The sequence below is a fragment of the Actinosynnema sp. NPDC037264 genome (assembly GCF_055603705.1).
In genome coordinates, this window is the sequence record NZ_JBVJVK010000008.1 from 57,672 (window position 1) to 169,854 (window position 112,183).

At 73.0% G+C, this 112,183-nt stretch carries 111 protein-coding genes and 1 riboswitch (2 of these 112 only partly in view); of the genes, 68 read left to right on the forward strand and 43 right to left on the reverse strand.

The genetic code is table 11. The annotated features are described in order from the left end of the window. On the reverse strand, positions 1-842 hold the 5' portion of the coding sequence (locus ACZ7GX_RS12340; RefSeq protein ID WP_498775789.1) for an MFS transporter. Its footprint begins 322 nt before the window's first position; 842 of the gene's 1,164 nt are visible here — the first part of the coding sequence; the start codon lies at positions 840-842; its stop codon lies beyond the left edge, outside the window. Between the two features lie 109 nt (positions 843-951). Beyond that, complete coding sequence (locus ACZ7GX_RS12345; protein ID WP_498775791.1) at positions 952-1,848, reverse strand: PAC2 family protein; 897 nt, start codon at positions 1,846-1,848, stop codon at positions 952-954. Positions 1,849-2,038: 190 nt separating this feature from the next. Between ACZ7GX_RS12345 and ACZ7GX_RS12350 the strand changes: the two genes are divergently transcribed. Next, a complete protein-coding gene (locus tag ACZ7GX_RS12350; RefSeq protein WP_498775793.1) occupies positions 2,039-2,290 on the forward strand; it encodes a homocysteine S-methyltransferase family protein in 252 nt (83 codons plus the stop codon). Positions 2,291-2,355: 65 nt separating this feature from the next. Next, positions 2,356-3,021: an HAD family hydrolase gene (locus ACZ7GX_RS12355; RefSeq protein WP_498775795.1), complete on the forward strand. Its 666-nt coding sequence runs from the start codon at positions 2,356-2,358 to the stop codon at positions 3,019-3,021. Between the two features lie 14 nt (positions 3,022-3,035). On the opposite strand, the gene ACZ7GX_RS12360 is transcribed toward ACZ7GX_RS12355, so the two are convergent. From ACZ7GX_RS12360 to ACZ7GX_RS12370, 3 genes are all read right to left on the reverse strand, one after another. After that, positions 3,036-3,770: a CbtA family protein gene (locus ACZ7GX_RS12360; RefSeq protein WP_498775797.1), complete on the reverse strand. Its 735-nt coding sequence runs from the start codon at positions 3,768-3,770 to the stop codon at positions 3,036-3,038. Between the two features lie 11 nt (positions 3,771-3,781). Next, positions 3,782-3,967 (reverse strand): CbtB domain-containing protein, encoded by a 186-nt coding sequence (locus tag ACZ7GX_RS12365; protein WP_498775799.1) that lies wholly within the window; start codon positions 3,965-3,967, stop codon positions 3,782-3,784. A gap of 31 nt (positions 3,968-3,998) precedes the next feature. Further along, positions 3,999-4,182: riboswitch (cobalamin riboswitch) on the reverse strand. A gap of 38 nt (positions 4,183-4,220) precedes the next feature. Then, on the reverse strand, positions 4,221-4,877 hold the full coding sequence (locus tag ACZ7GX_RS12370) for a (2Fe-2S)-binding protein (protein ID WP_498775801.1): 657 nt from the start codon (positions 4,875-4,877) through the stop codon (positions 4,221-4,223). A gap of 18 nt (positions 4,878-4,895) precedes the next feature. Between ACZ7GX_RS12370 and ACZ7GX_RS12375 the strand changes: the two genes are divergently transcribed. Together ACZ7GX_RS12375 and ACZ7GX_RS12380 are read left to right on the forward strand one after the other, a co-directional pair. Next, the gene (locus tag ACZ7GX_RS12375; RefSeq protein WP_498775803.1) at positions 4,896-5,513 is read left to right on the forward strand and encodes a LysE family translocator; all 618 of its coding nucleotides are present in this window, start codon (positions 4,896-4,898) and stop codon (positions 5,511-5,513) included. Between the two features lie 56 nt (positions 5,514-5,569). Beyond that, the gene (locus tag ACZ7GX_RS12380) at positions 5,570-6,319 is read left to right on the forward strand and encodes a nucleotidyltransferase domain-containing protein (RefSeq protein WP_498775805.1); all 750 of its coding nucleotides are present in this window, start codon (positions 5,570-5,572) and stop codon (positions 6,317-6,319) included. Positions 6,320-6,384: 65 nt separating this feature from the next. Here ACZ7GX_RS12380 and ACZ7GX_RS12385 read toward each other — a convergent pair whose 3' ends face one another. Beyond that, complete coding sequence (locus ACZ7GX_RS12385) at positions 6,385-7,560, reverse strand: GNAT family N-acetyltransferase (RefSeq protein WP_498775807.1); 1,176 nt, start codon at positions 7,558-7,560, stop codon at positions 6,385-6,387. An 84-nt stretch (positions 7,561-7,644) separates the two neighbouring features. Between ACZ7GX_RS12385 and ACZ7GX_RS12390 the strand changes: the two genes are divergently transcribed. The 3 genes from ACZ7GX_RS12390 to ACZ7GX_RS12400 all read left to right on the forward strand — a co-directional run bounded on the left by ACZ7GX_RS12390 (position 7,645) and on the right by ACZ7GX_RS12400 (position 8,716). Then, complete coding sequence (locus ACZ7GX_RS12390) at positions 7,645-8,100, forward strand: N-acetyltransferase (protein ID WP_498775809.1); 456 nt, start codon at positions 7,645-7,647, stop codon at positions 8,098-8,100. 68 nt (positions 8,101-8,168) lie between these two features. Beyond that, on the forward strand, positions 8,169-8,432 hold the full coding sequence (locus ACZ7GX_RS12395; RefSeq protein WP_033434999.1) for a phosphoribosyl-ATP diphosphatase: 264 nt from the start codon (positions 8,169-8,171) through the stop codon (positions 8,430-8,432). Continuing rightward, positions 8,429-8,716 (forward strand): antibiotic biosynthesis monooxygenase family protein, encoded by a 288-nt coding sequence (locus tag ACZ7GX_RS12400; protein WP_498775811.1) that lies wholly within the window; start codon positions 8,429-8,431, stop codon positions 8,714-8,716. Before ACZ7GX_RS12395 ends, ACZ7GX_RS12400 begins: the two co-directional genes overlap by 4 nt. On the opposite strand, the gene ACZ7GX_RS12405 is transcribed toward ACZ7GX_RS12400, so the two are convergent. The 4 genes from ACZ7GX_RS12405 to ACZ7GX_RS12420 form a co-directional block, all read right to left on the reverse strand. Continuing rightward, the gene (locus ACZ7GX_RS12405; protein WP_498775813.1) at positions 8,701-9,333 is read right to left on the reverse strand and encodes a phosphoribosyltransferase; all 633 of its coding nucleotides are present in this window, start codon (positions 9,331-9,333) and stop codon (positions 8,701-8,703) included. The two genes, ACZ7GX_RS12400 and ACZ7GX_RS12405, sit on opposite strands and share 16 nt — an antisense overlap. 43 nt (positions 9,334-9,376) lie before the next feature. Continuing rightward, positions 9,377-10,153: a thioesterase family protein gene (locus tag ACZ7GX_RS12410; protein WP_498776126.1), complete on the reverse strand. Its 777-nt coding sequence runs from the start codon at positions 10,151-10,153 to the stop codon at positions 9,377-9,379. Between the two features lie 71 nt (positions 10,154-10,224). Beyond that, positions 10,225-11,091, reverse strand: coding sequence for a RecB family exonuclease (locus tag ACZ7GX_RS12415; protein ID WP_498775815.1), 867 nt, complete (start codon positions 11,089-11,091; stop codon positions 10,225-10,227). Positions 11,092-11,147: 56 nt separating this feature from the next. Continuing rightward, a complete protein-coding gene (locus ACZ7GX_RS12420; RefSeq protein ID WP_498775817.1) occupies positions 11,148-12,323 on the reverse strand; it encodes an FAD-dependent monooxygenase in 1,176 nt (391 codons plus the stop codon). 87 nt (positions 12,324-12,410) lie between these two features. On the opposite strand from ACZ7GX_RS12420, the gene ACZ7GX_RS12425 reads away from it, so the two are divergent. Together ACZ7GX_RS12425 and ACZ7GX_RS12430 are read left to right on the forward strand one after the other, a co-directional pair. Beyond that, the gene (locus ACZ7GX_RS12425; protein ID WP_498775819.1) at positions 12,411-13,148 is read left to right on the forward strand and encodes a TetR/AcrR family transcriptional regulator; all 738 of its coding nucleotides are present in this window, start codon (positions 12,411-12,413) and stop codon (positions 13,146-13,148) included. A 26-nt stretch (positions 13,149-13,174) separates the two neighbouring features. Further along, the gene (locus tag ACZ7GX_RS12430) at positions 13,175-14,305 is read left to right on the forward strand and encodes a site-2 protease family protein (protein WP_498775821.1); all 1,131 of its coding nucleotides are present in this window, start codon (positions 13,175-13,177) and stop codon (positions 14,303-14,305) included. On the opposite strand, the gene ACZ7GX_RS12435 is transcribed toward ACZ7GX_RS12430, so the two are convergent. Together ACZ7GX_RS12435 and ACZ7GX_RS12440 are read right to left on the reverse strand one after the other, a co-directional pair. Continuing rightward, complete coding sequence (locus ACZ7GX_RS12435) at positions 14,280-14,903, reverse strand: response regulator (protein WP_498776128.1); 624 nt, start codon at positions 14,901-14,903, stop codon at positions 14,280-14,282. The genes ACZ7GX_RS12430 and ACZ7GX_RS12435 overlap by 26 nt on opposite strands. A 50-nt stretch (positions 14,904-14,953) precedes the next feature. Continuing rightward, a complete protein-coding gene (locus ACZ7GX_RS12440) occupies positions 14,954-16,078 on the reverse strand; it encodes a sensor histidine kinase (RefSeq protein ID WP_498775823.1) in 1,125 nt (374 codons plus the stop codon). Between the two features lie 105 nt (positions 16,079-16,183). On the opposite strand from ACZ7GX_RS12440, the gene ACZ7GX_RS12445 reads away from it, so the two are divergent. After that, positions 16,184-16,762 carry a hypothetical protein gene (locus ACZ7GX_RS12445; protein WP_498775825.1) on the forward strand — a complete coding sequence of 193 codons (579 nt, stop codon included), beginning with the start codon at positions 16,184-16,186 and terminating at the stop codon, positions 16,760-16,762. A gap of 99 nt (positions 16,763-16,861) precedes the next feature. Further along, on the forward strand, positions 16,862-17,689 hold the full coding sequence (locus ACZ7GX_RS12450; protein ID WP_230565749.1) for a tRNA (adenine-N1)-methyltransferase: 828 nt from the start codon (positions 16,862-16,864) through the stop codon (positions 17,687-17,689). Positions 17,690-17,758: 69 nt separating this feature from the next. Here ACZ7GX_RS12450 and ACZ7GX_RS12455 read toward each other — a convergent pair whose 3' ends face one another. Next, positions 17,759-18,556 (reverse strand): Rv0361 family membrane protein, encoded by a 798-nt coding sequence (locus ACZ7GX_RS12455; protein WP_498775828.1) that lies wholly within the window; start codon positions 18,554-18,556, stop codon positions 17,759-17,761. Between the two features lie 239 nt (positions 18,557-18,795). Between ACZ7GX_RS12455 and arc the strand changes: the two genes are divergently transcribed. Continuing rightward, entirely contained in the window at positions 18,796-20,595 is a 1,800-nt protein-coding gene (gene arc, locus ACZ7GX_RS12460) for a proteasome ATPase (protein WP_498775830.1), read from the forward strand. Between the two features lie 379 nt (positions 20,596-20,974). Here the strand turns inward: arc and ACZ7GX_RS12465 are convergent, their stop codons facing one another. Together ACZ7GX_RS12465 and ACZ7GX_RS12470 are read right to left on the reverse strand one after the other, a co-directional pair. Beyond that, positions 20,975-21,619, reverse strand: coding sequence for a response regulator (locus tag ACZ7GX_RS12465; protein ID WP_498775832.1), 645 nt, complete (start codon positions 21,617-21,619; stop codon positions 20,975-20,977). Then, positions 21,616-22,719: a sensor histidine kinase gene (locus ACZ7GX_RS12470; protein ID WP_498776131.1), complete on the reverse strand. Its 1,104-nt coding sequence runs from the start codon at positions 22,717-22,719 to the stop codon at positions 21,616-21,618. Before ACZ7GX_RS12470 ends, ACZ7GX_RS12465 begins: the two co-directional genes overlap by 4 nt. Positions 22,720-22,833: 114 nt before the next feature. On the opposite strand from ACZ7GX_RS12470, the gene ACZ7GX_RS12475 reads away from it, so the two are divergent. From ACZ7GX_RS12475 to ACZ7GX_RS12485, 3 genes are all read left to right on the forward strand, one after another. Continuing rightward, the gene (locus tag ACZ7GX_RS12475; protein WP_498775834.1) at positions 22,834-23,742 is read left to right on the forward strand and encodes an ABC transporter ATP-binding protein; all 909 of its coding nucleotides are present in this window, start codon (positions 22,834-22,836) and stop codon (positions 23,740-23,742) included. Then, positions 23,739-24,506 carry an ABC transporter permease gene (locus tag ACZ7GX_RS12480; protein ID WP_498775836.1) on the forward strand — a complete coding sequence of 256 codons (768 nt, stop codon included), beginning with the start codon at positions 23,739-23,741 and terminating at the stop codon, positions 24,504-24,506. Before ACZ7GX_RS12475 ends, ACZ7GX_RS12480 begins: the two co-directional genes overlap by 4 nt. 178 nt (positions 24,507-24,684) lie before the next feature. Further along, positions 24,685-25,605 carry an aldo/keto reductase gene (locus ACZ7GX_RS12485; protein WP_498775838.1) on the forward strand — a complete coding sequence of 307 codons (921 nt, stop codon included), beginning with the start codon at positions 24,685-24,687 and terminating at the stop codon, positions 25,603-25,605. On the opposite strand, the gene ACZ7GX_RS12490 is transcribed toward ACZ7GX_RS12485, so the two are convergent. Beyond that, positions 25,577-25,873 (reverse strand): DUF6191 domain-containing protein, encoded by a 297-nt coding sequence (locus ACZ7GX_RS12490; RefSeq protein WP_498775841.1) that lies wholly within the window; start codon positions 25,871-25,873, stop codon positions 25,577-25,579. The two genes, ACZ7GX_RS12485 and ACZ7GX_RS12490, sit on opposite strands and share 29 nt — an antisense overlap. Further along, positions 25,864-26,358: an NUDIX hydrolase gene (locus ACZ7GX_RS12495; RefSeq protein ID WP_498775843.1), complete on the reverse strand. Its 495-nt coding sequence runs from the start codon at positions 26,356-26,358 to the stop codon at positions 25,864-25,866. Before ACZ7GX_RS12495 ends, ACZ7GX_RS12490 begins: the two co-directional genes overlap by 10 nt. 104 nt (positions 26,359-26,462) lie before the next feature. Here ACZ7GX_RS12495 and ACZ7GX_RS12500 point away from each other — a divergent pair, with 104 nt between their 5' ends. The 5 genes from ACZ7GX_RS12500 to prcA all read left to right on the forward strand — a co-directional run bounded on the left by ACZ7GX_RS12500 (position 26,463) and on the right by prcA (position 32,513). Continuing rightward, positions 26,463-28,937 (forward strand): FtsX-like permease family protein, encoded by a 2,475-nt coding sequence (locus ACZ7GX_RS12500; RefSeq protein WP_498775845.1) that lies wholly within the window; start codon positions 26,463-26,465, stop codon positions 28,935-28,937. Positions 28,938-28,989: 52 nt separating this feature from the next. Then, positions 28,990-30,483 (forward strand): depupylase/deamidase Dop, encoded by a 1,494-nt coding sequence (gene dop, locus ACZ7GX_RS12505; protein WP_498775847.1) that lies wholly within the window; start codon positions 28,990-28,992, stop codon positions 30,481-30,483. A gap of 84 nt (positions 30,484-30,567) precedes the next feature. Continuing rightward, positions 30,568-30,762, forward strand: a complete 195-nt coding sequence (locus tag ACZ7GX_RS12510; RefSeq protein ID WP_053716644.1) for a ubiquitin-like protein Pup — start codon at positions 30,568-30,570, stop codon at positions 30,760-30,762. A 34-nt stretch (positions 30,763-30,796) separates the two neighbouring features. Next, complete coding sequence (gene prcB / locus ACZ7GX_RS12515) at positions 30,797-31,645, forward strand: proteasome subunit beta (RefSeq protein WP_498775849.1); 849 nt, start codon at positions 30,797-30,799, stop codon at positions 31,643-31,645. Between the two features lie 55 nt (positions 31,646-31,700). Continuing rightward, complete coding sequence (gene prcA / locus ACZ7GX_RS12520) at positions 31,701-32,513, forward strand: proteasome subunit alpha (protein ID WP_498775851.1); 813 nt, start codon at positions 31,701-31,703, stop codon at positions 32,511-32,513. A 55-nt stretch (positions 32,514-32,568) separates the two neighbouring features. On the opposite strand, the gene ACZ7GX_RS12525 is transcribed toward prcA, so the two are convergent. After that, positions 32,569-32,814 carry a hypothetical protein gene (locus ACZ7GX_RS12525; RefSeq protein ID WP_498775853.1) on the reverse strand — a complete coding sequence of 82 codons (246 nt, stop codon included), beginning with the start codon at positions 32,812-32,814 and terminating at the stop codon, positions 32,569-32,571. Between the two features lie 562 nt (positions 32,815-33,376). Between ACZ7GX_RS12525 and ACZ7GX_RS12530 the strand changes: the two genes are divergently transcribed. Beyond that, positions 33,377-33,601, forward strand: coding sequence for a hypothetical protein (locus ACZ7GX_RS12530; protein WP_498775855.1), 225 nt, complete (start codon positions 33,377-33,379; stop codon positions 33,599-33,601). Positions 33,602-33,655: 54 nt separating this feature from the next. On the opposite strand, the gene ACZ7GX_RS12535 is transcribed toward ACZ7GX_RS12530, so the two are convergent. The 6 genes from ACZ7GX_RS12535 to ACZ7GX_RS12560 all read right to left on the reverse strand — a co-directional run bounded on the left by ACZ7GX_RS12535 (position 33,656) and on the right by ACZ7GX_RS12560 (position 40,701). Continuing rightward, positions 33,656-35,197 carry a glycerol-3-phosphate dehydrogenase/oxidase gene (locus ACZ7GX_RS12535; protein WP_498775857.1) on the reverse strand — a complete coding sequence of 514 codons (1,542 nt, stop codon included), beginning with the start codon at positions 35,195-35,197 and terminating at the stop codon, positions 33,656-33,658. Continuing rightward, the gene (gene glpK / locus ACZ7GX_RS12540) at positions 35,190-36,680 is read right to left on the reverse strand and encodes a glycerol kinase GlpK (protein WP_498775859.1); all 1,491 of its coding nucleotides are present in this window, start codon (positions 36,678-36,680) and stop codon (positions 35,190-35,192) included. The genes ACZ7GX_RS12535 and glpK overlap by 8 nt, the downstream gene beginning before the upstream one ends. A gap of 13 nt (positions 36,681-36,693) precedes the next feature. Further along, positions 36,694-37,404 (reverse strand): MIP/aquaporin family protein, encoded by a 711-nt coding sequence (locus tag ACZ7GX_RS12545; protein ID WP_498775861.1) that lies wholly within the window; start codon positions 37,402-37,404, stop codon positions 36,694-36,696. A gap of 103 nt (positions 37,405-37,507) precedes the next feature. Beyond that, on the reverse strand, positions 37,508-38,275 hold the full coding sequence (locus ACZ7GX_RS12550) for an IclR family transcriptional regulator (RefSeq protein ID WP_498775863.1): 768 nt from the start codon (positions 38,273-38,275) through the stop codon (positions 37,508-37,510). Between the two features lie 57 nt (positions 38,276-38,332). Further along, the gene (locus tag ACZ7GX_RS12555; RefSeq protein ID WP_498775865.1) at positions 38,333-39,229 is read right to left on the reverse strand and encodes a bifunctional helix-turn-helix transcriptional regulator/GNAT family N-acetyltransferase; all 897 of its coding nucleotides are present in this window, start codon (positions 39,227-39,229) and stop codon (positions 38,333-38,335) included. 38 nt (positions 39,230-39,267) lie between these two features. Further along, the gene (locus ACZ7GX_RS12560; RefSeq protein WP_498775867.1) at positions 39,268-40,701 is read right to left on the reverse strand and encodes a bifunctional phosphatase PAP2/diacylglycerol kinase family protein; all 1,434 of its coding nucleotides are present in this window, start codon (positions 40,699-40,701) and stop codon (positions 39,268-39,270) included. Between the two features lie 80 nt (positions 40,702-40,781). Between ACZ7GX_RS12560 and pafA the strand changes: the two genes are divergently transcribed. The 3 genes from pafA to ACZ7GX_RS12575 all read left to right on the forward strand — a co-directional run bounded on the left by pafA (position 40,782) and on the right by ACZ7GX_RS12575 (position 43,668). Then, positions 40,782-42,140, forward strand: coding sequence for a Pup--protein ligase (pafA, locus tag ACZ7GX_RS12565; RefSeq protein ID WP_053716655.1), 1,359 nt, complete (start codon positions 40,782-40,784; stop codon positions 42,138-42,140). A gap of 99 nt (positions 42,141-42,239) precedes the next feature. After that, positions 42,240-42,800: an ArsR/SmtB family transcription factor gene (locus tag ACZ7GX_RS12570; protein ID WP_498775870.1), complete on the forward strand. Its 561-nt coding sequence runs from the start codon at positions 42,240-42,242 to the stop codon at positions 42,798-42,800. Beyond that, entirely contained in the window at positions 42,793-43,668 is an 876-nt protein-coding gene (locus ACZ7GX_RS12575) for an SRPBCC family protein (protein ID WP_498775872.1), read from the forward strand. Before ACZ7GX_RS12570 ends, ACZ7GX_RS12575 begins: the two co-directional genes overlap by 8 nt. Here the strand turns inward: ACZ7GX_RS12575 and ACZ7GX_RS12580 are convergent. Both ACZ7GX_RS12580 and ACZ7GX_RS12585 read right to left on the reverse strand, forming a co-directional pair. Next, a complete protein-coding gene (locus ACZ7GX_RS12580; protein WP_498776133.1) occupies positions 43,655-44,275 on the reverse strand; it encodes a response regulator in 621 nt (206 codons plus the stop codon). The two genes, ACZ7GX_RS12575 and ACZ7GX_RS12580, sit on opposite strands and share 14 nt — an antisense overlap. 5 nt (positions 44,276-44,280) lie before the next feature. Beyond that, entirely contained in the window at positions 44,281-45,246 is a 966-nt protein-coding gene (locus tag ACZ7GX_RS12585) for a sensor histidine kinase (protein ID WP_498775874.1), read from the reverse strand. A gap of 139 nt (positions 45,247-45,385) precedes the next feature. Between ACZ7GX_RS12585 and ACZ7GX_RS12590 the strand changes: the two genes are divergently transcribed. From ACZ7GX_RS12590 to ACZ7GX_RS12620, 7 genes are all read left to right on the forward strand, one after another. Beyond that, positions 45,386-45,892 (forward strand): GlcG/HbpS family heme-binding protein, encoded by a 507-nt coding sequence (locus ACZ7GX_RS12590; protein WP_498775876.1) that lies wholly within the window; start codon positions 45,386-45,388, stop codon positions 45,890-45,892. Between the two features lie 184 nt (positions 45,893-46,076). Next, the gene (locus ACZ7GX_RS12595; protein ID WP_498775878.1) at positions 46,077-47,063 is read left to right on the forward strand and encodes a helix-turn-helix transcriptional regulator; all 987 of its coding nucleotides are present in this window, start codon (positions 46,077-46,079) and stop codon (positions 47,061-47,063) included. Further along, a complete protein-coding gene (locus tag ACZ7GX_RS12600; protein ID WP_498775880.1) occupies positions 47,060-48,031 on the forward strand; it encodes a helix-turn-helix transcriptional regulator in 972 nt (323 codons plus the stop codon). The genes ACZ7GX_RS12595 and ACZ7GX_RS12600 overlap by 4 nt, the downstream gene beginning before the upstream one ends. 18 nt (positions 48,032-48,049) lie before the next feature. Further along, the gene (locus tag ACZ7GX_RS12605) at positions 48,050-48,316 is read left to right on the forward strand and encodes a bacteriophage holin (protein ID WP_498775882.1); all 267 of its coding nucleotides are present in this window, start codon (positions 48,050-48,052) and stop codon (positions 48,314-48,316) included. Continuing rightward, positions 48,309-48,653: a Sec-independent protein translocase subunit TatA gene (gene tatA, locus ACZ7GX_RS12610; protein ID WP_498775884.1), complete on the forward strand. Its 345-nt coding sequence runs from the start codon at positions 48,309-48,311 to the stop codon at positions 48,651-48,653. Before ACZ7GX_RS12605 ends, tatA begins: the two co-directional genes overlap by 8 nt. 120 nt (positions 48,654-48,773) lie before the next feature. Next, positions 48,774-49,685, forward strand: a complete 912-nt coding sequence (tatC, locus tag ACZ7GX_RS12615) for a twin-arginine translocase subunit TatC (RefSeq protein WP_498776135.1) — start codon at positions 48,774-48,776, stop codon at positions 49,683-49,685. Positions 49,686-49,723: 38 nt separating this feature from the next. Then, positions 49,724-50,608, forward strand: coding sequence for a diacylglycerol/lipid kinase family protein (locus ACZ7GX_RS12620; protein WP_498775886.1), 885 nt, complete (start codon positions 49,724-49,726; stop codon positions 50,606-50,608). Here ACZ7GX_RS12620 and ACZ7GX_RS12625 read toward each other — a convergent pair. Next, positions 50,592-51,077: a hypothetical protein gene (locus ACZ7GX_RS12625; RefSeq protein WP_498775888.1), complete on the reverse strand. Its 486-nt coding sequence runs from the start codon at positions 51,075-51,077 to the stop codon at positions 50,592-50,594. The genes ACZ7GX_RS12620 and ACZ7GX_RS12625 overlap by 17 nt on opposite strands. 151 nt (positions 51,078-51,228) lie before the next feature. Here ACZ7GX_RS12625 and ACZ7GX_RS12630 point away from each other — a divergent pair, with 151 nt between their 5' ends. From ACZ7GX_RS12630 to ACZ7GX_RS12640, 3 genes are all read left to right on the forward strand, one after another. Next, positions 51,229-53,994: a DEAD/DEAH box helicase gene (locus ACZ7GX_RS12630; protein WP_498775890.1), complete on the forward strand. Its 2,766-nt coding sequence runs from the start codon at positions 51,229-51,231 to the stop codon at positions 53,992-53,994. A gap of 127 nt (positions 53,995-54,121) precedes the next feature. Next, a complete protein-coding gene (locus ACZ7GX_RS12635; protein ID WP_498775892.1) occupies positions 54,122-54,814 on the forward strand; it encodes a DUF4333 domain-containing protein in 693 nt (230 codons plus the stop codon). Positions 54,815-54,976: 162 nt separating this feature from the next. Continuing rightward, the gene (locus tag ACZ7GX_RS12640; protein WP_498775894.1) at positions 54,977-56,185 is read left to right on the forward strand and encodes a GNAT family N-acetyltransferase; all 1,209 of its coding nucleotides are present in this window, start codon (positions 54,977-54,979) and stop codon (positions 56,183-56,185) included. Between the two features lie 395 nt (positions 56,186-56,580). On the opposite strand, the gene ACZ7GX_RS12645 is transcribed toward ACZ7GX_RS12640, so the two are convergent. Further along, complete coding sequence (locus ACZ7GX_RS12645) at positions 56,581-57,522, reverse strand: 5'-3' exonuclease (protein WP_498776137.1); 942 nt, start codon at positions 57,520-57,522, stop codon at positions 56,581-56,583. A 424-nt stretch (positions 57,523-57,946) separates the two neighbouring features. On the opposite strand from ACZ7GX_RS12645, the gene ACZ7GX_RS12650 reads away from it, so the two are divergent. Together ACZ7GX_RS12650 and ACZ7GX_RS12655 are read left to right on the forward strand one after the other, a co-directional pair. Next, the gene (locus ACZ7GX_RS12650) at positions 57,947-59,074 is read left to right on the forward strand and encodes a M24 family metallopeptidase (RefSeq protein WP_498775897.1); all 1,128 of its coding nucleotides are present in this window, start codon (positions 57,947-57,949) and stop codon (positions 59,072-59,074) included. Continuing rightward, complete coding sequence (locus tag ACZ7GX_RS12655; RefSeq protein ID WP_197289421.1) at positions 59,071-59,520, forward strand: Lrp/AsnC family transcriptional regulator; 450 nt, start codon at positions 59,071-59,073, stop codon at positions 59,518-59,520. The genes ACZ7GX_RS12650 and ACZ7GX_RS12655 overlap by 4 nt, the downstream gene beginning before the upstream one ends. Positions 59,521-59,527: 7 nt before the next feature. On the opposite strand, the gene ACZ7GX_RS12660 is transcribed toward ACZ7GX_RS12655, so the two are convergent. Both ACZ7GX_RS12660 and ACZ7GX_RS12665 read right to left on the reverse strand, forming a co-directional pair. Then, a complete protein-coding gene (locus ACZ7GX_RS12660) occupies positions 59,528-60,412 on the reverse strand; it encodes a hypothetical protein (protein WP_498775900.1) in 885 nt (294 codons plus the stop codon). A 48-nt stretch (positions 60,413-60,460) separates the two neighbouring features. Then, complete coding sequence (locus tag ACZ7GX_RS12665; RefSeq protein ID WP_498775902.1) at positions 60,461-61,210, reverse strand: aminotransferase class IV; 750 nt, start codon at positions 61,208-61,210, stop codon at positions 60,461-60,463. Between the two features lie 69 nt (positions 61,211-61,279). Between ACZ7GX_RS12665 and ACZ7GX_RS12670 the strand changes: the two genes are divergently transcribed. Together ACZ7GX_RS12670 and ACZ7GX_RS12675 are read left to right on the forward strand one after the other, a co-directional pair. Continuing rightward, on the forward strand, positions 61,280-62,443 hold the full coding sequence (locus ACZ7GX_RS12670) for a GlxA family transcriptional regulator (protein WP_498775904.1): 1,164 nt from the start codon (positions 61,280-61,282) through the stop codon (positions 62,441-62,443). A 17-nt stretch (positions 62,444-62,460) separates the two neighbouring features. Further along, positions 62,461-63,087: a DJ-1/PfpI family protein gene (locus ACZ7GX_RS12675; RefSeq protein ID WP_498775906.1), complete on the forward strand. Its 627-nt coding sequence runs from the start codon at positions 62,461-62,463 to the stop codon at positions 63,085-63,087. Between the two features lie 209 nt (positions 63,088-63,296). Here the strand turns inward: ACZ7GX_RS12675 and ACZ7GX_RS12680 are convergent, their stop codons facing one another. Next, positions 63,297-64,241, reverse strand: coding sequence for an RNA polymerase subunit sigma-70 (locus ACZ7GX_RS12680; protein WP_498775908.1), 945 nt, complete (start codon positions 64,239-64,241; stop codon positions 63,297-63,299). Positions 64,242-64,340: 99 nt separating this feature from the next. Between ACZ7GX_RS12680 and ACZ7GX_RS12685 the strand changes: the two genes are divergently transcribed. The 4 genes from ACZ7GX_RS12685 (at position 64,341) to ACZ7GX_RS12700 (ending at position 71,784) form a co-directional block, all read left to right on the forward strand. Next, a complete protein-coding gene (locus ACZ7GX_RS12685) occupies positions 64,341-65,537 on the forward strand; it encodes an MFS transporter (protein ID WP_498775910.1) in 1,197 nt (398 codons plus the stop codon). Next, positions 65,504-66,694 carry an MFS transporter gene (locus ACZ7GX_RS12690; RefSeq protein ID WP_498775912.1) on the forward strand — a complete coding sequence of 397 codons (1,191 nt, stop codon included), beginning with the start codon at positions 65,504-65,506 and terminating at the stop codon, positions 66,692-66,694. The genes ACZ7GX_RS12685 and ACZ7GX_RS12690 overlap by 34 nt, the downstream gene beginning before the upstream one ends. A 368-nt stretch (positions 66,695-67,062) precedes the next feature. Continuing rightward, positions 67,063-68,388, forward strand: a complete 1,326-nt coding sequence (locus ACZ7GX_RS12695; RefSeq protein WP_498775914.1) for a GGDEF domain-containing protein — start codon at positions 67,063-67,065, stop codon at positions 68,386-68,388. A gap of 111 nt (positions 68,389-68,499) precedes the next feature. Next, a complete protein-coding gene (locus tag ACZ7GX_RS12700; protein WP_498775918.1) occupies positions 68,500-71,784 on the forward strand; it encodes a hypothetical protein in 3,285 nt (1,094 codons plus the stop codon). Here ACZ7GX_RS12700 and ACZ7GX_RS12705 read toward each other — a convergent pair. Together ACZ7GX_RS12705 and ACZ7GX_RS12710 are read right to left on the reverse strand one after the other, a co-directional pair. Continuing rightward, positions 71,762-72,340: a DUF4865 family protein gene (locus tag ACZ7GX_RS12705; RefSeq protein ID WP_498775920.1), complete on the reverse strand. Its 579-nt coding sequence runs from the start codon at positions 72,338-72,340 to the stop codon at positions 71,762-71,764. The two genes, ACZ7GX_RS12700 and ACZ7GX_RS12705, sit on opposite strands and share 23 nt — an antisense overlap. 2 nt (positions 72,341-72,342) lie before the next feature. After that, positions 72,343-73,287 carry a P1 family peptidase gene (locus tag ACZ7GX_RS12710; RefSeq protein ID WP_498775922.1) on the reverse strand — a complete coding sequence of 315 codons (945 nt, stop codon included), beginning with the start codon at positions 73,285-73,287 and terminating at the stop codon, positions 72,343-72,345. Between the two features lie 323 nt (positions 73,288-73,610). On the opposite strand from ACZ7GX_RS12710, the gene ACZ7GX_RS12715 reads away from it, so the two are divergent. Further along, positions 73,611-73,850 carry a hypothetical protein gene (locus ACZ7GX_RS12715; RefSeq protein WP_498775924.1) on the forward strand — a complete coding sequence of 80 codons (240 nt, stop codon included), beginning with the start codon at positions 73,611-73,613 and terminating at the stop codon, positions 73,848-73,850. On the opposite strand, the gene ACZ7GX_RS12720 is transcribed toward ACZ7GX_RS12715, so the two are convergent. Continuing rightward, entirely contained in the window at positions 73,834-75,267 is a 1,434-nt protein-coding gene (locus tag ACZ7GX_RS12720) for a pyridoxal phosphate-dependent decarboxylase family protein (RefSeq protein WP_498775926.1), read from the reverse strand. The genes ACZ7GX_RS12715 and ACZ7GX_RS12720 overlap by 17 nt on opposite strands. Before the next feature lie 19 nt (positions 75,268-75,286). Between ACZ7GX_RS12720 and ACZ7GX_RS12725 the strand changes: the two genes are divergently transcribed. Further along, a complete protein-coding gene (locus ACZ7GX_RS12725; protein WP_498775930.1) occupies positions 75,287-76,567 on the forward strand; it encodes a carboxylesterase family protein in 1,281 nt (426 codons plus the stop codon). On the opposite strand, the gene ACZ7GX_RS12730 is transcribed toward ACZ7GX_RS12725, so the two are convergent. Continuing rightward, positions 76,560-77,459, reverse strand: a complete 900-nt coding sequence (locus ACZ7GX_RS12730; protein ID WP_498775933.1) for an LLM class flavin-dependent oxidoreductase — start codon at positions 77,457-77,459, stop codon at positions 76,560-76,562. The genes ACZ7GX_RS12725 and ACZ7GX_RS12730 overlap by 8 nt on opposite strands. Before the next feature lie 56 nt (positions 77,460-77,515). Here ACZ7GX_RS12730 and ACZ7GX_RS12735 point away from each other — a divergent pair, with 56 nt between their 5' ends. Further along, complete coding sequence (locus ACZ7GX_RS12735) at positions 77,516-78,046, forward strand: MarR family winged helix-turn-helix transcriptional regulator (RefSeq protein ID WP_498775935.1); 531 nt, start codon at positions 77,516-77,518, stop codon at positions 78,044-78,046. On the opposite strand, the gene ACZ7GX_RS12740 is transcribed toward ACZ7GX_RS12735, so the two are convergent. Further along, on the reverse strand, positions 77,977-79,077 hold the full coding sequence (locus ACZ7GX_RS12740; protein ID WP_498775937.1) for an NAD(P)/FAD-dependent oxidoreductase: 1,101 nt from the start codon (positions 79,075-79,077) through the stop codon (positions 77,977-77,979). The genes ACZ7GX_RS12735 and ACZ7GX_RS12740 overlap by 70 nt on opposite strands. A gap of 101 nt (positions 79,078-79,178) precedes the next feature. Further along, positions 79,179-80,867 carry a DEAD/DEAH box helicase gene (locus ACZ7GX_RS12745; RefSeq protein ID WP_498775939.1) on the reverse strand — a complete coding sequence of 563 codons (1,689 nt, stop codon included), beginning with the start codon at positions 80,865-80,867 and terminating at the stop codon, positions 79,179-79,181. A 520-nt stretch (positions 80,868-81,387) separates the two neighbouring features. Here ACZ7GX_RS12745 and ACZ7GX_RS12750 point away from each other — a divergent pair. The 12 genes from ACZ7GX_RS12750 (at position 81,388) to ACZ7GX_RS12805 (ending at position 90,049) form a co-directional block, all read left to right on the forward strand. Next, positions 81,388-81,795 carry a histone-like nucleoid-structuring protein Lsr2 gene (locus ACZ7GX_RS12750; RefSeq protein ID WP_498775941.1) on the forward strand — a complete coding sequence of 136 codons (408 nt, stop codon included), beginning with the start codon at positions 81,388-81,390 and terminating at the stop codon, positions 81,793-81,795. A 279-nt stretch (positions 81,796-82,074) separates the two neighbouring features. After that, positions 82,075-82,782 carry an AfsR/SARP family transcriptional regulator gene (locus tag ACZ7GX_RS12755; RefSeq protein ID WP_498775943.1) on the forward strand — a complete coding sequence of 236 codons (708 nt, stop codon included), beginning with the start codon at positions 82,075-82,077 and terminating at the stop codon, positions 82,780-82,782. Positions 82,783-82,790: 8 nt separating this feature from the next. Next, complete coding sequence (locus ACZ7GX_RS12760) at positions 82,791-83,555, forward strand: AfsR/SARP family transcriptional regulator (RefSeq protein WP_498775945.1); 765 nt, start codon at positions 82,791-82,793, stop codon at positions 83,553-83,555. Between the two features lie 100 nt (positions 83,556-83,655). Further along, complete coding sequence (locus tag ACZ7GX_RS12765; protein ID WP_498775948.1) at positions 83,656-83,919, forward strand: acyl carrier protein; 264 nt, start codon at positions 83,656-83,658, stop codon at positions 83,917-83,919. 45 nt (positions 83,920-83,964) lie between these two features. Next, entirely contained in the window at positions 83,965-85,197 is a 1,233-nt protein-coding gene (locus ACZ7GX_RS12770) for a beta-ketoacyl-[acyl-carrier-protein] synthase family protein (RefSeq protein ID WP_498775952.1), read from the forward strand. Continuing rightward, a complete protein-coding gene (locus ACZ7GX_RS12775) occupies positions 85,197-85,895 on the forward strand; it encodes an alpha/beta fold hydrolase (protein ID WP_498775954.1) in 699 nt (232 codons plus the stop codon). The genes ACZ7GX_RS12770 and ACZ7GX_RS12775 overlap by 1 nt, the downstream gene beginning before the upstream one ends. Beyond that, entirely contained in the window at positions 85,892-86,854 is a 963-nt protein-coding gene (locus tag ACZ7GX_RS12780; protein WP_498775957.1) for an acyl-CoA thioesterase family protein, read from the forward strand. Before ACZ7GX_RS12775 ends, ACZ7GX_RS12780 begins: the two co-directional genes overlap by 4 nt. After that, complete coding sequence (locus ACZ7GX_RS12785) at positions 86,851-87,885, forward strand: beta-ketoacyl synthase N-terminal-like domain-containing protein (RefSeq protein ID WP_498775959.1); 1,035 nt, start codon at positions 86,851-86,853, stop codon at positions 87,883-87,885. Before ACZ7GX_RS12780 ends, ACZ7GX_RS12785 begins: the two co-directional genes overlap by 4 nt. Continuing rightward, the gene (locus tag ACZ7GX_RS12790) at positions 87,882-88,169 is read left to right on the forward strand and encodes an ApeI family dehydratase (protein WP_498775964.1); all 288 of its coding nucleotides are present in this window, start codon (positions 87,882-87,884) and stop codon (positions 88,167-88,169) included. Before ACZ7GX_RS12785 ends, ACZ7GX_RS12790 begins: the two co-directional genes overlap by 4 nt. Next, a complete protein-coding gene (locus tag ACZ7GX_RS12795) occupies positions 88,166-88,618 on the forward strand; it encodes a 3-hydroxyacyl-ACP dehydratase FabZ family protein (protein WP_498775967.1) in 453 nt (150 codons plus the stop codon). The genes ACZ7GX_RS12790 and ACZ7GX_RS12795 overlap by 4 nt, the downstream gene beginning before the upstream one ends. Further along, complete coding sequence (fabG, locus tag ACZ7GX_RS12800) at positions 88,615-89,349, forward strand: 3-oxoacyl-[acyl-carrier-protein] reductase (protein WP_498775969.1); 735 nt, start codon at positions 88,615-88,617, stop codon at positions 89,347-89,349. The genes ACZ7GX_RS12795 and fabG overlap by 4 nt, the downstream gene beginning before the upstream one ends. Position 89,350: 1 nt before the next feature. Next, complete coding sequence (locus ACZ7GX_RS12805) at positions 89,351-90,049, forward strand: 2-hydroxychromene-2-carboxylate isomerase (RefSeq protein ID WP_498775971.1); 699 nt, start codon at positions 89,351-89,353, stop codon at positions 90,047-90,049. A gap of 21 nt (positions 90,050-90,070) precedes the next feature. Here ACZ7GX_RS12805 and ACZ7GX_RS12810 read toward each other — a convergent pair whose 3' ends face one another. Further along, the gene (locus tag ACZ7GX_RS12810) at positions 90,071-92,815 is read right to left on the reverse strand and encodes a hypothetical protein (RefSeq protein WP_498775973.1); all 2,745 of its coding nucleotides are present in this window, start codon (positions 92,813-92,815) and stop codon (positions 90,071-90,073) included. A 160-nt stretch (positions 92,816-92,975) separates the two neighbouring features. Between ACZ7GX_RS12810 and ACZ7GX_RS12815 the strand changes: the two genes are divergently transcribed. Further along, positions 92,976-93,962, forward strand: coding sequence for a Gfo/Idh/MocA family protein (locus tag ACZ7GX_RS12815; RefSeq protein ID WP_498775975.1), 987 nt, complete (start codon positions 92,976-92,978; stop codon positions 93,960-93,962). A gap of 4 nt (positions 93,963-93,966) precedes the next feature. On the opposite strand, the gene ACZ7GX_RS12820 is transcribed toward ACZ7GX_RS12815, so the two are convergent. Both ACZ7GX_RS12820 and ACZ7GX_RS12825 read right to left on the reverse strand, forming a co-directional pair. After that, positions 93,967-96,405 carry an FtsX-like permease family protein gene (locus ACZ7GX_RS12820; protein ID WP_498775977.1) on the reverse strand — a complete coding sequence of 813 codons (2,439 nt, stop codon included), beginning with the start codon at positions 96,403-96,405 and terminating at the stop codon, positions 93,967-93,969. Then, entirely contained in the window at positions 96,405-97,211 is an 807-nt protein-coding gene (locus ACZ7GX_RS12825; protein WP_498775979.1) for an ABC transporter ATP-binding protein, read from the reverse strand. The genes ACZ7GX_RS12820 and ACZ7GX_RS12825 overlap by 1 nt, the downstream gene beginning before the upstream one ends. A gap of 357 nt (positions 97,212-97,568) precedes the next feature. Between ACZ7GX_RS12825 and ACZ7GX_RS12830 the strand changes: the two genes are divergently transcribed. The 8 genes from ACZ7GX_RS12830 to ACZ7GX_RS12865 all read left to right on the forward strand — a co-directional run bounded on the left by ACZ7GX_RS12830 (position 97,569) and on the right by ACZ7GX_RS12865 (position 105,905). Further along, positions 97,569-98,603: a LysR family transcriptional regulator gene (locus ACZ7GX_RS12830; RefSeq protein WP_498775981.1), complete on the forward strand. Its 1,035-nt coding sequence runs from the start codon at positions 97,569-97,571 to the stop codon at positions 98,601-98,603. Between the two features lie 223 nt (positions 98,604-98,826). Further along, a complete protein-coding gene (locus ACZ7GX_RS12835; RefSeq protein WP_498775983.1) occupies positions 98,827-99,753 on the forward strand; it encodes a 3-oxoacyl-[acyl-carrier-protein] synthase III C-terminal domain-containing protein in 927 nt (308 codons plus the stop codon). Position 99,754: 1 nt separating this feature from the next. Continuing rightward, positions 99,755-101,113: a preATP grasp domain-containing protein gene (locus ACZ7GX_RS12840; RefSeq protein ID WP_498775987.1), complete on the forward strand. Its 1,359-nt coding sequence runs from the start codon at positions 99,755-99,757 to the stop codon at positions 101,111-101,113. Next, a complete protein-coding gene (locus ACZ7GX_RS12845) occupies positions 101,110-102,411 on the forward strand; it encodes a type III PLP-dependent enzyme (RefSeq protein ID WP_498775989.1) in 1,302 nt (433 codons plus the stop codon). Before ACZ7GX_RS12840 ends, ACZ7GX_RS12845 begins: the two co-directional genes overlap by 4 nt. After that, positions 102,408-102,680 (forward strand): acyl carrier protein, encoded by a 273-nt coding sequence (locus ACZ7GX_RS12850; protein ID WP_498775991.1) that lies wholly within the window; start codon positions 102,408-102,410, stop codon positions 102,678-102,680. The genes ACZ7GX_RS12845 and ACZ7GX_RS12850 overlap by 4 nt, the downstream gene beginning before the upstream one ends. A 2-nt stretch (positions 102,681-102,682) precedes the next feature. Beyond that, complete coding sequence (locus ACZ7GX_RS12855; RefSeq protein ID WP_498775993.1) at positions 102,683-103,513, forward strand: hypothetical protein; 831 nt, start codon at positions 102,683-102,685, stop codon at positions 103,511-103,513. After that, positions 103,510-104,721 carry a hypothetical protein gene (locus ACZ7GX_RS12860; protein ID WP_498775995.1) on the forward strand — a complete coding sequence of 404 codons (1,212 nt, stop codon included), beginning with the start codon at positions 103,510-103,512 and terminating at the stop codon, positions 104,719-104,721. Before ACZ7GX_RS12855 ends, ACZ7GX_RS12860 begins: the two co-directional genes overlap by 4 nt. Further along, entirely contained in the window at positions 104,718-105,905 is a 1,188-nt protein-coding gene (locus ACZ7GX_RS12865; protein ID WP_498775997.1) for an acyl-CoA dehydrogenase family protein, read from the forward strand. Before ACZ7GX_RS12860 ends, ACZ7GX_RS12865 begins: the two co-directional genes overlap by 4 nt. On the opposite strand, the gene ACZ7GX_RS12870 is transcribed toward ACZ7GX_RS12865, so the two are convergent. From ACZ7GX_RS12870 to ACZ7GX_RS12880, 3 genes are all read right to left on the reverse strand, one after another. Next, complete coding sequence (locus ACZ7GX_RS12870) at positions 105,847-106,386, reverse strand: P-loop NTPase family protein (RefSeq protein WP_498776000.1); 540 nt, start codon at positions 106,384-106,386, stop codon at positions 105,847-105,849. The genes ACZ7GX_RS12865 and ACZ7GX_RS12870 overlap by 59 nt on opposite strands. A gap of 37 nt (positions 106,387-106,423) precedes the next feature. Continuing rightward, the gene (locus tag ACZ7GX_RS12875) at positions 106,424-108,709 is read right to left on the reverse strand and encodes an RCC1 domain-containing protein (RefSeq protein ID WP_498776002.1); all 2,286 of its coding nucleotides are present in this window, start codon (positions 108,707-108,709) and stop codon (positions 106,424-106,426) included. A gap of 179 nt (positions 108,710-108,888) precedes the next feature. Next, positions 108,889-110,481: a tryptophan halogenase family protein gene (locus ACZ7GX_RS12880; RefSeq protein WP_498776004.1), complete on the reverse strand. Its 1,593-nt coding sequence runs from the start codon at positions 110,479-110,481 to the stop codon at positions 108,889-108,891. Positions 110,482-110,742: 261 nt separating this feature from the next. Between ACZ7GX_RS12880 and sbnB the strand changes: the two genes are divergently transcribed. Both sbnB and sbnA read left to right on the forward strand, forming a co-directional pair. Continuing rightward, entirely contained in the window at positions 110,743-111,765 is a 1,023-nt protein-coding gene (gene sbnB / locus ACZ7GX_RS12885) for a 2,3-diaminopropionate biosynthesis protein SbnB (protein ID WP_498776006.1), read from the forward strand. A 36-nt stretch (positions 111,766-111,801) separates the two neighbouring features. Further along, positions 111,802-112,183 carry the 5' portion of a 2,3-diaminopropionate biosynthesis protein SbnA gene (sbnA, locus tag ACZ7GX_RS12890; RefSeq protein WP_498776008.1) on the forward strand. It continues 602 nt past the right edge of the window, so 382 of the gene's 984 nt are visible here — the first part of the coding sequence; its start codon is at positions 111,802-111,804; its stop codon lies beyond the right edge, outside the window.

The window sequence follows — 112,183 nt, forward strand, 5'->3', positions numbered from 1 at the left end:
AGCAGCACCCCGCCGACCGCCGCGCCGACCACCGCCCACCGCCGCGCGCCGAACCGGTCGATCGACCACCCCGTCAGCCGTGCGGTGAAGATCCCGACCAGCCCGAACCCGGTCAGCACCAGCCCTCGTTGCCCCGCGCTCAACCCGAACGAGTCACCCAACCGCAGTGCCACCAGGAACGACAGCCCGCCCAGGCAACCCCAGGCCACGAACCCGACCGCGGCCGGCCGCAACGTCCGGGCCCGCCAGGCGCTGCGCAGCCGGGGACGTGCGGCGTCGCGCGGCAGGTCGGCGGGCAACCCGACCACCGCCAACGCGCCCGCCACCACCGCCGCGCCGACGAACGCCCACCGCCACGACGCCTCGGCCGCCAACCCGCCCAGCAACGGCGCGGAGGTCTGCCCGGCGGCCTGCATGGACGCGAACACGCCCAGCGCCCGCCCCAACCGGGCCTTCGGCGTCACCGCCGCGATCGCGGCCAGCAGCAGGGGAGTGGTGAACGCGTTGGCCGCACCCTGCACGGCCCGCCCGCCCATCAACGCGGGGAACGACCACGACACCGCGCACAACGCCGAGGCCAGGACGTAGACGGCGTACGCGATGCGCACGGTCCGTCGTGCGCCCCACCGCTCACCCAACGTGCCGGAGACCAGCATGAGCAGCGCGAACGGCACCAGGTACCCGGTCAGCGTGGCCGCCGCCGCGCCGGCGGAGATGCCGAAGTCCCCGCCGACCTCGGGCAGCACGGACGTCGTCATCGCGCCACCGAAGGGCCCGAGGAACCCACCGGCGTACAACGCCGCGACCCGGACCCGGGACTTGTCCACAGGAGCCGATTTCACCGGCGACATCGTCGGTCCTGCGTGGCAGGGTAAAAGCAGGGGTCCCCTCGGCGAGTACCTCCGCGAAGCCGCGCGGTCCGGCAGGTCCGGGTCGTCGGGTCGGGCGGAGTCACATCCCGGTCGGCCCGCGGCCCGGACCGCGGCCGCGCCGCCGCAGGTACCGCTCGAACTCGGCCGCGATCGCGTCACCGCTCGCCTCGGTGATCTGGAGCTCCGCGTCCCCGCGCTCCTCCAACGCCCGCACGTAGTTGCGCACGTCCTCGTCCTCGTCGGCCATCTCGCTGACCGTGCGCTCCCACTCCTCGGCCTGCTCGGGCAGCGCGCCGAGCGGCACCTCGACGTCCAGCACCTCCTCGACCCGGTGCAGCAGCGCCAGCGTCGCCTTCGGCGAGGGCGGCTGGGACACGTAGTGCGGCACGGCCGCCCAGAACGAGATCGCGGGCACGCCCGCCTGCACGCACAGGTCCTGGAACACGCCGACGATCCCGGTCGGCCCCTCGTACCGCGACCGCTCCAGCCCGTACTTCGCCGCCGCCGCCTCGTCGTACGCCGTCCCCGTCACGGGCACCGGCCGGGTGTGCGGGGTGTCCATCAGCAGCGCACCCAGCGTGACCACGGTGGTCACGCCCAGGTCCTCGATGTGGCCGAGCAGCTCGGCGGCGAACTTCCGCCACCGCATGTTCGGTTCGATCCCGTGCACGAGCACCACGTCGGTGGACGACCCGGGCGGGCGGCAGACCGACAGGCGGGTCGTCGGGAATTCAACCCGTCGGGTGACACCGTCCACCAGTCGGACGGTGGGTCGGGTCACCTGGAAGTCGTAGTAGTCGTCCGGATCGATCTCCGCCAACGGCGTCGCGTCCCACGTGAGTTGCAGGTGTTCGATCGCCGTGCTGGCGGCGTCGCCAGCATCGTTCCACCCCTCGAACGCCGCCACCATGATCGGGTTGGTGAGCGGTTTGCTGGGGTCGAAGGGGGTCTGGGCGGCCTGGTCCGGATCGGTCACGCGGCCAGACTACGACCCCTGCCGCACACCCGACGCCGTAGGCTTGGCGCATGTCGGTTCGTGTCCCGCCGCCTTCCCCGGGCGCGCCCGCCGACCGCGTCCACCTCACGGCGGGCGTCACGGGCCCCGAGCCCCGGCCCGCCGATCCGAACCACGATGATTTCGCAGGTCACGAGGGTGCGACGAGATCGTGGACGTGATCACGTCCGATGTCGCGCGCCAAGCCCGCCGCGGCCACCACGAAGCCGGCGCGGACGTCGTGAAGACCAACACCTTCGGGGCCGATCCCGTCGAGCGGGACGTCACGGAGAAGATCGTCGGATTGTCACGTCGGGGTGCCGAACTCGCACGTGAGGCCGTGCCGGGCACGGCGCCGGGTTCGTCCTCGACCCGGCCGGACCGGGCGCCGACCCTCCCACCCTCGGTCACGCTCCGTGCGTAACAGTCCGGGATACTTGCGTCGAACAGGTGAAGGACACGACCACGCGTGATCAACGAAGGACGTACATGACGGTCGAGGCTGTGCTGTGGGACATGGACGGCACGCTGCTGGACTCCGAGAAGCTGTGGGACATCCCGCTCTACGAGTTCGTCGAGAAGCTGGGCGGCACGCTGTCTCTCGCGACCAGGCAGGCGATGGTCGGGTCGAGCGTGCCCCGGACGATGTCGATGCTGTTCGCGGAAGTGGGCGTCGAGCGGCCGTCCGAGGAGGACGTCGCCGACGGCGCGGCGTGGATCATGCGGCGCACCGAGGAGGTGTTCCGCGCCGGGCTGCCGTGGCGGCCGGGCGCGCGTGAGGCGTTGCGCGCGGTCCGCGACTCGGGCGTGCCGATGGCGCTGGTGACGTCGACCGAGCGGCAGTTGACCGAGGTCGCGCTGGACACCATCGGGCGCGACCTGTTCGACGTCACGGTGTGCGGCGACGAGGTGGACCGCCGCAACAAGCCGCTGCCCGAGCCGTACCTGAAGGCCGCCCGGCTGCTCGGCGTCGACCCGACCCGGTGCGTCGCGATCGAGGACTCGCCGACGGGCGTCGCCTCCGCCGTGGCCGCCGGCTGCACGGTCCTGGTCGTGCCGTGCGACGTGCCGGTCGAGCCGGGCGAGCGCCGCGTGTTCCGGGAGTCCCTGGTGGGGGTGGACCTGGAGGCGCTCGCCCGGCTGCTGGACGGCTGAGACCGACCAGCCTGCTAGACGGCCGACCTGGCCCGTCTCGTGGCCGGGTCGACCAGCAGGCCGAACACGACGCCGAGGCCGAGCCACAGCGTGGCCGTCTCGGCGAGGGAGGCCAGCCGGAACTCCCACAGCACGCTGCCCGGCAGGTCGGACGGCACGGCGTCCGGCGTCGCCGGGAACGCGACCAGCAGCACGACCACCGCCGCCACCACGGCCGAGGCCACGGCGGTGGCCCGGACCGGCGTGCCGAGGCGGCCCAACCGGGAGGCCAGGTAGCTCGCCCCGACCGCGACCAGCAGCCCGGCCGCGATCAGCCCCAGGTAGAGCACGGTGCGGTACTCGACCGTGTCCGGGTCGCCCACCGCCGGCGGGTTGGCCGGGTACTTCACCGCGGGCAGCAGCGCCGCCGCCCCGAACGCCGCCGCCGACAGCGCCACCGCCCGGACGAACGGCGCCTTCGAGGCGAACCAGCGCCGCGACCCCGCGTAGGCGGTGGCGAACAGAGCGCCGACGGCGACGCCCACCACGACCGCGGCGAGCACACCGCCGACCACCTGCGTGCCGCGGCTGAACAGCTCGCCGTGCCCGTGACCCGCGTCGGGCGCCGCGGGCCGGGCCTGCTCGACGGCCAGCGCCGCCCGGATCGGCGCCTCGACCACCAGCACGCCGACCAGGCCCGCGAGCAGCCCGGCCACCGCGCCCGCGCCGAGACCGCGCAGCAACAGGCCCTTGTAGGTGTTCGTCGACATGGCGCCCGCGCCTAGTGGCACGGGACGCCGAGCGCGTGGCGCCCGTCGTGGAAGAACTCGTGCACGGTCTCGGCGGCGTGGCCGAGCGCGATGCCGTTCTCCTGCAGGACCAGCCAGGTCACGGTCAACGCGACCAGCGCGACGGCGTAGGCCCACTTGGGGACGGGAGTGGAAAGGGGGTGCGCGGGGCTCGTCATGACGGCCTCCTCCATACCTCGTGGAAGGTCAACAACAACTCGTGCCGCAGCCGGTCTCCTGACTCCCGGATCGACGCCGTCCCCGCGTCTTCCCAGCCGCTGAGCGCGGCCAGTGACGTTCTCGGCGGGTTGGCTCCCCGGTCACAGTGGCGAGGACCGCGCCGGATTCACACCGGCTTCCCGTCCACTGCGGCGCTGCGACCGTAGAGGTGGATCGAGGGCCGGCACAACCGACCAGACGAGTTGTCGTCGCTCACCTCCGACGAGCCGGCAACGGGCAGTCACCGCACGTGCCGCCGCCGTCGAGCCGGTAGTACAGGCAGCAGCTGCGCCGCCGGAACGCGATCTCGCCGGGGAACGGGATGAACTCGCCGGTGTCCTTGAGCGGTGGGTCGGCGAACAGCTCGGCGGCCAGCGCGTCGCAGTCGACGCCGCTGCGGCTGATCGTGCGCAGCGCGCCCGCCATGGACGACCCCGCGTTGCCCCACAGCAGGCCGCGGGCCACCGGCGTGACCGCGTGCACCGCCTCGACCACCGGCTCCAGCGACTCGGCGATGCCGACGCCGGCGACGGGGTCCTTGAGCCGGACCTGGAGCCCTTCGGGGGTGTAGCGCCACCACAGGTTGGCCGGGCGGATGTCGGGCACGTCCCCGCCGACCGCGCGTGCGGCGACGACCGGGCTCAGCAGCCGCGCGGTGTAGCCGAGGAAGAACAACGACGCGGCGACCCGCCGTTCCCCGGTGCGGTACCGGGCGGAGATCCGGTCGAGGGCGTGGGGCAGGGCGGGGCCGTGCGACAGGGCCACGCCGTCGTGCCAGCTGTCGTCGGGCCGGCCGACGTCCAGGGCGAAGAACGGGCTGAGGCCGCGGACCTGCCGCAGGGTGGCCAGGACTCGGGCGAACTCGGACACGTGACCTAGTCTGCCGCCGTGGACGCACTGGGGTTGGGACTGGCCCTCGGCCTGGCCGCGAGCATCAGCCCCGGTCCGCTGTTGGTGCTGGTGGTGACGTCGGCGCTGCGGTCGGGCTGGAGGGCCGGCGCCCTGACCGCCTGCGCGCCGCTGCTGTCGGACGCCGCCGTGGTCGCCGTGACCCTGCTCCTGCTGGACCGCCTGCCGGGGCGGGCGCTGGGCGTGCTCGGCGTCGTCGGCGCGGTGTTCGTCGTGTGGACCGGCGTGCAGACCGTCCGCGACGCCCGCTCGGCCTCACTGACCGCCCAGCCCTCGCCCGACCAACCTCCGCCGGATGCCGCGGCCCTGCGCCGAGCGGTGCTGGTGAACCTGCTCAGCCCGCACCCGTGGATCGCGTGGGCGACCGCGCTCGGCCCCCTCACCATCACCACTTGGCGCACGTCAGCGGTCGCGGGCGTGGCGTTGCTGACCGGGTTCTACCTCACCCTGGTCGGCGGCAAGGTCGTGATCGCCCTGCTCGTCGCACGTGGACGCCGCAGGCTCGGCGACACCGGCTACCGTCGCACGCTCGCCGCCACCGGCGTGCTGCTCGTGCTCGCGGGCGTGGCGATGGGAGTCGAGTTCGCGACCCTCTGACCGCGAAATTCGGCTGACGCGGCCCCCGGCCGGCGGCTATGCATGTCGCCGTGCCCATGACCGACGAAACGTTCCTCGACCACGTCGCCGACCGGCTCGCGGCCCTGCCCGCCGTGCACGCCGTCACCCTCGGCGGATCGCGTGCCCAAGGCACCGGCACCCCGGACAGCGACTGGGACCTCGCCGTCTACTACCGGGGCGCCTTCGACCCCGCCGACCTGCGCGCGGTCGGGTGGGAGGGGCAGGTCTCGGAGATCGGCGAGTGGGGCGGCGGCGTCTTCAACGGCGGAGCCTGGCTCACCGTGGACGGCCGGCGCGTCGACGTCCACTACCGCGACCTCGACGTGGTCGAGCGCGAACTCGCCGAGGCCGAGCAGGGCCGCTTCCACTGGGAGCCGCTGCTGTTCCACCTCGCCGGCATCCCCAGCTACCTGGTCGTCGGCGAGCTCGCGCGGCACCGGGTGCTGCGCGGCGACCTGCCCCGCCCGACCTACCCGGAGGCGCTGCGCGCGGCGGCGCCCGCGGTCTGGCGCGAGAAGGCGGCCTTGACGCTGGACTACGCCCTCTCCGCGCACGCGCCGAGCGGCCGGCTGGCCGAGGTCGCGGCCACGCTGGTCACCGCCGCGCTCCAGACCGCGCACGCCGTGCTCGCCGCACGCGGTCAGTGGACGACGAACGAGAAGCGGCTGTTGCAGGAGGCCGGACTGCGCGGTGTCGACGAGATCGTCGCGGGACTGCGGCCGGAACCCGAGGCGTTGACCCGGGCGATCACCGAGGCGCGCGAGCTGTTCCTGGCCGCCCCCTGACCTGGCCGCCCCCTGACCTGGCCGCCCCCTGACCTGGCCGCCCCCTGACCTGGCCGCCGCCTGACCTACGGCAGGTAGAACGTCATCAGGTCGCCGCGCACCGGCGGGAACAGGGCGTGCATCAGCTCGGCGTTCGGGCCCGGGTACACGTCCGGCTCCCGCGCGGTCAGGCCGCGCAGACCGTGCGGGCCGAACAGCAGCGACGCCAGCAGGTCCGGCGCCACGCCGCCGCCACCCGCCGCGCCCGGCGCCTGCATCCGCCCGCCGGCCACCACGGGACCGACCTCGCCCGCCTTGAACGGCAGCCGCACGTGCGACCCGTAGAACGAGACCACCGCCTCGCCCTCCCGGTCGCCGAGCCCGGCCTCCCGCAACCGCCGCCCGAACACCGGCCGCAGGTGCTCCAGCACCGCCACCGGGTCGCCGATCCGCACGTAGTACGAGGCCGCGTCCGGCTCCGCGGGCCCGAGGAACGGCTCCAGCGCCTCACCCGCCACCGACCCCGGCCGCTCGGTCACCTCCTCGGCACCGGTCAACGCGAGCAGCGCGTGCGCCGCCGCCTCGTCGACGGCCGCCACCTCGCACAGCCGCGCGCCTTCGTCCGGCGGGGTGGTGCGACCCGTGGCGACCGGCACGCCGTCCCGCTCCACCAGCCACTGCGTGCTGCCGTCGCGGGCCACCAACCACCGCCACAGGCCGGGGGAGTGCGGCATCCGCAGGTCGGCCCGCGCCTGCTCGGCGTCCTGGAGCCGGGCCATCGCCGGGATGTCCTCGGCACCCGCTTCGCGCAACGCGTGCCCACCGCCGTCGGGACGGCCCGTCACCGGCCGGGTGGCCGAGATCGGGATCGCGTACGTGTAGCCGAACCGGCGGTAGAAGTACGGGATGCCGAGCATCACGTTCACCAGCTGGCCGCGCGCGGCGGACCGCTCGTGCGCCCACCCCATCAGCGCGCGCACCAGCCCGCGGCCCTCGTAGGCGCGGTCGGTGGCGACCAGCTCGACCTGGCCCGCCGGGATCTCCAGCCCGTCGAGCACCAGCGTCTCGTCCAGCAGGGTCGCGGTGGACACGACCTTGTCGCCGTCCACGACGACCGCGCACGCCTCCCAGCCCGCGTCCGGGTCCTGGACCACCAGGCGGTGGTCGACGGCGTCGGCCGGTTCGCCGCGGTCGACGAGCAGCGCGCCGATCTGCTCGAGGTCTTCGGGGCGCGCGGTCCGCAGCACCAGCCCATCGGTCATCGGTGCAGTGTGTGGGGTGTGTCGGAAATCGCGCCATCGGTTTTTCGGTGGCGGTCGCGCCCCGGCCGACGCAGAATCCGCGCCATGCCGTGGCTGCCCGCTGACTTCGCCCACCCGACGCACGTCCCGCTCGACGCCGAACACCACTTGCGGCCCATCCGCGAGTCCGATGTGGACGTCGACTACCCCGCCGTGATGGGCTCCCAGGAGCGGTTGTGGTCGCGGTACGGCGAGAAGTGGGGCTGGCCGCCCGCCGACATGACCTACGAGCACGACCGCGTCGACCTCGCCCGGCACGAACGGGAGCAGGACGCGCACGAGTCGTTCAACTACGCCCTCTTCAACGCCGACGAGACCGAGCTGTACGGCTGCGTCTACATCGACCCGGTCGAGGACCCCGGGCGCAGCGCCGACGCGCAGATCTCGTGGTGGGTGGTGGACGACCGCGTGGGCACCGACCTGGAGCGCGCGCTGGACGCGTTCGTGCCGAAGTGGATCGCGCAGGTGTGGCCCTTCACCGACCCGCACTACGGGATCTAGCGCCCGCGCCCGCCGGACCGGGGTCCTGGGTGCCTGCGACCGTTCGGGGGATGGGAGGATCAGACCCCGTGAAGACCTTCGACGAGCTGTTCGCCGAGCTGAGCGAACGCGCACGCACCCGCCCTGAGGGCTCCGCCACCGCCGCGGCTCTGGAGGCCGGGGTGCATGCGCAGGGCAAGAAGGTGCTGGAGGAGGCCGGCGAGGTCTGGATCGCCGCGGAGCACGAGTCCGACGAGCGCCTGGCCGAAGAGGTCTCCCAGCTGCTGTACCGGGTGCAGGTGCTGATGCTCGGGCGCGGTCTCACCCTCGAAGACGTCTACAAGCACCTGTGATCCTGGAAGTCGCCGCCCTCGACGTCCGCCCCGGTCTGGAGGCGGACTTCGAGCAGGCGTTCGACCAGGCTCGCGAGGTCATCGCGCAGTCGCCCGGGTTCGTCTCGGTCGACCTGCGGCGGTCGGTCGAGCACCCGTCCCGGTACCTGCTGCTCGTGCGGTGGGAACGGCTCGAGGACCACACGGTCGGCTTCCGGCAGGGGCCGCTGTACCCGCGGTGGAAGGCGCTGCTGCACCACTTCTACGACCCGTTCCCGACCGTCGAGCACTACCGCGCCCTCTGACGGCGCAGCAGTTCCACCACCTGGTCGTCGGTGGTCTGGTCGAAGTGACCGTAGAACCGGCCGACCGCCCGGAAATCCGTCCGCGGGTGCGGGCAGACCACCAGGTCGGCGTCCGCGCGCAGGGCGCGCACCGAGTCCGCCGCGCCCACCGGCACCGCGAGCACCAGGCGTCGCGGGTCCTGCCCGCGGGCTTCGCGCAGCGCGGCACGGGCCGTGACGCCGGTGGCCAGGCCGTCGTCCACGACCAGCACGTCCCGGCCTTCGAGCCGCACCGGGCCGTCCCGGTACAGCTCCAGCCGCCGCCGGGCCTCCCGTTGTTCGGCCTCGCACGTCTCGGCCAGGTCCTCGCGGGTGAGGCCGAGCATGCGCAGCGCGTCCTCGTCGAAGATCGGCTCGCCGTTCGCGGTGACCGCCCCGATGCCGTACTCGGGGTGGCCGGGCGCGCCGATCTTGCGGGCGACGGCCACGTCCAGCTCACCGCCCAGCGCGGAGGCGACCTCGAACGCCACCGGCACGCCGCCGCGGGCCAGGCCGAGCACCAGGGGATCGGTCCACGACTCGCCGGCCAGCGCCCGGGCGAGCACCCGTCCGGCGTCGAAGCGGTCCGCGAACCTCATGACCCCATGGTGCGCGCGCCGCGTGCCGGTTGCGACCGTGGGCCTAGCGCTCCCGCACGAACAACGACTGCGCGCCGTGCCCCACGGGGCCGTGCTCGTCGTGCAGGACGCTGCTCGCCACGCCGACGCCCGACGGTCCGATCACCGTGCGCGCGTCCAGGGCGAACCACTCGCCGACCGGCTCGCGGTGCAGGTGCACGGTCAGGTCGGTGTTGATCGCGTACCACGTGCGGATGTCCAGCCGGCTGGACACGCCGCTCGCCGAGTCGGCCACGGTGAACAGGCGTTGCGCCGCGGTCGGCTCCTCGCCGGCCACCACGCGCACCTGCGGCCGCGCCCACACCACCGCGTCACCGGGCGCGAAGATGCCGCCGCTGACCGAACGCCACTCCATCGCGGCCAGGTAGCCGCCCCGCCAGTGCTCCGGGACGGCCATCGGCTCGCACGTCGACGGCGCGACGAGCGGCTCACCCGCGCCGGCCGCCACCGCCGCCGTGTCGCCCGCCACGATCCGCCACGCGTTCGCCCGCAGCACCGGGCGGCCCCCGTGCGCCAGCTCGGCCGACAACAGCTCCACCGAACGCCCCGGCCGCACCACCGAGGCCGTCACGGTCAGCTCCGCGACCGGCACCGGGCCGAGCACCTCGAACGCCACCCGGGACAGCACCGCCTCCGGCCGCGGCGCGCACCGCTCCAACGCCCGCACCAGCAGCGCGGACGGCGGCCCCAGGTGCTGGCTGTCGTTGCCCCACGGACCGGTGGTGTGCCCGGTGGCGGCGAACCGGTCGGAGTCCAGCTGTTCGTAGAACGCGTCCATCAGCACGATCCCCTCAGCACAACCCCCTCGACACGACCCTTCGACGACGAACCGCTCGGCCCGGACACCGCGTGTCAGTCGGCCCGGTCCAGCGCGGTCTCCACCCCGGCGTCCGGCTCCGGCCAGCCCGGGTACGGCGGCGGCGTGCCGTCGAACGCCGGGCACAGCGCCTTGTGGTCGCAGTAGTCGCACAGCCTGCCCGGGTTCGGCCGGAAGTCGCCGGACTTCGCCGCGCGCAGGATGGCGTCCCAGATCGCCTCCAACGTGCGCTCGAACCGGGTCAGCTCCGCCTCGTCCGGCTGGTAGGCCAACGCCTGCCGGTCGGCCAGGTACATCAGCCGCAGCTGGCGCGGCACCACGCCGCGCAGCCGCCACAGCACCAGCGCGTAGAACTTCATCTGGAACAACGCCTTGGCCTCGCCGACCTCGCGCGGCGCGGCGCCCGTCTTGTAGTCGACCACCCGGATCTCGCCGGTCGGCGCCACGTCGACGCGGTCGATGTACCCGCGCAGCAGCACGCCCGAGGGCAGTTCCCACTCCACCAGCAGCTCACGGGCGTCGGCGTCGAACCGGCGCGGGTCCTCCAGGCCGAAGTAGCCGTCCAGCAGCTCCTCCGCCGACGCCAGCCACCGCTCCTGCTCCGGATCGCCCTCGGCGAACAGCTCGGCGAACTCCGGCCGCTCGGCCCGCACCCGCTCCCACGCCGGGCCGACCAGCGCCCGCGCCGTCTCCGGCAGCCGTTCGTCGGCGGGCAGGCCGAACAGGTCCTCCAGCACCGCGTGCACCACCGTGCCGCGCACCTGCGCCCTGGTCGGCTTCTCGGGCAGCCGGTCGACGGCGCGGAAGCGGTAGAGCAGCGGGCACTGCTTGAAGTCGCCCGCTCGCGAGGGCGACAGCGCTGGCCTGCGAACAGGGCGCTCGGTGATCGTCGGCACTGCCATGGCCCAGAACCATAGGCCAACCCCCCGACAAGATCGGGTCCGAACCGCGCGAGGCGCTACGCGGCGGCGCGCGCGTAGTCCAGCAGGTCGATCTTGTTCGTGATGTCCTTGCCTGCCTTCAGCATCAGGTCGAGCAGGAACTTGGTGCCCAGGAGCCCGTTGCGCGCGCGCAGGGCGAACCGGCTCGCCGGCGCCAGGAACTTCCCCGTCCGGTCACCGCCCTTCTGGCACCGCCGAGCGTAGTCGCGCATCCGGTCCTCATAACGCCGGAACGCCGTCTCGTGGTCGCCGTCCGCCGTGGCCAGCTCGCCCGCGAGCACGTACGCGCCGACCACGGCGGTGCCCGCGCCCATGCCGCCGATGGTGGCGCCGCAGGCCGCGTCGCCGACCAGCGCGACCCGCCCCCGTGACCAGGGCCGGACGTCCACCCGGCTGATCGAGTCGAAGTACAGCTCCGTCGTGTGCTCCAAGGTCACCAGCAACCGGGGCGTCCGCCACCCCACCCCGCGGAACGCGTCGTGGAGCAGCCGGCGCTGCCCTGCCACGTCGTGCCGGTCGTACTCCAGCCGCGGCGACTTGAACACCACGAACGCGCCCGGCCGGTCCGGGCCGCCGCCGGTGGACACGAGCCGTCCCGGCGCGTTGTAGCTCACCGGCTCGGCCGGCGCGTCGAAGTCGGCGGGCAGGTCCCAGCTCGCGACGTAGTAACCGAGGTGGCTGACGAACCGCTCCTCCGGCCCGAAGGCCAGCGCGCGGACCCGGGAGTGGATGCCGTCGGCGCCGATGACCAAGTCGAACGTGCGCTGAGCGCCGGAGGCGAACGTCACGTCGACGCCGTCGGGCGTCTCGGCCAACGCGGCGATCGAGTCGCCGAAGAGGTAGTCCGCCCGAGCCCTGCCGTGCTCGTAGAGCACCCGCGAGAGGTCCGAGCGCAGCACCTCGACGTCGCCGCCCGCGAACTCCGCCGGCAGGTGGAGCACGGTGCGGTCGCGCTCGTCCACGAACGTCATCGGGCTGCCGCCGGTCCGGACCTCGCGCAGCCGGTCCAGCACGCCCATCCGCTCCAGCACGGCGAGGTGCGTCTCGCCGCGGAAGTCGACCGCCGCCCCGCCGCCGCGCAGCGCGGGCGCGATCTCCACGACGGTCGGCTCGAAGCCGTAGTGCGCGAGCCAGTAGGCCAGCGCCGGTCCGGCGACGCTCGCGCCGGAGATCAGGACCTGCTTGTCGGCCATGTCCGCCCCTAACTGTGTCCATCGGAAGCAGTTCTATTTGTGTATCGTAGACACAGTTTTTTCGCGACGGCAACACCGGAGGTGGCGATGGACCTGACGGGCAGCCTCGAACTGCTGTGGGGCGACCGCCCCGGCCCTCGCCGCGGCCCCAAGCCCGCGCTCACCCACGAGCTCATCGCCCGCACCGGCATCGCGATCGCCGACGCCGAGGGGCTCGCCGCCGTCTCCATGCAGCGGGTCGCCGCGGACCTCGGCTTCACCAAGATGTCGCTGTACCGCTACGTGCCCGGCAAGTCCGAGCTGGTCGCGCTCATGGCCGACCTGGCAATGGGCACGCCGCCCGCCGACCTCGGCGAGGGCGACCGGTTCGCACGGCTGCGCGCGTGGGCGCTGGGGCTGCTGCCCGGCTTCGTGCGCCACCCGTGGGTCCTGGAGGCCACCACGGGCCCGCGCGTGATCGGCCCGAACGAGCTGGCCTGGATGGAGGCCGCGCTGGCCGTGCTCGACGGCGCGGGCCTGGGCGGCGCCGAGCGGATGGACGTGCTGGCGGTGCTCGCCGGGCACGTCCGCAACATCGCCCAGCAAGCGGCGACGGCGCCGGGCGGCGACGCGGGCACGCAGTTCGGCGCGATCGTGGCCGAGGTGGTGCGCGAGCGCGGCGACCGGTACCCGGCGGTGCGGGCCGCGTTGGCGGAGGCGGCCGGGGGAGGCGAGGACGAGGCCCTGGGCTTCGGCCTCGACCTCATCCTCGACGGCCTGCGCGCCCGGATCGGCGACGCGAGCCCGACGCGGGCCCGACCCGGCGCTGATCCAACACAGTCCTGATACACCCGGCCGCCTAGGCTCGTCCCGTGGCGACGACGAGTGGTTGGCGACGGCAGGTCGGCCGGGACGGCGGGCTGCCGCTGTTCCGCGTGGCCGGCATCCCGGTGCTGCTCGCGCCGTCCTGGTGGCTGGGCTCGGCGGCCATCGTGGTGCTCTACGCGCCGCTGGTCGGCCGCATCGCGCCCGGCACGGGCGGCCTCACCGGCGTGCTGCTCGCCGCCACGTTCGCGGTCTTCCTCGGCCTGTCCGTGCTGGCGCACGAACTCGGCCACAGCCTGGTCGCGCTCCGCCTCGGCCTGCCGGTGCGCCGGCTGCGCCTGTTCCTGCTCGGCGGCGTGTCCGAGGTGATGCGCACCCCGACCCGCCCCGGCCACGAGGGCGCCATCGCCGCCGCGGGCCCGATCGTCTCCATCGTCCTGGCGGGCGCGTTCGCGGTGGCCGCCTCCACCATCCCGCAGCCCGACGCGGTCTGGCTGCTGATCGCCCAGACCGCGTTCGCCAACGCCGCCGTCGCGGTGTTCAACCTGCTGCCCGGCCTGCCGCTGGACGGCGGCCGGATCCTGCGCGCGGGCGTGTGGGCCGTCACCGGCCGGCGTGCGACGGGCACGAAGGCCGCCGTGATCGGCGGCGGCGTGGTGGCCGCGCTGCTCGTCGTCTGGGCGGTCTGGGGCGTGCTCGACGGCGCCGAGGACCGCTGGCTCCGCTTCGGCGTGTGCCTGCTGACCGCGTGGTTCGTGCTGGCCGGCGCGCGCGGCGAGTTCACCGCCGAGCGCCGCAGCACCTGGCCGGACGGCCTCACGCTGGGCGAGCTCGTCCGACCGGTGCTCCAACTGCCCGCCGAGAGCCCGGTGTCGGGCGCGCTCACCGCGTCCGCCGGCCGGGGCGTGGTCCTGGTCCGCGCGGACGGTGTCGCCGCCGGCCTGCTCGACCGCGAGATGGCACGTCGCCTGGCCAGCACCTCGCCGCACGCCCCGGCCGAGCAGGCCGCCGTGCCGATCCGGCCGGAGACCGTGCTGCTGGAGAACGAGACGGGCGCCGAGGTGGTCGAGCGCGTGCACTGCACCGCCGCCTGGGAGTACCTGGTCGTCGACCTCGAAGGACGGCCCGCGGGCGTGCTGCGCCGCGAGGACCTCAAGGCCGCGCTGAACCGCCGCTGACCTGGTCGTCCTCGCCCGGCCCGCCGACCAACCCGGCCTCCTGCGCCAGGATCGCCGCCTGCACCCGCGACCGCAGGTCGAGCTTCGTCAGCACGCGCGACACGTGCGTCTTCACCGTCGTCTCACCGATGTGCAGCTTTCGCCCGATCTGGTGATTCGACAGCCCTTCGCCGAGGCAGTGCAGCACCTCCACCTCGCGGTCGGTCAACGCGTCCAGCGCGGCCGGGCGCGCTCGCGGCGCGGCCGAGGCGAACTCCCGCATCACCCGCCGCGTCACGCTCGGCGCCAGCACGCCGTCACCGGCCGCGACCTGCCGCACCGCGTCCACCAGCGCGGACGCCTCCACCGACTTGAGCAGGAACCCCGCCGCGCCCGCCCGCAGCGCGCCGCGCACGTACTCGTCCAGGTCGAACGTCGTCAGCACGAGCACGTCGCACACGCCGCTGAGCCGCCGGGTCGCCTCGATGCCGTCCACGCCGGGCATCCGGATGTCCATCAGCACCACGTCGGGTTCGAGCCGCTTGGCCAGCCGCACGGCCGTCGCGCCGTCCTCGGCCTCGCCGACCACCTCGATGCCCTCCGCGTCGCCGAGGATCATCACCAGCCCCGCCCGGATCGCCGCGTGGTCGTCGGCCACCACCACCCGGATCACAGCGGGAACTCCGCCCGCACGACCCAGCCGCCTGCCCCGTCGAGACCCGCGGCGAACACCCCGCCGACCAGGTGGGCGCGTTCCGCCATGCTCACCAACCCCGTTCCCGTCCCCGTGCCGCGCGCACCGTCCACCACGTCGTTCCGCACGACCACCACCAACCGCATGACCTGCCGTTCCAGCACCACCGACGTGCGCGCGCCCGGCGCGTGCTTCACCGCGTTGGTCAACGCCTCCTGCACGATCCGGTACGCCGCGACGTCCACGCCCACGGGCAGTTCGCCCACGTCCGCGCCGCGCAGCTCCACGTCCAGCCCGGCCGCGGCGGCCGACTCGACCAGCGCGCCCACGTCCGCCAGCCGCACCGCCACCGGCTCGTCCGCCGGCTCGTCGGCCCGCAGCACGTCGATCATCGTCCGCATCTCGGCCAACGCGCGCACGCTGTTCTCCCGGACCGACTTCAACACCGTGCGCGCGGTCTCCGGGTCGCCCGAGCGCAGCGACAGCACGGCCTCGGACTGGATCGCGATCGCGGACATGTGCCCGGCCACCACGTCGTGCAGGTCGCGGGCCATCCGGTTGCGCTCGGCGTTCACCGCGGCCCGCCGGTCCAGCTCGGCGATGCGGGCGACCTGCTCGGCGCTCTCCCGGTGCCGCCGCACGTTCGTCGCCCACCACACGGGCACCACGAGCAGCGAGAACAGCAGCAACCCGGTGTAGAACGACTGCCGCCAGTCGCCCGTCGCGGCGGACGTCGCCGTGATGCCGACCGTCGCCGCGGCCACCACGGCGACGAGCACCCGGTGCAGCGCGCGCGGCCCGTGCAGCGTGGCCACGAACAGCACGTCGATGCACACCATCATCACCGGCATGCTCAGGCCGAAGTGCAGGTCCACCGCCGTGGCCGCGCCCGCCACGCCCAGCGCCACCACGGGCGCCCGGTGGCGGAACACCTGACCGGCGCACGCCACCGCGAGGATCGCCACCCGCACCCCGAGCGGCGTCGACCCGCCGCGGTCGCCCGTCACCTGGTCCAGGCCGAGCCGGTGGATCAGCAGCCCCAAGGCGAAGAAGGCCACCGCGGTCAGCACGTCGCGGTGTTTCGGGCGGAGCTCCACCACGTCATCACAGCACAGGGCAAGGCCCGAAGCGTCCTACGAACTGATGACCCGGGATCGGTCGGCCCGCCGACGCGCGCGAGGTCCGCGGGCGGCAGCATTGAGGACGTGGTCGAACCGTTGGTGTTCCTCATCGTGGCGTGCGAGATCGGGTTCTGGGTGGTGCTGGGCGCGGGGCTGCTGGCCCGGTACGTGCTGCGGATGCGCAGACTCGGCGCGGTGCTGCTGGCCTGTACCCCGTTGGTGGACGTGGTGCTGCTCGTGGCGACCGTGTTCGACCTGAGGTCCGGGGGCGAGGCGACGAGCGTGCACGGGCTCGCCGCGATCTACCTGGGGGTGAGCGTGGCGTTCGGGCACAGCATGATGCGGTGGGCCGACCAGCGCGTCGCCCACCGGTTCGCCGGTGGTCCGCCGCCGGTGAAGCCGCCGAAGCACGGCCTGGCGAAGGTGCGCCACGAGTGGCGCGAGTGGGGCAAGTTCGCGGTGGCGTGGGCGATCGCGTGCTCGGTGATGCTGCTGCTCATGTTCGTCGTCGGCACGCCGGAGCGCACGCAGGCGCTGTGGGGCCAGATGGCGACCATGACGCTCATCGGCGCGATCTGGCTGGTGGGCTGGCCCGTGTACCACACGGTCACCGAGCTGGCGAAGGGCCGGTTCACCGAGAAGGTCACCGACAAGGGCGAGTGAACGCGGGTCGGACGGTCGGTAGGCCGCTACGGGCCGTGTGCGGCCTCCGTGCGACCATCGTGCGCTGTTGACGCGCGTTTAAGCAGGAGGTTCGCCGCGGTGAGCACCGCCAGTGGTCCGTTCCAGCCGGGAGACCGGGTGCAGTTGACCGACCCGAAGGGACGGCACTACACGATCGTGCTCGAACCGGGCAAGGAGTACCACACGCACCGCGGCGCGTTGTCGCACGACAAGCTGATCGGGCAGCCCGAGGGGTCCGTGGTCGTCTCGGTGGGCGGCACGTCGTTCCTGGCGCTGCGCCCGCTGCTGCCGGACTACGTGCTGTCCATGCCGCGCGGCGCCCAGGTGATCTACCCCAAGGACGCCGCCCAGATCGTCATGTACGGCGACGTGTTCCCCGGCGCGCGGGTGCTGGAGGCAGGCGCCGGGTCGGGCGCGCTGACCTGCTCGTTGCTGCGCGCGGTCGGCGAGAAGGGCAGTGTGACGTCGTACGAGGTCCGCCAGGACCACGCCGACCACGCGATCCGCAACGTCGAGCAGTTCTTCGGCGAGCGGCCCGGCAACTGGTCGCTGACCGTCGCCGACGTGAACGAGCACGAGGGCGAGGTCGACCGGGTCGTCCTGGACATGCTCGCGCCGTGGGACGTGCTGCCCGCCGTGTCGCGCAGCCTCATCCCGGGCGGCGTGCTGGTGGTGTACGTGGCGACCACGACGCAGCTGTCGAAGGTGACCGAGGCGATCCGGGAGCAGCAGCACTGGACCGAGCCGCACGCGTGGGAGACCCTCGTGCGGCCGTGGCACGTGGTGGGCCTGGCCGTGCGGCCGGAGCACCGGATGATCGGGCACACCGCGTTCCTGCTGACCACCCGCAGGCTGGCCGACGGCGTCACGCCGCCCCGGCCGCAGCGCCGCCCGTCCAAGGGCTGATCGAGCGCCTGACCAGCTGAAACGGCCCCGCACGTGGTGTGCGGGGCCGTTGTCCACCGGTCGTGCGGGTCAGCTCTTCGGGCAGGCGACCCAGCCGTCGTCGGTCTTCTTGAACGGCAGCGTGTCGGTGTCGTCCTTGACGAACTCCTTCATGCTGTCGGGCACGCCGTCGAACTTGACCGAGATGGTGGCCGTGGCCTCCGTGTCGCTCTTCTCCTCGACCTTGTCGACGGTCAGGTTGACCTTGATGCTCTTCGCCGCCTCCTGGGCCGCCTTGATCTGCTCCTGGAACTCCGGGGGCAGGTCCTTCAGCTCCTTCTCGAGCTCGGCGGCGAAGGCGCCCGGGTCGGTGGCCTTCTTGATGTCGTCAATCGATTTCTTGCTCGTGTCGCAGGTCAGCGCGGTGAGCTTGTCGAAGTCGCGGGAGTTGACGGCCGCGACGTAGCTGTCGGCGGCGTCCTTGGCGGTGCCGTTGCTGCCGCCTCCCAGCGTCATGACCAGCGTGACCACGACACCGATCACGACCAGGGCGCCGACCCCGCCCAAGATCCACGGCAGGGGGCTCTTCTTCGGCGGCGTGCCGTAGGGATCGCCGAAACCACCCGGTTGGCCGTAACCGGGCTGGTTGAACTGGCCGGGTTGGCCGTACGGCTGCTGGCCGGGGCCGGGCTGGCCCTGCTGCGGGTAACCGCCGGGTGGCGTGCCGTAGCCGGGCTGCTGCCCACCCTGTGGGAACCCCTGGGCAGGCGGCGGGTACCCGCCGGGCTGCTGGCCGTATCCCGGCTGCTGGCCGAATTGGCCTGGTTGCTGGCCAAATTGACCCGGCTGCTGACCGTACGGACCCGGCTGCTGCGGCGGGACGGACATCACGTTCTCCTAGAACTTTCCGCTGGTGGCAGTGGACACTGCCCGGACCACTCACGTGGGACTAGTACTGGACGCACGGTAGCGGGTGGGAGGTTCCGGCTGACACCGGTATGGAGCAGTTGACCCCGCCGAGCGGGCGGTTTGTGTCATCACACGACGCCTCCGAACCCGCTGGGTGGCCGCTTTTGTCGGTGATCGCCGGTACCGTTGTCGTACGAACACGGGAGGAGGGTGCCGACATGCAGCACGGTCATCCCGGCAGCCAGCCCGATGAGGGTGGCGAGCTGAACAAGGGCAATAACTCTGGTGAGCTGACAGCGCAGATCAGGTTCCTGGAGGACGAGATCGCGTTGCTGCGCCGCAAGTTGACGGAATCCCCACGACACGTCCGCCTGCTGGAGCAGCGGTTGGCGGAGGCGACGGAGCGCGTCAGCCAACTGACCGAGCGCAACACGAAGCTCATCGACACCCTTCGAGAAGCGCGGAGCCAGCTGCTCGCGCTGCGCGAGGAAGTGGACCGCCTCGCGCAGCCGCCCAGCGGCTACGGCGTGTTCCTGGCCAGGTTCGACGACGGCACGGTGGACGTGTTCACCTCCGGCCGCCGCATGCGGGTCTCGGTATCGCCCGCGGTCGAGACGCCGTCGCTGGTCCTCGGCCAGTCGGTGCGCCTGAACGAGGCGTTGACCGTGGTCGAGGGCGGCGACTTCGAGCGAACCGGCGAGGTCTGCACGCTGCGCGAGGTGTTGGCGTCGGAAACCACCGACAGCTCGATCGGCCGTGCCCTGGTCGTCGGCCACGCCGACGAGGAGCGGGTCGTCTGGCTCGCCCAGCCGCTGATGGATTCGCCGCTGAAGGCGGGCGACTCCCTGCTGGTCGACTCCAAGGCGGGTTTCGCCTACGAGCGCGTGCCGAAGGCCGAGGTCGAGGACCTGGTGCTGGAGGAGGTGCCCGACGTCCGGTACGAGGACATCGGTGGCCTCTACCGGCAGATCGAGCAGATCCGCGACGCCGTGGAGCTGCCGTTCCTGCACGCCGACCTGTTCCGCGAGTACAAGCTGCGCCCGCCCAAGGGCGTGCTGTTGTACGGCCCTCCCGGCTGCGGCAAGACGCTCATCGCGAAAGCGGTGGCGAACTCCCTGGCCAAGCAGGTCCACGCCGCCAGGGGCGAGGACCACCGCGAAGCCAAGAGCTACTTCCTCAACATCAAGGGCCCCGAGCTGCTCAACAAGTTCGTGGGCGAGACCGAGCGGCACATCCGGCTGATCTTCCAGCGCGCCCGGGAGAAGGCCTCCGAGGGCACGCCGGTGATCGTATTCTTCGACGAGATGGACTCGATCTTCCGCACCCGCGGCAGCGGCGTGTCGTCCGACGTCGAGACCACGATCGTGCCCCAGCTCCTCAGCGAGATCGACGGCGTCGAGGGCCTGGAGAACGTGATCGTGATCGGCGCCTCCAACCGCGAGGACATGATCGACCCGGCGATCCTGCGGCCGGGCCGGCTCGACGTCAAGATCAAGATCGAGCGTCCGGACGCCGAAGGCGCGAAGGACATCTTCAACAAGTACCTCACGCCCGACCTGCCGATCCACGCCGACGACCTGGCCGAGTTCGGCGGCGACCCGGTGGCCTGCATCGACGGCATGGTGCAGCACACGGTCGAGCGGATGTACGAGGAGTCGGAGGAGAACCGCTTCCTCGAGGTCACCTACGCCAACGGTGACAAGGAGGTCCTGTACTTCCGGGACTTCAACTCGGGCGCGATGATCCAGAACATCGTCGACCGCGCGAAGAAGGCGGCCATCAAGAGCCTGCTGGACACCAAGCAGCCGGGCTTGTCGGTGCGCCACCTGCTGGACGCGATCGTGGACGAGTTCGCCGAGAACGAGGACCTGCCCAACACGACCAACCCGGACGACTGGGCCAGGATCTCGGGCAAGAAGGGCGAGCGGATCGTGTACATCCGCACGCTGGTGACCGGCAAGAACCAGGAGTCGGGTCGCGCCATCGACACGGCCACGAACACCGGTCAGTACCTGTAGGACCGCACTGCCATCCATCAACCCGCCTGGAGAACCCGTCCGGCCACCGCGCCGGGCGGGTTTTCCGCGTTCAGGGCGGGAGCGGACACCCTCACCCACCCGGCGCACCTCACGCGGCCACCGCTCGCGACCTGGGCGTGAATCGGTTCAGAAGGTCCAGTCTCGTCCTGCGCAGGTCGGACCGGCCGCACGGGAGCCGTTCGGACGGCGGCAGGTCCCCCGGCCACGACCGGATCGCGGGCCGGCGGAAGACCCGCGCCGAACCGGGCCACAACGGGATCGCGGGGCCGGCGAGCACCTGCCCTCGCCCGGCCCCTCATGGCTTCGACACCACCGGACGACTTGGCCGAGCCGGGCGGGCCACGATCGGGGCCGGTCGTCAGGAGCGGGCGCTGACCAGGCCGGATTCGTAGGCGGCGATGACGAGCTGTGCCCGGTCCCTCGCCTGGAGCTTGTGCAGCAGGCGGCCGATGTGGGTCTTCACCGTGCCGGCGGACAGGTGCAGCTCGCCCATGATCTCGGCGTTGGAGAACCCGCGGGCGATCAGCAGCAGCACCTCCTGCTCACGTTCCGTGATCCCGTCGAGGCGGATCGTGCGGGGCGCGGGCGTGCGGGAGAACTCGGCGACCAGGCGGCGGGTCACCGAGGGTGACAGCAGGGCGTCGCCGGCGGCCACCACGCGGATCGCGGCCAGCAGGTCGGCCGGGGGAGTGTCCTTGAGCAGGAACCCGCTCGCACCCGCCCGCAACGCCGAGTACACGTACTCGTCCAGGTCGAACGTGGTCAGGATCAGCACCCGGGCCGCGCTGAACGAGCCGATCTCGCGGGTGGCCGCGATCCCGTCCACCCCCGGCATCCGGACGTCCATGAGCACCACGTCCGGGGACGTCGACCGCACCACCGACACGGCCTCGGCGCCGTCGCCCGCCTCGCCGACCACCCGCAGGTCGTCCGCCGAGTCCACCAGCACCCGGAAGCTGCCGCGCAGCAGCGCCTGGTCGTCCACGACCACCACGTCGATCACGACAGCGGCACCTCGGCGCGCACCGCGAACCCGCCGCCGGCCAGCGGACCGGCCGAGAAGGTCCCGTCGTAGACCGCCACCCGTTCCCGCATCCCGATCAACCCGTGCCCCCCTCCGCCACCGGCCAACACCCGTTCGCCGGGCCCGTCGTCGACCACCCGCACCTCGACCGAAGCGTCCCCCACGACGATCGACACCTCGCAGGCGGCCGGCGCCGCGTGCTTGACCACGTTGGTGACGGACTCCTGCACGATCCGGTACACGGTCAGCCCCAGCCCTTCGGGCAGCGAGCCCGTCACCGACAGCGACACGTCCACCCCGGCGAGGGACGCCCGCGTCACCAGTTCGGGCAAGTCGGCCAGGCCGGGCATGGGCGCCAGTTCGGCCTCCGAGTCCTCCGACCGCAGCACGCCCAGCAGTCGCCGCATCTCGACCAGGGTGCCGCGCGAGGCCCTCTCGATGACCTGGAGCGCCTCCTGGGCCTCCTCGGGCCGCGACGGCGCCACGTGGGCCGCGACCCCGGCCTTGACCGTGATCAGGCTCAGGCTGTGCGCGACCACGTCGTGCAGCTCGCGGGCGATGCGCAGGCGTTCCTCGGCGACCGCCTTGGACGACGCCTCGGCGGCCTGGCGGGCCTCGTAGGACCGGCGGATCCGCGTGGCGCGCCCCAACGCCCACGCGGCGCACACCACCAGCGTGAGGAAGATCGACAGCCCGGCCGACTCCGGCCACGCCTCGCCGATGAACACCGCCACCCAGGCCGAGCCGAGCGTGGCCGCCAGCGCGCCCACGGCCACCCGCGACGAGCAGGCCGAAGCCACCAGGTAGATCGCGAACGCGGTGGCGCTGTAGGGCTCCAGCGTGATGTGGGCGATGGTGGCCACGTTCTGCGCCGTGAGCACGATGCCGAGCGTGAGCAGTGGCCGCTTGCGGCGCAGCGCCAGGGGCGCCCCGACCAGGACCGCCACCGGGTAGCCCAGCCACGCCGGCACGTCGGACATCCGGGCGAAGTCCAGGTACACCATGACCAGCACCACGGCGGCGGCCACGTCCAGCGCGTACAGGTAGGCGGTGGGCAGCATCCGCAGGACTCGCGACATCACGGACGGCACGGTAACCGGCGTGGCCGCCGGTGGCGTCGGACCACGGTCCGACCCCGAACCGAGGACCTCGGTCCGATCCGCCCGCGCCCCCGCCCCGGCAGGCTCCTCCCCATGATCGAAGTACGGCAACTGACCAAGAGCTACCGCGCCACCCGGGCGGTGGACGGCCTCTCGTTCGAGGTGAAACCCGGCTACGTCGCGGGCTTCCTCGGCCCCAACGGCGCGGGCAAGTCCACCACCATGCGGGCGATCCTCGGCCTCGACCGGCCGACCAGCGGCGAGGCGCTCGTCGACGGTCGCCGGTACGCCGGGATCCGCCGGCCCATGCACCACGTCGGCGCGCTGCTCGACGCGGGCGCGGTGCACGGCGGCCGGTCCGCCTACGACCACCTCCGCGTGCTGGCCCGCAGCAACGGCATCAAGGACAGCCGGGCCGTCGCCACCCTGGAGCAGGTCGGCCTGGCGGGTGTGGCGAAGAGACGCGTGAGCTCGCTGTCGCTCGGCATGAAGCAGCGCCTCGGGGTGGCGGCGGCCCTGCTCGGCGACCCCGGCGTGCTGCTGTTCGACGAGCCGGTGAACGGCCTCGACCCGGAGGGCATCCGCTGGATCAGGCACCTGATGCGCGACCTGGCCCGCGAGGGCCGCACCGTGCTCGTGTCCAGCCACCTGATGAGCGAGATGGCCCTGACCGCCGACCGGGTGATCGTGATCGGCCGGGGCAAGCTGATCCTGGAGGCGTCCATGCAGGACCTCCAGGAGAAGTTCAAGAGGGACGTGCTGGTGCGCACCCCCGCGCCGGACGCCCTGGTGACCGCCCTGGCCGCCGCAGGCGCGAGAACCCGGTCCGACGCCGGCGCCCTGCTCGTCCAGGGCCTGGACGCCCCGGACATCGCCGACCTCGCCGCGCGCGACGGCATCCCCATCCACGAACTGACCCCGCGCAGCGCGTCCCTGGAGGACGCCTACCTCGAGCTGACCGAGGACAGCGTGGAGTACCGCACCCGGGAGACCGCCCGATGACCGACGTGCTGAACTCGGAGTGGCTGAAGCTCCGCTCGGTCCGCTCGACCACCTACGTCCTGACGACCATCGCGGTGTGCCTGCTCGGCGGCGCGCTGGTGTCGTACCTGATGACGGCCGACTGGGACACCTCGCCGCCGGAGCTCCAGCAGAAGTTCGGCGCCGCCGACCCGAGCGTGATGGTGGTCCCGTTCACCCAGTTCTGCCTCGGCGTGCTGGGCGCCCTGGCGGTCACCTCGGAGTACGGCAGCGGGATGATCCGCACCGCCCTCGTCTCCGTGCCGCGGCGCGGGGCCTACCTGCTGGCGAAGACGGTCGTGGTGGCCGGCGCGTCGCTGCTGATCGGCCTGGCGACCGTCCTGCTCGCCTACCAGACCGGAGAACTGATCACCGGCGACCGCCCCGAACCGATCTCGGCGTACAGCTCGTTCACCGACGCCCTGCCGACCCTCCTGGCGAACACCGCGTCGCTGGTCCTGCTGGCCCTGCTCGGCCTGGGCCTGGGCTTCCTGCTCCGCTCCACGGCGGGCGCCCTGGTCTCCCTGTGCGCCCTGCTGTTCGTGCTGCCGTCCCTGACCCTGATCCTGCCGGATCCCTGGAACGAACGCGTGTACTCCGTGATGCTGCCGGTCCTGGCACCCCAACTGGCAGCCGAGTCACCGGACGCACCCCTGTCGCCACTGGGCGCGGGCCTGGTCATGCTCGCCTACCTGGCCCTGGCGCTGGGAGCGGGCGCCCTCGCCCTCCTCCGCCGCGACGCCTGACACGTCGACCACCTTCTGCGGCACCGGTCTCCCGCATCAGCGATGCGGGGGCGTGGGAACCCGCGGCCACCGGGTTCGGAGGCGGACCCGGTGGCATCGGCGGTTCGGCGACACCGACACGGCAGCACCCCGCCACGGCGTCCGGCGGCTCGGAAGGCCGCCCGTTACCGTGTCGGACGTGCCCGACTTCGCCCTCGGCCTGGCCGCGCTCGGCCGCCCCGCCTACATCAACCTCGGCCGCGAGCACGCGCTGCCCGAACACCGCGACGTGGACGCCATGCGCGCCCAGTGCCACGCCGTCCTGGACGCCGCCTACGCGGCGGGCGTGCGACGGGTCGACGCGGCCCGCTCCTACGGCCGCGCGGAGGAGTTCCTGGCCCAGTGGCTGGCCGCACGCGGCCACCAGGACGTGCAGGTGTCGAGCAAGTGGGGCTACGCCTACGTCGCCGACTGGCGGCGGGACGCGGACACGCACGAGGTCAAGGAGCACTCGGTCGAGCGGTTCACCCGGCAGTGGCGGGAGACCGAGGACCTGCTCGGCGCGCACGTCGGCCTCTACGACGTGCACTCGCTGACCTCCGACAGCCCGCTGTTCGGCGACCTCGACCTGCTCCTCGCCCTGGGCGGCCTGCGCGACTCGGGCGTCCGCGTCGGCTTCTCCACCTCCGGCCCGCACCAGGGCGAGACGATCCGCCGCGCGCTGGAGCTCACCGTCGAGGGGCGGCGGCTGTTCGACAGCGTCCAATCCACCTGGAACGTCCTGGAGACCTCGGCGGGACCGGCGCTGGCGTTCGCCAAGGAGTCCGGCGCGGAGGTGTTCGTCAAGGAGGGCCTGGCCAACGGCAGGCTGGCCGTCGACCCGCCGCCCCGCGTGCGCGACCTGGCCGACGAGCACGGCGTCGGCCCGGACGCCGTCGCGCTGGCCGCCGTGCTCGCCCAACCGTGGGCCGACGTGGTGCTCTCGGGCGCGGCGAGCCCGGAGCAGCTGCGGGCCAACCTTGCGGCACGGGACGTCGACCTGGCGCCGGACGAGCTCGCCGACTGCGCGGAGCCCGCCGAGCGGTACTGGGCTACTCGGGCGTCGCTGGCCTGGGAATGAGCCTGACGGCGCCCGAGTCGAGGTCCACCGGCCCGCGCGGCGGCGCGCCCGACTCCTCGTCCTCGCCCAGCATCAGCGTCACCTGGCGCTGTTCCAGCTCGATGTGCTTGCTGCCGTGGAACAGGGTGGTGAACTCGTCCATCGCGGTCGCGGACACGACCGGGTGACCCTGGCGCCGGCGGACCCACTTCCACAGCCGCTCGCCCGAAGCGAGCGCGAGCAGCAGCAGGGCGAGGCCGGGGATCGACATCGCGAACATCATGCCCATCTGAACCACTCCCGGATCAGGGCCCGACCGTCCGGCACGACCGGCCACCCGGGGTCTTCCGCCAACGCCCGCACCTCGTCCGCCCCCAGCCAGCCGCCCCACGCCACTTCTTCCGGCTGGTGCACGAACGGTCCATCGCTGCGCACCTCGTAAACGTGCGCGACATAGCGGATGGTTCCGTCCACGAAGGGCGTGCTGAACCGGAACTCCGGCGCCGCCGAAACCCCCAGCTCCTCCGCCAACTCCCGCACCGCGCACTCGTCCGGCGTCTCACCCGCCGCGACGACACCGCCGCACGTCGGGTCGTACAGCCCAGGGTAGACGTCCTTGGTGTCGGTGCGCCGGTGCACGTACAGCCGGGTCCCGTCGAGCGAGCGCACGACGATCACGGCGCAGAGGTGCCACAGGCCTTCCGCGCGCATCCGGGCGCGCGTCGCCGTGCCGATGGGCGTGCCGTCGGTGTCCACCACTACCACGTGCTCCACGCCAAGATCCTCCCCTGGTAGCACCGGGCCGTGCTACCTCGGGCCGACGCCTGCCGACGCCCCCGGTTCCTAACGTCGTGGCGTTCGCGTCACGAGGAGGAGTTGTGCCCACATCCCTGCGGCTCGCGGTCGCCGAGTTCCGCAACCGGCCCGGTCGCGCCGCGCTGCCCGGCGTCGCCCTGGTGGTCGGCGTCGCCTGCCTGCTGGCCGCCCTGATGCTCAGCGACGCGATGGTGCGCGCCGCGAACGAGGGCGCGCCCACCGTGCCCGCCGGCGTCGACCTCGTGGTCCGCCCGCCGCTCTACTCGGACGCGGTTCTCGACCAGGCGACCGCCGATCGGGTGGCGCAGGTCGCCGGGGTGACGGTGGCGCAACCGATCCGCGAGGTCCGCGTCGACCTGCTGATCGAGGGCGGGCGCGCGGGCGACCGGCGCGCCACCGCCGACATCGAGCCCGACCGCGCCGACCTGCACCGCGTGCCGATCCTGGAGGGCCGCTCGCCCGGCCCCGACGGCGAGATCGCGCTCGACCGGGTCACCGCCTACGAGCACGGCCTCAAGCCGGGCTCCTCCGTGCGGGTGGCCGACGCGGCGGGCAAGCCGGTGGACGTGGTCGTCCGGGGCATCACCAAACGCGGCTCGTTCGGCGAGGAGCCGGTGATCGTGGTCGGCGAGCGCCTGGCCGCCAAGCTCGGCGGCGAGCCCCGGGTCGAGGCGATCTACGTGGTCGGCGGCGACCGCGACGCCGTCGCCCGGGCCGTGGGGGAGGGCTTCCCGGTGGACACCAGGGCGGCGATCGCGGCGGAGCCGCCCGACAACGACCTGGCGGCCGTGCTGCTGCCGTTCAGCATCCTGGCGCTGGCCACGTCCGTCTTCGTCGCCTCCGCCACCTACCGCGCCGTCTACGCGCAACGCCAGCGGCACACCGCGCTGCTGCGCTGCCTCGGCGCGCACCGGGGCCCGCTGGTCTGGGCGAACCTCTTCGAGGCGCTGCTCACCGGCGCGGTCGCGGGCGTCCTCGGCGCGGTGCTCGGCGGGTCGGTGGCGTGGCTGCTGGCCAGGCTGTTCGACACCACCGGCCTGTCCTCGCTGCTCGGCGCGGTCGAGCTGAGCCCGCCGCTGCTGCCCTCGACCGGCCAGCTGGTGATCGGCGTCGTCACGGCGGCCACGCTCAGCGCGTTCGCCGCGGTCCGGCCCGCGCTGGCCGCCGCGCGCATCTCGCCGCTCGCGGCGCTGCGGACGTCCGAAGGCCAGACGCCCGACCGGGCCGTGGTGCGCCGCCGGCGGTTCTTCGGCATCGGCCTGGTGGTCACCGCGACGGTCATGGCGGCGCTCGCGGTTCTCGCCGCCGGCTCGCTCGCCGCGATCTTCCTGGTCCTGTTCTCCGGCATCACCGCCGTGTTCGGCCTGTTCGGCGTGCTCGGGCCGGTGGTCGTGCCCGCGCTCGGCCGGATCTTCGGCACGGTCGCGAGCCGCTTCGGCGGCGCGCAGTGGAAGCTGGCCGCCGCCGAGGTGCGGCGGGTGCCGCAGCGGTCCGCGTCGGTGGCGATGCCGCTGCTCCTGGCCGCCGCCATGGTCACGTTCTTCGCCGTCACGGTGGGTTCGGCGCAGCGCATGGAGGACGAGTTCAGCAACGAGCCGCGGCCCGACGCCGTGGTCGCCGACTCCGGCGGACGCGCGCTCGCCGGCGGTGTCGGCGCGGCGGCCAACCGGCCGGAAGCGGCGAGCACGGTCGTGCTGCACGGTGTCGTCACCGAGCAGCGGGACGCCGAGGGCCGCACGTTCCCGACCCAGCTCGCCGGCGCCGACCCCGAACGCCTGCGCGAGTGGCTGACCAGGCAGGACGTCAACGCCAAGGACTTCGCGCCCGGCGCCGTCCTGCTGGACGAGTGGTACGCCGAGCGGTTCGGCGCGCAGGTCGGCCGGCCGTTCACGGTCGAGGGACTGCCCGGCGGGCCGCGCACGGCCACGGTCGTCGGCACGTTCGCCGGCTCCCTGCTCGACGGCGCCGACGTGGTGCTGGCCGAACCGGACCTGGCGCCCGCGTCCAAGGTGCTGGTGGCGTTCGAACCGGGCGCGGACCCCGCCGCCTACGAGGCGGGCGTGCGGGCGGCGCTGGCCGACTCGCCCACCGTTCTGGTGAAGACCAGGGCCGAGGCGAACGCCGAGAACCAGCGCTACCTCGACCTGGGGATCGTGCTGCTGATGGTGCTGCTGGGGCTGTCCGTCGCGGTCGCGGTGACCGGCATCGGGACCGCGTTGACGATCTCCGTGCAGGAGCGCCGCAAGGAGCTGGCGCTGCGCCGCGCGCTCGGCGTGACCAAGGGCGGCCTGCAAGGTGGCGTGGTGGCCGAAGCGGTGCTGTTGGCGCTGGTGGGAGTGCTGGGAGGGGGTGTGTTCGGCCTCGTCTACGCGGAGCTGACGCTGGCCGCCGTCGGCGTGTTCGTGTGGCCCACGGCGGCGGTGCTCCCGCTGCTGGTCGGGGGCGCGGGCGTGGTGGTCCTGGCGGTGCTCGCGGCGTTCGGGCCGGCCCGCGGCGCGTCCCGGATCAGGCCCGCCGCGGGACTCGCGGCCGGCTGAAACGTGACCTGGGTCCGGGCGGTGTGTCGGTGGAACGTCGTAGTCTGCGTACATGCGGCGGATCATGGGAACCGAAGTCGAGTACGGCATCTCGGTGCCGGGTGACGCGACGGCGAACCCGGTGCTCACCTCGACACAGGTCGTGCTGGCCTACGCGGCGGCCGCCGACATACCGCGGGCGCGCCGGGCGCGCTGGGACTACGAGGTCGAATCGCCGCTGCGCGACGCGCGCGGCTTCGACCTCGGCACGCCCGGCGGCCACCCCGGCGACAGCGACGTCGAGGACCTGGGCGCGGCCAACGTGATCCTCACCAACGGCGCGCGCCTCTACGTCGACCACGCGCACCCGGAGTACTCCGCGCCCGAGGTCACCAACGCGCGCGACGCGGTGATCTGGGACAAGGCGGGGGAGCGGGTGATGGAGGAGGCCGCGATGCGCGCGGCCACCGTCCCCGGCCAGCCCCGGTTGCAGCTCTACAAGAACAACGTGGACGGCAAGGGCGCCAGCTACGGCACCCACGAGAACTACCTGATGCAGCGCAGCACGCCGTTCACCGCGGTGATCGCCGGGCTCACGCCGTTCTTCGCGTCCCGCCAGGTCGTGGTCGGCTCCGGCCGCGTCGGCATCGGCGCGGCGGGCGAGGAGGCGGGCTACCAGCTGTCCCAGCGCTCCGACTACATCGAGGTCGAGGTCGGCCTGGAGACCACGCTCAAGCGCGGCATCATCAACACCCGCGACGAGCCGCACGCCGACGCGGACAAGTACCGCCGGCTGCACGTCATCATCGGCGACGCGAACCTCGCCGAGTACTCCACCTACATCAAGTGCGGCTCCACGTCGCTGGTGCTCGACATGATCGAGGCCGGCCGCCGGTTCGACGACCTGCGGTTGCAGGAGCCGGTCCGGGCGGTGCACCAGATCAGCCACGACCCGACCCTCAAGGTGAAGGTCGAGCTGGCGAGCGGGCGCAAGTTCACCGGGTTGGACCTGCAGTTCGCCTACTACGAGCGCGCCGCCGCGTTCGTCGAGCAGGAGGGCTACGGCGACCGGGACGTGCTGCGCGTGTGGGGCGAGGTGCTCGACGCGCTGGCCCGCGACCCGCAGGAGTGCGCCGACCGCCTCGACTGGGTGGCGAAGCTGCGGTTGCTCGAAGGCTATCGCGCCCGGGACGGCCTGGCCTGGGGCTCGCCCCGGCTGTCGCTGGTCGACCTGCAGTACTCCGACGTGCGGCTGGACAAGGGCCTGTACAACCGGCTGGTGGCCCGCGGCTCGATGAAACGCCTGGTCAGCGAGGAGGAGGTGCGGGCGGCCATCCTGTCGCCGCCGGAGGACACCCGCGCCTACTTCCGCGGTCGCTGCCTGGAGCGCTACCCCACCTCGGTGGCCGCCGCGTCGTGGGATTCGGTGATCTTCGACCTCGGTCGGGAATCACTCGTCCGGATCCCCACCCTGGAACCGCTGCGCGGCACGAAAGCGCACGTCGGAGCCCTGCTGGAGGCCTCGGACACGGCCGAGCAGCTGGTGGAGGCGCTTACCCGGGGCTGATCAACAAACCCGAGTGGCAGGCGCAGGATGTCGTACCTGGTGGGTAGTGTTTAACTCGCAGGACCCGAAGACCGGGAGGTCGACATGGCCCAGGAACAGGTTCAGCGCCAAGGCGGCGGTGACGGCGACGAGAACGGCGACGGCGCGGCCGGCGCCGGCCAGGAACGCCGGGAGAAGCTCGGCGAGGACGTCGACGCCATCCTCGACGAGATCGACGACGTGCTCGAGGAGAACGCCGAGGACTTCGTCCGCGCGTACGTGCAAAAGGGCGGCGAGTAAGAAGCCGCCGGCGGGACAGGAGAGAAACTCACACATGGACCACAGCTCGACCGGGCACTACCCGGCCGCGTCGTTGCCCCCGGCCTACCTCAGGCCGGGGTCGTCGTCGTTCACCGATTTCCTCCGCGCCCAGGCCCCCGAACTGCTGCCGTCGAGCCGCACCCTGCCCGAGGGCAGCGCGGTGCAGGCCCCGCACGGCACGACCATCGTCGCCCTCACGTTCAAGGGCGGCGTGGTGATCGCGGGCGACCGGCGCGCCACGATGGGCAACGTGATCGCCCAGCGCGACATGAAGAAGGTGTTCATCACCGACGACCACTCGGCGGTGGGGATCGCGGGCACGGCGGGCATCGCGGTCGAGATCGTCCGGCTCTACGCGGTCGAGCTCCGGCACTACGAGAAGATCGAGGGCGTCTCGCTGTCGTTGGACGGCAAGGCGAACCGGCTCTCCGCTATGATCAAGGGCAACCTCGACGCCGCGCTCGCGGGCCTGGCGGTCGTGCCGCTGTTCGCGGGTTTCGACATCGACGCGCCGGACCCGGACCGCGCGGGCCGCATCATCTCCTACGACGTGACCGGCGGGCGGTACGAGGAGTCGCAGGGCTACCAGGCCGTCGGCTCCGGTTCGCTGTTCGCGAAGTCGGCGATGAAGAAGCTGTACGACCCGGACGCGGACGCCGAGGCCGCCACCAGGACCGCGATCGAGGCGCTGTACGACGCGGCCGACGACGACTCGGGCACCGGCGGCCCGGACGTGATCCGCAAGATCTACCCGGTCGTCGTGACGATCACCGCCGACGGCGCGGCCCACCTGCCCGACGCGGACACCGCGACGTTGGCCGAGTCGGTCGTCGAGGGCCGCAAGGCCAGGCCGGCGGGCTGAGCGCCGTGTCGACCCCCATCCCCACCCGCATCCGCCGAGCCCGGGAGCCGCAGCAGTGACGATGCCGTTGTACGCCTCACCCGAGCAGATCCTCCGCGATCGCGCGGAGTACGCCCGGAAGGGCATCGCCCGAGGCCGGAGCGTCGTCGTGCTCCGGTACGCCGACGGCGTGCTGTTCGTGGCGGAGAACCCGTCCGCGACGCTGCACAAGGTGTCCGAGATCTACGACCGCATCGCGTTCGCCGCGGTCGGCCGCTACAGCGAGTTCGAGAACCTGCGCCAGGCGGGCATCCGGTTCGCCGACATCCGCGGGTACCAGAACGACCCGCGCGACGTGACGGGCCGCTCGCTGGCGAACGTCTACGCCCAGACCCTGGGCTCGATCTTCGCCGAGCAGATCAAGCCGCTGGAGGTGGAGATCTGCGTGGCCGAGGTCGGCGTCGACCCCGAGCAGGACACGCTGTACCGGCTGACCTACGACGGCTCGATCGTGGAAGAGCCGCAGTACGTCGTGATGGGCGGCCAGGCCGAGGCCACGGGCACCGCCCTCAAGGACGCCTACACCGAGGCGCAGCCGCTGGCCGACGCCGTGCGCACCGCGGTGAAGGCGCTCAGCGCCGGCAGCACCACCACCGGCAACGGCAAGCCCGACCTCCTCGACCGCGGCAAGCTGGAGGTCGCGGTCCTGGAACGCTCCCGGCCGCGTCGCGCGTTCCGCCGCATCACGGGCGCCGCTCTCGCCGCCCTCCTCCCGGGCGACGACGCGGCACCCGCCGACGAGGCCAAGGCCGCCGAACCACCCGCCAAGGGCACCAAGCGCAAGCCCGTGACGGACGTGAACCTGCCGCCGAACGACGACAAGCCGTAGGTTCCGCCACTGACGGCGAAGGCCCCCGACACCGCGTCGGGGGCCTTCGCCGCGTTCACAGGAAGATCTTGACCAGCTGGTCGCGCCCCTCGTGGTCGCGCAGCACCACCTGGTTGCCCGCGCGCAGCTCCGAGTCGACGAACTCGTAGATCAGCAACGCCCGGTTGACCAGGTCGACCTTCTTGAGCCCGGTCCGGTCCTGCAACTTGCCCAACGCCTCGACCGCCTCCGCGATCAGCGCGACGTTCACCCGATCCGCGACGGCGGGCTTGTCCGACGTGGCCCGCTCGACCGACGACATGTGCACCTTCCTCCGACTTGCCCCCTGCCCACCATTGTCGCAGACGCCGCAGCGATCAACCACATTTCCAGTGGCGAAAATGTGGCGAACCGGTTGCGCACGGCTGCGGAAGCGGTACTGTAGGTCATGTCACCACTGGGTGGCCAGGACCACGAGGGGCGTTCGCGCCCCGGCGAGAGGAGTTCTCGTGACTCGTTTGTGCTTCGGCGCACGCGAAGGCCCCTGACAGGGGTCGCCCGGCCTCGGAATCGACCACCGTTCCGACGCGGGGCAGCCACGAGGACTTCATCCTCGTCGCACGGGGTGCGACGAGGAGGGGGAGGCAGCTCGCTGTTCGGAGTTCCGGGGGGAGCTCGCGCAGCGGATACCTCCCAAGGTGGTTCTCCGGCGTGCTGTGCCCGCAGTGGGCGTACCTGTCCGGAGAGGAAAGGGCACTTCACCCATGAGTGCCGCAACGCCGGATCGGGCATTGTCCGGGTCCGGCACGGAAGAGGGCTGGGGTGAACCCAGTCGCGAAGCGCGGGTGCGCGTGGAGAAGTCGGGACTCAGGGTGGAAGTGGCCGTGCCCTCCAGCCAGGCTCCCCGACTGCTCACCGCCGCAGTCCTCGCGATGGTGATGGTCGGGGCCGTGGTCGGCCCCGTGGCCACGCTCCGGGCGGTCCCGGTGGACTTCCCGGTGTGGGCGACCGTCGGCTTGGTCGTCGGTCAGATCGGCCTGCTCGGGCTGATCGCGTTGATCGCGCGACGGGCGTCCGGGTCCGGCAGAGGGATCGGACGGCGGAGCTGACGCGAAAGGGGCACTCGGGAGAGTGCCCCTTTCGCGTGGTCGGGCGTGGTCGGCCTACGCGATGGCCTTGGCCAGCAACCGCCCCGTGCGCTCGCGCACCGACGGCGTGTCCAGCCCGCGCACCACCACGGTGGTCCGCCGCCGCAGCACGTCGTCCACCTCGGTCGCCCACTCGTACCGCTGCGCGTGCGCCACCTGCGCCCAGATGTCCGGCCCGTCCGGGTGCACCCGGTCCAGCAACGACGGGTCGTCCGACGCCAGCGCCAGCACCTCGTGGCTCACCGTGCCGTAGTGCGTGGCCAGGTGCCGGAGCACGTCGTCCGGCACCGACGGCAGCTCGCGGCCCAGCTGCGCGCTCACCCGGTCGGGCAGGGCCGCGCCCGGCAACGCCGACGGCACGCCGTCGAACGCGTGCGACAGGTCCCGGCCCAGCGCCTCGCCGACGCGCGCCAGCACCGACGCGCCGATGCGCCGGAACGTGGTCCACTTGCCGCCCGCCACGCTGATCATCCCGCCACGACCGCGGGTGATCACGGTCTCCCGCTTGGCGTGGCTGGTGTCGCCGGACCCGCCGGGCAGCACCCGGAGCCCGGCGAACGCGTACGCCAGCCGCGACCGGTCCAACGCCGACGCGACGATGCCGACCGACGCCTCACCGAGGATCTGGTCGACGTCGGCGGGCGAGCACCGCACGTCGGCCGGGTCGCCCTCGTACGGCTCGTCGGTCGTGCCCAGCAGGAGTTGCCCCTCCCACGGGATGGCGAACGACACCCGCACGTCGTCCACCGGGATGGTCATCGCCGCACGCCACGGCTCGTCCGTCTTCAGCACGAGGTGCGCGCCCTTGGACAGCCGGATGCTCGGCGCGGCCGCCGCGTCCTCCATCCGCCGCACCGAGTCCAGCCACGGCCCGGTCGCGTTGACCACCACCGACGCGTCCAGCCCGAACTCGCCGCCGTCCACCTTGTCGAGCAGCTCGACCCCGGTCACCAGCCCGCCGCGCTTGCGCAGGCCCGTCACCTCGACGTGGTTCAGCAGCACGGCGCCCGCTTCGGCCGCCGCACGCGCCGCCGTGATGGCCACGCGCGCGTCGTTCATCTGGTGGTCGTAGTACAGCGCCGCGCCGCGCAGGCCCTCGGTCCGCAGGTGGGGCACGTGCTCCACGGCCCGCCGCGCCGACAGCACCTTGCCGACGCCGTCGCCGAACCCGGACAGCGCCGAGTACAGCACCACGCCCGCGCCGAGCACCGACCGCGAGTGCGGCCCGCCCCGGTACACCGGCACCAGGAACGGCAGCGGCCGGACCAGGTGCGGCGCCAGGTGGTCGCCCAGCGCGCGCCGCTCGGCGTGGTTCTCCCGCACCATCGGCACCGCGCCCGGACCCATCGCCAGGTACCGCAGGCCGCCGTGCACGAGCTTGGACGACGCGCTGGACGTGGCGCCCGCGAAGTCTCCCGCCTCCACCAGCGCCACCCGCAGGCCCGACCGGGCCGCCGCCCACGTGGTGGCGATGCCCAGCGCGCCGCCGCCGATCACGACCAGGTCGAAGGCGCCGTGTCCCAGCGCCTCGCGCGCCCTGGCCCGTTGCTCACTCATCGTTGTCGTCCTCGTCAATCCAGCCGACGGTCCGCTCGACCGCCTTCTTCCACTTGCGGTAGCCCTTGTCGCGGGTCTTCGCGTCCATGCCGGGCAGCCACTCGGCGGCCTTGTGCCAGTTCTCGCGCAGGCTCTCGGTGTCCGACCAGTAGCCGACCGCGAGGCCCGCCGCGTAGGCCGCGCCCAGGCAGGTGGTCTCGGCGACGATCGGCCGCACCACGGGCACGTCCAGCACGTCGGACAGGAAGCCCATGAGCAGGTTGTTGGCCGTCATGCCGCCGTCGACCTTCAACGCGACCAGTTCCACGCCGGAGTCGGCGTTCATCGCGTCCACGACCTCCCGGGTCTGCCAGGCGGTGGCCTCCAGCACCGCGCGGGCGATGTGGCCCTTGTCGATGTAGCCGGTGAGGCCCGCGATGATGCCGCGCGCGTCGGACCGCCAGTGCGGCGCGAACAGGCCGGAGAACGCGGGCACGAAGTACGCGCCGCCGTTGTCCTGCACCGACCGCGCGAGCGTCTCGATCTCGGGCGCGCTGGAGATCAGCCCCATCTTGTCCCGGAACCACTGCACCAACGCGCCGGTGACCGCGATCGCGCCCTCCAGCGCGTACGCGGCCGGCTGGTCGCCGATCTTGTAGCCGACCGTGGTCAGCAGGCCGTTCTCCGACACCACCGGCTTGTCGCCGGTGTTGACCAGCAGGAAGCTGCCGGTGCCGTAGGTGCACTTGCCCTCGCCGGGCGAGTAGCAGGTCTGGCCGAACAGCGCCGCCTGCTGGTCGCCGAGCGCGGAGGCCACCGGGACGCCTTCCAGCGTGCCGGTCGCGGTGCCGTAGACCTCCGCGGACGAGCGGATCTCCGGCAGCATCGCCTTGGGCACGCCGATCGCGTCGACCAGCTCGTCGTCCCAGTCCAGCGTCTCCAGGTTCATCAGCATGGTGCGGCTGGCGTTGGTGACGTCGGTGACGTGGCGGCCGGTGAGCTTCCAGATCAGCCAGGTGTCCATGGTGCCGAACAGCACCTCGCCCGCCTCGGCGCGGGCGCGCAGGCCGTCGACGTGGTCGAGCAGCCAGCGGACCTTGGGCCCGGAGAAGTAGGTGGCCAGCGGCAGGCCGCACTTCTCGCGGAACCGGTCCTGCTCGCCGAGCTCCTTGACCAGCTGGTCGGTGCGGGTGTCCTGCCAGACGATCGCGTTGTGCACGGGCTTGCCGGTGGCCTTGTCCCACACCAGCGTGGTCTCGCGCTGGTTGGTGATGCCGACGGCGGCCAGGTCGTGCACGGTCAGCGAGGCCTTCTGCAGCGCGCCGTGCACGACGTCGAGCACGTTGGCCCAGATCTCCTCGGCGTCGTGCTCGACCCAGCCGGGCTTGGGGAAGATCTGCCGGTGCTCCTTCTGCGCCACGGACACGATCGCGCCGCCGTGGTCGAAGACGATGCAGCGTGAGGAGGTCGTGCCCTGGTCGATGGCGGCGATGTAGGTGCTCACGGTGGGACGCTCCTCAGTAGACGGCGATGTCGACGAGCCCGGCCAATGCTCCGCCGATCAGGGGACCGACGACGGGGATCCAGGCGTATCCCCAGTCCGATCCACCCTTTCCGGGGATCGGCAGGACGGCGTGCGCGAGGCGGGGGCCCAGGTCGCGCGCGGGGTTGATGGCGTAGCCGGTGGGCCCGCCGAGGGACATGCCGATGCCGACGACCAGCAGGGCGACGATCAGCACGCCGGTGCCGGAGGTCTCCAGGCCCTTGGTCTGGCCGGTCGCCAGGATGACGAACACCAGCACGAACGTGGCGATGACCTCGGTGGTCAGGTTCTGCGCGCGGTGGCGGACCTCGGGGCCGGTGGCGAAGACGCCGAGCACGTCGCCGGTGTTGGCGCGGAACTGGCCGAGGTAGGCGAGGTAGCACAGGACGGCGCCGGTGAACGCGCCGAGGAGCTGGGCGAGCAGGTAGAGCGGGACGGTGCTCCACTCGCCGTTGTGGATGGCCAGGCCGACGGTGACGGCCGGGTTGAGGTGCGCGCCGGACAGCGGCGCGACCGCGTAGGCACCCGCGAGGACCGCGAAGCCCCAGCCGAACGTGATCACCACCCAGCCCGCGCCGTTCGACTTGGACTTCGCCAGCACCACGCCCGCGACGACGCCGTTGCCGAGCAGCAACAGCAGTGCGGTGCCCAGGAACTCACCGATGAAGATCGACTGGTTGGTCATCCACGCGCCCTCTCTGGCCTGAATGCCGTTCGACAATGTCGTACGGTGCGCGTGAATCCTGTGCCGACGCTCACAAGATGTCAACCCTTCCGGAACGCCCTCGTCACCAGGGGATGGCGCCGAGCTCGCGCGAGATGGACCGCGCGGCCTCGCGCACGTAGGACACGAGGTCCGTGCGCGGCTGCTTCTTCTCGTCGCACAGGCGCTCGACGGGCCCGGAGATCCCGACCGCGCCCACCGTCACCAGCCGCCGGTCCCGGATCGGGGCCGCCAGCGACACTTCGCCCTCGACCAGCTCTTCGACCTCCGACGCCCAGCCGCGCTGCCTGACCTGCTCCAACGCGTCGCCGAGCCGGTCGAGGTCGGTGATCGTGGCGGCGGTGTAGGACTTGAGCGGCTCGTCGTCGGCGAGGCCGAGGCCGACCGGGTCGTCGGCGAGCAGGACCTTGCCCAACGCGCTGGCGTGCGAGGGGAGCAGCGCGCCGACTTCGAGGACCTGGCGGGAGTTGTCCGGCCGGAAGACGTGGTGCACGACCAGGACCTGGTTCTCGTGCAGGGTGCCGATGCGGACGCTCTCCATGCTGCGCGAGGCCAGCGAGTCCGACCAGTTCAGCGCGCGGGTGCGCAGCTCGTTGCCGTCGAGGTAGCTGCTGCCGATGTGGAACAGCGCCGCGCCGAGCTGGTACTTGCCCGTGTCCGGCGACTGCTCGACGAACCCGACCAGCTGCAACGTGCGGAGGATGCCGTGCACGGTCGGTTTCGGCAGGTCGAGGGCTCGGGCGAGTTCCGCCACCCCCATCCGCCGCGCACCGCTGGCCAGCAGCCGCAGCACCGCGGCTGCCCGTTCGATGGACTGGATGGGACCGGGCACGCGATCACTCTAGCGCTTCACCGTTCGACCATGTCGAACTGCTGGAATCGCGGCGCGTCACAGGTGCAGCGACCAGGTCTGCGCCTCCACGTCCCGCCCGAACAGGCGTTCCGGCGTGCTCTCGTCGAGGGTGAAGCCGACCTTCTCGTAGAGGTGCCGCGACGCCGCCAGGCCCGCCACGGTCCACAGCTCCATCCGCTCGTACCCGGCCCGGCGGGCGAAGCGGAGGCACTCGTCGACCAGTCGCGCGCCGATGCCCAGGCCCCGTGCGGCGGGTTCGACGAGCAGCAGGCGGAGCTTGGCGGTGCGGTCGTCGACCCGCATGCAGAAGATCGAGCCGACCGGTTCGCCGTCGACCTCGGCGATCCACGCCGCCTCGTGGTCGGGGCAGTGGCGCGCCCCGTACTCGCCCGCGACCCGTGCCACCAGCGCCTCGAAGGTCTGGTCGAAACCGCACTCCTCCGCGTACCGCACCCCGTGCCGGTTGACCACCCACCCGAGGTCGCCCGGGCGCAACGGCCGCAGCAGGTACGACCGGGGCGTGCCGGTGAGCAGGCGTTCGACCTTCCGCATCGAGGCCACCAGCTCGACCCGGTCCGCCGGCGGCACCCGGTCCAGCAGTGCGCCGATCTCGGCGTCGGACCGGGCGTTCAGGTCGGCGAACACGGACTCGCCGTGCGGGGTGAGCGCGACGACGTGGCGGCGCGAGTCGCGCTCGGACACCGTGCGGGTCACCAGGCCGTCCCGGTCGAAGCGGGTCAGGATGCGGCTGAGGTAGCCCGCGTCCAGCGACAGCGCCGCGCGGAGGTCGGCCGCCTCGCGGGGGCCCGCGGCCAGCTCGAACAGCACCCGCACCTCGGTCAGCGAGTACGGCGAGGCCAGGTAGCCGCGGTCGAGCACACCGATCACGCCGGTGTAGAAGCGGTTGAACGCGCGGACGTCCGCGACCGTCATCGTTGACTCCCTCAACAGAAACGTTGACGGAGTCAACCTTATCCCTGTGGTCGGTAGACGGCCAGGGCCGCGGGCCGGGACCGGAACTCGAACGTCGAGCCCGTGGGGCCGACCTCGCCGTCCGTCGCGATCGCCACCGCGCCGTCGAGCAGCCGCACGTCCAGCCACCGCGTCTCCAGGTGACCGTAGGTCCGGCTGCGGTGCAGGGAGCCGAGCAGCGCGCCGAGGAAGAACCGCGCCCGGGAGAACCGGGTGTCGGCGCGGATGTACCGGACGTCCATCAGCCCCGCGTCCAGGGCGGGCCGCATCGTCGGCGCGAAGCCCTTCGGCCGGTACGGGCCGTTGCCGACGAACAGCATCCACACCAGCCGCCGCTCGCCGTTCAGCTCCACCCGCAGCGGCCGCGACGTGCGCAGCACCCGGGCCAGCGCGATCGCCGCCGCCGGCCACTTGCCCCACCTGCCCTGCAACTTCTCCCGCAGCCGCACCATGTCGGGGTAGCCGCCGAGGCTCGCGGTGTTGACGAACCAGCGCGGCCCGGCGCCGTCGACGGACACCGCCGCGAGGTCCACCAGCGCGCCGTCGCCGTCGGTGACCGCCCGCGCGCTGTCGTCCAGCCCCTGCACGCCCACGTCACGAGCGAAGTGGTTCAACGTCCCGGACGGCACCAGGACCAGCGGCAGCCGGTGCGCCGCGGCCAGCGCGGCGACCGCGGCCACCGACCCGTCACCGCCCGCCACCCCCAGTGCCTGCGGAGCGTGATCGGCGATCACCGTGTCGAGATCCTCGATTCCCACGATCGTGGCTTTCGGCCATTCGCGGAGGATCTCGTCCGTCGGATCGCCCCCGACCAGGCCCGCGCTCGGGTTCACCACGACCGCGAGACCTTCGCCGTCGACCAGGGCCGCCAACGCCCGGTGCTCGCGCGCCGACGCGGGCTCGGTCCGCCCCAACGGCCACCAACGCCTGGTCAGCAGGGCCGCGCCGACCCCGATCGCGGCGCCTGCGGCCACGTCGGACGGCCAGTGCACGCCGGTGTGCACCCGCGAGTAGGCCACCGCCGCCGCGACCGGCGCGATCGCCGCCCCCAGCGCGGGCGACTCCATCGCCACCGCCGTGGTGAACGCCGCCGCCGACGCCGCGTGCCCGGACGGGAACGACGACGACGTGGGACGCCTCGTCAGCCGCCGGGGCACGTGGAGCAGGTCGGCGGCGGGCCGGCGGCGCGGGAACAGGCGTTTCGCGACCAGGCTCGCGGAGAAGCTCGCGCCGCCGATCGCGGCCACCCCGCGCAACCCCGCGCGCCGCGTCACCCCTTTGCGCACCGCCAGCACGCCCGCGACGGCGAGCCACAACACGCTGTGGTTGGCGGCGCGCGACAATCGCTTCATGCCCTCGTCGACGGGCGAGGCGCGCAGCTCCCCGGTTCGGCTCATCAGGGCCAGGTCCAGGCGGTTCACTCGTCGGAGCACACAAGAACGTTATCCGCGAAATCGGCGCGACGCCCGATTGGATCACTGAGGAAAGCTCCGAATGCGCCTACTGTTGAGGGATGCAGCGGCGGATCTTCGGCATTGAGACTGAGTTCGGGGTGACCTGCACCTTCCACGGGCAGCGCAGGCTGTCCCCGGATGAGGTCGCGCGTTATCTGTTCCGCCGGGTCGTCTCGTGGGGACGCTCGTCGAACGTCTTCCTGCGCAACGGCTCTCGGCTCTACCTGGACGTGGGCTCGCACCCCGAGTACGCGACGGCGGAATGCGACGACCTCGCCCAGCTCGTCACGCATGACAAGGCTGGTGAGCGCATCCTCGAGGACCTGCTCGTCGACGCCGAGCGCAGGCTCGCCGACGAGGGCATCGGGGGAGACATCTTCCTGTTCAAGAACAACACCGACTCCGCGGGCAACTCCTACGGTTGCCACGAGAACTACCTGGTCGCGCGGGCGGGGGAGTTCTCCCGCATCGCCGACGTCCTGCTGCCGTTCCTGGTGACGAGGCAGCTCATCTGCGGCGCGGGCAAGGTGCTCCAGACGCCGCGCGGAGCGGTCTACTGCCTCTCGCAGCGGGCCGAGCACATCTGGGAGGGCGTGTCCAGCGCCACCACCCGGTCCCGCCCGATCATCAACACCCGCGACGAGCCGCACGCCGACGCCGAGCGCTACCGCAGGCTCCACGTCATCGTCGGCGACTCGAACATGTCCGAGGTGACCACGCTGCTCAAGGTGGGCAGCGCGAACCTGGTGCTCGAGATGATCGAGCAGGGCGTCCAGTTCCGCGACTTCAGCCTGGACAACCCGATCCGCGCGATCCGCGAGATCAGCCACGACCTGACCGGCAGGCGCACCGTGCGGCTGGCGGGCGGCAAGGAGGCCTCGGCGCTGGACATCCAGCGCGAGTACTACGAGCGCGCGGTGGAGCACGTGGCCAAGCGCGCGCCGGACCCCATGGCCGAACGGGTGCTGGAGCTGTGGGGCCGCACGTTGGACGCGGTCGCGTCGGAGGACCTGTCCAAGATCGACCGCGAGATCGACTGGGCCATCAAGTACCGGCTGATGGAGCGCTACCAGGCCAAGCACGACATGGACCTGTCCAACCCGCGCATCGCCCAGCTCGACCTCGCCTACCACGACATCCGGCGCGGCCGGGGCATCTTCGACCTGCTCCAGCGCAAGGACCAGGTGGAGCGGGTGACCGACGACGGCGAGATCGAGGCCGCCAAGGACACCCCGCCGCAGACCACGCGGGCCAAGCTGCGCGGTGACTTCATCGCCGCCGCGCAGGCCGCGGGCCGCGACTTCACCGTCGACTGGGTGCACCTGAAGCTCAACGACCAGGCGCAGCGCACCGTGCTGTGCAAGGACCCGTTCCGCGCCGTGGACGAGCGCGTGGAACGGCTGATCTCCTCGCTCTAGCCGGGCGGGGCACGACGGGACGACCCCGGGCCGCGTGGCCCGGGGTCTCTCTCGGCCCTATTGACAAAACAGATTTTTACGTACAACATGATTTTTGCGATGAGAGACGTCCTGTACCTGGAGCAGATCGAGCAGGCCGAGGCACTGCTCAAGCCGCAGCGCATCGAGGTGCTGCGGCAACTGGCCGAGCCGCGGTCGTGCACCGAGGTGGCCGCCGCGCTCGACCAGACCCCGCAGCGGGTCTACTACCACGTGAAACGCCTGGTCGAAGCCGGTCTCGTGACGCAGGTGAACGAGCGGCGCGTGCGCGGCATCAACGAAGGCGTGTACCAGGCGAGCGCGCGCTCGTACTGGCTGTCGCCGGGCCTGGTCGGCCGGCTCGGGCTGCGCCGGGCGCAGGACGAGCTGAGCCTGGGGTACCTGCTGGACCTCGTGGAACGGGTCCAGGCGGACATCGCGGGCCTCGACCGGACCCGGCCCGAGCTGCCGTCGCTCGGCGTCTCGGGCGAGATCCGGGTGCGGCCCGAGCAGCGGCAGCAGTTCTTCGACGACCTGAAGACGACCTTGCAGGACCTGTTCGCCCGCTACGGCGGCGCGGAGGGCGACGCCTTCCGGCTGGCCGTGGCGTGCTACCCGAAGGAGGAGGAGACCGATGAGTGAGACCGTGGTCCTTCGCGCCCGCACCACCGCGCCCGTCGACCGGGTGCGACGGGCCGTGACCGACGCCGGGGAGCTGGGCACGTGGCTGGCCGAGCACGCGGCCGTGGAGCTGCCCGACCGGTTCGAGTTCTGGGGCCGCACCACCCCCGAGGGCGACGCGCCGCACCAGACGCTGCGGCACGTGGGCGAGGACTCGCTGCGCTTCGACTGGAGGGTCGGCGGCGAGGACACCACCGTCGAGATCGGGTGGGCCGAGGAGGGCGGCGACACCGTGGTCACGCTGTCGCAGAGCCACTTCCCGGGCTGGGACGTGGCCGTCGTGGAGACCAGCGTGCTCGGCTACCTGTACACCTACTGGTGCCTGTCGCTGGCCAACCTGGTCGACCACGTCGAAGGCCGCCCGCTGACGCCGAAGGTGGACTTCGCCACCACCGAGATGCGCGGCGAGGTGCTCATCGGCGCGCCGGTCGACGCGGTGGCCCACTCGCTGGTCGACGCTGGGCAGTACACCCGGTGGTTCGGCGCGAAGATCGACATCGAGGCGTGGGAGGGCGGCCGGGTCGCCATGGGCGGGTTCGACCAGAACCCGCAGCCCGCGAAGGTGGTCGACTTCGAGCCCGGCAGGCGGATGGGCATCGACTGGGGCGGCATGGTGTCGACCTGGGAGCTGGCCGAGTCCGACGGCGGCACCCGGCTGACGTTCGTGCAGAGCGGGTTCGACACCGACCTGCCGCCGTACGGCGCGTGGGCGGGCTGGCTGTCGGGCGTGGCGGAGCTGCGCCGGTTCCACGAGCTGCCCGACTGGCGGCCGATCTGGCTGCGGCCGGAGGTGCCCGGCCTGCCCGAGGGCATGCTCACGGAGAGCTGAGGCGGATCAGCTTCAGCTCGACGGCGGTCCGCACGGCCGCCGTCCGGGTGTCCACGCCCAGCTTGTCGAAGATCCGCACCAGGTGCGTCTTCACCGTCGCCTCGCTGATGAACAGCGCCTTGGCGATCTCGCGGTTCGACAGGCCGCGGGCGAGGTGGTCGAGGATCTGCACCTCGCGCTTGGTCACGGCGGGGGTGGTCGCCGGCCGCAGCAGGCGGCGGGCGATGTCGGGGGACAGCACGGTGCGGCCCGCGGAGGCCTGGCGGACCGCGGCGGCCAGCTCGTCGGGCGGGCAGTCCTTGAGCAGGTAGCCGGTCGCGCCCGCCTCGACCGCGCGCACCACGTCCGCGTCCGAGTCGTACGTGGTCAGCACCACGACCTGCGGCGGGTCGGGCAGGGCGCGCAGCCGCCGGGTGGCCTCCACGCCGTCGATGCCCGCGCCGAGCCGCAGGTCCATCAGCACCACGTCAACGCCCCTGGTCGCGGCGAGGCGGACCGCGTCCTCGCCCGTGGCGGCCTCGGCGACCACCTCGAAGTCGCGGGCCAGCAGCCCGGCCAGGCCGAACCGGACCACCGGGTGGTCGTCCACCACCAGCACCCGCAACAGGCCGGTCACGGCGTCGGCACGCTCACGGCCAGCGCCGTGCCCTCGCCCGGCGCGCTCTCCACCGTCATCGTGCCGCCGAGCTCGGCGACCCGGTCGCGGATCGCGTCCAGCCCGTAGCCCCGGCCCGGTTCCGGGCGGACCGCGGCCGGGTCGAACCCGCGGCCATCGTCGCGCACGTCGAGCGTCACCGCGTCGCCCAGGTACGTTAGCGTCAGGACGGCGGTGGTGGCGTCGGCGTGCTCCCGGACGTTCGCCAGCGCGCCCTGCGCGACCCGCAGCAACGCCACCTCCACCGGCACCGGCAGCGGGTACGGCTCGCCCTCCACCTCGACCCGGTCGCACAGGGCGCGCAGCGCGTCGGTCAGCGTGCGGTCGCTCAACGGCGAGAGGTCGCGGACGAACCGGCGCGCCTCGGCGAGGTTCTCCTTGGCCACCTCGCGGGCGCGGTCGGTGTCGCCGAGCTCGAGGAGCAGCGTGATGCTGGACAGGCCCTGCGCCAGCGTGTCGTGGATCTCCCGGGCCAGCCGCTGCCGTTCCCGCAGCGCACCGGCCTGGTGCAGCAGCCGGCGGCGGTCGAAGAACACGGCCGCGGTGATCACCGCGACGCCGACCGGGCCGAGCACCAGGCTCGGCTCGACCGTCTCGGCCAGCCGCACCTGCGCGAGCACCACCGCGGCGGTGAGCACGCCGGCCAGCGGCACGGCCACCCGCGGCCGCAGCTGCCGCAGGCACTGGAAGAACAGGGGGATCGCGCACCAGCCGAAGCTCGGCGCCAACCACACCAGCGCCAACCACAGCGCGAGCACGGCGGGCAGCGCGCCGGTCCACCGCACCCCGAACGGGTAGGCCGCGCCCAGCACGGCGGCGGTGAGCAGCACGACGGGCGCGACGCCGTGGTACGCGAGGTACCGCGCCGCCGACGCCGTCAGCAGCACGTAGAAGCCCGCGTGCATCGCCCGGTGCAGCCACACGGGGCCGACCCTAGGCCAGGTTCCGGCCCGCGGGGTCAACCGATGGGTTGAACGGGTGTCGACCGGAACCACCAGGTCGGGGCGGTCGGGCGCGGCCAGGCTCGGAACCGGCACGAAACCGGACGAGGAGGGTGTGGCGATGCGCAGGACCACGATCGCGGTGCTGGTGGCGTTGTCCGTGGCGGGAGCCGGCGGGTACGCGGTGGCCGACCAGCAGCACGGGCGCAGCGGCGTCGCGGTGCGGACCACGACGACCATCACGGTCGACGCGGCCGTCCAGGCGGCGCAGGCGGCGTTGGACGCTGCGGAGAAGGAGGGCCAGCGGGTCACGGTCGCCGTCGTCGACCGGGGCGGCGACCTGGTCGTGCTCCTGCACGGCGACGGCGCCGGGCCGCAGAGCGAGGAGTCGGCCCGCCGGAAGGCGTTCACGTCGGTGTCGTTCAACGCGCCGACGTCGGCGCTCGCGGGCCGGGTGACCGGCGACGGCGCGACGTTGCGCGACATCCCCGGCACGCTGTTCCTGGCCGGCGGGGTGCCGGTGGTGTCCGACGGCGCGCCCGTCGCGGGCATCGGTGTCGGCGGCGCCCCCAGCGGCGACCTCGACGAGCGCTTCGCCCGCGCGGGCCTCGCGGCGATCGGCGGCTGACCGGCGGCTGACCGGCCCGCGGCCGTGACCTGCGCGGACGGGGCGCTTCCCGGGCGGAACGGAGCCCGGGAGGCGCCCCGCCGGGCCGCGGCGTCCGGCCCGGCAATCGGCTGAACGGACCATTCATCCGCGTTCAGGGCGGGGATGGCGTCACCGGGCGTTCGTCCGGGGTTAGGGTTCCGGTGTGGCCATCGCACGTGCCGAACGGCTCGTCAACCTGGTGCTGTGCCTGCTGTCGACCCGGCAGTACCTGACCGCCGAGCGCATCCGCGCCATCGTCCCCGGCTATGCCGACGCCGCGACGGACGAGGCGTTCTTCCGCATGTTCGAACGCGACAAGACCGAGCTGCGCGACCTCGGCGTGCCGCTGGAGACCGGCCGCAGCACCGGCTTCGACGCGATCGACGGGTACCGCATCGCCCGCCGGGACTACGAGCTCGGCGACATCGACCTCGAACCCGACGAGGCCGCCGCCGTGGCGCTGGCCGCCCGGCTCTGGGACTCGCCGCAGTTCACCGGCGCCGCGCACGGCGCGCTCATCAAGCTCCGCGCCGCGGGCGTCGACGTCGACCAGGACGTGCACGTGCCGGTCGAGCCGAAGGTCCGCACCAGCGAACCCGCGTTCCCGCCGCTGCTCGCCGCCGTCCAGCAGGCGCGCGTGGTCGAGTTCGACTACCGCCGCCCCGTGTCGGTCGAGGTGCGCACCCGCACCGTCGAGCCGTGGGGCGTGGTCGCCTGGCGCGGCCGCTGGTACCTCGTCGGGCACGACCGCGACCGCGACGCGCCGCGCTGCTTCCGGCTCTCCCGCATCGTCGGCGACGTCCGCGCGGTCGGCAAGGCGGGCGCCGTGGCGCCGCCCGAGCAGTTCGACCTGCTGTCGTTCGTGGTCCGCAACCAGCCCGCCGCCGACCAGCAGCCCGCCACCGCCAAGCTGTGGGTCGCGCGGGGCCGGGCGCAGGGCGTGCGCAGGCGGGCGAAGGTCGTCGGCGCGCGGGACTTCGACGGCGAGCCCGGCGACGTGCTGGAGATCGAGCTGAGGTTCCCCGACTCGGCCGCCGGGTGGATCGCGGGCTTCGGCCCGGACGTGGTGGTGCTCGAACCGGAAGTGCTGGCCAAGACCGTGCGGGAGAAGCTGCTCGGCGCGCTGCGCGGGGCGGGGGTGCGCGCGTGAACGCCGCCACCGACCGGCTGCCCCGGCTGCTCGCCCTCGTGCCCTACCTGCTGGCCCGGCCCGGCATCCCGATCGACGAGGTCGCCGCCGACTTCGAGGTCACGCCCAAGCAGATCCGCAAGGACCTCGAACTGCTGTGGATGTGCGGCCTGCCCGGCTACGGCCCGGGCGACCTGATCGACCTGTCGTTCGAGGGCGAGACGGTCACCGTCACGTTCGACGCGGGCATGAGCCGCCCGCTGCGGCTGACCGCGGCCGAGGCGACGTCGCTGCTCGTGGCGCTGCGCGCGCTGGTCGAGACGCCCGGAGTGGCCGACCAGGACGCGGTGCAGCGGGCGGTGGCCAAGATCGAGGCCGCCGTCGGCCAGGCGCAGCCCGCCGGCGTGGCCGTGGGACTGGCCCTGCGGGAAGCGCCGGAGACGGCACGCGTGCGCGACGCGGTGTCCGACGGCGTGCGCCGCGGCCGTGCCCTGCACCTGCGCTACTACACGCCCTCGCGCGACGAGATCACCGCCCGGGTCGTGGACCCGATGCGGATGCTGCTGGTGGAGGGCCGCGGCTACCTGGAGGCCTGGTGCCGCGCGGCGGACGGCGTGCGGCTGTTCCGCCTCGACCGGATCGACGCCGTCGACGTGCTGGCCGAGCCCGCCGCCCCGCCGCCCCACGCGACGCCCACCGACACGTCGGAGGGGTTGTTCCAGCCGGACCCGTCGCAGCGCACGGCCGTGCTGGTGCTCGAACCGGACGCCCGCTGGGTGGCCGAGTACTACCCGACCGACGGCCTGGTCGAGTTGCCCGAAGGCCGCGCCAGGGTGCTCATGCGGTACGCCGACACGGCCTGGATGGTGCGGCTGCTGCTCGGGTTGGGCGGCGAAGCGCACGTGGAGCAGCCGCCCGACCTGGTGGCCGAGGTCGCCCGACAGGCCGAGGCGGCGTTGCGCCGGGCGGATCACCTCCCGGCAACCTAGGGCAAGTACGGTGGTGCCGTGCCGTACTTGCCGAGCCTGGTGCTGATCGTCTTCGGGGTGGTGGTGCTCGTCCCGATCGCGGTCCGAGTCATCCGATCCTTGCGTCGCTTCCGCGCCGCAAGCACTCTGGTGGGTGACAGGGTCGGCGACGGCGTCGGTCTGCTGCGGGCGCGCTCTGCCGCGCTCGGGGTGGCCATCGCCGAACGGCGTCCGGATCACGCCCGCGAGGGCAAGCCCCGCGTACCATCGGTGGACCGGGGGAGACAGGAGGACAACCGTGCCTAACCTCGGACCAACCGAGCTGATCATCATCGCCGTGGTGATCATCCTGCTCTTCGGCGCGAAGAAGCTGCCCGACATGGCGCGCTCGATCGGTCGTTCGGCGAAGATCCTCAAGGCCGAGACGAAGGGCCTGCGCAGCGAGGACGACCCGCAGCAGCAGGGCACGACGACGGCGCAGCAGGCGCCCGCGCCGCAGCAGCTGCCGCCCGCCCAGCCGCAGGTGGCCCAGCAGCCGGTCGCGCAGCCCCAGCAGGTCGCCCAGCCCGTGGCGCAGCCGCAGGTGGCCCAGCCGATCGAGCAGTCCGCGCAGAACCTGCAGAACAAGCAGAACACCAACTAGAACCGCGTCGACGAGAGCCTAAGGACGGTCCGCACGGTGGGGGCAAGTCCGGTCCGGTGGTGGGCCGAGCGCCGGGAGCGCCGCAAGATCACGAGTCGTCGGGCCAACCCGGACGGCACGATGTCGTTGAAGCACCACCTCTACGACCTCCGGCACCGCCTGGGTCTGGCGCTGCTGTTCATCGCGGGCGGTGCGATCTTCGGTTTCATCTGGTGGAGCTGGTACCCCTTCGGCCTGCCCAGCCTCGCCTCGATCGTCATCGACCCGTACTGCGGCATCCCGGAGACCCTGCGCCTCACCCAGGAGGGCAAGGGCTGCCAGCTGCTGCAGACCAAGCCGTTCGAGGCCTTCATGATCCGGTTGAAGGTCGGTGCCGGCGCGGGCATGGCGCTGACCGCGCCCCTGTGGCTCTACCAGGTGTGGCGGTTCATCTCGCCGGGCCTGTACGCCAAGGAGCGGCGCTTCGCCATCGTCTTCGTGGCGTGCGCGTCGGTGCTGTTCGTCGCGGGCGCCACGCTGGCGTTCTACATCGTGCCGCAGGGCCTGGCCGTGCTGATCGGCTTCGGTGACGAGCAGTTCATCACCGCCCTCACCGCCGGCGAGTACGTCAGCTTCGTCATGACGCTGCTGCTGATCTTCGGCGTGAGCTTCGAGCTGCCGCTGATCGTGGTGATGCTCAACCAGGTCGGCGTGGTCAGCTACGAGAAGCTGCGCAAGTGGCGGCGCGGCATCATCTTCGGCCTGTTCATCTTCGCCGCGATCGCCACCCCGGGCACCGACCCGATCTCCATGGTCGCGCTGGCCGTGGCGCTCGTGCTGCTGTTCGAGCTGGCGATCCAGATCGCCAGGGTGCACGACCGGCGCGTCGAGCGCAGGCGCAAGGCCGAGGGGCTGGACGACCTCGCGGACGACGAGGCCGCGCCGTTCGACTACACGCCGTCGGCGGTCGAGGAACCGTCACCCGAACCGGTGCCCACTCCCGACCCGACGCCGGCGCCGCCCGGCAAGGTTCGCTACGACGACGTGACCTGATCACTCGATCCGGTGAAGGCTTTGTAGGCTGCCGGACCATGTCGACGTCAACGCGGGCTGCCCTGCTGGTGTGCCCCACCTCGGGCAGGGGCAGGGCCGCGCGCATGGCCGGCACCGTCGCGGAACGGCTGCGCGGCGTGGTCGACCGGCTCGACCTCCACGTGGCGTCCAGCGCCGAGGGCACGGCCGAGGCCGCGCGCCGGGCGGTGGCCGACGGCGTCGACGTGCTCGTCGTCCTCGGCGGCGACGGCGGCGCGCACCTGGCCGTCCAGGCGTGCGCGCAGTCAGCGACGGCGCTGGCCGTGGTGCCCGCCGGCACCGGCAACGACCTGGCCGCGGCCCTCGGCACGACCTCCGTGGACGACGTGGTGACCGCGTTGCGCGAGGGCCACCGCACCAGGTTCGACCTCGGACGGGTGGAGCACGGCCCCTGGTTCGCCACCGTGCTGTGCGCGGGCTTCGACTCCGCGGTCAACGAGCGCGCGAACGCGATGCGCCGGCCCGCCGGACCACGCCGCTACGACCTGGCGATCCTGGCCGAGCTGGCGGCGCTGCGGCCGCAGCGGCTGGTCGTCGAGACCGAGGACGACGTGCTGGAACTGGACGCGCTGCTGGTCGCGGTCGGCAACACGACCAGCTACGGCGGCGGCATCCCGGTCTGCCCGGACGCCTCCACGAGCGACGGCCTGTTCGACCTGACCGTGGTGCGCGCCACGCCGCGCCGCACCCTGCTGCGGATGCTGCCCACCCTCCGCACCGGCCGGCACGTGGACCACCCCGCCGTGCGCACGCTCCGGGCCCGTTCCGCACGGCTGTCCGGGCCGACCTGGGTCGCCTACGCCGACGGCGAGCGGCTCGGCGGCGTGCCGCTGACCACCACGTGCGTCCCGGGCGCCCTCGTCGCCGTCACCGGTGCCGGCTGATCACGTCGCGCTTGCGCCACGAGCCGTGCGGCTCCGTCGTGCCCCGGTCGAACAGCCAGCCGGCGATGGTCAGCACCCCGTCCGCCGCGTCCAACGGCGTGCCGTGCGCCGACTCGACGGTCTCGATCTCGTGCCTGCCGCAGTCCCGGATCGCGTCGCAGCGGACCGAGATCTCACCCTCCACCTGCCACGGCGGAGGCGGTCGCAGCACGTTGCGGTGCGGGTCGCGCGGCAGCGAGACGTGCACGAGGAAGGCCACCTCCTCGAACTCGGCGAGCGCCGACAGCCCCGCGTAGGGCGCGCCGGGCAGGTGGTCGAACACCAGCCCGGCGCCCGGTCTGCCGAGGTGGCCGGCCAACCGCTCGATCCGCGCCTCGGCCAGCCTCAGCACGGCGAGCACCGGGTCGACCTCGACCAGGTCGGGGAACACCCACCGGAGGTCGCCCTCCGCCAACGGGATCGCTTCCACGGCTACCGAGTCTGCCCCATGGTCCATATTCATGGTCTTTATAACTTCAGTGTTGATTAAAAGAAGCGTCCCGGACCCGGTCGCGGCGCTGTTCCGGGTTCCACTGCGGATCTGAAGCGATTTTGTCGGTCCCGTATGACAGCCTGGACAGGTGTCAAGCACTCCGCGGTCTCCAGCCGACTCGTACGCGGACTTCCGCCGCCGCTCCTCCCGGCCCAAGCTGGCCGACTTCCTGGGGGTCATCTCGTTCGAACTCGACCCGTTCCAGGAACGCGCCTGCGAGGCGCTGGAAGACGGGCACGGCGTGCTGGTCTGCGCCCCCACCGGCGCCGGCAAGACGGTCGTCGGCGAGTTCGCCGTGCACCTGGCCCTGACCGAGGGCCGCAAGTGCTTCTACACGACGCCGATCAAGGCCCTGTCCAACCAGAAGTACGCCGACCTGGTCGCCCGCTACGGCGCCGCGAAGGTCGGCCTGCTCACCGGTGACACGTCGGTCAACGGCGACGCGCCGATCGTCGTGATGACCACCGAGGTCCTGCGCAACATGCTGTACGCGGGCTCCTCCACCCTCAAGACCCTCGCCTACGTGGTCATGGACGAGATCCACTACCTGGCCGACCGGTTCCGCGGCCCCGTGTGGGAGGAAGTGATCCTGCACCTGCCCGAGTCCGTGCGGCTCGTCGGCCTGTCCGCCACCGTCAGCAACGCCGAGGAGTTCGGCGAGTGGCTCGTCGAGGTCCGCGGCGACACCACCGTCGTCGTCGACGAGCACCGGCCCGTGCCGCTGTGGCAGCACATGATGGCGGGCGGCCGGATGATGGACCTGTTCGCCGGCGAGGGCCCCGACGGGCACACCCGCATCAACCCCCAGCTGCTGCGGCACACCGACGACCTGGCCCGCTTCCACGTGCCGTGGAGCCGCAACCGCAACAACAAGGACCAGCGGGGCCGTCCGCCGCGCGGCTCCGGGTTCAAGCCGCCGTCCCGGGTCGACATCGTGCAGCGGCTCGACGGCGCGGGCCTGCTGCCCGCCATCGACTTCGTGTTCAGCCGGGCGGGCTGCGACGCGGCCGTCCTCCAGTGCGTGCGGGCCGGGCTGCGGCTCAACTCCAACGACGAGGTCGAGCAGATCCGCGAGGTCATCGAGGAGAAGACCAAGGACCTGCCGCAGGGCGACCTGATGGTGCTGGGCTACTGGGAGTGGCGCGAGGCCCTCGAACGCGGCATCGCCAGCCACCACGCCGGCCTGCTGCCCGCGTTCAAGGAGACCGTGGAGGAGCTGTTCGTCCGCGGCCTGGTGAAGGTCGTGTTCGCCACCGAGACGCTGGCGCTCGGCATCAACATGCCCGCGCGCACCGTCGTGCTGGAGAAGCTCGTCAAGTACAACGGCGAAGCGCACGTCGACCTCACCCCCGGCGAGTACACGCAGCTCACCGGCCGCGCGGGGCGGCGCGGCATCGACGTCGAGGGCCACGCCGTGGTGGTGTGGCAGCCCGGCGTCGACCCGAAGGCCGTCGGCGGCCTCGCGTCCACCCGCACGTACCCGCTGCGCTCGTCGTTCCGCCCCGGCTACAACATGGCCGTCAACCTGGTGAACCAGCTCGGCGCCGCGGCGGCCCGGGAGATCCTGGAGCAGTCCTTCGCCCAGTTCCAGGCCGACCGGTCGGTGGTCGGGCTGGCCCGGCGGATCGAGCGCAACCGCGAAGCGCTCGGCGGCTACGCCGAGGCGATGACGTGCCACCTCGGAGACTTCACCGAGTACGCGTCGCTGCGCCGCCGGGTCGCCGAGCGGGAGAAGGCGTTGGCGCGCCAGAACACCTCCGCGAAGCGGGCCGAGGCGGCGCAGTCGCTGGAGCGGCTGCGCAAGGGTGACGTGATCGCGGTGCCGTCCGGGCGCCGGTCCGGGCTGGCCGTCGTGATCGACCCGGGGCTCGAACCGCTCGGCGAGGCGCGGCCGTTCGTCGTGACCGAGGACCGGTGGGCCGGCCGGCTGTCGTCGGCGGACTTCCCCATGCCCGTGGAAGTGCTGGGCAAGATGCGGCTGCCGAAGCAGGTCGACACGCGTTCGCCGAAGTCGCGGCGCGACCTGGCGGCGTCGTTGCGCGCCACCGGGATCGTCGCGCCGGCCATGCGCAAGCGCCGTTCGACGGCGGACGACGACGCGGAACTGGCCACGTTGCGGCGGGCCTTGCGCGCGCACCCCTGCCACGGCTGCGAGAAGCGCGAGGAGCACGCCCGCTGGGGCGAGCGGTACCACCGGCTGCTGGCCGAGACCGAGCAGGTCGAGCGCAAGGTCGCCGCCACCACGCACTCGTTGGCGCGCGAGTTCGACCGGATCCGCGGCCTGCTGCGCGAACGCGGCTACCTGCACGCCGACGAGAACGGGCCCGGCGAGGAGGTCACCGAGCACGGCAAGCGGCTGACCAGGCTCTACAGCGAGTCCGACCTGCTGGCCGCCGAATGCCTGCGGCACGGCGTGTGGCGCGACCTCGACCCGGCCGAACTCGCCGCCGTCGTGTCGGCGCTGGTGTACGAGGCGCGCCGGGACGGTCCGCTGGAAGCCCGGCTGCCACCGGGCAAGGTGGCGGACGCGCTGACCGCGACCGCGCGGCTGTGGGCGGAGCTGGAGGACGACGAGCGCAGGCACCGGCTCGACCGGACCCGGCAGCCCGACCCGGGTTTCGCGTGGGCGGTGTACCGGTGGGCGCGCGGCGAGTCGTTGGAGAAGGTGCTGTCCGCGGCGGAGGAGAACGGCGCCGAGCTCGGCGCGGGCGACTTCGTGCGGTGGTGCCGGCAGGTGATCGACTTCCTGGACCAGATCCGGGACGTCGTCGGCGGCGGTGATCCGGTGGGCGCCGCCGCGCGCAAGGCGGTGGACGCGTTGCGCCGCGGGGTGGTGGCGATGGCCACCGTTTGACAAAGCTTTGCGGGGCGGGTGGGTACCGTGCGGGTGGCTGTGGTTTGATCGCGCCCGCAAGCCTTGAACAGCTTGTCCAGATCGTTTGCAGACCGACCTTGTCCAGACCGACCGTCGGAGGCCGAGCATGACCAGTCCGTACGGACCGTCCGGAGGGAACGACCCGCAGCCGCAGTGGGGCCAGCAGCAACAGCCCTACGGTGGTGGGTACCCGGGCACGCCGTCGGGTGGTTTCCCCGCTCAGCAGCCCAATCCCTACGGGCAGCCGGACCCCTCGCAGCAGCAGCAACAGCAGCAGTGGGGGCAGCAACCGGGCCAGCAGCCGTACACGCAGCAGTACCCCGCCGGGTACGACCCGAACAACCCGCAGTCGAACCCGTACGGGCAGCCGCAGCAGGGTCAGTACGGGCAGCCCGGCCAGTTCGGCCAGCCCGGCCAGTTCGGGCAGGGGCCTGGTCAGTTCGGGCAGCCGGGGCAGTACGGCCAGCAGCCGCCGAAGAAGTCCAGCGCCGTGCTGTGGGTCGTGGTCGCGCTGGTCGTGCTGGTGGTCGCGGCCGTCGGCATCACCGGTTTCGTCGCGCCAGGGTTCTTCAACACCAAGGTCTTCGACCAGACCGCCGTGCAGAACGGTGTCGTCGGCGTGCTGAAGGACGACTACAAGATCTCCGACGTGGAGGGCGCGACCTGCCCGGCCGAGCAGGAGGTCAAGCCGAACACGACCTTCGAGTGCAAGGTGAAGGTCGGCGGCAAGGACAAGACGGTCAAGATCACCGTGAAGACCGAGGACGGCGAGTACGAGGTCGGCCAGCCCGCCGGCTGACCTCCCGCTCCGTTGCCCCGAGGCCACTCCCGCTGTCGACGCGGGGGTGGCCTCGCGGCTTTCGCGCCTCGTTGGCTTGACGCCTCGTTGGTTCGCGCCTCGTTGGCTTGGCGCGGTGAATCTCGTTAGCAATGCGAGTGACCTCTGAGGCACCATGCGGAGGTGACCGATTACGACATCCGGGTGCTGGACGACTCCCAGTACCGGACCGCGCACACCCTGTTCCGCGGCACGCTGCACCACGCGCCCGCCCCCGACGACCAGTGGAAGTTCGCGCAAGAGTCGTACGACGAGGGGCGCGTGTTCGGCGCGTTCGGCGACGGGGAGATGATCGGCACGGTGCAGTCGTTCCCGTCCCGGCTGGCCGTGCCGGGCGGGGCCGTTTTGCCGCACGCCGCCGTGAGCCGGGTCGGGGTGCGGGCGGACTGGACGCGCCGCGGTGTGCTGAGCGCGTTGCAGCGGGCGCAGCTGCGGGCGCTGCGGTCGGGCGGCGACGTGATCGCCACCCTGCGCGCGTCGGAGACCGCCATCTACGGCCGGTACGGCTACGGCGTCGCCACCAGGTACCGGAACCTGCGCATCGACCGGCGCCAGGCCGCCCCGCGCACGCGCCCGGTCGGTCGGGTGCGGCTGGTCGAGGGTGAGGCGGGGGAGCGGATCGCGCGCGGGCTGTTCGACGAGCTGTCGCCGGGGCGTGCGGGCACGATCGCCCGGTGGCCCGCGTGGTGGAGCCTGAACGTCCGGCGCGTGGCGGCCGACGAGAACATCAAGTTCGCGGTGCGCTCGGGCGCGGCCGGTGACGACGGCTACGTGGCGTTCAAGGTCGAGCCCGGCAGGCACGACTCGAGCGAGGAGAGGCCGACCACGCTGATGGTCCTGGACCTGTGGGCGCGCGACGCCGAGGCGTGGGCCGACCTGTGGCTGTTCGTGCTCGGCGTCGACCTGGTGGTGGAGGTGTCGGCGGCCGGTCGGCCGGTGGACGAGCCGGTGGAGTGGCTGCTGGGCGACCGGCGCGCGTGCCGGGTGGCCGCGGAGACCGACGAGACGTGGCTGCGCCTGCTCGACGTCCCGGCCGCCCTGTCGGCGCGAACGTACCGCCAGGCCGAGCCGGTGGTGATCGGCGTGCGCGACGCCTACCTGCCGGAGAACGCGGGTTCGTACCGCGTCGCGGCGGACGGCGTGACGCGGGTCGACGACGCGCCCGAGCTGGTGCTGGACGTCGACGTGCTCGGTTCCACCTACCTGGGCGACGTGTCGTTCACAACGCTCGCCGCCACCCGCCGCCTGGACGTCGTCACCCCCAACGCCCCCGCCCGCGCCGACGCCCTGTTCCGGGTCTCCACCCCACCGTGGAGCGGCACCTTCTTCTAACCCCGCCTTCCTCCAACCTCACCCCGCCGCCCTCGCGCAGCGCCTCCCGACCTCCGCCGCACCGCCCTCACCGACGCCGCCAGCAACCCGCCCCCACCACCGCCAGCCGCGCAGCCCAGTCACCACCACCGCCAGCCACCACCGCCAGCCGCACAGCCCGGCTACCACCACCGCCAGCCGCCTCCGGCAAACCCGCAGCCACTTCGAGCAGCCGCGTCCGGCCGACCGGAGCCGGCGATCTGTCCGTGGCAGCTCGCCGCTGGCGCTCGCGACCGGCGGCCAGCGGCGGGTGGTCGGCGACTGGGCGGCCAGCGGCGGCGGCCGGCGACTGGCGGGCGGTCGGGCCTGGCGGGCGGCGGCGGGTGGGCGGCGGCGGGCGGTTGGGCCTGGTGCGGCTAGCGGCGCTCCAACGCCGACAGCAGCCTCGGCAACGAGCTGCCGAGTCCCCAACGCCGGGTCAGCTCGGCGACGCGGTCGGGGTCGGCGGGTGCCGCGGGCACGACGTCCGGGCGGTCCATGACGATCTTCGCGTCGGTCGCCACGTTGACCACGGTCGGTGCGACCGCAAGGTAGTCCTGGGCGTTGAGCAGCGCGGTGCGGGCGCGGGTGGTCAGTTTGCGGTCGCGGCCGTCGTGCACGGCGTCGAGGACGGCTTGCAGCGAACCGAACTCGCTGATCAGCTTCGCCGCCGTCTTCTCGCCGATGCCGGCCACGCCGGGCAGGCCGTCGGACGGGTCGCCGCGCAGCACGGCCATCCCGGCGTACGCGCGCCCGGCGTCGTGCACCGGCAGCGCGTACTTGGCGGCCAACTCCACCGGGCCGAGCAACTCGGCCTTCGCCCACCCCCGGCCGAGGTAGAGGACTCGCACCGGGGTCGGCTCGTCGCGCACGACCTGGAAGAGGTCGCGGTCGCCGGTGATCACTTCGACCGGGTCGGCGGTCTCGCGGGCGGCGAGGGTGCCGATGACGTCGTCGGCCTCGTAGCCGGCGGCCTCGGCGGTCGCGATGCCCACCGCGTCCAGCACGTCGAGGATGATCGGCACCTGCGGGGTGAGGGTGTCGGGCACCTCTTCCTCGCCGTCGGCGGCGCCCTCGGCTACGCGGTGCGCCTTGTAGGACGGGAGCGCGGCGACGCGGAACTCCGGGCGCCAGTCGGCGTCCAGGCAGGCGACCAGGCGGCTCGCCTTCCGGTCGGTGATGACCTTCGCGATCGTGTCGACGAACCCGCGCACCGCGTTCACCGGTGTGCCGTCCGGTGCGGTCATCGACTCGGGCAGCGCGTAGAACGCCCGGAAGTACAGGCTGGCGGCGTCCATCAGGACCAGCGGGTTGCTCACCTGGGACAGCTTGCCAGAGACCACCGACATCGCAGACCGCTCGGGCCGTCCCTGTGGATAACCCGGTCGCCAGGTGCAGTTCAGTCCTCGGGTCTGGTTCCGTCTTGGGTCAACTTCAGCTCTTGGGTCTTATGCGAGGGCGAGGGGCTGATGTGTGGGAGGGGAGGTAGGTGTGCGGAAGGGTGGGGCGGGGTGGAGGGGTTGGGGCATGGGGGTGGTTGCGGCGGGCCTCATTGTTTCAACCGACGTTTTAGGGGGTTGGAAACGGCGTTATTTTTCATCGGGTTTTCAATGATCACCCGGTCGTGGAGGAGGTCGGTGGGAAATGGCAGGTAGGTGGGGGTGCTGCCCCGATCGAGGGATAGGGCTCGTGGTGCAGTGGCTTGTGGCGTAGGACGGGCTCCGCACCACTAGGCTTCCCTGCATGTCGACCCATGTTGGGCCCGTCGACGTGGACGCCCTGCGCGCGCGCCTCGACCGGGCTACCGCTGCCGCCGCCGTCGCGGGCGTGGACGCGTTGCTCGTCGCGCCCGGCTCGGACCTGCGCTACCTCATCGGAGCCGGCGGCACGTCGTTCGAGCGGTTGACCTGTCTGGTGGTGCCGGTCGGTGGTGTCCCCGTGTTGGTGGTGCCCAAGTTGGAGCACCCGGGTTACGCGGACGTCCCCACCGACGAGCTCGGCGTGGAAGTCGCCACGTGGGTGGACGGCGAGGACCCGTACGCCCTGGTCAAGCGGGCGTTGAAGGGGAACCGGACGGCGGTCTCCGACATGATGCCGGCGCTGCACACCCTGCGGTTGCGGGACGCGGTCAGCGCCGACCAGGTGTTGGCCGGGCCGGTGTTGCGAGAGTTGCGGATGCGCAAGGACGACACCGAGGTGGCCGCGTTGCGCAAGGCGGGCGCGGCGATCGACCGGGTGCACGCGCGCATGGCCGAGTGGCTGCGCCCCGGCCGCACGGAGGCCGAGGTGGGCGCCGACATCGCCGCCGCGATCGTCGCCGAAGGCCACGCCCTGGCCGAGTTCGTCATCGTCGCCTCGGGCCCGAACGGCGCGTCACCGCACCACGACGTGTCCGACCGGGTGATCGAGGCCGGTGACGTGGTGGTGGTCGACATCGGCGGACCGCTGGCCGAGGGCTACAACTCCGACTCCACCCGCACCTACGTGCTCGGCGAGCCGCGCGACGCCGACGTCTGGCGGACCTACGGCGTGCTCCAAGCCGCCCAGCAGGCCGCCGTCGACGCGGTGCGGCCCGGAGTCACCTGCGAAGCGGTGGACGCCGCCGCGCGCGACGTCATCGCCGACGCGGGTTTCGGCGAGTACTTCGTCCACCGCACGGGCCACGGCATCGGGCTGGACGTGCACGAGGACCCCTACATCGTCGGCGGCAACGACCTGCCGCTCGAGCCGGGCATGGCGTTCAGCGTCGAACCCGGCATCTACCTGCCCGGGCGGTGGGGCGCGCGGATCGAGGACATCGTGATCGCCACCGCCGACGGCGTGGAGAGCGTCAACAACCGACCGCACGAGCTGGTGGTGTTGCCCACGTGACGAACCTGGAGCCGATCGACCGGGCGATCCTGCGCGAACTGGCCGCGGACGGCCGGTGCAGCTTCACCGACCTCGCCGAACGGGTCGGGCTGAGCGTGTCCGCCGTGCACCAGCGGGTGCGGCGGCTGGAGCAGCGCGGCGTGGTGCGGGGCTACGCGGCGCGGCTGGACGGCGACGAGGTCGGCCTGCCGCTGACCGCGTTCATCTCCCTGACCCCGATCGACCCCGCGGCTCCGGACGACTACCCGAAGCGGCTGGAGCACCTGCCGCAGATCGAGGCGTGCTACTCCGTCGCCGGCGACGCCTCGTACGTGCTGCGGGTGCGGGTGGCGTCGCCGCACGCGCTGGAGGAGCTGCTCAGGCAGATCCGCGAGGTGGCGAACGTGTCCACCCGCACCACGGTCGTGCTGTCCACGCCGTACGAGGACCGCCCGCCCGCGGTCTGATCACCCCTCAGAACAGCCGGGTCCACGTGTTCGCGAAGCGCCGGAGCACGTCGCGGTCACGCCGGTCGGGCGCCACCGGCAGGAGGCGCTTGACCTCGTCGTCGGTCGCGGGCCGCACGGACAGCACGAACTCGCGCACCGCCTCGACGTCGGCCCTCTTCGTCACCACGGCGACCGCCTCCACCTCGCCGATCCGCCGCACGAACACGTGGTCGACCTGGTCCGGCCGGTACTCCGGCTCCGTCGTCCCCGCGGTGGCGGGCCGCACCACGAGCCGGGGGAACGCGTGCAGCTCGCCGCCGTCGCCGGACCGGCTGTAGTCCAGGGTGGCCCGGCCGTCGGAGACGGTCAGCCGGGGGAACTGGTAGCCCTCCGGCGTGGCGATCAGCAGCACGCCGCCGGGCAGGTCGGCGTGCGCGATGCGGGACGCGGCGTCGTCGCCGGGCATCGTGGTGGGCAGCCAGATGCCGAACGCCACGGCGGCGACGGTCACCCCGCCGGCGACGAGCCGGACCACGAGGCCGTGCGCCAGCATCGCCGCGACCAGCGCGAACGGCACGCCGAGCGCGGGCAGCGCGAGCCACGACGCGGGTTCGGAGGGTTCGCTCGACTCCAGCACGGCGTTGTAGAACACGGCGCCGACCAGCCCGAACGCGGTCACCAGCGCCGCCCAGCCGAGCCGGGGCAGCGGCTTGGCCGTCAGCGGGCTGCCGCGGGGGGTGAACGTGCCGATCAGGTACGCCATGGCGAACGGGCCGGCCATGCCGATCACGACCAGCACGGCGCTCTGCAGGAAGAACCCGACCAGCACCAGCCAGCCGACGAAGGCCGCGGACAGCCCCATGACGAGCCACACCACGGCGATCTGCACGGGAACCCGGTAGTCGATCATGCGCACACGCTCTCGTGACCGGGATGCGGCGGGCATCGGTGGATCTACTCAAACGGGGTCGGCGGTGATCGCGTCGTAGGCGGCCTGGACGCGGGCGAGCGCCTCGGCGTCCACGGCGAGCTCCACGTCGTCGATGCGCGACACCGCGACCACGCCGATCGAGTTGGTCAGGAACGCGCCCCGGTAGCGGCCCACGTCGGCCAGCCGCACCACCTCGCGCCGCGACGGCAGCTCCCGTTCCAGCAGCTGCATCGTGATGCCGTGCAGCCAGTCCGCCCGCGGCCACACCACGTCGTCACCGTCGTCGAAGAACGCGATGTTGGCGATCGCGCCCTCCACCACGACGCCGTCGGCGGTGAGCAGCGCGTCGTCGTAGCCGGCCCGGACGGCGCGCCGCCCGTAGTGGAGTTGGCCGAAGCCGCCGAGGTGCTTGATGTGCGGCAGCGGGCGCGTGTAGTCGACCGGCATCAGGCGCTGCGGCGTCGGCGGGGGAGTGGCAGGCGGGCGCACCACGACCATCACCGTCGGCGCGTCCAAGCCGAACACGACGACCCGGACGGCCGCGTCACGGACGTCGTCGGCCAGCGCGTGCGAGATCAGGGCGCGGACCCGGTCGCCGTCCAACGGCGTGCCGTACAGCTCTTGGTTGGCCTGGTCGAGGCGGCGCAGGTGCAGGTCCAGGCCCTTCACCCGGCGGTCGCGGACCTGCATGGCGGTGAAGTGCCCGTAGTTGGCCAGCAGGCCGGGCACGAAGTGGTCGACGGTCGGCGGCTCGCCCTCGATCTCGATCCTCAGCACGCGGGTGAACGTAGCGTGGCGGGAATCGAGGGTCGCCGGTCGTTGCCGCCGTCCCGGGAGGTGGGGAGGGTGGGGATCGTGGAACGCGAGGTCCTGGTGGTCGGGTACGACGGTGCGGCGCTGACCGACATCGCGGGTCCGGCGGACGTGTTCGCCGGCGCGAACCGGGCGTGCGGCGCCGACCGGGCGCGCGAGGTCGACCGGCGGCACGAGACCGACCCGCCGCGCGAGGCCGACCGGCCGCACAAGTCCGACCGGTCGCGCGGGATCGACCGGGCGTGGGGCATCGACCGACTGCGTGCCGACGACGGGCCGCGCGAGGCGGACCGGGAGCCTGCCGGTGAGCCGCGACAACGGGCCCCTCAGGCGCGTGGCGGCTACCGCGTGCGGCTGGCCGGGATCGGTGGCGGGTTCGAGGTGACCGGCGGGTTGCGGATGGAGGCCGAGGACCTGCGGGACGTGTCCGGAGGGGTGGACACGGTCCTCGTGGTCGGCGGCTTCACGTTCGCCGACGCGGCCCGTGACGCCGAACTGCTGCACCACCTGCGGCGGGTCGCGGGCGGTGCGCGGCGGGTGGGCAGCGTCTGCACGGGCGCGTTCGTGCTGGCGGCGGCCGGGCTGCTGGACGGCGCCCGGGCCACGACGCACTGGGCGTTCTGCGACCGGCTCGCGGCCGACCACCCGTCGGTGGACGTGGTGCCGGACGCGATCTACGTGCAGGACGGGCGGCTGGTCACCTCCGCCGGCGTCACCGCGGGCATCGACCTCGCGCTGGCGCTGGTGGAACGCGACCACGACGCCGCGCTGGCCCGGCTGGTCGCCCGCTGGATGGTGGTGTTCCTGCAACGTCCCGGCGGCCAGTCGCAGTTCAGCGTGCGGTCACGGGTGCCGCCGGTGCGGGAACCGGGGCTGCGGGCCGTGCTGGACGCGATCGCCGACGACCCGGCAGCCGGCTGGACGGTCGAGGGCATGGCGCGGCACGCCGCGATGAGCGCGCGGCACTTCGCCCGCGTGTTCCCGCGCCGGGTCGGCGTGTCACCCGCCCGGTACGTCGAACGGGTCCGGGTCGAGGCGGCGGCCGGGCTGCTGGAGTCCGGCGACGAAGGGCTGGACGTCGTCGCCAGGCGCACGGGTTTCGGCTCGGCGGAGACGTTGCGCCGGGCATTCCTGCGGGTGCTCGGCGTGACGCCGGGCGGTTACCGCGACAGGTTCCGCACCACCGGTGCGGCATGACGACAAGGGGGACCAAGATGGACGTGGCTTTCGTGCTCTACCCGCGGATGACCGCGCTGGACCTGGTGGGGCCGTACGAGGTGCTCGGCCACCAGCCGGAGGTGACCGCGCACTTCGTCGCCGCCTCGCTCGACCCGGTGGTCACCGACGCCGGGCTGACGATCGTGCCGACGACGACGTTCGCCGAGCTGGACCGCGCCGACGTGATCGTGGTGCCCGGCGGCGGTGGCTGGGCGGAGGTGCTGGCGGAAGGGGTGGTCGCGCGGTGGCTGCGGGTGGCGCACCCGACCGCGACCTGGACCACGTCGGTGTGCAGCGGGTCGACGTTGCTGGCGCAGGCGGGCATCCTCGACGGCCGTCCGGCGACCACGCACTGGGCGTTGCGCGACGAGCTGGCCGCCCGCGGCGCGGTGGTCAGCACCGAGCGGGTGGTCGTCGACGGGTCCGTCGTCACCGGCGCCGGTGTGTCCGCCGGGATCGACCTGGCGCTCACCCTCGTCGGCCGGATCTGGGGTGACGAGCGGGCCCGGTTCACCCAGCTGGTCATCGAGTACGACCCCCAGCCGCCCTACGAGGCCGGTTCCCCCGAGACGGCGCCGCCCGGGCTCGTCGCCCTCGCCCGCGGCGTGTTCGCGGGGAGCTGACCGGGTCACCGCGGCGAGCACGGCGGGCCGCCCGCCGTGCCCGCGCAGGACCCGCAGCGGCAGCCCGGCCAAGGCCAGCACCGAGCCCTCACCGAACAGCTCGCCCTCCAGGTCGAGCGTGCCGCCGAGCACGATCACCAGCGCGTCCCGCCACTGGAGCGGGTCGTACGGGCAGGCGTCCGCCACGGTCACCAGCCGGACGTCGAAGCTCACAGCGTCGTGGGCAGGCCGAAGAGCGCGAACCGGTCCGACGGGAACGTGACGATCTCCACGACCTCGTCGCCCTCGATCCGCAGCACGTCCAGCGCGACCGGCCGGAAGTGCTCCTCGCCGGGCTTGCGGGCGTAGTTGGCCAGCGCGGGCTGCCGGTTGGCCCGGGTCTCGACCACCTTCCACTCGCCGAACGCCTCCGGGCCCACCATCACCGACGCGCAGATCTCCATGACGGCGTCGCGGCCGGACTGCCACTCCGGCTGCGGCGGCATCGTCCACGTGACGTCCTCGCGCAACGCCGAGGCCAGCAACGCCATGTCGCAACGCTCGGTGGCCTCGACGAACTTGCGGACCACCGCCTTCTCCCGCGGGTTCGGCTCGCCCGACCAGTCGGCACGCCGTTGCGGCAGGTGCTTGCGCATCGTGACGCGGGCGCGTTGCAGCGCGCTGTTCACCGCGGGCACGGTGTCCTCCAGCAGCGCCGCCGTCTCGCTCGCCGGCCAGCCCAGCACGTCCCGCAGCACCAGCACCGCCCGCTGCCTGGCCGGCAGGTGCTGCACGGCGGCCAGGAACGCCAGCTCGATCGTCTCCCGCGCGACCACCTCCGCGTCCGGCTCGGCGTCGAGCAGTGCGTCCGGGAACGGCTGCAGCCACGGCACGTCGGCCGTCGGCAGCTCGTCGGTCACGCCGATCGCGGGACGGCGGTCGATCACGTCGAAGCACGCGTTCGTGGCGATCCGGTACAGCCAGGCGCGGAACGACGACCGTCCCTCGAAGGTGTCCCTGGCGCGCCACGCCTTGAGGAACGTCTCCTGCACGAGGTCCTCCGCCTCGTCGAACGAGCCGAGCAGCCGGTAGCAGTGCACCCGCAGCTCGTGCCGGCACCGCTCGGCCTCGCGCGTGAAGTCGACGGTCATCTGCGCAACCTCGCTCATGGTCACCCTCCGGGCTTGTACGGTGACGTGCCGGTCGCACGCCGCACAAGTTGTGACGGGGCCGGCCCGGGAAACTCATCGGTCGCGGCCGGATCGGGGGAGCGGGTGGTCGGTGGCACGGGGTTCCGCGCGGTGTTCGCGGTGCCGGAGTTCCGGGTGTTGTGGTCGGCCGCGGTGCTCTCGACCGTCGGCGACCAGCTGGCCAGGGTGGCGTTGTCGGTGCTGGTGTTCCAGCGCACCGGGTCCGCGGCGTGGACGGCGCTGACCTACGCGTTGACGATGCTGCCCGCGCTGGTGTCCGGGGTGCTGCTGACGGGGCTGGCGGACCGGTACCCGCGGCGGACCGTGATGGTGGTCGCCGACGCGGTGCGGGCCGTGCTGCTGGCCGTGATGGCGGTGCCGGGCGTGCCGCTGCCGGTGGTGGCGGCGCTGCTGGTGCTGTCGCAGCTGGCCGAGCCGCCGTTCGCCGCCGCGCAGGGCGCGCTGCTGCCGTCCGTGCTGGGCGGGAAGTACGAGGCCGGGCAGTCGGTGCACCTGATCACCCACCAGGCGGGGCTGCTGCTGGGGTTCGTCGGCGGCGGGCTGGTGGTGGCGTGGCTGGGCACGTCCGGCGCGCTGCTCGCCGACGGGGTGACGTTCGCGGTGTCGGCGTTGGTGCTGCGGTTCGGCCTGCGCCACCGGCCGGCCCCGGCGTCCGTGCCCGCCGCGCGCGTGCGGATCCGGGCCGGCGCGGCGCTGGTGTGGCGGGACCGGCGGCTGCGGCTGCTGGTCGGCCTGGGGTGGCTGGCGCTGTTCACGGTGGTGCCGGAAGGGCTGGCCGCGCCGTTCTCGGCGGAGGTCGGCGCGGGTGCGGCGGGTGTCGGCCTGCTGCTGGCCGCGGACCCGGCCGGGATGGTCCTCGGCACGGTGCTGCTGCGCTTGCTGCCCGCGTCGGTGCGGGTGCGGGCGCTCGGGCTGCTCGCCGTCGCCACCGCGTTGCCGCTGGTCGGGTACCTGTTCGCGCCGGGCCTCGTCGGCGCGGTGGCGTTGCTCGCGGTGAGCGGCGTGTTCAGCGCGTACCAGGTGACGGCCGGCGCGACGTTCGTGCGCCTGGTGCCGGACGAGCAGCGCGGCCAGGCGTTGGGCTTCGCCCGCAGCGGCCTGGTCGCCGCGCAGGGCATCGGCGTCGCGGCGGGCGGCCTGCTGGCGTCCGCGACGGGCTCGCCGACCACCGCGATCGCCGTGGCGGGCGTCGCGGGCGCCGTCCTGGCCCTCACCGCCACCACCGCGTGGTCCCGCGTGGCGCCCGCGGCGGTCGCCTGACCGTGCTGTGGCGCAACCGGTCGTTCCTGTTGTTGTGGGCGGGGCAGTCGGTGTCCCTCGTCGGGTCGCAGGTGACGGTGGTCGCGGTGCCGTTGGTGGCGGCGCTGGCGTTGGGCGCGGGGCCTTGGGGGATCGGGGTGGTGACCGCGTGCGGGCGGTTGCCGTACCTCCTGTTCGGGTTGCCGGCCGGGGTGTGGGTCGACCGGTTGCCGAGGCGGGTGGTGGCCGGGGTGTGCGCCGTCGGGCAGGCGGTGAGCCTGGCGGTCGTGCCGGTGGCGGCCGGGCTCGGGGTGTTGTCGGTCGGGTTGTTGGCCGTGGTGGCGGCCGTGGCGGGGACGTTCGCCGTGTTCGGGGACATCGCCGGGTTGGCGTTGGTGCCGATGGTGGTGCCCGCGGGGGAGTTGACGCGCGCCCAAGGTGTCGTGGAGGTGGGGCAGGCGACGGCGCAGGTGGCCGGGCCCGCGTTGGGCGGGTGGCTGGTCGGCGCGGTCACGGCGGCGGGCGCGTTGGTGGCCGACGCGGTCAGCTTCCTGGTCGCGGCGGTGACGTTGGTGTGGGTCCGGGTGGTCGAACGGCCGCAGGCGCGGGCCGGGATGTGGGCCGGGGTGCGGGCGGTGTTCGCCCACCAGGGGCTGCGGCGGGTCACGCTGTGCACGGCGACGCAGGTCTTCTGGTTCAACGCCTTCACCGTCGTGGTGCTGCTGCACCTGGTCTCGGCGTTGGGCCTGTCGGCGGCCCAAGCGGGGCTGACGTTGTCCGCGGGCGCGGTCGGCGGGCTGGTCGGCGCGCTCGTCGCGGCCCGCTTGGGCGGGTGGTGGGGCAGGCGGCGGACGATGGTCGTCGCGATCCTGGTCACCGGCGCGGGGCAGGCGGCGGTCGCGGTGGACCAGCTGGTGATCGGCGCGGTGGCGGTGATGTGGTTCGCGCTGCAGGTCTACAACGTGCACCAGGTGCCGGTGCGGTACGAGGCCACGCCCACCGCCCTGCACGGGCGCGTCAACGCGACCATCCGCACGGCGGTCTGGGGCACCGCGCCCGCCGGTGCGCTGGTGGGCGGCCTGCTCGGCGACGCCGTGGGCCCGCGGGCGACGCTCGTGCTCAGCGGCCTCGGCGTCGCGACGGCGTGCCTGTGGCTGGTCCGGGCGCGCGTCGGGTGAGCGCGCCGGCCGCGGGAGTCGGAGTGCTCGCCGCGGCCCGCGCGTGGCCTCGGTAGGTGTCGGTCACCTTCGGGGGAACCCGTCTTCACCAGATCTTGTCGCGCATGGCGGCGCACCTCCCCTCGACGTGGCGGGCAGCGGGAACGGCGGCATCGGGGTGATCACCAGATCTTGTCGCGCACGAGGACACCTCGCCTCCGTCTCGACACGGCTACGACCGGCGGGCTTCACCAGATCTTGTCGCGCACCGCGATCACCTCCAGTGGTCCTGGTCACCCCGGTAGCGGCTGACATCGACACAGGTCACCATTACTGTGACCCTCCGTCCGGACGCCATGACGGTCCGGGGTAGACAGTCGTGAGGAACCATGGGCAGAGCGGGTTCGACGTCGTCGGGCGATCGACGCTGGTCACTATGGTCCCTGCCCAAGCGGGCCCTGGTGTACGTGCTGTCGGTGGATCTGCTCGCCGTCCTCGCGCTCGCCGCCACGACCGCGTGGCCGGTGTCCGCCGACTCGTGGACCGCGTTCGCCGTCCTGGCCGGCTGCGCCGCGCTGCACCTGCACTGCTCGCGCTGGATCGAGCGCATCCGCCGCGACCACAGCCACCTGCCGCACGTCGACCTGTGCAGCATCTGGATCCTGGCCGGCGCCCTCGTGCTGCCGCCCTCGCTCGCCGTCGCGCTCGTCGTGCTGATGTACGCGCACCGCTGGTGGGTCGTCGGCCGCTGGGACGCCTCACGCCCACCGCACCGCAACGTCTTCACCACGTCGATGATGGTGCTGGCCACGCTCGCCGCGAGCACCGTGGCGGGCGTCACCGGGCTGCGCGCGAACCTCGGCGCCGGGCGGCCCGACGGCCCGCTCGACCTCGTCGGCCTGGTCGGCGCGGGCGCGGCGCAGTGGCTGGTCAACACCGCCCTGGTGGCCGCGGTGATCCTGCTGACCGTCCGGCCACGCTCGGTGAAGGACGCCCTCGGCAGCGGCGCGGACAACCTGCTCGAAGCGGGCCAGCTCGCGCTGGGCGGCTTCGTCGCCCTCGCCGTGGCGTGGTGGCCCGGGTTCGCGCTGCCGATGGTCGTCGCGGCCGTCGCCCTGCACCGCACCGTGCTCATCCACCAGCTGGAGCTGGCCGCCCGCACCGACACGAAGACCGGCCTGCTCAACGCCGAGGCCTGGCACCTGCAGGCGACCCTGGAGCTGCAGCGCACCCGTCAGCAGCCGCCCGGCGCGCGGGTCGGCCTGTTCATGATCGACGTCGACCACTTCAAGGACATCAACGACACGCACGGCCACCAGACCGGCGACCTCGTGCTGCGGCGCATCGCGGCGGCGTTGGAGAGCGCGGTCCGGCGGGGCGACGCGGTGGGCCGCTTCGGTGGCGAGGAGTTCGCCGTGCTGCTGCCCGGCGTGGACCACGAGGAAGCGACCGCGATCGCCGAGCGGGTGCGCGCGGAGGTCCACCGGGTCCTCGTGGACGACGGCGACGGCGGCGTGGTGGCGGGCCTCACGGTCAGCATCGGCATCGCGGTGTGGCCGGAGGTCGCCGAGGACACCGTGTCCGGGCTGCTCGCGGCGGCGGACTCGGCGCTGTACGAGGCGAAGCGGCTCGGCCGCGACCAGGTGCAGGCGGCGGGCGCGCGCCGCCGCGCCCGGTGGACGCCGGCGACCCGGTCCGAACGTCCCGGGGTGTAACGACCGCGACTACCCGGCAGATCTGCTACAGGTCGGGCCTGAAGGTGGCGTAGTTTCCTGCCCGCCACCTCCGACACGGTGGACCTCCTCGCTTGCAAGGGTCGTGAGCCAGTGGACCTCGGTGCCCCGCACGGCATCCGCTTCCGCTTCGAAGCGGGGCTGCTGCGTGCCGTCCTGCTCGACGCGCACCGCAAACCGCCCGTCGACGCCGCCGAGGAGCTGACCGCCGAGGCGGGCGCGCGCGACCTGCTGGTCGAGCAGACCCGGGACGGGCACGAGCGCGCGGTGCTTCGGCAGCGGTTCGACCTGCCCGCGCCCGCGCGGTGGCGGCTCGCCGTGGACGCGCCCGTCACCGAGACCGCCGACGGGGTGTCGTTCGCGCTGCCGGACTCGGTGACGCTGCTGGTGTCCGGCTCGCAGCCGTGCGAGGTCGTGGACGGCGGCGTGTGCGTGCGGCTGCCCGCGGGCGAGTCCGACCTGGACGTCACGGTGACCAGCGAGCCCGTGTTCGAGGTCGGCGACACGGTCGTGGTGTGCCGCCCGGACCAGCTGCGGGAGGCCGCGGTCGTGGTGTCGTGCCTGCCCGCGGACCGCGTCACGCCCGTCGTCGCGCTGAGACCCGGGCACCCGTCGTCGCACCGGCACGACCGGCTGCTGGCCCACCTGCTCGACGCCACGGGCGTGCGCCGCGCGGTGTTCCTCGACGAACCGGACGAGGAGCTGTTCGGCGCGCTGCCCGAACGCCTGCACCTGCCGTGCGAGGAGCCCGTCGGGCTGACCGCGAAGGCCTGGGAGCTGCTGCGCGGCGGCGGCGAGCCCGAACGCACGCTCGACGTGGCGCCGGACGCCGACTTCGTCGCCGCCCTGTTCACCGCCCTGCGCACGGGCGCGGCGCTGCGCGTGGACGAGGACGCGCCGCCCGTGCCGTTCGCCGAGCACAACCCGGACGACGCCGACGAGGCCGTGCTGATCGACCGCGCCGGCGAGGCCGACGGCCTGATGGCCGCCGTCTACGCGCACCACCGCGGCGCCCGGCTGGTGATCGTGCCCGAGCCCGACCTGGCCCTGGTGGGCGCGGTGGTGGCCGAGGAGCAGGAGCGGGTCACCGCGGCCGCGGGCGCGATCGGCGACGCGGTCAAGGGCATCGGCTTCGTCGAGGCGCTGTGGCGGTACCTGTCCAGCGGCGGGCACGACCCGTACGCGGCGGTCGAGGCCGCGGTCACCGCGCAGGTGCCCGCCGAGGCGGTCGCGGAGGTGGGCGACCGGGCGCTGACCGCGTTCACCGCCGGGCTGCCCTACTCGTTCGTGCACACCGAGGACGTGAACTGGGCGCGCAAGCCGATCGGGCACGTGGTGGCCGACCCGGCGCTGGTCGTGCTCACCGAGCTGCACCGCGCGGGCGTGGCGCGCCAGCCCGGCGCGTTCAGCGTCGTGGTCGACGCCGGTGCGTTCACCCCCGGCGGAGCCGAACACCGGACCGCGGCGCCGGGGACTGCTCTCCGGCACCACACCCACCCCATCGTGCTTTCCGAGCAGGACGCCTCGCCGGACGTGCTGCGCGACCTGGTCGTGGACCTGCCGGTCGAGCTGGTGTTCTTCAACTGCCACGACGCCGACGACGCGATCGCGCTGGGCGGGCAGGCGCTGCCGGACGACGACATCCCGGTGGCGCTGCGGCACCGGCCGATCGTGTTCAACAACTCGTGCCGGTCGTGGACGGGGCTGGGCCGCGAGTTCGTCCGCGCCGGCGCCCGCGGCTACATCGGCACCCTGTGGACCATCCCGCCGAACCTCGCCGCCGGGTTCGCCCGCACCGTCGTGCGGCGGCTCACCGCCGAGGAGACGCCGGCCGCGCGGGCCATCGTCAACACCGGCACGCCGGGCGGCATCGAGCGGTCCTACCTGTACGTCGGCACGGTCAACGGCCGGTTGGACGAGTGGCGCGACCGGTCCACCACCGCCGCCGAGGCCGCGTTGACGGGGTGCGAGCTGCTGGCCGCCGCCGCGCGCGACCGGGCCGGCCCGCTCGCACCCGTGCTGCGCCGGGAGCTCACGGCGTTGCGCGAGGTCGCCGACACCGGCGACGCGACCGACACCCCGGCCTACGCCGACGTGCTGCTGGCCGAGCTGGGGCTGGAGGACGACGAGGAGCGGGCCGCCGTCCTCGTCGACCGGGTCGACGCCCTGCTGACCGGGCTCGACCTGCCCGAGGACGAGCTCGAAGCCCTCTGGGCGACCAGGTTCGAGCTCACCGGCGCCCGCTCCGAGCGGCGCGGGGAATACGGGGCCGCGCTCGCGGACTTCGAACGGTGTGTGGGCCTGGGCGACGCGTGCCGCGACCGAGCGGACGTCCTGCTGCGAATGGCGAGGCTGCTGATGCGCGAAGGCAGAACCGACGAAGCCGGACAGGCGGCGCGGCTGGCGTACGAGGAGCACCGGGTGCGGGAGGACGGGCCCGGGCGGCTCGAGTCGATCACCGTGCTCGACGAGCTCGGCGACGCCGATCCCGAGACCGCCCTCCGGTACGCCGTCGAGGGCCGCGACCTGGCCGGGGAGCTGGGCGACCGCGTCCGGGAGGCCGAGTTCACGCTCGCCGAGTGCGACCGGCGCCGCGACCGCGGCGACCTCGCCGAGGCGATCGAGGCCGGGTCGCGCGCCGTGGAGCTGTTCCGGGACCTGGGCGACGACCGGCGGGAGCTGGCCGCGCTGCGCCGGCTCGGCGCGTGCCACCGCGACCGGGGCGACCTGGAGACCGCGCAGCACTACGCCGCCGTCGGCCTGGCCCGGGCCGAGCAGGTCGGCGCGGCGGCCGAGGTGGCGTCGTTCCACGACGACCTGGGCGGCGTGCTGACCGCGCGCGGCGAGCACGGCAAGGCGTTGGAGCACTACCGGCACGCGGTGGAGAAGCTCGTCGCGACCGGCGCGTGGGAGCGCGGCGCGGAACTGCTGCCGCACCTGGCCGTCGGCGCCGTCCGGGCGGGCGACCCGGAGGCGCTGTGGACCGCGGCCCTGAGCGGCGGCCTGATCTGCGAGGTCGCGCCGCGCGAGGTGTGGGCGTCGGTCGTGCCGCTGGTGGTCGACTCGATGAAGCGGGCGATCGAGACCGGTCCGCTGGAGCTGACCGAACGCGGCATGACCGACTTCGCCAGCGCGGTGACCGCGGGCCGGCGGGAGGACATGCCGTTCCAGGTCGGTCTGCTCGCCGACGTCGTGGTCGTGCTGCTGGCGTGGCTGATGGACCGCGCCGACCCCGACATCCTCGCCTTCGCCCGCGAGCTGGACCGCACCAGCGGCGGCGTGCTCGACCTCGTCGGCTACGTCGCCGTGCCCTACGGCGACCGCGCCCGCAACCCCGGGACGGGCCGGTCGCGGCCTACCAGTGGCGGCCCGCGCTGAGGTCCTCCAGCTCGGGCCGGGACAGGTGCAGCACCCGGAAGCGCACCTCGCCGTCGGTGTCGGGTGCCGTGCGCCAGAGGCTGAAGTGCACCAGCTCCCAGTTCCGGGTGTCGATCGCCAGCGCGGTGCTGTGCAGGTCGGGGTGGTCCTTGAGCCCGTCGAGCCGGTCGAGCGCCTGGTCGACGGCCTCGGCCGCGTCGGCGTCGGCGGGCAGCCGCCAGGTGCGCTTGGTGGCCGCGGCGGGCGTCCCGGCGGCGCCGCGGGCGAAGGCGAGGCCCGTCCAGTGCTGCACGTCGGGGCGGCCGAAGTCGGCGCTCAGGCCCCGGAAACCCGGTCCCCACAGGAAGCTGTTCATGCCCTCGGCGGTGCGCCACAGGTAGAACGGCGCGTACTGGTTGACCGGCGAGCCGTCGACACCGCGTTCCCGCACGCAGTAGGCCTTGAGGCCCAGGCCGGGGAAGGCGTCCAGCGCGGAGCCCTTGGTGGCGACCCGGGTGCGGATGACGTCCATGTCGTAGTCGGCGGGCAGGGTGATCTCGTAGTGCATCGCGTGCATGGTCAGTTCCCCCGGTACTCGGCTGCGGTGCGCGGGTACAGCTCGCGGTAGGCCGCGAGCCGGCCCCAGGAGGTGGTGGCGGACTCGGCTCGGAGCAGGCCGTGGACCAGCGCGCGGGCGAACACCCGCCGTGCGGCGGCGAGCACCTCGTGGGGGTCGGCCGCGTCGTGGGTCCCGGTCGTGGCGGCGAAGACCGTGTCGCCGTCGGTGAGGCCGTGCGCCGGGCGGACGGCGGTCGCGAGCCCGTCCTGCGCGGCGTTGGCCAGGGCGAACAGGTGCGGCAGGCGGGCGTTCGTGGCGATCACGCCGATGACGGTGTTGAACGGCGGGGGGTGCCCGGTGGTCCGGGCCGCGTCGAGGTCGTCGCCCTGGTAGGCGGGGAACTCGCCGGGCAGGCCGAGGTGCGCGGCGAACGGCAGGCCGGTGTCGAGGTCGACCGACGGGCCCACCGCGTTGAGGACGGCCACCGCGCCCACGACCACGCCGCCGGGCAGCGTGGCGCTCGCCGTGCCCAGGCCGCCTCTCATCGTGGCGTTGAGCGCGCCCGTGCCCGCGCCGACGTTGCCCTGGGCGAACTCCACGCCCGCGTCCCGCACGGCCTCCGCGCCCTCGGCGGGCCCCGGCCGGGCGTGGAAGTCACCGCCGCGGCCGAGGTCGAACAGCGCGGCGGCGGGCACGAACGACCCCAGCTCGCGGGCCGCGCCGTCGGCCGCCGCGAGCCCGTACGCGCTCCCGCCGGTCAACAGCACGCCGCGCACCTCCCGGCCGCCGTGGCGGGGGTCGAGCGCGGCGGTGTCCCGGGTCGCCGGCGCACCACCGCGAACGTCCACAGTGGACAGCGTGCCGGGTGGGAACAGCACGGCCGTGGAGCCGGTCAACGCGCCGTCACCGATCCGCGTGGCGTGCCCGACCAGCACACCGGCCACCTCGGTGATCGAGTTCCGCACGCCTCCGATGGTACGGCGCGGCCCGGCGTCGAGTCCGCCGCGGTGGTGGCGGTGACGTGTGGGGCTCACCTCGGACGTGCCTACCGGCGGGACCCGTGATGACCGGTAGCGTGCCCGAAGCGCCTTGACGGTCGGCGGCGTGCACGAGCACTTCAGCGACAATCTGTGAGGCGGACATGCGTTTCGTGATTCGCGCCGACCGGCGGGTACACCAGAGCTCGGCGTTCGGACGGCAGCGAGATCTACCTCGGTCCCGAGTCGGGCCCGGACTCGCGTTGATCCGAGTGGCGCGGCTGATGGACTGAGGCTTCAGCTCGACCGCGGTGGCGGCACTCGTGTTGTCGTTGTGCGTGGCGTGCGGCGGGGAGGAGGTCGAGCCGCCGAGGCGCGACCCCGCGCTGGTCGCCGAGGTGGAGGACTTCCCGGCTTCCGATCTGGAGCGGAAGCCGTTCAAGGCGTTTGTCGGTCGCGTACGTGCGGAAGACATGCGCCTGCCGGCTTGCCGAGGACAACTCCAAGCCCTTGCCGCCGTGATCGGGGTGGTCGTCAGGCTTCGGCGGTGAGCAGGCGGGCGCCCAGTTCGCGGACCACGGAGGCCAGCAGGTCCACGTCCTCCTCCGTGGTACGCCAGTTCACGATTGCCGGGCGCAGGGCGACCACGCCCCGGTACACGGTGGTGCCCGCGTAGACCCGGCCGTCCTCGATCAGGGCCTCGCCCAGCCGGCGGTTGAGGTCGTCGAGGTCTTCTTCGGGCACGGCCGGTGGGCGGTAGCGGAAGCAGACGATGAAGAGGGTGATCGGGGCCAGCAGCTCCAGGTCCGGCGCTTCCCCGATGCGGCGGCCCAGGCGCAGCGCCAGGTCCTGGTGGCGTTCGACCATGGCCCGGTGGCCGTCCCGGCCGTAGGCGCGCAGCGTCGCCCAGATCGGGAACGCGCGGGCGCGGCGGGAGGACTCCGGGCCCAGGTTGTTGTAGTTCACGGACTCGTCGTCCGGCTCCGGCAGGTACGGGGCGTTCCAGGCGCCGAACGCGTGCCCCAGCAGCGCCCGGTCCCGCACGAACGCCATCCCGCTCTCGTACGGCACGTTGAGCCACTTGTGGCCGTCCGCGGCCACCGAGTCGGCACGCTCCACGCCGCGCACCAAGTCGGCCGTCCGGGGTGAGAGGGCGGCGAACAGGCCGAACGCGCCGTCCACGTGCAGCCACGCCCCGTGCCGCTCGGCCAGGTCGGCCATCTCGTCCAACGGGTCGAAGTCGCCGCCGTTGACCTCACCCGCGTTGCCGATCAGCACCGCGGGCCCCGACGACGCCAGTTCGCGGTCCAGGGCGTCGACGTCGAGCCGGCCCGCGTCGTCACGGGTCAGCGTCCGCACCGAGTCCCGGCCCAGCCCCAGCATCTGAAGTGCCTTGCGGCTGCTCGGGTGCACGTACCCGCTGGAGAACACCGGCAGCCGCGGCAGGCCCACCAGGCCGTCCGCGGTCACGTCCACCCCGTGCTGCCGCGCCCACCAGTACCGCGCGCACGCCAGCCCGGTCAGGTTCGCGAACGTCGCGCTCGGCGTGAGCACGCCGCCGTGCGACGGGGGCAGCCCGAACAGCTCCTTCAACCACCGCAGCACCACCGTCTCGGCGTGCGCGGCCAGCGGCGAGGCGGGCCACAGGCCACCGGCCTGGTCCAGCAGCGACGTCACCCAGTCCGCGGCCTGCGCGGCCGGCGTCGCGCCACCGACCACGAAGTGGAAGAACCGGGGCCCGGACGAGTGAGTGGCGGCCCGCGTCCCGATCCGCAGCAGGTCCGCGACGGCGGCGATGGTCCCGTCACCGGCCTCCGGCAACGGCCCGTCGAGGTCCTTGATCAGGTGGGCGTGCGTGGCGTCGCGCACCGGCAGGTGCGGCAGCGCGTCGAGGTACGTCCCGGCGGCCCGCGCCACCATCCCCAACGCCTCGGCGGCGTCCTCTCGTGCGTTCAGCGGATCACCCATCATGGCAGAGTAGGCGCTGATGACACGACGTGGGCGGTTTCGAGGTCGGGCGGTCGACGCCGGAGTGGACGCGTTCCTCGGCATCCGGTACGCCGAGCCGCCGTTCGGGGCCCGCCGGTTCGCCGCACCCGTGCCGACCGACTTCGCGGGCGACTGCCTGGAGTTCGGGCCGATCGCGCCGCAGTCCGCGCGGTTGCCCGGCGCGCCGGTGTGGCGGCCGGGCGACGAGGACGTGCTGACCCTCAACGTCTGGACGCCGTCCACATCGGACGGGCCCTGGCCGGTGCTGTTCTACGTGCACGGTGGGGCTTACACGTTCGGCTCGTCGGCCCAGCCCGACTATGACGGCGCCGAGCTGGCCCGCGCCGGGCTGGTCGTGGTGACGTGCAACTACCGGCTCGGGTTCGAGGGTTTCGGGCACGTGGAGGGGCAGCCGGCCAACCGGGGGCTGCTCGACCAGCGGGCCGCGCTGCGGTGGGTGCGGGAGAACATCGCGGTGTTCGGCGGCGATCGCGACAACATCACCGTCGGCGGGCAGTCCGCGGGCGCCGGGTCGGCGTTGTTCCTGGCGGCGTGGGAGCCGGTGCGGCGGGTCATCGCGCACAGCGTGCCGAACCGGGTCTACACGCCGGGGTTCGCGCGCCGGGTCGCGGAGTGGGTCGACACCGGCACACCGGAGTCGACGGTCGCGTCGGCCGACGCCCTGGCCGCCGCGCAGCGCACCGGGCCGTTGAGCCACGACCCGGTGCTGTTCGGTCCGGTCGCCGACGCGCTGCCCGCGCTGCCCGCGGCGACCGACGCCCTGCTGTGCCACACGGACGTCGAGTACGCGCTGTTCGAGGCGGTGGGCACGTTCCGGCCGCCGGCGGACCTGCGGGCGTTCGGCCGCGCCTGGGGCATCCCCGACCACGTCGTGGCCGCGTACGAGCACTTCGAGGACGCGCACGTGCGGCTCGCGGGCGACTTCGTCTTCGCCGAACCCACCACCAGGCTGGCCGAGGCGCACGGCCGGGCGTTCCTCGCGCGGTTCACCCGGCCGCCCGCTTGGCACACCGCGGACGTGCCGTTCTCGTTCGGCAACCTCGACGGCGCGGACTTCCTCATCGGTGGCCGCGCGGGTGACGCCGAGCGCGCGCTCTCCCGGCGGATGCTCCGGGCGTGGGTCGACTTCTGCGCCACCGGCGACCCCGGCTGGACCGGTGTCCGGCACTGGGGCGACGACGTCGAGGCCCGGCGCGAGCCGTGGCGCGGCGTGGACCTCTCCGCGCCCGTCGACCACCCCGTGCAGCCGGTCACCTGACGGCCTCCCGCACGGCGGGCGCGATCTCGTTGGCCCACGTCCCGAGCGCCACGTCGGTCACCGGCTCCTTCACCGGGAAGTAGACGAAACCGGCGGCGTCGTGCTCCAGGACCGCGCCGGTCAGCTCCTCGACCCACTGCCCGACCGAGCCGCCGACCCACCGGCCGTCCCCGTCACGGGTCGCGGCGAGCGGCGTGGACGTGATCACGCCCGGCAGGTTGTAGACGGTGGCGACGTCGCGCGGATCCCGGCCGGCGGCCCTGGCCGCCTCGTCGACCACGGGCCGGGACGTCCGGTACCGCTCGCTGAGCCAGTCCGCCGCGTGCCCGGGGATCCAGCCGTCGGCGAGCTTGCCGGTGACCGCCAACGACTTCGGCCCGACCGAGCCCGTCCACACCGGCGCGGCGGGCACCGGCGCCGGCTGCAACGCGGTGACCTGGTAGAACTCGCCGTCGAACGTCACCGGCTCGCCACCGCCGGACAACGCCCGGACCAGCGTGATCGCCTCCTCGAAGGCGCGGATGGCCGCACCGGGCGTCAGCCGTCCGACACCCAACCGGGCGATGTCGTCCCACAGTCCGCCCGCGCCCATGCCGAGCACGATCCGGCCACCCGACAACGCGGACAGCGACGTCACCGTGCGGGCGAGCACCGGCGCCGGCCGGCTCGGCAGGTTGGTCACGCTCACCAACCCCGTGACGCCCGTGGTCCGGCCGAGCACCGTGCCCATGAGGGCGTAGGCGTCGAGCCGGTCGCCGAAGTACGGGTGGTCGGACGCGGTGACGAGGTCCAGGCCCGCGCGGTCGGCCGCGACCGCGTGCCGGAGGGTTTCCGCGGCCCGGCCGACGGCGGTGCTGATGCCGATCCCGAACAACGGCTTGCGTGGCGACATCGAGGTGATGTCCTTCCCGGTAGTTGGTTCGCGGTGCGAACGAGTATCGTGATCCCATGGCCAAGGCCGAGGGTGAGCAGATGGGCATCGTCACCGCGCTGGTGCGCGCCACGTTCCTGGTGGACGCGGTGTACGCCGACTCGGCCCGGGAGTACGGCCTGACCCAGCAGCAGGGGCAGTTGCTCTGCGTGCTGATGCCCCGGTCCTACGGCATGGGCGAGCTGGGCGAGGTGCTCGGCCTGGCCAAGTCGAGCCTGAGCGGTCTGGTCGACCGGACCGCGCGGCGCGGCCTGGTCCGCCGCGAGGCGGACGCCCACGACAACCGCGCGGTCCGGGTCGAGCTGACGCCCGAGGGCAGCCGGCTCGCCGACGAGTTCTACGCCGAGACGTGCCGCCGGATCGAGCGGCTGCCCTCGGGCCTGCCCGACGCCGAGCGTGAGACCCTCGCGGACCTCCTGTCCCGCCTGGTGCGGGACAACGAGGTGCCGCCGGTGTTCATGGTGTTGAACGAGCAGGGTCAACGGGTGGCGGGGTCGACGCCGAACAGCTCGACGAACCGCCCGGTGAACAGGTCGGCCCCCTTGTAGCGGGCGACGTCCTCCGGCGACAGGAGCGTCGTGCCGTCCGGGGTCGGGAACTGCCCCACACCGCCCTTCGGGCCCAGCGGCAGCAGGATCGACGGCACGGGGGACGGGCGGTAGGTGGCCGTGGGCCGCTCGCCGCGCACCTGGGCCGCGATGTTCTTAGCCACCACCTCGGCGTGCTGCATCGCGTACCCGGCCATCTTCGCCTCGGCCAGGTCGGTGATGTCGCCGACCGCGTACACGTGCCGGTGGCCCTCGACGTTGAGCGTTTCGGTCACCCTGACCCGGCCCTGCGGCGTCCGCGCGGCGGCCAGCGCGTCGTCCAGGAAGCCGCCGTTGACGCGCGCGCCGTGGCAGCGGAACCAGATGTCGGCGGTGAGCTCGCCGTCGGTCGTGCCGACGGTGAACGTCCCGGCCCGCGCCGGTTCCGTCGGCGGCGCCGCGGTCAGCGCCGTGCCCAGCCGCAGCTCCACGCCGATCGCGTCGAGCTGCCGGTGCAGCTCGTCGCGCAGCTCGGGCTCGAACCCGGGCACCAGCCGCTCGGCCGGGTCGACGACGGTCACCCGCTTGTCCGGCCACACCGCCTTGATCTCGCCGGACAGCTCCAGGCCGACCGGGCCCGCGCCGACGATCAGCACGCGCGGCGCGTCGGCGAGCTCCTTGTGGGTGGCCAGCAGCCGGTCCAACGCCTCGGTGGACGACTCGGTGTCCGTCTTCGCCGGGTACGGGTAGTCCGACCCGGTGGCCAGCACGACGTAGTCCGCGGCGATCCGCTCGCCGGAGGCCGGCGTGACACCGCCCGGGTCGACCGACGCGGCCCGGTCGCGGACGACCCGACCCCGCGCGAGCAGGCCGTCGTACGGGAAGAAGATGTTGCCCGCCCAGTCCGGCTCCACCAGCGCCCGCAGCGATCCGGCGGCGTGGACGAACGCGTCCTTCGGCTCCACCAGGACCACGTCGGCGTCCTCGTCCAACGCCTTGGCGACCGCGGCGCCCCCGTACCCGCCGCCGACGACCACGACAACACGACTCATCTCGGCACACTCCCCAGCGATCAGTAGTTCGTCCTACGAACCATACTAGTTCGTAGGACGAACTGACAAATCGCGGTGAGGATCGCGTCCCGGGTGGTGGGTCAGCGCGGGTCGTCGCGCTCCCGCCGCACGGTGACCTTGCGGCCCTTGATGGTCGCGCCCCGCAACGAGGCGATGACCTGCTGCGCGGCCGAGTCCGGCACCTCCACCAGCGAGAACCGGTCGGCGATCTCGATCGCGCCGATGTCGCGGCCGTTGAGGCGCGCCTCACCCGCGATCGCGCCCACCAGGTCCTGCGGCCGGATGCCCGAGCTGCGGCCCGCGCCGACGAACAGCCTGGTCATGCCCGCGGACGGGCGGCGCGGCCGGCGCGGCTCACGGCGTTCGCCGCCGCCCTCGCGCCCGCGGCGGTCACCGGACGGCCCGGACCGCGGCACGTACTCCGGGATCTCCTCCTCGTCCGCCGCCGCGCCGGTGGCCTCGTGCGCGAGCTTCACCGCCGCCAGCGCCACCTCCATGACGTCGAACTGGTCGGTCAGCGTCTCCACCACGACCCGGAAGCTCTCCAGGTCGTCCTCCAGCAGGCTCTCGTGCAGCGCGGCGCGGGTCAGCTCCAGCCTGCGCGCCCGCAGGTCCGCGATCGTCGGGACCTTCTCCATGTGGATGCGCTGCTTGGTGACGCGCTCGATGGTCTTGAGCATGCCGTGCTCGCGCGGCTCGGCCAGGGTGATCGCCACGCCCTCGCGGCCCGCCCGCCCGATCCGGCCGATGCGGTGCACGTAGGACTCCGGCGCGGACGGCACGTTGTAGTTCACGACGTGCGTCAGCTGCTCGATGTCCAGCCCCCGTGCCGCCACGTCGGTGGCCACGAGCAGGTCGGCCGTGCCGTTGCGCAGCCGCGTCATCACGCGGTCGCGCTGCTCCTGGCTGATGCCGCCGTGCAGCGACTCGGCCCGGTAGCCGCGCCCGTTCAGCGTCTCGGTGAGCTGGTCGACCTCGTCGCGCGTGCGGCAGAACACGATCGCCGCGGTCGGCGCCTCGACGTCCAGCACCCGGCCCAGGGCGGCGGGCTTGTGCGCGCGCGGCACGACGTACGCGCTCTGGCGCACCTTCGGCGCCTCGCCGGGCTCCGCCTGCTCGCGGCCGATGGTGATGCGCACCGGGTCGGACAGGTGCGTCCGGGCCAGGCGGTCGATGCGGCCGGGCATGGTCGCGGAGAACAGCACGGTCTGCCGCTCCGACGGCGTCTCGGCCAGGATCGTGTCCAGGTCCTCGGCGAAGCCCATGTCGAGCATCTCGTCGGCCTCGTCGAGCACGACGACTTCCAGGTGCTCCAGCTTCAGCGTGCCCCGGTTGAGGTGGTCGACCGCGCGGCCCGGCGTGGCCACCACGACGTCGACGCCCTGCTCCAGCACCCGCAGCTGCCGCCCGATGGGCTGGCCGCCGTAGATGGGCAGCACCCGCGCGCCCAGCTCACGGCCGTACCGGTGCACCGCCTCGGAGACCTGCACCGCCAGTTCCCGCGTCGGCACCAGCACGAGCGCGAACGGCGCCCGTCGCTCGCGCTCGCCGCCCGCCATGCGCTCCAGCACGGGCAGCGCGAACGCGGCCGTCTTGCCGGTGCCGGTGGCGGCCTGGCCGAGCAGGTCGCGGCCGGCGGTCAGCGGCGGGATGGCCTCGCGTTGGATGGGGGTGGGCTCCTCGTAGCCGAGGCCGGACAGCGCCCGGAGCAGTTCGGGGCGCAACCCGAGGTCGGCGAAGCTGGTCCGGTCGTCGGGCTCGTCGTTCATGCCCTCAAGTCTCGCTGATCGCCCCTGAACCGCTCGGTGAGGGGGGTCGCGCGCCGCGGTCGGGTCCGGGATTCCGCAGTCACCGCGAATCGCGTCGCGCCCGTCCGGATCGGGTCCCGGGCTCGTGCTCATCGCGTGGCCCGGGGGTCGGGGAGTCGGCGGTGAAGTCACGCCGTCAAGGGTCGAACGCACCACACGGGCGTATCGGCGGTCGACTCCGGGGATTGTCCGAAATTGACGGTTGACGGCCGGTTGTCGAGCGTCGGCCGAAGTGTCGGGAATACGGGAATCTGCGGGAATCGCGTCGCGCGCGGACGTCCGAGGCTTTTCGGGAAGCGGAGTCGGGTGAGGCGTGGCCGCCGCTCGGGGCAACACCGGTGCGGCCGATCGTCACGGTCGGGACCGGGGATTCACCCGGAGGTCACACTGGGGCCGCCCGCTATACCTCTCCTATACTTGGCGATCGGCATCCCCTTCATGGTCAACTCACCGGTAGCGTGCCGCGAGATCGATACCCAGCGTGAGTTCCGACCAGTGGGAAGTGGTGCGCGTGGCGGTGGACGACTTGGACGGGCATTCCGGGCACGACGTCCGGCCGGTCTCGTTCGGCCTCGACGGGGTGTGGTTCGAGATCCGCCTCGGCGCCGCGAACGCGGCCAGACTGCGTGCCGTCCTGGACCGGTTCGTGCGTGCCGCGCGGCGGGTCCCCGGCACCGCTCCGACACCGGTACGCAGCGCCGATGCCCACCTGGCGCAGGTCGTGCGGCAGTGGGCGCGCGAGCACGGCTACCGGATCTCCGACCGCGGCAGGCTCTCCGAGATCGTGCTGGAGGCCTACGAGCACGCGCACAGCGGCCGACGGCGCGCGGACGGGTCGCGGGGAGTCGCCGATCACCCGAAGCGGCTAGGTGGTCGTGACGCGCCGTGACCGTGACCGCCGTCGGGCCCAAGTTCGTCGAGTCCGGAAGCAGCAGCCGGAGTCCGGCGCTGCCCCGATCGGCGGCATACCGCCGCGGCACGGTCCCAGTGGTTCAAATGATATTTCCCCCATCGTGACGGGCTCGGCAACATGTCAAACGCTTTAGTCGGCCGATTTCGAGGTTGGATGGCCGGCTACCGCGCGCTCTGCGCCGTCTAGAGACTGGGGGTCGTGACCATGCGGGTGCAGATTCTCGGTGCTGTCGCCCTCGCACGTGAGGATCGTCGGATGGGTGTGGCCGCTCGTCAGGTGCGCACCCTGCTCGCGTTGCTGGCGCTTTCACCGGGCGCCCCCGTTCCGTTCGACCAGCTGGTCGAGGAATTGTGGGCCGGTAAACAGATGGGAAACGCGCGCAACGCGCTCCAGGCGAATGTGGTGCGGCTGCGCAAACTGCTGGAGCAGTTCGCCGACGTGCCGGGCGACTGCCTGGTCCGCACGGTGAGCAGCGGCTACGTGCTCGACCTGCCGGGCGCGGCGGTCGACGCGCAGCTGTTCCGCGACCTGGCCGACCGCGGCTCGGCCCTCGTGCCGCAACGGCCCGGCGAGGCGATCGACCTGCTGGAACGCGCGTTGCGGCTGTGGCACGGACCGGCGCTGTTCGACGTGAGCGACGGCCTGCGGTTCCGCATCGAGGCCGCCCGGCTCGACGAGCGCAGGCTCAGCGCCCGCGAGGACCTCATCGCCGCCAAGCTCGCCAACGGCGAGGACCGCGGCGTCGTGTCCGAGCTCAAGCAGCTCGCCGCCGAGTACCCGGAGCGGGAGCGGTTCAGCGAGCAGCTGATGGTCGCGCTGTACCGCAACGGCAGGCAGACGGAGGCGCTGGACGTCTTCCACCACACGCGCAGGCGCCTGGCGAGCGAGCTCGGGTTGGAGCCCGGCCGCGCGATGCGACGGCTCTACCAGGCGATCCTCGTCCACGACCAGGTACTGCTGTAGGAGGCGAAGTGCTGGAGTTCCGGGTCTTGGGGCCGGTCGAGGCGCACCACGACGGGCAGGAGGTGCCGCTGGACGGGTCGAAACCGCGCACCGTCCTCACGGCGTTGCTGCTCGCCGACAACGGCGCTGTCTCCGACACCCAGATGAGCGATTTCCTGTGGGGCGACCACCCGCCCGCCACGTTCAACGCGCAGATCTACACCTACGTCTCGCGCCTGCGCAAGACGCTGCGCCGGGAGGTCGGCATCACCCGCCGTTCCCGCGGCTACGAGGTGCGGCTCACCGACTGCGCGTTCGACCTGCGGGAGTTCGAGGAGCAGGCGGCGCGGGGCCAGTCCGCGCTCGCCGCCGGCCACTACGAGGAGGCGGCGCGGCTGCTGCGCGCGGCGTTGCGGCTGTGGCGCGGTCCCGCGTTGACGGGGGTGTCGGAGCACCTGGCGGACGCCGAGGCGCCGCGGTTGGAGGAGGCGCGGATCGCCGCGCTGGCCAGCCGCATCGAGGCCGACCTCGCGCTGGGCCGGCACGCCCAGCTGCTGCCCGAGCTGACCAGGCTCGTGCACCAGCACCCGTTGCAGGAGCGGTTCCGCGCCCAGCTCATGACCACGTTCTACCGCTGCGACCGGCAGGCCGACGCGCTCGTGCTGTACGAGGAGGGCCGGCGCATGCTCGCCGACGAGCTGGGCATCGACCCGGGCTCGCTGCTGCGCGAGGTGCACCTGGCGATCCTCACCGCGGACCCCGTGCTGGCGTCGCCGCGCCGGGTGGCGGTGTAGCGCGGGCGGGAGCCGTATAGCCCGCCGCATAGGCCGGATATAGCCCCGAAAAGCAGGGTGGGAACCGGTAGGCAGAAACCCGTGTTCCCGGAGGTGCCCAGTGACCAGTTCGGTGCGGATCGACGCGGACGGCAAGGCGAAGATCAAGGAGATCGTGTCGGAGATCCTCGAGATCGACGCCGCGGAGATGACCGACACGAGCCTTTTCAAGGAGGACCACGACGCCGACTCGCTCGGCGCCATCGAGATCCTCTCGGCGTTGGAGCGCACGTTCGGCGTGGAGATCGACCAGGCCGAGCTGACCCGGATGGTCAACCTCGACGGCGTCATCGCGGTCGTCGCCGAAGCCCAGGCCGCCAAGTAGCCACCTCACCCGTCGAGCGGTCCGGCACCGGACTTGGAGGGCACGATGCACGACGGAGTGCGGCAGCCGCGCCGGGTGGTGATCACGGGTCTCGGCGTGGTCACCAGCATCGGCATCGGCGTCACCGAGTTCCTGGCCGGCCTGCGCGAGGGTCGCAGCGGGATCACGCCGATCACCTCGTTCGACACTACCGGTTTCAGCCACGCCAACGGCGCCGAGGTCACCGACTTCGACCCGGCCGCGTGGCTCACCCGGGTGGACCCCGACGAGCTCGGCCGGGCCGGGCAGTTCTCCGCCGCCGCGGCGCGCATGGCCGTGGGCGACGCGGGCCTCACGGTGGAGGAGCTGCGCGGCAAGCGGGCCCTGGTGTCCGTCGGCACGACCGACGCCGAGTCGCGCGACCTGGACAACCTCGTGGCGCAGCAGCTCGAGCACGGCCCCGAGTCGTGGAGCCCGGTCGTCGCGCGGCGCTCCACGGCCGGTCGCCTGTCGTCCAGCATCGTGCGCGAGCTGGCGTTGACCGACGTGGAGGCGGTGACCATCCCGACCGCGTGCGCGGCGGGCAACTACGCCATCGGCAACGGCTTCGACGCCATCCGCGAGGGCGAGGTGGACGTCGCGCTGGTCGGCGGCGCGGACGCGGTGTGCCGCAAGACGTTCACCGGCTTCTACCGGCTCGGCACGATCGCGCCGGAGGTGTGCGCGCCGTTCGACAAGGACCGCAAGGGCATCCTCACCGGCGAGGGCGGCGGCATCCTGGTGCTGGAGTCGCTGGAGTCCGCGCTGGCCCGCGGCGCCCGGATCTACGCCGAGGTGCTGGGCTACGGCCTCAACTGCGACGCCAACCACCCCGTGGCGCCGGACCGGGACAGCCTGGCCCGGTGCATCGAGCTCGCGCACCGCAACGCGGGCGTCAAGCCCGAGGACGTCGACTTCATCTCCGCGCACGGCACCGGCACCAAGGCCAACGACGTCACCGAGTCCGGCGCGATCCGGCAGGTGTTCGACGCGCCCCCGCCGACCGTGTCGATCAAGTCGATGCTCGGCCACTCGATGGGCGCGGCGTCGGCGCTGGCGTCGGCGGCGTGCGCGCTGGCGATCACCGAGGGCTTCATCCCGCCCACCATCAACCACCGCGAGACCGACCCCGAGGTGGGGCTGGACTGCGTGCCCAACCAGGCGCGGCCGGCCACGCTGAACGTGGTGCAGAACAACGCGCTGGCGTTCGCGGGCAACAACTCGGTGCTGATCCTGGGCCGGTACCGGGACGCGGTCTGATGGTCGAGGTGCTGTTCCTGCACGGCTTGGCGGGCAAGGCGGCGGTGTGGGGCGCGCTCGACCTGCCGGTCACCGCCGTCACGCCGGAGCTGCCGTGGCACGGGATGGCCGACCCGGCGTGGAGCCACGAGCCGGACCCCGGTCGGTTCGTGGTCGACGCGGTGTCGGCCGCGCACGACGTCGTGGTGGCGCACTCGTTCGGCGCGAACCTGCTGCTGGAGTGCTACGCCGACGGCCGCGTGCCGCCGCGGCCCACGGTGCTGGTGTGCCCGTTCTACCGGCCGGAGCCCGCGGACTTCGACTGGCCCACGATCTCCTACTACCTCAACGACTTCCACCGCACGTTCACCGAGGCGCTGCGCGTCGGCGAGACCGCCCGCTTCCCCGAGGCCAAGCGCGAGTGGCTGGCCAGGGCGTTGCGCGACCAGGTCGGCCCGTACGGCTGGACGCGGTGGTTCCAGACCTACCTGCGCACCCCGTTCCTGGACCTGTCCAGGGTCGACGCGCCGGTGCTCGTGGTGAGCGGCGTGGACGACATCGCCGCCCGCCCCGACGACGGCCGCGCCCTGGCCAAGGCCCTGCCCCGCGGCCGGTTCGAGCCGCTGGACGGGTGCGGCCACTTCCCGATGATCGAACAACCCGACCGCCTCGCGGCCCTGGTCCGCGACGTCGTCGACGAACACCTGGAGCTGACGTGACCACCACGACCGTCTCGCTGCGGCCCCGCTACGAGGGCTCGAACATCTGCACCTGGATCGGGTTCAAGCACGTCAACTACATGGTCGAGGAAGCGGTGCTGGACCACCTGCGGCAGAGCGGGTTCCCGGCCGGCGCGCTGTACGAGCGGTTCGGGCTGTGCACCGACATCACCGACCTCGACACCAAGATCCTCACCGCGTTCCACATCGACGACCTCGCGCGGGCGACGGTCGAGCGGGTCGACGGCGACGGGCCGCTGCAGGTGGTCGTGGAGCTCACCGTGGAGCGGGACGGCAAGACGGTGAAGGCGGTCAAGTCGAAGGTGTCGGTGTCGTTCCGGCTCGACCCGCACGGCTTCGACGCCGAACCCGTGCCCGACGAGCTGCGGCCGCACGTGGTCGACGAGATCGGCGCGCCCCGGGCCGCCGTGCTGGACAAGATCGGCGCGGTCGAGCCGGTCGAGGTCGGCGACGCCGACCCGCTGGACCTGCTCACGGCGGGCAAGAACGCGTTCGCCTGGGCGTGGCGGATCCCGTACTTCTACTGCCACTTCACCGAGCGCGTGCAGATGTCGGGCTACCTCCGCCAGATGGAGGAGGTGCTGGACCTGTTCGTGCAGGACCGCGGCGCGTCGATCAAGACGCTGCTGGACGAGCAGAACTGGATCCCCGTCGTGCCGAAGTCGCGGATCACGTTCCTCGGCGAGGCGAACATGGAGGAGACGCTCTACACGGTGTTCACCGTGGAGGAGGTCTTCAAGCGCTACACCTTCACCGCCCGGATGGACTGCTACGTGCTGCGCGACGGCGTGCTGGTGCCGACCGCGACCGGTCGCATCACCCACGGCTGGGCCGTGATCGAGAACCGCAAGGACTGGAGCCTGGTCGACTTCGACGACCGCCTCGTCGGCGCCATCACCGGCAAGGCCGGGTCGCTCAGCGGGCGCGGTGCGTCGTGACGGCTTCCCTGGTGGACGGCCTGGTCATCTCGGCGTGGTCGGCGGTGTCCCCGTTCGGGATGGGCGCGGAGGCGTTCACGGGCGGTGTGCGGGCGGGCGTCCCGGCGCTCGCCCCCGCGCCCGGCGGCCCGTTCGAGCAGGCGGCGCTGGTGCCGGACTTCAGCGCGGCCGGCGCTTTGGGCAAGAAGGGCACCCGGACCATGGACCGGGTCACGGCGCTGGCCGTCAGCACGGTCGGCCGGCTGCTGGAGGAGTGCGGCCCGGCGTTGCTGGAGCAGCCCGAACGCGTGGGTGTCGTGCTGGGCACCGGTTCCGGCAGCGTGCAGTCCATCATGGACTTCACGCGTGACGGCCTCACCGGCGAGAAGCCCTACCACGTCGACCCGGCGCTGTTCCCCAACACGGTGATGAACCGCGCGGCCGGGCAGAGCGCCATCTGGCACAAGATCAAGGGTCCCAACACCACCATCGCGGGCGGCGCGCTGACCGGGCTGCTGGCGTTGAGCTACGCGGCACGGCTGCTGCGCGGCGGGCACGCGGACCGGGTGCTGGTCGGCGCCGCCGAGGAGTACTCCGAGCAGCGGGCGTGGCTGGAGTGGCGCGGCAGCGAGGGCACGGCCGGTCCGCTCGGCGAGGGCGGCGCGGTGTTCCTGCTGGAGCGCGAGTCGGCCACGGCCGGGCGGCCGGTGCTGGCCCGCGTCGTGACCACCCGGTTCCGCGGGTTCTTCGAGCCCGGCGGGGCGGCGGAGGCGTTGCGCGAGTGCGTGCGCGCGGCGCTGGCGGAGGCGGCCCTGGACCCGGCGGACGTGGTGCTCGTGTCCACCGACGGCGCCGAGGAGCCCGCCGTGGTGCAGGCGCTGGGCCGCACGCCCGAGTGGTTGCGGTGCGTGCCGCTGGTGGGCGACACGTCGGCGGCGGTGGCGAGCTTCCAGCTCGCGGCGGCGATCGCGGCCGGCCGGTCGGGCGCCGCGCTGGTGACCGGCGTCGAGCGGGACGGCACGGTCGGCTGCGTCGTGCTGGACCTGCCGTGAGCACGGTGCGCGTGGACCCGGCGGACCCCGTGTTCGCCGGGCACTACCCGGGCTTCCCGATCCTGCCGGGGCTGTTCGTGCTCGACCACGTGCGGGCCGCGCTGCCCGGCCACCGCGTGGTCGCGCTGGACCGGGCGAAGTTCGTGCGGCCGGTGTTCCCCGGCGACGAGCTGACCGTCTCGACCGAGCTGACCGCCGAGGAGGACCACGTGCGGTGCGCGGCGAAGGTGTCCACCGGCGCGGGCACGGTGGCGGAGTTCAAGCTGCGGCTGGTGGCGACGTGACGGGCCTGGCCGGCATCCGGCGGATCATCCCGCACCGGTTCCCGGTGCTGCTGGTGGACCGGGTGTCCGAAGTGGACCCTGGCAGCAGCATCGTGACGGTGAAGGCGGTCAGCGGGCGCGAGCCCTGTTACGCCGGCGCCGACGTCGAGGACGCGTACCCGCTGGGGCTGCTGATGGAGTCGTGGGCGCAGTCCGCGGTGCTGCTGACCCGGTGGGAGCACCCGAACCCGGACGTCCGGGCGGACAAGGTCGAGCTGATCAGCGGCATCCGCGACGTCGTCGTGCACGGCGACGTGGTGCCCGGCGACGTGGTGGAGCACCACGTCCGGCTGGTCCGGGAGGTGGCCGACGCGGCGATCCTCGCGGGCCACAGCCTGGTGGCCGGGCGCAAGGTGCTGGAGATCGGCTCGTTCACGATGGCACGGCGCAGGGCGGAGGAACTGGCATGAGGCGCGTGGCGCTGGTGACCGGCGGGTCGCGGGGCATCGGGCACCAGGTGGTGGCCCGGCTCGCGCGGGACGGGTTCGACGTGGCGTTCTGCTACCAGTCGAACCGCGACGCCGCCGAGGTGGTGGAGAAGGAGGCGCTCGCCGCGGGCGCGGCCGTGTTCACCGCGCAGGTGGACGTGGCCGAGAAGCGCGAGGTGGACCGGTTCGTCAAGGACGCCGAGCGGTCGTTGGGACCGTTGCACGCGGTGGTGTCGTGCGCGGGGATCGTGCGCGACAACCCGTTGGTGCTGCTGAAGGAGGAGGACTGGCAGCGGGTGCTGCGGGTCAACCTCGACGGCACGTTCCACCTGGCCAAGGCCGCGGTGTTCGCGATGATGAAGCGCAAGGCGGGCTCGGTGGTCACGCTGTCGTCGGTGGCCGGCGTGCACGGCAACGCGACGCAGACGAACTACTCGGCGTCCAAGGCCGGGATCATCGGCTTCAGCAAGGCGTTGGCCAAGGAGGTCGGCAAGTACGGCATCCGGGTCAACGCGGTGGCGCCGGGGTTCATCGAGACCGACATGGTGGCCGGGCTGGGCGAGGACTTCGCGTCCCGGATGGCGGCGCAGATCCCGCTGGGGCGGTTCGGCCGGCCCGAGGAGGTGGCCGACCTGGTGTCGTTCCTGGTGTCGGACCAGGCCTCCTACGTCACGGGCCAGGTGTTCGGCGTCGACGGCGGGTTGGTGATCTGACGTGGCGCGCGAGCCCCGGTTCTACTTCTCGCTGCGCAGCCCGTACTCCTGGCTGGCCTACCACGACCTGCTGCGCGAGTACCGGGACGTGGCGGACGCGATCGAGTGGCGGCCGTTCTGGGAGCCCGACGAGCGCAACGAGCGCGCGTTGGCCGAACGCGGCGAGCACTTCCCGTACGCGGCGATGTCCCGCGCCAAGCACTTCTACATCCTCCAGGACGTGGCCAGGCTCGCCGCGGCGCGCGGGCTGGAGCTGACGTGGCCGGTGGACCGGGACCCGGTGTGGGAGATCCCGCACCTGGGGTACCTGGTGGCGTTGCGCGAAGGGCTCGGGCCGCAGTACATCGCCGCGGCGTACCGGGCGCGGTGGGAGCAGGGGCGTGACATCTGCTCCCGCGAGACGGTCGCCTCGATCGCCGAGGAGCTGGGGCTGGACCCCGCCGAGGTGTCGAGCGCGAGCGAGGACCCGGAGCTGCGGGCGCGCGGGGTCGAGCTGCTGGTGGACATGTGCCGGGACGGCGCGTTCGGCGTGCCGTTCTTCGTGCACCGGTTCACCCGGTTCTGGGGCGTCGACCGGTTGCCCGACTTCGTCGCGCACGTGCGGTCGAAGCTCGCGCCGGCGGCGGCTCTGCCCGCGTCCTCCAGCGCGGTCGGCCTCGGCCGCTCCTCCGACGAGGGGCACGCGGGCGGCTGCGGCTGACGGCGGCGCGGTCGGTGCGCGTCAGCGCCGGCAGGTGAGCACGTCCGGCGGCTCGGTGCCCACGTAGCGCCGCCACTCGTCGGTGCTCAGGTCGCGGCCGGCCGAGGCGCACGCGGCGCGCACCCACTCCTGCTCGGTGAGGTGCCAGCGGGTCAGCTCGCCCTCGGGTTCGGCGGTGAGCAGGTGACTCGCATCGGTGCCCGGCGCCACCGCCGTCAACCGCGACACCCCCTGGGAGGGGTGGGGGAGCGGGATCGTGCCCAAGGGCTCGCCCGAGCCCAGGTCGGTCAGCACCAGCACGTGGTCGGCGCGGACGCGGGCGGCCACCCGACCGTCGTGGGTGGCGGCCAGGCCGGGCGCCCACCGCCCGGTGGACGGGACCGAGCGGATCACCGCCGCGCCGTCGCGGTCCCACACCTCGACCGCGGTCGCCCGCTCCACCAGCAGGTGCGCGCCGGTGTGGTGGACCGAGGCGGCGGGACCGCCGGCCAGCTCCCGCGTCGTGCCCGCGGCGACGTCGACCAGCACCACACCGGCCGCCCCCGACACCGCCACCTGCCCGCCGTCGGCGCTGACCGAGGCGCGGTCGGCCTGCACGGGCCGGTTGAGCAGCGAGGTGTCGACGCCGGTCTCGATCACGTCCAGCACCTCTCCCGTGGAGCTGTCGAGCACGTGCACCCGACCGTCCTGGTCGACCAGCACCAGCCGGGCGCCGTCGGCCGAGGCGCGGGCGGCCATGAGGTCCTCCAGACCGGGGACGGCGGGCCACTGGTCGAGCAGTTCGGCGCCGTCGCGGTCGTAGACGTCCACGGTCCCGCTCGGCGTCGACAGCACGAACAGGCGGGCGCCGTCGGCGCTCCACACCGGCACGGCGCCGTAGTCGTCCACCCTCCCGTCCTCGAACCCGGCGAAGGCGCCGTCGCCGGCACCCACCAGGACTTGCTGCTGCGCGACCAGGGCGATCCGGTCCGGCGCCGTCACCAGCCACGGCGCGCGGCAGGCCCGGCAGGTGATGGGCAGGTCGCCGTGCAAGGGCTCGCCGACACGGGTGTTGCGGGTCAGGTCCCACAGGACGAGGGCGTCGTCGGTGCCGGACACCAGGTGGTCGGAGTCGCCGACGAACGCGAGCGCGTCGGCCCGGCTGTTGTTGCCCGGCAGCCGCCACCGCCTGCCCTGGTCCGCGCCGGAGGTGTCCAGCACCTGCAGGACACCGGTGTGGCCGACCGCGATCCGGCCGCCGTCCGCGCTGACGGCGAGCGACTCGGGGTCGGGCTCGCCGATCGGCAGCCGGACGTCCGCCGTGTCGTAGTCCGCCGTCGCGACCCCCTCGGTGCGCCACAGCCAGGTCTCGCCTGCCCGCGACCAGCCGAAGTGGCCGCCGTCGGGGGAGTACCCCACGGCGTGCCCGCCGTCCGCCGGCAGCACGGACACCGGGACGGACCGCCGCACGGCCAGGTCGTCCACCGAGCGCAGCTGCCACTCGGTGGCGGCGAGCACCGCGAGCTCGTCCTCGGACCGCAGCGCCACCTTCTCCGGCCAGTTCGACGTCGAGGACTCGGCGGACCGCCCGGTGCGCCGGTCGTGCACGACCAGCCGGGCCTCGTCGTCGCGGGTGTCACCCGGTTCGAGGCGGTGGGAGAGGAAGGCGACGACCTCGCCGGACGGGGAGATCGCCGCGCTGCCGCGGTTGTGCTCCGCCGGCACCCCGACCTCGGTGACGGCGTCGCGGCCGTCCCAGCGCAACGCGCGCCCCTCGGCGAGCACGGCCACCGCGTCGCCCTCGGCGTCGACCGAGAGGTCGACCACCGGGCGGTCGAGCCCGATCTCGGTCCTGGCGCCGCCGACGAGGTCCCACCGCACCACGCGACCGGTCGCGGTGCCCGCCACGGCGACGCGGCCGTCACGCGACGCCGCGACCGACGTGACCCGCGACCCCACGTGCAGGTAGCGCTCCAGGTGCGGGCTCGCGGTCAGCACCTGGAACAGCACCGACCTGGTCACCGGCTGCGGGTCGGTCCGGTAGGCCTCCACCGCGAGCAGGTGCGCCAGGTCGAGCCGGGTGTCGACGTTGGCCAGGGCGGCGGACGCCAAACCTCGCGCGGTCGCGATCCGCGCCTCGGCGCGGGCGTTGTCCCGCTGCACGACCGCCAGCACCGCGCCGACCACGGCCAGCACCGTGAGCAGCGCCAGCGCCACCACCGCGCCGCGCGCCAGCCGCAGGGTCGTGCGGTGCCGCCGGATGTCCTCGCCGACCAGCTCGTCCTTCGGCACCCCGCGCACGGTCGCGGCGACGTCGGCGACGCAGTCGCGGAAGCGGGCGTCGGTCTGGTCGACGTGCTCGGTGTCGTGCAGCCACCGCAGGTCCACCCACCGCGGCTCGGTGGCCATCGCGGTCCGCAGCGGGGGCGGCAGCGCCGTCCGCTCGTGGTCGGGGTCCAGTTCGCCGTCGGTCAGCACCAGCAGGATGCGGTCGGCGGACCGGTTGGCCAGCCACCACTCGACCTCGCGGGCCACCCACACCGACCGCGCGGCCTGCACCGAGGCCATCAGCACCAGCCACCGCGAGGAAGCCAGCGCCCGCTCGATCGAACCCCACAGGTCCGGGTCGGCGGACAGGCTCGCGTTGTCCAGGAACACCCGCATCGCGCGCGGCCGGTACCACGGCTTCGCCAGGCGTTGGAGCCCGGCGCGCAGCGCGGGGCCCGCCCGTCCGTCACGCGCGTGGCTGTAGCTGATGAACGCGTCGTACTCCGCCCGGCCCGTCACTTCCACCCCCGCGGTCGTCCACGTCCGATGGTCCGCCCACTGGACAGGAGGAGGTACGCACCAGTGCGGATACCGCCGGGATCGGACGTGCCCGCACGGCGTGGCCTGCCGACGGCCTCGGCCGCCGGCCGGGGAGGTGAAGCGATTAAGCTCCGGCGGTGTGAAGCCGCTGCGCTGGGGTGTCCTCGGGGCCACCGCCCACATCGCCGGTCGGGTGCTGCCCGCGATCCACCGGGCGGCGGGCAACGCAGTGGTGGCGGTGGCCGGCCGGGCGGGGCGGCGGGCGGCGGCGGAGGAGGTGGCGCGGCCCTTCGGTGCCCGCGTGCACGACGGGTACGACGAGCTGCTGGCCGACCCCGACGTCGACGCCGTGTACATCGCGCTGCCCAACACCCTGCACGTGCCGTGGACGTTGCGCTCGCTCGACGCGGGCAAGCACGTGCTGGTCGAGAAGCCGATGGCGCTGTCCGAAGAGGACTGCGTGCGCGTCGAGCGCGCCGCCGCCGACCTCGTGGTCATGGAGGCGTACATGTACCGCTTCCACCCGCAGCAGCGGCGTGCGGCGGAACTGCTGGCCTCGGGCGAGATCGGCGAGCTGCGGGTGGTGCGGTCGGCGTTCGCGTACCCGACCGCGGTCGAGGGCAACATCCGGTTCGACCCGGCGCTGGGCGGCGGCGCGACGTGGGACGTCGGCTGCTACGCGTTCGACGTGCCGCTGTGGGCGTTCGACGCCGAGCCGCGCGCGGTGCGGGCCCGGTTCCACTCGCGGGAGGTCGACCTGAGCGCGGTGGCCACGCTCGACTTCGGCGACGGCCGCTGGGCCGTGCTGGACTACAGCCTCGAGTACGGCCCGCGCGCCGCCTACGAGTTCCAGGGCGCCCGCGGCTCGATCTCCGTGCGCAACGCGTGGACCCGTCCCGACGAGGAAGGGCTGATCACGGTCGTCACGCTCGACGGCGTGCGCGACGAGGTGGTGCCCGCGTCCGACGCCTACGAGCACCAGGCCGCCGCGTTCGCCGAGGCGGTGCGGGAGCGGGTCACGCCGCTGGTGTCGCCCGCGCACTCCGCGCGCACCGCCCGGGTGGGGCAGGCGCTCGTGCGGTCGGCCGCGACCGGCGCCGAGGTGGACCTCCGGCGCCGGCCGTGACCCGTCAGTCCACCGACGCCGCGGCTTGCACGGGAGGGGTCCGCAGCACGTACGCCGTGGACAGCACGGTCGACAGCAGCGTCAGCCCCGTCGCCCCGCCCACCACGACCAGGTAGATCGCGATCGGACCCTCCGGCCAGAACGAGCCGTTCAACGCGATGGCGAACGGCACGAGCGTCACCAGGGACACGATCCCGCCCAGGATGATGCCGCCCAGCGCGATCACCACCGACTCGACGCCGACCATCCGCAGGATCTGCCCGTGCGTGGCGCCGATGAGCCGTTGCAGCGCGAACTCGCGCCGCCGTTCACCGGTCGCGATCACCAGGGTGTTCACCAGCGAGATCACCGTGTACGCCAGGATCATGCCGACCAGCAGGTAGTTCACCCACGCGCCGGTCTGCTCGCCACCGCCGCCCGCCGCCACCGCCTCCTCGCGGCCCGCGACCCGCAGGTCCGGGTGGCGCTCGGTCAACGGCGCCAGCGCCGACTCGGGCCCCTTGACCAGCACCTGCGACGCCGAGCCGCCGGTGGTGTGCGCGACGACCAGCTCCGCGGGCAGCAACGCCGCGTCGAACGAGCCCGTGTGCACGGCCGCGACCTCCAGGTCGACCACCGCGCCGTCGCCGAGCTTCATCCGGACCGGGTCGCCGACCGCGACGCCGAGGTCCTCCGCCCAGCCGGTCGGCAGCGCGACCGAGTCGCCGCGCAGGTCGTCCAACGACCCGGCGGTGACGTCGACGTCCATGGTCCGCGTGACACCGCTCGGCGTCACGCCCAGCACGGTGATCTCGTCGTCGCCGTCCTCGTGGTCGGGGAAGAACGCCTCGGTGTCGACCACGGCCGACGCCGCCTCGACGCCCGGCAGCGCGCGCACCTCGTCCACCACGTCCAGCGGCACGCCGCCGGTCGAGCCGGTCACCACGGCGTCCGCGCGCAGGCTCGCCGCGAACGCGTCCGTCGCCGCGCCCGCCTGCGTGGTCTGGAGGTAGAGCAACGCGGTCGCCAGACCCGTGGCCAGCATGACCGGCGTGATGGCGCTGGCCACGCGCACCCGCCGGGCGCCGGCGTTGAGCACCGCGAGGTACCCGGACATGCCGGACAAGGCCCGCACCGGCCAGTGCAGGACCGCGATCAGCACCTTCGCCGCGGCGGGGGAGAGCAGCGCGATGCCCGACGCCCACAGCATCGCGGTGGGACCGGCCGTGCTCGCCGCCACCGGCCCGGACATGACCACCGCGGTGATGATGCTCAACGCCGTGCCGCCGCCCAGGCACAGCAGCGCGAACACCAGGCGGGGCACGCTGAACCAGCGCGTCTGCAGGCCGGCCGCCGTCAACGCCTCGGTCGGCCGGGCCACCGCCGCGGCCCGTCCGGCGATGAACGCCGCGATCGTGGCGCTGAGCAACGAGATGCCGACGCCGGCCACCACGGGCACCCAGCCCTGGCGGTACGCCATCGCCCGCGGCGCGACGCCCGCGCCGGACAGCTGCGTCAGCAGCCACTCGCCGAGGTACGCGCTCACCGGCCAGCCCAGCGCGGTCGCCAGCACCGCCACGAACGCCGTCTCGCCGAGCACCAGCCGGCGCAGCTGGCCCGGCGTGGTGCCGATCGCCCGCAGCAGCGCCATCTCGCGGTGCCGCTGCTGCACGGACAGGCCGAGCGTGCCCGCCACCACGAACATCGCGACCATGATCGCCAGGCCGCCGAAGACCGCGGACACCGTGATGATCGTCTCGCCGCCGCCCCGGCTGTCGGAGAACTCGGCGAGCCCGCGTTCGTCGCCCGCGAGCACGACCACGTCCCGGGCGGCGACCGCGGCCGCCAGGCCCTCGCGCACGCCGTCCGCCGTCGCGCCCGGTTCGAGCAGCACGCCGAGCAGGTCGGCCTGGCCGGGTTTCGCGTACCGGCGCCGTGCCTCGTCGTCGGTGAAGAACACGGCCTTGGCCTCGACGGCCGCCCTGGCGACGCCGACCACCCGGTAGTCGACGCTCTCCGAGCCGATCCGCAACGCGACCGTGCCGCCGAGGCCGACGCCGGAGTTCGCGTCCACCACGACCTCGTCGGGTCCTTGCGGGGCGCGGCCCTGCTCCACCGCGTACGGCGCGAGGCGTGCGCCGGACCACGTGTGGCCGGTCGCCTCCGCGCCACCGGGCAGGACCACCGGGAACGCCACGTCGGCCACGACCTCGGCCACACCGTCCACGGCCGCCGCCTTCGCGGCCAGCGAGGCGTCGATCGGGGAGCGCTCCAGGTACGACGGATCGCCGGTGACGACCAGCGGCGCCGCCGCGAGCCGTTGCGCCGGGACGTCGTTGCGGATGCCGGTCTCCATCAGCCCGCCGCACGCCATCACGATCGCCGCGCCCATGAACAGCGCGATGAACGAGGCGGTGAACCCGCCGATGCGGTGGCGCAGCGTGCGCAACGCGAGGCGCAGCATCAGCGCACCCCGTTGGCCAGGTCGCCGGCGGGCTCGTCGGCCCACGCGCCCAGCTGGGTCATGCGCGCGCTGACGGCGTGCGCGGTCGGCGACGTGAGCTCGCCCGCGATCCGGCCGTCGGCGAGGAAGACGACGCGGTCGGCGTGCGCGGCGGCCACCGGGTCGTGCGTCACGATCACCACGGTCTGGCCGCCGTCGCGCACGGTCTGCCGCAGCAGGGCGAGGACTTCGAGCGCGGTGCGGGTGTCGAGCGCGCCGGTCGGCTCGTCGCCGAAGATCACCGCGGGTTCGGTGACGAGCGCGCGGGCGATGGCCACCCGCTGCTGCTGACCGCCGGACAGCTCGCCGGGGCGGTGCCCTCGGCGGTCGGCGAGCCCGACGCGGGCGATGACGTCGTCCACCCGGGAGCGCTTCGGGCGGCGGCCCGCCAGGCGCAGCGGCAGCTGGACGTTCTCCACCACGGACAGCGCGGGCAGCAGGTTGAAGGACTGGAAGACGAAGCCGACGCGCTCGCGGCGCAACCGGGTCAGCTCGCGCTCGCCCAGGCCGGTGATCTCCCGGCCGTCGAGCAGCACGGAGCCCGACGTCGGCCGGTCGAGGCCGGCGGCGCAGTGCAGCGCGGTGCTCTTGCCGGAGCCGGAAGGGCCCATCACCGCGGTGAAGGTGCCGCGCGCGATGCCGAGCGTGACTCCGTCAAGGGCCACTACGCCGTTCCGCTCATTGCCGTAAACCTTGCGGACGGAATGCAGTCGGACGACGTCATCCACGCCTTGAATCGGAGATAGATTCACGTTCTTGCTCCCCATGTGGGACCTATCGGTGTGTGCACGCGCCGCAGACCATACGGACGTGATCACGCGGGTGGCACTGGTGCTGTCCCCCGCGTCGCCCGTGGGGCCGGCAGGTGGGGCCCGTCCCCGCATCGTTGCGGAGACAAGGCGTGACCGACTTTTGAGTAGGTACGTGCCGGGATCGTAGCGACGCTTTCCATAATTTCTGTTGAGAACTCAACGAATAGTGGGCTGTTGCGTGAACTCCTCCGCTCGGGATGGCCCGTGGGGTAGGTTGGAACGGCCGCCCGGCACGAACGAGGTGGGTCCGGGAAATCCCCGAACCCGCCGGAGTTGGTGGACCCCGAGTAACGACGCGAAGGGGTTGGATGCATGCACTTGGAGATACGTCATGCCAGGGTGGTCACCACCCTTGCCGAGGCCGGCAGCATCTCGAAGGCCGCGGCGAAGCTGTCCCTGCCCCAACCGAGCCTCACCGCCCAATTGAGACGGATCGAGAAGGCGGTTGGCGGCGATCTGTTCGTGCGTTCGGCCTTCGGGATTACTCCGACGCCCCTGGGGGAGCGTTTAATCCCGATGCTGGCCGATCTCGCCACCCGGGCCGACGCGGTGGTCGCGGAGGCGTCCTCGCTGTCGTCCGGAATTCTCCGCATCGGCAACGCCGAATGGACCCCGGTGACGCTGCGGCGGGCGTTGCAGTCGTCGCTGCCGTCGGTCGAGGTGCAGACGGTGACGCTGGACCCGGCCCTGGGGGTGGACGCGGTCAGCCGGGGCGAGCTCACCGCGGCGCTCGTGCCCAGCCCAGAGGCGGTGGACGGGGTGCGGGACCTGGATCCCGCGCTGGCCAAGGAGATCATCGTGCGCGAGCCGATCTGGCTGGCGCTGCCGCGCGACCACGCGCTCGCGCGCAGGACTACGGTGAGCCGAAGGCACATGCTGTCGTTGAGCTGGGTGCACCACGTGCCGGGGCACTGGTTCCACGTCGTCGAGGAGCACCTGTTCCGCAAGCTCGACCACCCCACGCCGGAGGTCATGCACTACGCGGGCGGGCACGCCGAGGCGATGAGCTGGGTGCGTGACGCGGGGGCGGCGGCGCTGGCCACGCCGACCGGGTCCACGTCGGACGTGAGCCTGGTGGCGATGACGGAGCCGTTGCGCAGCAGGCTGCTGCTCGTGTGGCGGCCCGGCTCGATCCACCCGAACACGTTGCGGCAGCTGATCGACGCGTTGCGCCGGTACTACTGCGACTACGCCCGCACGATCCCGCGCTACTGGAACTGGATGACCGAGCGGCCGACCGACTTCCCGGAACTGGCCGCGTTCCTGCCCCGCCCGACCCGCTGGTGGCCGCGCGACTCGACCGGCGACCACCACCCGTCCCCACCCTCCCGCACCGCCGCCACCTGACCCCGCGTGTCCCGCACCCGCAACGCGCGTGTCCTACGTTCCCGCACGCCGAGTTGAACGCTCAGAACGGCCGCGTGTGCTGAGCGTTCAACTCGGGTGCTCCGGACGTAGGACACGCGCGTTCTGAACGTTCGACACGCGGTCAGCGGAGTGTCAGCACGGTGTCAGTGGGCCTTGCGAACCTTGAGCCGGCAACGGACCAGGGCGAGCGAGGAGGACGCACATGACGGCGTTGGTGGCGGTCTCGAGTCACCTGCCGGAGACGGTGGCCGTCGCGGACCTCAAGGAGCCGCTCGGCCTCGACGACCAGCAGGTGCGCCGGTTCACCCGCCTCTACGGCCTCGACCGGATCTGCAAGTCGGACCTTTCCGAGGCGCAACTGCTGATCGCGGCGGCCGAGAAGCTGGACGGGCTGCGCGGCCAGGAGGACCGGGTCCGCTACCTCATCCGCGCCAAGGGCATGCGCACCACCGCGCCCTACCCGGTCAGCCCGGTGCACGAGGTCCGCGAGGCGTTGAACCTGCGGCACGCGCAGACCCTCTCGGTCGCCGACCACGGCTGCGCCACCGGCCTGCTCGCCATGGACGTCGCCGGCACGCTGCTCGCCGCCGACGGCGACCCCGACGCGCTGGCGCTGATCCTGGCCGGCGACAAGACGTTCACCCCGTTCACCCAGTGGGTCCGCGACACGTCGATCATGGGCGAGGGCATGGCCGCGATCCTGGTGGCCGCCGACGGCGACCGCGACCACGTGCGCGGCTACGCCAGCCGCATCCACGGCCGCGACGACGGCGTGATCGACCTGACCCCGGAGATCGCCAAGGACGCCCGTCGCATCTACCAGGACGCGCTGGCCGAGGTCGTCGGCGCGGCCACCGAGGAGGCGGGCATCGGCGTCGCCGACATCGACCTGGTGCTGCCCCACAACGTCAACCGCGTGTCGTGGACGGTCGCGGCGAAGAACCTCGGCCTGCCCAACGACCGGTTCTTCCTGGACAACCTCGGCGCCACCGGGCACTGCTTCTGCGCCGACCCGTTCATCAACTACCAGACGGTGACGGAGCTCGGCCTGCTCAAGCCCGGCGACAAGTACCTGATGACGGCCGCCGGCCTCGGTCAGACCTTCGCCGCGATGGTCCTGGAGCACTGACATGGACGAACCGGACTTCACCCGCAGGCTCAAGACGGCGCTGCTCGGCACGCCGGACGCCTCGCTCGCGTTCCTCGGCAACTTCGAGGTCGAACAGCGGTGGGCGCTCGGCGAGCACACGTTGCCCCGGCTGTCGGCCGAGAGCGGCGCGGCCGTGGTCAACCACATGGACGAGTTCGCGCTCCTGCTGGCCGGCGGCGACGACCACGTCGTGCTCAAGGCCGCCCCCGACCCCGTCTACCTCGCCTACCTGACCGAGCTGGGCATCGACCTGCCCACCGTGCACGTCGTCGCGGACTCCGACCCCCGCCGCACGGTCACCGCCGACGCCCTCGCCGACCCCGCCACCGTCGAGGCGTTGACCGGCCTGGCCCGGGGTGGCGTCCGGCTGACCGCGCACGGCGTGTCCGACCTCGAAGCCGAGCTGGCCGAGCGCACCGGCATGGCGTTGGCCGCGCCGGAGGCCGTCACGTGCAAAGCGGTCAACAGCAAGGTCTACAGCCGGCGTGCGGCCGACGAGCTGGGCCTGCGCCAACCCGCCGGGTGGGCCTGCGAGACCGTGGACGAGCTGCGCGAGGCGTTCGGGCGGGCTCGCGAGCTGGTCGCGGACGGCCGCAAGGTCGTGGTGAAGGAGGCGCTGGGCGTCTCCGGCAAGGGCATCGCGGTGCTGGAGAGCGAACGCCGCATGGACCGCCTGCTCGGGATGGTCGCCAAGCAGGTGGAGAAGACCGGCCGGCCGCGGCTGGGGTTCGTGGTCGAGGAGTGGGTCGCCAAGCGCGCCGACCTCAACTACCAGTTCACCGTGGCCCGCGGCGGCGACGTGCGGTTCGACTTCGTCAAGGAGCTGCACACCGAAGGCGGTGTCCACAAAGGACACCGGATGCCCGCGCGGCTGGCCGCGGGCCAGGTCGCCGAGCTCACCGAGACCGCGCACCGGCTGGGCAAGAAGCTCGCCGCGGACGGCTACTTCGGCGTGGTCGGCGTGGACGCCATGGTCGACCCCGACGACGGCCTCTACCCCGTCGTCGAGATCAACGCCCGCCACAACATGTCCACCTACCAGGCACGCGTGCAGGAGCGGTTCGTCGGCCCCGGGCAGCTCGCGCTGGCGCGGCACTACCCCGTGCGGCTGCGCCGCAGGCTCCCGTTCGCCGAGGTCCGCGAGCTGCTGCGCGGCCTGCTGCTCGACCGGGCCGGCGGCACCGGCCTGCTGGTCAACAACTTCGCCACGGTCAACGCGGGTCACCGCGCCGACTCGGCGTTCGACGGGCGGCTCTACGGCCTGCTCGTCGCGTCGTCGGACGAGGAGCTGCGACGCGTGGACGACGACATCACCGCCCGATTGGAGGCGCGACCGTGAGCGCTGAGTTCGAGGTGCAGGGCATCGGCATCACCGAGATCGCCGAGCGGTACGGCACACCGCTGTACCTGTACGACGGCGAGGAGCTGGAGTCCCGGGTCGACGGGCTGAAGGAGCTGCTGCACCCGCGGCTGGAGTTCTTCTTCTCCCTCAAGTCGAACCCCAACATCGGCGTGCTGTCCGTGCTGCACTCCCGGGGCGCGCGGGCCGAGGTGTCGTCGATGGCCGAGCTGGTCACCGCGCGCCGCGCCGGCGTCGACCCGGCCGACATCATCTTCCTCGGACCGGGCAAGAGCGCCGACGAGCTGGCCGCCTGCCTGGACGAGGGCGTCTACGCGATCGTGTGCGAGTCGTTCGGCGAGCTGGCGCTGATCGAGGAGTTCGCCGCCCTGCGCGGGGTGCGCGCACCGGTCGCGCTGCGGGTCAACCCCAGCTTCTCGGTCAAGGGCTCCGGCCTGACCATGGGCGGCAAGCCGCGCCAGTTCGGCATCGACGAGTCGCAGCTGTTCGCCTCCGACGACCTCGTGGCACGGCACCCGAACGTCCGCTTCATGGGCGTGCAGGTCTACATGGGCACCCGCATCCTGTCCGAGGAGGCGGTCGCCGAGAACACCGAGCGGATCTTCGAGCTGGCCGACCGGCTGGCCGGGCACCTCGGCATGCCGCTGGAGCTGGTCGACATCGGCGGCGGCCTCGGCGTGGCCTACTTCGACGGCGAGCGCGACCTCGACCTCGGCCTGCTCGCCGCCCGCGTCAACCCCGTCGTCGACGCGTTCGCCGACCGGCACCCCGGCACGCGGCTGGTGATGGAGCTGGGCCGCTACCTCACCGCCACGTCCGGCACGTACGTCGTGCGCGTCAGATACGTGAAGGAGTCGATGGGGGAGAAGTTCGCGGTCGCCGACGGCGGCACGAACCACCACATGGCGGCGGTGGGCATCGGGTCGTTCGTCAAGCGGAACTTCCCCATGCGGGTGCTCAACCGGGTCGACGAGCCCGCCACCGAGAGCTGGCACGTCACCGGACCGCTGTGCACGCCCAACGACACCCTCGGCAAGAAGGTCGAGCTGCCGCCCGTGCGGCCCGGCGACCTCGTCGGCGTGCTGCGCTCCGGCGCGTACGGCCCGACCGCCTCGCCGGTGCTGTTCCTCAGCCACGGCTACCCGGCGGAAGTGCTCGTCCACGGCGGGCGCGCGCACCTGGTGCGCACCCGTGACGAGACCGAGGACCTCCTGCGCCACCAACACCTCCCCGACCTCGCCGCCGCCACGGCTCTCACCGAAGGAACCGCATCATGAGCGAATCCACCACCGTCGCCACCCACGAGCGGATCGTCGGCGCCATCACCGCCGTCCTGGCCCAGGTGCTGGACTACGAGCTGCCGGAGCTGACCGAGCAGTCCCGGCTGTTCGACGAGCTCGGCCTCGACTCGACCGGCGTCTTCGAGCTGCTGATGCAGCTGGAGGAGGCGCTGGAGGTCGAGTTCGACACCGACAACCTCGAGATGGCGCACTTCGAGACGGTCCGGTCGCTGGCCGACTTCGTCGCCGCGGAAATGGACCGCTAGCCGTGTACCGGACCTCCGCGCCGACGTTGACGCGGTCGTCGGGCGTGCGGGCGCTGGGGCTCTCGCGGGTCGTGCGGACCCGCGTCGCCCCCGACCGCTCGCTGGACGACGAGTTCTCGTTGCGCCACTTCACCGACCTCACGTCCCTCTACGGGGTCGCCGTGCGGCCGGACGTGCTCGCCTCGCCGGGCACGACGTTCACCGCGCTGACCCGGTCGCTGCACGCCGGGCTGGAGCCGTTGGGACCGGTGGAGCTGGCGATCGTCGCCCACGCCACGCCGGACCTCGACTGCCGGCTGGCCGCGGCGACGTACCTGGCCGAGGCGGTGCCCGGCGCGCCGTTGTCGTTCTCGGTGTCCGACGTGGGCCGGTGCGCGCCGTTCGCGGCGCTGCGGATCGCGTCGGACTACGCGGCGCGGCACGGTTTCTCGCGGGTGCTGGTGGTGATCGCCGACCAGGCGACGTTGCCCTACGACGTGGGCGCGCACGACCGGCCCGCGGGTGACGCCGGGGTGGCGTTGCTGCTGGAGCCCGGCGGTGCGCCGTTGTCGCTGGTGCACACGCCCGGGGTCGCGGTCGCCGACCTGCCGGACGCCCTGGCCGCCGGGCTGGCGTCGGTGGTGGGTCCGGACGAGCGGGTGGCCGTGGTCGCGGGCGCCGGGATCGACCCGGAGCTGGTGCGGCGCGGCGGGACGGTGCGGTCCGCGGCGGCCGGGTACCCGTGCACGTCGTTGTGGGAGGGGTTGGCCGGTTCGCTCGGCCGGGTGGTGCTCGTCGAGCACGACCCGGTGACCGGTGACCTGGGTCTGGCCGCGGTGGGGGAGGTCCGGTGACGACGTCCGTGCGGTGGGGCGCCGCTGTGCTGTCGCGCTGCCACCTGGTGGCGCGGGAGGAGGGGCTGGCGCCCGCGTTGACGGTGCTGGGTTCGCTCGTGGCGCCGGGTTCGCTGCCGTGCGGCCCGGGTGGGCACGCGGTCGTGTCGCAGGAGGTCGCGGCGTCGGCGGACCGGGTGTGGGCGGACGGTGTCCTGGTGGACCGGGTTGGACTGGACGAGTCCACTGTGGATACGATCGACCTGCCAGGCGGGGCGGTGGTGCTGCTGCGGATGGCGGGTACACGATCGGGTGAAGATGGCCCGAAAATGTACGGAAACGGTGTTCTCGATCCTCGGTTGAGAGCAGCGGACCCCGAGACCGACCCCGGCACGTCCGACCCCGGCACGTCAGACCAGCGAGCCGCCTGGGCGCTGGGCCTGGTGTGGCTGAGGCTGGGGCTGTCGGAGGCGTTGCGCGAGACGTGCATGCGCTACCTGAACGGGAGGCGCACCGGCAACACCACGCTGCTCCAGCAGCAGATGGTGAAGTCGACCGTCGCCGACGGGCTGATCGAGCACCTGGAGGTGCGCGCGGTCCTGACGGGCGTGGACGCGGGCGAGCTGCCCGGCGTGATCCTGGCCCACCTGCACGCCAGGATCACCGCGGCGGACCGGTGGCTGGTGAACCTGCTCGGCGCGAGCGGGTACCTGGTCGGCGGCCCGGGTCAGGTGGCGCACCTGTCGGAGCTGCTGGCGGAGGCCTACGTGCCCGCCCCGACCACCGACCCCGCATCGGACTCGCACGACCACACCCCGTCGGCCGCGCGCACCACGCCCAGGCCCACACCGGCCCCGGCCGCGCGCGCCACGCACGACGACGCGTCGGCCGCGCGCACGGCGAACGCCGCCCCCGCCTCGCGTGCCGCAGACGGCTCGACCGGTGCCCGCGACGGTGTCGTGGCCGGTTCGGTTGATGCGGGAACCGGCGCGGTTGGCGCGGGTGGCCCGGTCGGTGGCGCCGATGGTGTCGCGGACGGGTTGGCCGGTGCGGGATCTGCGGCCCATGGGATCGACGGCTCGATCGGCGCCGGCAACGGCGTTCCGGCCGGTTTCGGCGGTGCGGGATCCGTTGGCGCGGGTGGGGCGGGTGGCGCGCCGGCGGGTGCGGGCGGTGCCCGTGGCATCGGCGGCGTCGGTGGCGTGCGGTCCGTGGGTGTCGAGTCGTGAGCGCGTTGGACGCGCGGCTCGTTGCGTTGCGCGACCAGGTGCGCGAGTGGGGGGCGGACTTCCGCCGCCTCGGGCTCGCGTTGGACCGCGATCCGGAGCTCATCCGCGCCCACTTCGACCTCCCGGCGGTCCGCTACCTGTCGACCATGGGCATCCCGCCGGAGTACGGGAACGTCCCCATCCCCATCGCGGGCAACCGGTTCTACGGCACGCTCGCCCTCGAACGCGCGATCATCATGGAGGAGCTGGCCTGCGCGGACGTCGGCATGCTGGTCGCCTCGCCCGGCCCGCTGCTGGCCGGCGTGCTGGTCGACCTGCTCGCCGACGCCGAGCAGAAGGAGTGGTTCTACGGCCGGATGCTCGCCGAGCCGCTGTGGACGTTCTTCGCGCTCACCGAGCCGGACCGCGGGTCCGACGCGGGCGGGTTGACGTCGACGTTGACCCCGGTCGACGGGGGTGGCGTGCTCTCCGGCGAGAAGCGGTACGTCGGCAACGCCTGCCGGGCGCAGCTCGGGGTCGTGTTCGCGCGCGTCGGCTCCGGCCCGCTCGGCATCAACGCGGTCCTGGTGGAGACGCCGACGCCCGGGTTCTCGGCGACCGCGCTGGAGACCATCGGCCTGCGCGGCGCGCGGATCAGCGCGATCACGCTGGACGACGTGCACGTGCCCGCGTCCCGCTTCGTCGGACGGCACCTCTCGCCGTCACGGCGCGGCATGTGGGCGTTCGTGCAGACGTTCAACCTGCTCCGGCCGGGCGTGGCGGCGATCGCGCTCGGCATCGCGCGGGCGGCGCACGAGTACGTGGCCGAGCACCGCACGACGCTGCGCCGCGACGAGCGCGACCGGCTCGACGAGCTGGGCCGCCGGATCACGGCGGCCCGCGCGCTCGTGCACCTGGCCGCCCGCGCGGTCGACGCCCGGACGTCCGACGGCTACCTCGCGTCGGCGGCCAAGGCCCGCGCGTCGCAGCTCGCGCTCGACGCCACCCGCGCGGCCTGCGAGTTCTTCGGCGTCGGCGCGCGCTTCGACCACCCGCAGCTGGACAAGCTGGTCCGCGACGCGCGCGGCCTGGAGTTCATCGAGGGCACGTCGAACATGCAGAAGCTGAACCTGTTCCAGGGCCTGTTCACCGGGAAGCTGGACCGGGACGACCCGTTCCGGGTGGGCGTCGGCTCACCGCGCTGAACCCGGCCAGCCACCGCGCCACCCCGGCCGCGGACCGCAGCCGGACCCACGGCACCCCGGCCCGCGCCAACCGGCCGGGGTACTCGGCGAGGTGCCGGCGGCGGGCCCGCACCGCCCAGACGAGCACCGAGTTCCGGCCGACCAGGAAACCCGGCCGTTCCCGGTTGCCGTTCCACAGCACGGTCCGGCGCACGATCCGGGCCGTGCTGCGGCGCACCAACCGCGGCAAGGCGACCCACAGCGGCAGGTCCAACCACACGATCAGGTCGGCGAGGTTGCCGTCGACCACCCAGGCGGGCCCCGCGGTGGCCGCCGCCAGCCGCTCCCGGAACTCGTCGTCCGGCGGCGTCGTCCAGTCCGGGCCGTGCTGGATCGCGTCCAGCTCGACGTGCGGGGCGTCGACCACGCGGGCCACCTCGCGCGCCAACGTCGACTTGCCCGCCCCGCTCACGCCGAGCACCACGATCCGCCGCACGGTCATGCCCCCAGCCTCCCAGGGAACGGCCGGCGACGGGTGCTCAGCCCGCCGGCACCAGGGCGAGCAGCCCGTACGCGTACCCGGAGATCCGGGTGACGCCGATCCCGCTCACCCGGTCCACCCGCAGCGGCACGTTCGACGTGCGCGGTTCGACCCGACCCAGCTGGTAGTTCAGGTTGTCGCCCCACGCCCACAGCGAGCCGTCCGAGGTGAGCGCGTAGCCGTTGTGCGCCTCGCCCAGCGCGATGGCCACCGCGCCGGTCAGCCCGGACACCGCCACCGGCGAGCGGACGTGCTCGGTGCTCGTCGAGCCGTTGCCGATCTGCCCGTGCGCGTTGCTGCCCCACGCGAAGACGGTCCCGTCGGCCTTGAGGGCGTAGCGGTTGTCGACGCCACCCTTGACCTCCACGACGTCGGTCAGCCCCGGCACCTGGACGGCCACCGGGCTCGGCGCGGTGTCCGTCGAGCCGTTGCCCAGCAGGCCGAAGTGGTTGGTGCCCCACGCCCACGCCGTGCCGTCCGCCTTGAGCGCGAAGCCCTCGTCGGCCACGGCGACCGCGTCGGTCATGCCGACGACCCGCACCGGCACGTTGGACTGGCACGTGCCCGGCACGGCCTTGTCGCACAGCACGCCGTGACCCAGCCTGCCCCAGGTGTTGTCGCCCCACGACCACACGGTGCCGTCGGACTTGACGGCGTAGCCGTTGTTGTAGCCGGAGGCGATGGCGACCACGCCCGTCAGCCCCGCGACCCGGACCGGCGTGGTCAGGTAGTCCACCTCGTGGTCGACGCCGTCACCGAGCTGGCCGTAGGCGGTGCGCCCCCACGACCACACGGTGCCGTCCGACCCCAGCGCCAGGCCGTTGCCGCGACCGGCCGCGATCGCGGTGATCCCGGACAGCCCGCTCATCCGCTGGGGCCGATCCGCGAGCAGGCCCGGCACCGCCTCGCTGTGACCCCACACCCACACGGTGCCGTCCGCGCGCAGCGCCATGTTCTCCGAGGCGCCGCCCGCGACGGCGACGACGTCGCCGAAGCCGGGGATCGCACCCGGCAGGGAGCGGTAGCCGCTCGTGCCGTCGCCGAACTGGCCGTTCACGCCCGCGCCCCACACGAACACGCAGCCGGCGTTGCCCACGCAGGTGTCCGTGAAGTACCCGGTGACGTCACCGAGCAGGTGGACGGCGCCGGACTCGCCCCGGTTCACCATGCCGAGCCGCTGCCAGGTGTCGAGCTCGCCGAACACCTGCGTCGTCGCGGTCCGCGCGGCGTCCGCGTAGAGGGTGCGCGTCGTGGCGCCGCCCACGTTCTGGGACATGCTGATCCGCGCCGTGCCGGTGCCCTGGGTGGCGGTCAGGTTGAACACCACGCCGGTGACCGGCAGCGTCGCGATCACCTCCGACGAGAGGTACCGGCCCGCGGCCAGCGCTCCGGCGGCGCCGTCCCGCACGCCTTGGCCGGTGGTCGTGTCGAACAGGCGGCGCGGCGTGACCGGGACGAACTCCCCGGCGGCGTCGGCGCCGTAGTAGCCCACGAGCTGGCCGATCACGCGGATCGTGCCCGCCTCGTTGAACAAGTCGATCCTGCGGTCCGCGCCGACCGCCACGACGGCCAGGTTGGACACGGTGCGCCGGGCCGCCACGGTCACGACCGACGTGCCCGGCCGCGCGGAGCCCGCCCGCCACGCGGTGACCGAGGTCGGCGCGGTCGCCTGCCCGGCGGTGAGGGCGACGGCCACCGCGGTCACGCCCGCCGGCACGCGGGACGAGACGTCGACGGTCCTCGTGGCCGCCGCGCCGACCGCGATGTCGAACAGCTCCGCCGACGCCGTGGGGCGGTACTTGGCGCCGCCGCCGGTGGCGTAGTAGCCGGTCAGGTCGGCGACGAGGTCCAGGGCGCCCGCGTCGGCGCGCAGGTCGACCCTGCGGTCGGGCCCCACCTGGACGGTGACCGAGCCGGCCTTGCTCTCCCCGGCGTGCAGGCTCACGGCCGCGGCGCCCGGACGGGCCGAGCCGGTCTGGTGGGCGGTGACGGTGGTCGCCGCGGCGGCGGCGAACCCGGTCACGTTGAGCAGGGCGGCGGTCGCCGTGGCCGGCACCCGGTCGGACAGGTCCACCGTCACGGTCCCGCCCGCGCCGACCCGACCGGCCGGCGCCCCGACGCCCGCGCGGGTGTCGAGCACCCGGACCGGCGCGACGGCGGTGTACCTCGACAACGCGGGCGCGGAGGCCGCGGCCGGCTCCGCCACCGCGCCGGTGGGCAGGGCGACCACGTGCGCCGCCGACGCCAGCAGGACGGCGAGCACCGCGAGAACCGGTCTGATCACGACTTCCCCCCGAAGAACCACGATGGTCGGCAGAGCGTAGGAACCCGGGTCGAGCACGCACAAGTCGGCTGACAGGTGGTGATGTGGGCCGAACGGTGCGTTCGCGCGGGCGCGCACGGCGACGAGCCCACCGGGTCGGGGGACCGGTGGGCTCGTCTTTTCCCGGGGGGTGGGAAGTCCTACTTGCCGTGCAGCTGCTTGAGGTACTCGTACGTGGTGGGCAGCGTGCTCATCAGTTCCTTCTGCGTCTGCTTGATCTGCGCGAACACCGCCTCGGCCGAGTCGAGCACGTCGGGCCGCGCGGCCAGCGCGGGCAGCGTGTGGTCGGGCAGGTACTCGAGCCCGGCGAAGATGCAGTAGTAGTTGGAGTTGTTCCAGAAGTTGCGGAACTCCGCCTCGAAGTTGGCGTAGTAGGTCGACTCGTCGGTGATCGGCATGTTGACCGCGAGACCGGCCTTGTACATGCGGACCTTCTCCTTGAAGTCGTCCGCCAGCTCCAAGTCCTTGCACGCCTGCCAGAACGGCGTGTCGTTGCGGGGCGCGAAGCTGAAGTGGCCCTGCACGAAGTCGCGGGAGTCGTCGAACATCGTCTCGATCTCCGCGTTGAAGCGGTCCTGCAGGATCGAGTCGAAGTCCTTGTCCGGGAAGTGCTTCGCCAGCTGGAACAGCGCCGCGTAGATGAAGTAGATGCCGGTCGACTCCAGCGGTTCCAGGAAGCACGACGCCAGGCCGATCGAGACCACGTTCTTGACCCACGCCCGGCGGTTGCGGCCGACGCGGAACTTGACCTGGTTCAGCGGGGTGTTCTCCGGGTCGAGTCCCCACATGTTGCAGAACTCGAGCGTCGCCTCGTCACGCGACTGGAACCGGCTGGAGAACACGTAGCCGCTGCCGAAGCGGCCCAGCATCGGGATCTTCCACGTCCAGCCGGACGACATCGCGATGGCGCCGGTGTAGGGCTCGACACCGTCGACGGCGTCGTCGTGCGGGATCTGGGCGGCGACCGCGCTGTCGTTGAGCAGGTGGTCGCTCATGTCCAGGAACGGCTCCTTCATCGCCTGGTTGATGAGCAGGCCGCGGAAGCCGGAGCAGTCGATGAACAGGTCGCCCTCGAGGGTGCGCCCGCCCTCGGTCTTGAGCGCCGAGACGTGGCCGCGCTGGTCGATGACCGCCTCGACCATCTTGTCCTGGACGTGGATCGCGCCCTGCTTGGTGGTCGCGAAGCGGCGCAGGAAGTCGGCGACCAGGTTCGCGTCGAAGTGCCACGCGTAGTTGGTCCACTTGGTGCCGTCCATGAACCTCGGCGAGAGGTTCTGGTCCATGATCGGCGGCTCGCGGTAGCAGGCGTAGTCGAACGGCTCGTCGGTCTGGCCGGTGAGCTTCTTGTGCGCCCAGTAGTGCGACAGCGGCTGGTTCTCGTGGTTCGGCAGCAGGCCGAACAGGTGGTAGTAGTGGTCGCTCGTGCCCTGGTACGGGCGACCGTTCGCCTCACCGACGCCCGGCGTGCGCCAGTTGGTGAACTTGATGCCCATCTTGAAGCTGGCGTTGCACTCGCGCATCCAGTCCTCCTCGGCGATGCCGAGGAAGTCGAAGAACGTCTTGTGCAGGTTCGGCACCGTGGCCTCGCCGACGCCGATCTTCGGGATGGCGGGCGCTTCGAGCACGGTGATGGTCACGGCCGGCCCGAGGGCCTTGCCGAGGTACGACGCGGCCATCCAGCCCGCGGTGCCGCCACCGAGCACCACGACCTTCTTGATCCTACGATCTGCCATCGAGGTTTGTCCTCCCGTCATGATCACGACAAAGGCCGCGGAACCGACGTTCGCCGCAGTGCTGCCGGTGTTCGAAGGGCGAGTGCCCGAGATATCCGGGTCGGGACCAGCCTGAACCCGAATGGCTATGGATTTTCTATACCCGACGCCGTCAGTGACGTGTCAGCGGGTTGTCAGCCGTGTTCGCGAGTATGTGGTCGTGACCGCTGCCCGGACGGGTCGGCGCTGCTCATCAGGCCTGGACGAGAAAGGGACGGTAACGTGGCACCTGCCTTCGCGGTGATTTCCGGCGCTCAAGTGGACGAGGTATTGCGAGGGCGCGAGAAGCACGTTGTCGAACTCATCGAGGCGGCTTACCGGTGGCACGGCGAAGGTGACACGGTCAATCCACCGTCCTATTTCCTGCGGTTCCCCGAAGACCCCTCGTCGCGGATCATCGCACTGCCCGCGTCCATCGGCGGCGACGTCGGCGTGCACGGCGTGAAGTGGATCTCCAGCTTCCCCGCGAACGTCGCCGCGGGCCTGCCGCGCGCGTCCGCGGTGCTGATCCTCAACGACCGCGAGACCGGCTACCCGATCGCGTGCCTGGAGAGCTCCATCGTCAGCGCGGTGCGCACCGCCGCGTCCGCCGCGCTGGCCGCGGACCGGCTCAGCCGGCACCGGAGCAGGCCCACCAGGGTCGGGTTCGTCGGCACCGGCCTGATCGCCCGCTACATCCACACCTACCTGACCGCCACCGGGTGGAGCTTCGACGAGGTCGGCGTGCACGACCTGAGCGCCGACTCCGCGAACGGCTTCCGCGAGTACGCCGAGGGCGCGGGCGACGGCGCCGTCGAGGTCCACGACAGCGCGGAGAGCGTGATCCGGTCGAGCGACCTGGTCGTGTTCGCCACCGTCGCGGGCACGCCGCACGTCACCGACCCGACGTGGTTCGACCACAACCCGCTGGTGCTGCACGTGTCGCTGCGCGACCTGTCGCCGGAGGTGATCCTCGCGTCCACCAACGTGGTGGACGACGTGGAGCACTGCCTGAAGGCGAACACCTCGCCGCACCTGGCCGAGCAGCTCACCGGCAACCGCGACTTCCTGTCCGGCACGTTGCACGACGTCATGACCGGCGCGGTGACGCCACCGGCGGACCGGCCGCTGGTGTTCTCCCCGTTCGGCCTGGGCGTGCTGGACCTGGCGGTCGGCAAGCACGTCTACGACGAGGTGTCGCGGGCGGGCGCGCTGGCCGTGGTCCCGGACTTCTTCTTCGACCTCGACCGCTACGGCAAGCGCTGAGCCGCCTGACCGTGCACTTCGCCTAGGAGTCGGCGCATGCCAGTGATATCGACGCCCCAGGAGTTCAACGTGGACGACCTCTACGTGGACCTCCGGCGGCTCTCGGGCCACCCGCTGTACCTCAAGTGCGAGGGGTTCAACTTCGCCGGGTCCATCAAGCTCAAGGCCGCCAACGAGATGGTGTCCGCCGCCGTGCGCGCCGGCACCCTGCGCGAGGGCGCCACGCTGGTGGAGAGTTCGTCGGGCAACCTCGGGGTGGCGCTGGCGCTGGTGGCGGCGAGCCGCGGCTACCGGTTCCTGTGCGTCACCGACGCGCGCTGCAACCTCGCCACCAGACAGCTGATGGAGGCGTTGGGCGCGCGGGTGCACGTCATCACCGAGCCCGACCCGCAGGACGGCTACCTCGGCGCCCGCATCC

Bases quoted from the DNA above. Each gene is read 5' to 3' on its own strand.
- ACZ7GX_RS12355 (WP_498775795.1), top strand. From the start codon at position 2,356: ATGACGGTCGAGGCTGTGCTGTGGGACATGGACGGCACGCTGCTGGAC.
- ACZ7GX_RS12360 (WP_498775797.1), bottom strand. From the start codon at position 3,770: ATGTCGACGAACACCTACAAGGGCCTGTTGCTGCGCGGTCTCGGCGCG.
- ACZ7GX_RS12365 (WP_498775799.1), bottom strand. From the start codon at position 3,967: ATGACGAGCCCCGCGCACCCCCTTTCCACTCCCGTCCCCAAGTGGGCC.
- ACZ7GX_RS12380 (WP_498775805.1), top strand. From the start codon at position 5,570: ATGACCGACGAAACGTTCCTCGACCACGTCGCCGACCGGCTCGCGGCC.
- ACZ7GX_RS12385 (WP_498775807.1), bottom strand. From the start codon at position 7,560: ATGACCGATGGGCTGGTGCTGCGGACCGCGCGCCCCGAAGACCTCGAG.
- ACZ7GX_RS12390 (WP_498775809.1), top strand. From the start codon at position 7,645: ATGCCGTGGCTGCCCGCTGACTTCGCCCACCCGACGCACGTCCCGCTC.
- ACZ7GX_RS12405 (WP_498775813.1), bottom strand. From the start codon at position 9,333: ATGAGGTTCGCGGACCGCTTCGACGCCGGACGGGTGCTCGCCCGGGCG.
- ACZ7GX_RS12415 (WP_498775815.1), bottom strand. From the start codon at position 11,091: ATGGCAGTGCCGACGATCACCGAGCGCCCTGTTCGCAGGCCAGCGCTG.
- ACZ7GX_RS12420 (WP_498775817.1), bottom strand. From the start codon at position 12,323: ATGGCCGACAAGCAGGTCCTGATCTCCGGCGCGAGCGTCGCCGGACCG.
- ACZ7GX_RS12425 (WP_498775819.1), top strand. From the start codon at position 12,411: ATGGACCTGACGGGCAGCCTCGAACTGCTGTGGGGCGACCGCCCCGGC.
- ACZ7GX_RS12435 (WP_498776128.1), bottom strand. From the start codon at position 14,903: ATGATCCTCGGCGACGCGGAGGGCATCGAGGTGGTCGGCGAGGCCGAG.
- ACZ7GX_RS12455 (WP_498775828.1), bottom strand. From the start codon at position 18,556: ATGTCCGTCCCGCCGCAGCAGCCGGGTCCGTACGGTCAGCAGCCGGGT.
- arc (WP_498775830.1), top strand. From the start codon at position 18,796: ATGCAGCACGGTCATCCCGGCAGCCAGCCCGATGAGGGTGGCGAGCTG.
- ACZ7GX_RS12470 (WP_498776131.1), bottom strand. From the start codon at position 22,719: ATGTCGCGAGTCCTGCGGATGCTGCCCACCGCCTACCTGTACGCGCTG.
- ACZ7GX_RS12475 (WP_498775834.1), top strand. From the start codon at position 22,834: ATGATCGAAGTACGGCAACTGACCAAGAGCTACCGCGCCACCCGGGCG.
- ACZ7GX_RS12480 (WP_498775836.1), top strand. From the start codon at position 23,739: ATGACCGACGTGCTGAACTCGGAGTGGCTGAAGCTCCGCTCGGTCCGC.
- ACZ7GX_RS12490 (WP_498775841.1), bottom strand. From the start codon at position 25,873: ATGGGCATGATGTTCGCGATGTCGATCCCCGGCCTCGCCCTGCTGCTG.
- dop (WP_498775847.1), top strand. From the start codon at position 28,990: ATGCGGCGGATCATGGGAACCGAAGTCGAGTACGGCATCTCGGTGCCG.
- ACZ7GX_RS12510 (WP_053716644.1), top strand. From the start codon at position 30,568: ATGGCCCAGGAACAGGTTCAGCGCCAAGGCGGCGGTGACGGCGACGAG.
- prcB (WP_498775849.1), top strand. From the start codon at position 30,797: ATGGACCACAGCTCGACCGGGCACTACCCGGCCGCGTCGTTGCCCCCG.
- ACZ7GX_RS12525 (WP_498775853.1), bottom strand. From the start codon at position 32,814: ATGTCGTCGGTCGAGCGGGCCACGTCGGACAAGCCCGCCGTCGCGGAT.
- ACZ7GX_RS12535 (WP_498775857.1), bottom strand. From the start codon at position 35,197: ATGAGTGAGCAACGGGCCAGGGCGCGCGAGGCGCTGGGACACGGCGCC.
- ACZ7GX_RS12545 (WP_498775861.1), bottom strand. From the start codon at position 37,404: ATGACCAACCAGTCGATCTTCATCGGTGAGTTCCTGGGCACCGCACTG.
- ACZ7GX_RS12555 (WP_498775865.1), bottom strand. From the start codon at position 39,229: ATGACGGTCGCGGACGTCCGCGCGTTCAACCGCTTCTACACCGGCGTG.
- pafA (WP_053716655.1), top strand. From the start codon at position 40,782: ATGCAGCGGCGGATCTTCGGCATTGAGACTGAGTTCGGGGTGACCTGC.
- ACZ7GX_RS12570 (WP_498775870.1), top strand. From the start codon at position 42,240: ATGAGAGACGTCCTGTACCTGGAGCAGATCGAGCAGGCCGAGGCACTG.
- ACZ7GX_RS12575 (WP_498775872.1), top strand. From the start codon at position 42,793: ATGAGTGAGACCGTGGTCCTTCGCGCCCGCACCACCGCGCCCGTCGAC.
- ACZ7GX_RS12590 (WP_498775876.1), top strand. From the start codon at position 45,386: ATGCGCAGGACCACGATCGCGGTGCTGGTGGCGTTGTCCGTGGCGGGA.
- tatC (WP_498776135.1), top strand. From the start codon at position 48,774: ATGTCGTTGAAGCACCACCTCTACGACCTCCGGCACCGCCTGGGTCTG.
- ACZ7GX_RS12620 (WP_498775886.1), top strand. From the start codon at position 49,724: ATGTCGACGTCAACGCGGGCTGCCCTGCTGGTGTGCCCCACCTCGGGC.
- ACZ7GX_RS12635 (WP_498775892.1), top strand. From the start codon at position 54,122: ATGACCAGTCCGTACGGACCGTCCGGAGGGAACGACCCGCAGCCGCAG.
- ACZ7GX_RS12650 (WP_498775897.1), top strand. From the start codon at position 57,947: ATGTCGACCCATGTTGGGCCCGTCGACGTGGACGCCCTGCGCGCGCGC.
- ACZ7GX_RS12660 (WP_498775900.1), bottom strand. From the start codon at position 60,412: ATGATCGACTACCGGGTTCCCGTGCAGATCGCCGTGGTGTGGCTCGTC.
- ACZ7GX_RS12675 (WP_498775906.1), top strand. From the start codon at position 62,461: ATGGACGTGGCTTTCGTGCTCTACCCGCGGATGACCGCGCTGGACCTG.
- ACZ7GX_RS12695 (WP_498775914.1), top strand. From the start codon at position 67,063: ATGGGCAGAGCGGGTTCGACGTCGTCGGGCGATCGACGCTGGTCACTA.
- ACZ7GX_RS12705 (WP_498775920.1), bottom strand. From the start codon at position 72,340: ATGCACGCGATGCACTACGAGATCACCCTGCCCGCCGACTACGACATG.
- ACZ7GX_RS12720 (WP_498775926.1), bottom strand. From the start codon at position 75,267: ATGGGTGATCCGCTGAACGCACGAGAGGACGCCGCCGAGGCGTTGGGG.
- ACZ7GX_RS12725 (WP_498775930.1), top strand. From the start codon at position 75,287: ATGACACGACGTGGGCGGTTTCGAGGTCGGGCGGTCGACGCCGGAGTG.
- ACZ7GX_RS12730 (WP_498775933.1), bottom strand. From the start codon at position 77,459: ATGTCGCCACGCAAGCCGTTGTTCGGGATCGGCATCAGCACCGCCGTC.
- ACZ7GX_RS12735 (WP_498775935.1), top strand. From the start codon at position 77,516: ATGGCCAAGGCCGAGGGTGAGCAGATGGGCATCGTCACCGCGCTGGTG.
- ACZ7GX_RS12740 (WP_498775937.1), bottom strand. From the start codon at position 79,077: ATGAGTCGTGTTGTCGTGGTCGTCGGCGGCGGGTACGGGGGCGCCGCG.
- ACZ7GX_RS12745 (WP_498775939.1), bottom strand. From the start codon at position 80,867: ATGAACGACGAGCCCGACGACCGGACCAGCTTCGCCGACCTCGGGTTG.
- ACZ7GX_RS12755 (WP_498775943.1), top strand. From the start codon at position 82,075: ATGGGTGTGGCCGCTCGTCAGGTGCGCACCCTGCTCGCGTTGCTGGCG.
- ACZ7GX_RS12770 (WP_498775952.1), top strand. From the start codon at position 83,965: ATGCACGACGGAGTGCGGCAGCCGCGCCGGGTGGTGATCACGGGTCTC.
- ACZ7GX_RS12775 (WP_498775954.1), top strand. From the start codon at position 85,197: ATGGTCGAGGTGCTGTTCCTGCACGGCTTGGCGGGCAAGGCGGCGGTG.
- fabG (WP_498775969.1), top strand. From the start codon at position 88,615: ATGAGGCGCGTGGCGCTGGTGACCGGCGGGTCGCGGGGCATCGGGCAC.
- ACZ7GX_RS12820 (WP_498775977.1), bottom strand. From the start codon at position 96,405: ATGCTGCGCCTCGCGTTGCGCACGCTGCGCCACCGCATCGGCGGGTTC.
- ACZ7GX_RS12825 (WP_498775979.1), bottom strand. From the start codon at position 97,211: ATGGGGAGCAAGAACGTGAATCTATCTCCGATTCAAGGCGTGGATGAC.
- ACZ7GX_RS12830 (WP_498775981.1), top strand. From the start codon at position 97,569: ATGCACTTGGAGATACGTCATGCCAGGGTGGTCACCACCCTTGCCGAG.
- ACZ7GX_RS12835 (WP_498775983.1), top strand. From the start codon at position 98,827: ATGACGGCGTTGGTGGCGGTCTCGAGTCACCTGCCGGAGACGGTGGCC.
- ACZ7GX_RS12840 (WP_498775987.1), top strand. From the start codon at position 99,755: ATGGACGAACCGGACTTCACCCGCAGGCTCAAGACGGCGCTGCTCGGC.
- ACZ7GX_RS12850 (WP_498775991.1), top strand. From the start codon at position 102,408: ATGAGCGAATCCACCACCGTCGCCACCCACGAGCGGATCGTCGGCGCC.
- ACZ7GX_RS12870 (WP_498776000.1), bottom strand. From the start codon at position 106,386: ATGACCGTGCGGCGGATCGTGGTGCTCGGCGTGAGCGGGGCGGGCAAG.
- ACZ7GX_RS12880 (WP_498776004.1), bottom strand. From the start codon at position 110,481: ATGGCAGATCGTAGGATCAAGAAGGTCGTGGTGCTCGGTGGCGGCACC.